This is a genomic window from Sphingomonas sp. (assembly GCF_004799495.1).
Lineage (GTDB): Bacteria > Pseudomonadota > Alphaproteobacteria > Sphingomonadales > Sphingomonadaceae > Sphingomonas.
The window spans coordinates 1-113,726 of record NZ_SSMY01000008.1 but is presented as its reverse complement, the minus strand read 5'-3'; the positions used below and the strand labels follow the sequence as shown (position 1 = coordinate 113,726).

Here is a 113,726-nt window from a genome sequence, read left to right as displayed (position 1 = left end):
ACGTTTTGTTCTACCCGACCGCGATCGGCAGCGAGCCGCACGACTCGCAGCTAGACACCGCGCGGCTGTGGCGGCGCGCGATGGTCGGCCATGCGGTGTCGAACGTCGTGCCGATCGTCGCCGCCAACCGCGTCGGCGTCGAGCACGGCCAGACCTTCTACGGCACGAGCTTCATTTGCGACGAACGCGGCGACATCCTGGCCGAGCTCGACCGCGCGGAAGAAGGCGTGATCGTCGCCACCCTCGACCTCGCCCGCGTCAAGCGCCACCGTGCCGCGTTCGGCTTCTTCCGTGACCGCCGGCCCGAGCTGTACGGGCGGCTGGTGGAGGATATTTAAGGCATGCATCGGTACGCCTAAGTTCACAAAGTTGACACTGGGCGGTGTTTTGGGCGAGTTGCGCCGGTTCGCGTCCGTGATGCGCCGGTGACGCGACCTTTGCGCGCCACCGACGCGCCGATTGCGCGCCACTGGCGCGGCAATCAGGCGCCTGTCTCGCCACGCCGGCGCTGCCGCGAAGCGATGGTGTCGCGCCAGCCGCGAACGGCACGGCCGCAGGACCGGGAAGCGTGGTTGCCGGAGTGCTCATCGATCAGGGTAGATCAGATGAAATCCTACATTGGTAGCAATTTGGCTGCGCGAGCCCGCTGAATATCCACGCGTGCTAGGGCCGCAACTCCACTGCCCGCGCGAACACCGCTTCGAACATTTCGGGCGTCAGCCGCCCGGTATTCTGGTTGTAGCGCGAGCAGTGATAGCTATCGATCAGCACGCGCCCGTCGGGCATGCGGTGTTCCGCGAGGTGCCCGAAGCGGCATTTGGGGAGCCGCCCGCCCAGCACCTTGACCGCCGACTGGTGCGCGATCTGGCCGAGCGCGATGAAGACGCGCGCGTTGGGCAGCGCGTCGACCTGGCGTTGCAGGAAAGCCCTGCACGTGTGGACTTCGGCGGGGGTCGGCTTGTTCTGCGGCGGCAGGCATTTGACCGAATTGCAGATGATCGCGCCGTCGAGCGCCAGCCCGTCATCGGGCCGCGCATCGTACGTCCCGCGCGTGAAACCGAACTTGGCGAGCGTGTCGAAGAACAGCGGCCCGGACTGGTCGCCGGTGAACGGCCGCCCGGTGCGGTTGGCGCCGTGCTTGCCCGGCGCGAGGCCGACGATGCACAGCCAGGCATTGGGATCGCCGAACGCCGGGACCGGCGCGTTCCACCACTCGGGATATTCGCCACGCAATTTCTCGCGGAACGCGACCAGCCGCGGGCAGAGCGGGCAATCGTGCGGTGGCTCGGTGGCGGGGAGCGGGCTGGGTGCAAAGTTCACGCGCCTGCGGTACGCGCAGCGGCGTCATGACGTCCAGCTATGCGATTGCCCTGGGTTCGAACCGGCGCGGCCGTCACGGCGGCCCGGCCGACGAAGTGCGCGCGGCGCTGGCGGCGGTTGGCGAGGTGGTCGCGGTGTCGTCGATGATCGACACGCCGCCGCTCGGACCGTCGGCGCGGCGTTTCGTCAATGCGGTGGCGGTGATTGAGACCGCCGACGCTCCGCCCGCCTTGCTCGACCGGCTGAAAGCGATTGAAGCCGATTTCGGCCGCCGCCCCGGCCAACGCTGGAGCGATCGCGTGATCGACCTCGATATCGTCATGTGGTCGGACGGTGTTTGGGCCGACGACCGGCTGACGATCCCGCACGCGGCGTTTCGCGAGCGATCCTTCGTGCTCGAGCCACTCGCGCAGATCGCCCCCGACTGGCGCGACCCGCTGACCGGGCTGACCGTCCGCCAATTGGCCGCGCGGTTGACCCGGCGCGCCCCTCTCCCTAAGCGCCGCGGCTCTGGTGCGGGCCCGTAGCTCAGTTGGTAGAGCAACGGACTTTTAATCTGTAGGTCTCGGGTTCGAGTCCCGACGGGCCCACCAGCGTCGCCGCACGCCCCGACACGTTTTGGGGTTGCTGGCGGGTACAATGTATCATAGGTCCCACGCCGTGACGCGATCCATCGCCTCCAGCCCCAATCCCATCGTCGCGACGGCCCATCGGGCGACGTCGCGGCTGGCGTTGCTGTGGCTCGTGCTCGCGTTGCTGTGCCAGGGCTTCGTTACCCAGACCCACGCGCATTCGGGAACGGAGCAGGGTTGGTCGATTGCCGGAATCGCGCGCGCCGCGACGGCGACGGCCGACGACCAGAAGCGCTCCCCCGCCGCACCGGCCTGCCCGTTGTGCGAGGAAAAGGCGCTGTTCGGCGCCTATCTGCTCGGCGGCTCGATCACTTTGGCCAAGCCGGTCGAGGTGACGGTCGCCTATGCCGCCACATCCTTTGCAGCGTTCATCGTTCCGTTGCGCTCCCACGCGTGGCAAAGCCGCGCGCCTCCACTCTTCACGACCTGACCGACAAACAATTGCGGCAGCCGGGCTGCCGCTCGGTCGGCGGGTAGCCCGTCGACCGGCCCAGGTTCGTGAAGATTGGAAATACCCATGCGACATACATTGTTGATCGGCGCCGCGATCGCGGCGCTGGCGCCCGCGTTGGCCCAGGCGCAGACCGCCCCCGCCGCTGCCCCTCCACAACCGGCGCCCGCCCCCGCGCCGCCGCCCGCCGCCAGCGACGATGCACCGCAGAAGGGCGACATCGTCATCACCGGCCATCTCGACGCCGCGCGCGCGTCGATCCAGCCTAGCCTCGGCGCCACCACCTATTCGATCTCGAACGAGACGATCACCGAATTGCCCGGTGGCGACAATCAGCAACTCAACCAGGTGCTGCTCCAGCTGCCCGGCGTGGTGCAGGACGGCGGCGGCCAGCTCCACGTCCGCGACGACCACAACAACCTGCAATATCGCGTCAACGGCACGATCCTGCCCGAAGGCGTGTCGGTGTTCGGCCAGACGCTCAGCCCTCGGCTGGTCGAGAAATTCGATCTGCGCACCGGCGCGCTGCCCGCGCAATATGGTCTCCGCACCGCCGGCATCATCGACATCACGACCAAGAGCGGCATCCGCAACGGCGGCGAAGTGGCACTCTATGGCGGTAGCAACGGCACGATCGAGCCGAGCATCGAATATGGCGGGTCGGGCGGCGACACCAACTATTTCCTGTCGGGCAGTTATCGCCGCTCGGACCGCGGGATCGAGGCGGTCGATTCCGGCCGCTCCCCGCTCCACGACCGGACCGATCAATATCAGGCCTTCGCCTATGTCGATCATACGTTCAGCGCGAACGACCGCGCGTCGCTGATCGGCGGCTTCTCGAACCAGTATTTCCAGATTCCCAACCCGCGCGGGCTGCACCCGACCGACGGCTATGTCGTCAATGGGCAGACCGATTATCTGAGCGACGACCTCAACGAGCGCCAGATCGAGCGGACCGCGTTCGGACTCGCCAGCCTGCTCCACGACGCGGGGCCGCTGACGCTGCAATTCTCGCTATTCGCGCGCTACTCCGGGCTGCGGTACCGGCCGGACGTGACCGGCGAATTGCTGTTCAACGGCATCGCGCAGACCGCGTTCAAGCAGGATTTCACGGCCGGCGGCCAAATCGATGCGGCGTGGCGGCTCAGCGCGAAGAACACCATTCGCGCCGGGGTCGTGATCTCGCGCGACCGTTCGAACAGCCAGACGACAAGCCTCGTCTTCCCGCTTGATGCCAACGGCAACCAGGCCGGTGCGCCGATCGCCATTCCCGACAATTATTCGGCGACCGAGAGCACTTATTCGGCCTATCTCCAGGACGAATGGAAACCATTCGCGCCGCTGACGATCAATTTCGGCGGGCGGTTCGACCATTACAAAGGCTTCCGTGCCGAATCGCAATTCAGCCCGCGCATCAACGCGGTGCTCGAGGCGGGCGGGGGGCTGACCCTCTATGGCGGCTATGCGCGCTATTTCTCGCCGGCGCCGTTCGCCAATGTCGGCGCGGCCAGCGTGCTCCAGTTCCGCGGCACCAGTGCGCAGGCGCCCGGCGACGATGGCGTCAATCCGCCACTCGCCACCATACCGTTCGCCGAGCGCCAGGATTATTTCGACCTCGGCGCGCAGCTCAAGAAGGGAGCACTGACGCTCGGGATCGACGCCTATCATCGCATCTCGAAGAATCTGGTCGACGAAGGCCAGTTCGGCGCGCCGATCATCCTGACGCCGTTCAACTATGCGCGCGGGCGGATAAACGGGGTCGAAGGGTCGATCTCGTATCAGCGCGGGCGGCTGCTCGCCTATGCCAACATCGCCTATGCCAAGGCGCAGGGCGAGGACATCGTGTCGGGGCAGTTCAACTTCGATCCCGGCGACCTCGCGTACATCGCCAACCACTACATCTATCTCGACCATGACCAGACCTGGACCGGGTCGGGCGGCATTTCGTACCGTCTGCCCGACGGAACCAAGCTTGGCGGGTCGATGATCTACGGGTCGGGCCTGCGCAGGGACGGCGCCGTGCCCAATGGCGGGAAGCTGCCCTCCTATGCCGTGTTCAACCTGACCGCGAGCCACACGTTCAAGGGACCGGGAATCGAGATTCGCGCGGACGTGTTCAACGTCGGCGACCACATCTACGAGATCCGCGACGGATCGGGGGTCGGCGTCGGCGCGCCGCAATTCGGCCAGCGCCGTTCGTTCTTCTTCGGGGTCAGCAAGACGTTTTAGTCTTGTCGCAATCCGCGTGAGCGGATCAAAATCAGCCGCGTTCGGCGAGCTTCCGCTCCCACGCCAGCGCGTCGCGGACGATCTGGTCGAGGTCGTCGTGCTGCGGCCGCCACGGCAGAGTGGCGAGGATCCTGCGGTTGTCCGAGACGAGTTCGGCCGGGTCGCCCGCGCGGCGCCCCTCCATCTTGCGCTCGATCTGCAAGTTGGTGACCCGGTCGACCGCGTCGAGGACCTCGAGCACCGAGTAACCATGGCCGTAACCGGCGTTCATCGTGATGTTCTCGGTCGGCGCCTCGATCAGCCGGTCGAGCGCGTGGACGTGCGCCGCGGCGAGATCGCTGACGTGGATGTAATCGCGCACGCCCGTACCGTCGGGCGTCGTGAAATCGGTGCCGAACACCGCGACCGACTGGCGCTTGCCCGTCGCCGCCTCGACCGCGACCTTTATCAAATGCGTCGCGCCCGCGGTCGACTGGCCCGAGCGGCCTTGCGGATCGGCGCCGGCGACGTTGAAATAGCGCAGCGCGCAGTAGTTGATCGGGTGCGCGGCGGCGACGTCCTTGAGCATGATCTCGGTCATCAGCTTGGACATGCCATAGGGATTGATCGGGGCCTTCGGATCGTCCTCCGCCACCGGCACCTTGTCGGGCGTGCCATAGGTCGCGGCGGTCGAGCTGAAGATGAAATGCTTCACCCCGCACGCCACCGCACTTTCGATCAGCGCACGGCTCGCGACGGTGTTGTTGCGGTAATATTTGAGCGGGTTCTCGACCGATTCGGGGACGATGATCGATCCGGCGAAGTGCATCACCGCGACGACTTGGTGCTCGCGCATCGCGCCGCGCACCGCCTCGTCGTCCTCGATATTGGCGCGGACCAGCGTCGCGCGGGAATCGACCGCCCAGTCGAAGCCCGTCGTAAGGTTGTCGACCACCACCACGCCCCAGCCCGCGTCGAGCAGCGCCAGCACCGCGTGGCTGCCGATATAGCCCGCGCCGCCCGTGACCAGCACACTGCCCTTGCTCATCGTCGCGATCCCTTTGTTGCGGGCGTTGCCCTACCTATATCGGAGGCCAATCGAAAGGACCCATGATGACCGACTATGCGATCCTGGCCGGGGGCTGCTTCTGGTGCACCGAGGCGGTGTACAAGGACGTGATCGGGGTCGAGAGCGTCGAGAGCGGGTATATCGGCGGCCGCGTGGCGAACCCGACCTACAAGCAGGTGTGCGGCGGCGACACGGGGCATGCCGAGGCGATCAAGGTCGGGTTCGATTCGAGCCAGGTGACGTACGCCGACCTGCTCGACATCTTCTTCGCGACGCACGATCCGACGACGCTCAACCGCCAGGGCAACGATGTCGGCACGCAATACCGCTCGGCGATCTTCCCCGTGGATGTGGCGCAGGAGGCCGAGGCAAAGGCAGCGATCGAGCGCAACGCCGCCAACTGGCCCGCGCCGATCGTCACGACGATCGAGCCGATGACCGAATGGTATCCGGCGGAGGATTATCATCAGGAATATTGGAAAGGCGAAGGCCAGCGGAACCCCTATTGCCTCGCGGTGATCCCGCCCAAGTTGCAGAAGCTGCGCAAGAGCTTCGCCGCGCGGTCGAAGGCGCTGAGCGAAACCGCCTAGTCGCGGTGCGCGGCGCGGCGCAGGCGATCATTGATCGCCTCGCCGATACCGTCGTCGGGAACCGGGGCGACGGCGATTTTCGGCAAATCGCTCGCGTCGGCGCGGTGGAGCAGGTCGAACAATCGCGTCGCCGCTTCGGTCAGGTTGCCGCTCGCCGATAGTGTGTCGTCGCCCGGCGTCGGACCGAAGCCGATCATCCATTCGTCCTCGGCCGCGCGCGGTGCGTCGATGCGTAAGGGTTTGCGCGGGGCGTAGTGCGAGGACAGCTGCCCCGGCGCCTCGACCGTCTCCGGCGCGTCGGCGCCGGTGTCGAAGCGGTCGACCTTGCGCTTGCCGGTCGACAGCGCCGCCAGCACCTGCGCGCCGGTAATCGGGCCGTGGCGTAGGATCCGAGTCATCCCGAACACTTCGCGCACGATGGTCGATTCGATCCCTTGGCGCGTCGGGCCGTCGTCGATGACGAGCGGGATGCGGTCCGTGAGGCTCGCCATAACGTGCTCGACGCGCGTCGGGCTGATCGTGCCGCTGGCATTGGCCGAGGGCGCCGCGAGCGGCTTGCCGCACGCTTCCAGCAACGCGCGCATCGCGCGGTGCGCGGGGACGCGGATCGCGATCGTCTCCAGCCCCGCCGTCACCAGCGACGCGATCCCCGATGACGGCTTGAGCGGCAGCACCAATGTCAGCGGCCCCGGCCAGAACGCCGCCGCCAGCGCCTCGGCGCGCGCATCGAACGCCGCGAGTTTCTTCGCCGCCGCCACGTCGAGCACATGGACGATCAGCGGATTGAAGCTCGGCCGGCCCTTCGCGGCATAGACCCCCGCCACCGCCGCGCCGTCGGTCGCGTCGGCAGCGAGGCCGTACACCGTCTCGGTCGGCACCGCGACGCACTGGCCCGCCGCGATCAACGCCGCGGCTTCGGCGGTGTTATGCGCGTTGTATGGGAGAATCCGGGTGTTTGGCGCGTCCATTGCCCGACGCTATAGCGCCTGCGAGTCAGAGAGGAACCCGATGCCCTTCACCCCCGCCATCGCCGAGCAACGGTTCGTCCTGGACCATGTCGCGCGGATCGCCGATCTCGCCGCGACCGAGCGCTTCGCCGGCGCGAGCCCCGACATCGTCGATGCGGTACTAGAGGGCGTGGGACAATTCGCCGCGGGCGAATGGGCACCGCTCAATCGTGCGGGCGATACCGACGGCCCGAAATGGACTGAAGAGGGCGTGAAGATGCCCGCGGGCTACCGCCAAGCCTATCACGATTATGTCGAGGGCGGATGGGGCACAATCGGCGCGCCGGCCGACTTCGGCGGGCAGGGTCTGCCGTTCGTGCTGGCCAGCGCGGTGCTCGAAACGCTCGGCACCGCGAACATGGGTTTCGCGCTCGCGCCGACGCTGACCGTGGGGGCGATCGAGGCGTTGCTCCACCACGGCACACCGGCGCAGCAGGCAGCTTATTTGCCGCACCTCGCGACCGGCGCGTGGACCGGAACGATGAACCTGACCGAGCCGCAGGCCGGGTCGGATGTCGGCGCGCTCAAGACCCGCGCCGAACCGGTCGGCGACGGTACGTACCGGATTTCGGGCACCAAGATTTTCATCTCGTTCGGCGATCACGACATGGCGGACAATATCGTCCATCTCGTGCTGGCGCGGACGCCCGACGCGCCGGCGGGAACGCGCGGCATCTCCTTGTTCCTCGTCCCCAAATACCGCCTCGACGCCGACGGCAATCCGGGCGGATTCAACGACGTTCGCGTGATGTCGATCGAACACAAGATGGGTCTCCACGCCTCGCCGACCTGCGTGCTCTCGTTCGGCGATCACAACGATTGCATCGGCGAGCTGATCGGTGCCGAAAACGGCGGCATGCGCGCGATGTTCACGATGATGAACAACGCGCGGCTCAACGTGGGCTTGCAGGGTGTGCAGGTCGGCGAGGCGGCGACGCAGAAAGCGGTCGAGTTCGCGCGCGAGCGCATCCAGTCGGCCCGCGCGGGTTCGCCCGACAAGACCCCGGTCGCGATCATCGAGCATCCCGACGTGCGCCGCATGCTGATGCGGATGAAGGCGCAGACCCAGGCGGCGCGGGCGCTGGTCTATCTCGCCGCCAGTATGGTCGACCGCGCCGATAGCGACGAAGCGGCGAAGGGCCGGCTCGAAATCCTCACCCCGCTGGCGAAGGCGCACGCCACCGACCTCGGCAACGAAGTCGCGAGCCTGGGCGTGCAGGTGCATGGCGGGATGGGTTTCATCGAGGAAACGGGTGCGGCGCAATTCTTCCGCGATGCGCGGATCACGCCGATCTATGAGGGCACCAACGGCATTCAGGCGGCCGATCTGGTCGGGCGCAAGCTCGGCCTGTCGAACGGCGCGGCGTTCCACGCGCTGATCGCCGACATGCGCGCCGAAGCCGAGGACGCCGCGTTGCGCAACCTGATTGATGCGTGCGACGAGGTTGGGCGCCGGCTGGCGACCGCCAATGCCGACGACCGGCTCGCCGCGAGCTATCCGTTCCTGACGATGCTGTCGGTCGCGGTGTGCGGCTGGCTGATGGAGCGCCAAGGCCGGGTCGCGGCGGAGGGCGGCGACGACTTCGCCGCGATGAAGCGCGCGGTCGCGGCTTTCTATGTCGAGCAGATCGTGCCCGAGGCGCTCGGGCTGCACGCTGCGGCCAGCGCGCCCGCCGCGAGCCTGTACGCGCTGTCCGCCCACCTGTTCGCCGCATGAGCTTCGATATCGACGCCTATCTCACGCGAATCCGCCTGCCCGCGCGGCCGACGCTCGACCATCTCGGGCTGGCGGCGGTGCAGCGCGCGCATCGGCTCGCCATTCCGTTCGAGAACCTCGACATCCGGCTCGGGCGCGGCGTGCGGATCGACAGCGAGTCGGTATTCGCCAAGCTCGTGACCGCGAAACGCGGCGGCTATTGTTTCGAGCAGAACCGGCTGTTCTGGGACGCACTGACAGCGTTCGGCTTCACCGCACGGCCCCTGCTGGCGCGCGTACTGCTCGGCGCGACCGGGACGCCCGGCCTGACGCACATGCTGTTGCTGGTCACGATCGATGGGGAGGACTGGATCGCCGACGCAGGGTTCGGCGGCAGCTATGCGCCGCCGATGCCGCTGAAGGCGGGCGCGGAGGCGACCGCCCCCGATGGCGCGCTGTTCCGGCTGAGCGAGGACGAACGCGGCTGGGTGCTGACCCGCGACGGGCCGTCCGGCGCCACCGACGGCCGCGGCGGCAGCGGTCCGGTCGACCAATACAGCTTTCTGCTCACCGACGTCGCGCAGGCCGACCTCGACATGTCGAACCACTGGACCGCGACCGCGCCGGGGACGCGGTTCGTCGACATGTCGATCGTGAGCATCGCGTTGCCGACGGGCTATGCCGCCTTGAACGACCGCAAATATGGCCGGCATGCCAGCGGCGAGGATAACATGACGCAGATCGACGACCCGCGCGTCTACCGTCTGCGGCTCAGCATGATGTTCGGGATCGACCTGTCGGCGGAAGAAGTCGCCGCGCTGGGCCTGTTCTAGACGCGCTCGCGTTCGAGCAGGTCGCTCGCGTCGAGCCCGAGCAATTCGATATGTTCGGCGATTCGCGGCCATTGATCGTTGACGAAGCGGTCGCGCTCGGCGACGCGCAGCTTGTCGGCGGCACCCGGCAGCACGAACATGCCGACCCCGCGCCGCACCTCGACGTACCCGTCGTCCTGAAAGCTCTGATACGCCTTCGCCACGGTCAGCGGGTTGGCGCCATGTTCGGCGGCGAGCGCGCGAACCGAGGGGAGCTGATCGCCGGCGCGATATTCACCGCGCAGGATCGCGGCCGCGATGCCGCCGCGAAGGCGGATATAGACCGGGCTATCGTCGTTGCTGAGTGCCATGCCGTCTTAATACAGCAATTGGCGGATACGTCCAGTCGATTAAGCGCGCCAGTTTGAAACAATCTTGTTCAGATCGGGACGCGGTCTTTCCTCCAATTGCTTGGCGGGTGTGCCGAGGAAGATAAATCCGGCGACCCGTTCCGGGGCCGCGCCGAACGCATCGCGCACCGCACCGGAATAGGCCGACCAGCCGGTCAGCCAGCCGCCGGCGAACCCCATGGCGTGCGCGGCGTGGAGCAAGTTCATGCACGCGGCACCTGCCGACAATTCCTGTTCCCATAACGGGATGTGGCTCTCGGTCTTCGGCGAAGACAGCACGACGACGAGGGTCGGCGCCTGGTGCGCGAACTGGACGAGCGCCTCGATCTCCAGCCGCGCCGCCTGCGGCCGTTCGACGCGGTATGCTTCGGTGATGACACGCGCGAGCTCATCGCGCTTGTCCGTCGGCACCACGACGAAGCGCCACGGCGCGAGCTTGCCGTGGTCGGGCGTCCGCGCGGCGATCGCGAGGAGGGCGCGCAGCTGCGTCTCATCCGGTCCCGGCGCGAGCAGGTCGCGCGGCTTGCCCGAGCGGCGCGTGGCGAGGAGCGAGAGTGGGGTGGAGCGGTCGTTGAACATGGCGCTCATCTAGCCGCCGTTCGGTAGTATTTACACCCGGGGCTTTGCCGCTAGGTTGCCGCCATCCAATCCGCCGCGTGTTCGACGGCGGAGCATAAGAGTTCAGGGAGCGAATGCCATGGTGGACACCCCGACCGCGGACAATCCGCGCGAGCCGGATATTACCCATACCAATCCGGCAGCGGAAGCGACGTGGTTCGGCCACCCGCGGCAGCTCGCGCGGCTGTTCACCACCGAAATGTGGGAACGGTTCGGCTATTACGGCATGCGCGCGCTGCTCACGCTGTACCTCACCAAGCATTTCATCTTCGGCGATCGCGAAGCGACGGGGTTGTACGGCGGGTTCACCGCGCTCGTTTACCTGACCCCACTGATCGGGGGCTATCTCGCCGACCAGTATCTCGGGTCGAAACGCTCGGTGAAGTTCGGCGCGATCATCATGGCGATCGGCTATTTCACGCTGTGTTTCGGCGGTGAGACGGCCAAGCCCTATGCGATGGTCGACGGCCAGCGCTACGAAGTGCAGGTCGACCATTTCAAGGATGCGCCGACATCCGCCAAGGAGGAAAAGCGCGTCCTGGTCGACAACGGCAAGCGTTTCGAGATCAAGGGGAACGAGGACGGCAGCGTCTCGCTGCTTAACGCCGATGGCTCGACCGCGAAGAGCATCGCCAAGGGTGGGTTCGACGCCAAGGGCGACCGCAGCCCGTTCTGGCAAATGATCCTGCTACTCGCGCTCAGCCTGGTGTCGGTGGGCAATGGTTTCTTCAAGCCCAACATCTCGACGATGGTCGGCGAACTATACGCGCAGGGCGACCGGCGCCGCGATTCGGGCTTCACGATCTTCTACATGGGGATCAATCTGGGGTCGCTCGGGTCGCAGATATTATGCCCGATCCTCGCCGACGCGGTAGGCTGGTGGGCCGGCTTCGGGCTCGCCGCGCTCGGCATGCTGGTATCGTACACGCTGATCCAGTTCGACGGCGGCAAGCTCGCGGCGGTCGGCGAGCCGCCGGCGCGGACCGGTCCCGACCGCGCGCTGCTTATCTATATCGGCGCGCTGGTCGCGGTGCCCGTGGTCTACTTCCTGTTTGTCAACCTGATGAACACGCCGAAGCCGGTGCCGGGGTCGGGCTTCATCGGCTATCTCGCCTCGTTGTCGCTGATGGGCAAGCTGCTGTTCGGCACCTTCGTCGTGTCGATCCCGGGCATTTTGATCTGGTCGTTCGTCAAGGGGTCGCGGACCGAGGCGCAGATGATGCTCGCGGCGATGATCCTGATCGTGTTCAACGTCGTGTTCTGGACATTGTTCGAACAGGCCGGGTCGTCGCTGACGCTGTTCGCCGACCGCAACACCAATCTGACGGTGTTCGGCGACTTTAAGATCACCGCGCCGCAGACGCAGTTCTTCAACGCCTTCTTCATCGTCGCGCTCGCGCCGCTGATGAGTATGTTGTGGACGTGGCTGGCCAGGCGCGGGTGGGAGCCGTCGATCCCGATCAAGTTCGGTCTGGCGCTGATGGGCGTCGGTGCGGGCTTCCTGTTCCTCGTCTGGGGCTCGCACTATGTCGGGCCGGACTTCCAGGTCGGGATCTGGTGGCTCGCCGGCCTCTATCTGATCCATTCGGTGGCGGAGCTGTGCATCTCGCCGGTCGGGCTGTCGATGATCACCAAGCTGTCGATCACGCGGATCGTCGGGCTGATGATGGGCGTGTGGTTCCTGTCGATCTCGGTCGCGCAATACGTCGCGGGCGTCGTCGCCCAGTTCGCCAGCGTCGAGACGGTGGGCGGTCAGGTCACCAACCTGAAGGTCAGCCTCGACACCTACACCGGCACCTTCACCACGATCGCCGAAGTGGCGATCGCGCTCGGGCTGCTGTTGTTGCTACTGTCGTGGCCGCTCAAGAAGTGGATGCACGGCGTCAAGTGATCGGCCGGCCTCCTCCGGTTCGCCGGAGGAGGCCGCCGTCGCTGACTATAGTTTGACGCCTAAAGTTTGACTCTGGCCATCCCCGCCGCGTTGTAACGGGCGCCGGCGGTCCCGCCCGCGGCATCGATCGTCGCGAGATCATCTGCCGTCAGCGTCAAGTCGGGCGCGGCCGCCGAATCGCGCATCGTCACGCGGCGCTTCACGCCCGGGATCGGGACGATATCGTCGCCCTGTGCGAGCAGCCATGCCAGCGCGACCTGCGCGTTCGAGGCCCCGTGCCGCCCCGCGACTTCGGCGATCGCGTCGACGATCTTGAGATTCTGCGGCAGCGTGTCCGCCTGATAGCGTGGGTCGTTGTGGCGCCAGTCATCGGCGGGCAGGTCGTCGAGGCTGCGGATCGTCCCCGCCAGGAAACCGCGGCCGAGCGGGCTATACGGCACAAAGCCGATCCCGTTGTCGCGGCACGCTTGGAGTATCTCGCCCTCCACGTCGCGTTCCCAGATCGAATACTCGCTCTGCAATGCGGTTATCGGGTGGACCCTAGCGGCGCGGCGGATCGTGTCGGCGCCGGCTTCGGACAGCGCGATGTGGCGGACCTTCCCCTCCTTCACCAGCTCGGCCATCCCGCCGATCGTCTCCTCGATCGGCACGTTGGGATCGACGCGGTGCTGGTAGAACAGGTCGATCGTGTCGATCCCGAGCCGCTTGAGCGATCCCTCGCACGCGCGCCGCGCATTCTCAGGGCTGCCGTCGATACCAGTCGGCTTGGTGCCATCCCACGTCATCGCGAACTTGGTCGCGATCACGAGGCCCTCGCGTTTGCCCTTGATCGCCTGGCCGACCAGTTCCTCGTTGGAGAACGGGCCGTACATCTCCGCGGTGTCGAAGAAGGTCAGGCCCAGGTCGACCGCCTCGTGGATCGTCTTGATCGACTCATCGTCGTCGGCATGCCCGTAATTGATGTTGCCTTCGCGGATCATCGGCATGCAGCCGATGCCGATCGCCGAAACTTTCAGGCCGCCATCATGCGTGCCGAGCGTGCGGTATTTCATCCGGGAATCTCCTCGATCTCGCGGTCGGTCTCGCCTTTCGCGCCACCACCGCTCCGCGCCGATATGGTGGCGGTGACCGCGACATCCATCGTCACGTTGCCGAGCGTGCGAAACAGATCGGGCACCGTCTCGACCGCGACGAGCAACCCGAGCGCCTCGATTGGCACGCCCATCGCGACCGAGACGGGCGCGACCGAGGCGAAGAAGCTCGCGGTGCCGGGCAGGCTGACCGATCCCATCGTCGTGATCGCCGCCGTCGCAACCCCAGCGGCGAGCTGCGCCGGGCCGATCGTCGTGCCGGTGAGGTGCGCGACGTACAGCGCGACCGCGAGGTTCATCGCCGGGCTGGTCGCGCGGAACACCGCGACCGCGATGGGCAGGACGACGCCTGACACGCTGGCCGGCGCCCCCAGTTCCTCGCTCGACTTGAGCATCGTCGGCAGCGTCGCGAGCGAGGAGGAGGTCGAGAGCGCGACGACCTGGCTCGGCAGCACCGCGCGGGCGAACCTGCCGAACCCGACCCGCGCGCCGATCATCGCCATCGGATAGGCCGACAGCAGCACGAGGATGCCGAGCGCCGAGACCATCGCGACGTAATGCGCCAGCGCGCCGAACGCCGCGGCGCCCGCCTCCATCCCCACGCCGAGCGACAGGCAGAACACGCCGATCGGCGCGAGCACCAGCACCCAGTTAATCACGACCACCATCGCGTCGGCGATCGCCTGGAAGAAATCGACGAGCAGCTTGCGGCGCGCAGGCGGCAGGCGCGTGATCGCGAAGGCGAACACCATCGCGAAGAAGGTCATCGACAGGAAGGCGTCGCTCGCCGCCGCATCGAGGATGTTGGTCGGCACGATCTTTTCGAAAAACTCGATCAGCGTGGGTACATGCGTATCGGGGTTGGCCGGGGGCAGCGAGGCGCGCAGCGCACTCGCCCAGTCGGCGCGTAAGGGAAAGAGGCGGAGCAGCAGCGGCATCAGGAAGGCCGAGATCAGCGTGTTGATCCACAGGATGGCCACGAAGAATAGCAAGGCGCGCGCCGCGATCTTCCCCGCCTTCGCCGCTTCGGCCGACGCCGCGATGCCGATCACCAGCAGCGCCACTACCAGCGGCACGATCACCATCTGCAGCCCGTGCACCCACGCTCCGCCGACCAGCTTGGTGACGACCAGCACGTGCCCGCCGACGTCGGGCGCCCAGTTGGCCAGCGCCATGCCGATTGCCAACCCAACCACCAACGCGGTCAGAATCCGAAACGCCTGGCTCATGCTCGCCCTTCCCCGTTCGCCGCGCTAAGAGGCGGCCAAGACGCCCAGATAGCGAACGGAAAAACGCGCAATGGCAAGGAAATATTTCGGTACCGACGGGATTCGCGGGCTGACCAACAAGGCGCCGATGACCGCGGCGATGGCGATGAAGGTCGGCATGGCGGCGGGCGCGCATTTCGTTCGCGGCGACCACAAGCACCGCGTCGTGATTGGCAAGGACACGCGGCTGTCCGGGTACATGATCGAGGCGGCGATGGAGGCAGGGTTCACCTCCGTGGGCATGGACGTGACGCTGGTCGGCCCGCTGCCGACCCCCGCGATCGGGATGCTGACGCGGTCGATGCGCGCCGATCTGGGCGTGATGATTTCGGCGAGCCACAATCCCTATGCGGACAACGGCATTAAATTGTTCGGCCCAGACGGGTACAAGCTCTCCGACGCCGACGAACTGGCGATCGAGGCGCTGATCGACGGCGACGTGGCGCTCGCCCCCGCGCCGGAGATCGGCCGCGCGCGTCGGATCGAGGATGCGCGGGGGCGCTACATCCACTTCGCCAAGGCGACCTTCCCCGACGACCTGCGGCTTGACGGGCTAAAGGTCGTGGTCGATTGCGCGAACGGCGCGGCGTACCAAGTCGCGCCCTCCGCGCTGTGGGAACTGGGCGCCGACGTCATCGCGATCGGGGTCGCGCCGAACGGCATCAACATCAACGACCAGGTCGGGTCGACTGCGCCGCAGACATTGTGCGAGACGGTGGTCGCGAGCGGAGCCCAGATCGGCATCGCGCTCGACGGCGACGCCGACCGGTTGATCGTGGTCGACGAGACCGGGCGCGTGATCGACGGCGACCAGCTGATGGCGGTGATCGCGACCGGTTGGGCGCGAAACGGTAAGCTCAGGAACCGCGGGCTGGTCGCGACGGTGATGTCCAACCTGGGGCTCGAACGTCACTTGCAGAATCACGACATCAAGCTGATTCGCACCGCGGTCGGCGACCGCTACGTGCTCGAGGCGATGCGCGGGCAGGGCTATAATGTCGGCGGCGAGCAATCGGGGCACATCATTCTCAGCGATTATGCGACGACCGGCGACGGGCTGGTCGCGGCGTTGCAGATCCTCGCCGAACTGGTGCGGTCGGGCTTGCCCGCGAGCGAACTCCTTCACCGCTTCGACCCGCTCCCGCAATTGCTCAAAAACGTGCGCTTCAAGGGCGGCAAGCCGCTCGACGACGCGAGCGTCAAGGCGGTCATCGCCGATGCCGAGGGCGAACTGGCGGGCAAGGGCCGGCTGGTGATCCGCCCGTCGGGCACCGAGCCGGTGATCCGCGTAATGGCCGAGGGCGAGGATGCGGGACAGGTCGCGGCGGTGGTCGATCGCATCTGCGACGCGGTGAAGGTCGCGGCCGGCTAGGCCTCGTTCGCCCAGCGCGTCAGCAACGTGTGCGCGATCGCGAAGTGCGGGGGCGCGACCATCGGCGCGTCGGGATCGCCGGCAAGCGAGCGCTTGATGTCGGCGCGGCTGATCCAGATCGCTTCCTGCAATTCCCTCGTGTCGAGCGTGATCACGTCGTCCTCGGCTTCAGCGACGCACGCCATCATCAGCTGCGACGGGAACGGCCAGGGCTGGCTCGCGACGTAGCGCACGTTCGACACGTGCACGCCCGCTTCCTCGAAAATCTCGCGCGCGACGGCTTCCTCGATCGATTCGCCCGGTTCCATGAACCCGGCCAATGCGGAGAAGCGCCCCGGTGGCCAGTTCGGCCCGCGCCCGACCAAGGCTCGGCCGTCATGCTCGGCGATCATGATGACGACCGGGTCGGTGCGCGGGAAATGTTCGGTGCTACAAATCGGACACAGGCGCCCCCAGCCGGCGCGGAACATCGCGGTCTGCTCCCCGCAATTGGCGCAGAACTGATGCCGGCTGTGCCAGTCGAGCACGCTCCGCGCGGCGGCGTAGGTGCCTGCCTCCTCGGGCCGCAGCCGGTCGAGCAACGCGAACATGTGCGGCGGGCGGCCGGGGCCGGTACGCAGGCCGGGAATGGCGGCGGCGAAGTGCGGTTTGCCGTCGAGCAGGCCGAGAAAGATCAGCTCGGCCTCGTCGGGCGCGTCGGCCAGGCTCGTCCATTCGAGCCGCCCGTCGTCGGACACCACCGGATCGAACCCGTCGAGCCGCAACAACCGCGCGCGCCAGTCGCCCCTCACCGCCGCCAGCGCCTCCGCATCGTGGCGGATATGGTCGGCGCGGTCGAGCGGACTGCCGGTGAATCCCGGCGCCACTACCCTCGGCGCGATCACTTCGTATAGCGCATCAGGTCGGTGCGCAGCGCCTTGGTCGCCTCGGCGCGGACCGGCCATTTCTCGCCCGGGAAGTAATTGACCATCACCGTCCCGCGCAGTTTCTTGACCGGGTTGACGAACGCGATCGTGCCCGCCGCCCCGCCCCAGCCATAGGTGCCCGCGCCGAAGCTGTCGGTCTGATCCTCCAGGATCACCGATCCGCCCGCGCCGAACCCCATCCTGGGCGCCATCGTCCCGCCGGTCCCGCCGGGCAGCGTGCCGAACGTCACCCCGGGCGGCAGCAGGTCGGACATCGCGAGCTTGGCGGTCTCGGTCTTCATGATCCGCACGCCGTCGAGCGTCCCGTAATTCTGCAGCATGTGGAGAAAACGGTCGTAATCGTTCGCCGACATGACCAGGCCGGCACCGCCATAGGGGAAGCTCGGCGGGCTCAGATATACCGAGGTCGGACCAGGATCGAGTGGGCTCAGCGTGCCGCTCAGACCGAACGTATATTCGCTGACCAGCCGCCCGCTCTCGCTCTTCGGCACGGTCCAGAAACTCGAGCGCATCTTGAGCGGATCGAAGATGCGCTTCTGGACGAACGCGTCAAAGCTCATTCCCGACGCTTTCTCGATCACCGCGCCCATCACGTCGAGTCCGATCGAATAGCTCCACTTGGTCCCCGGGTCGGCGATCAGCGGTACCGACGCGACGCGATTGGCGAATTCCTGCAAGGTTGGCGCGCGGACCGGGCGGCTTTGCGCCTCCAGCGCGACGTTGACCTGCGCGGGGTTGATCCCTTTCTGGTTGTACAGCTGGAGCAGCGGGCCTTTTGTAATGATGTTGTAGCCGAGTCCCGCGGTGTGCGTCAGCAGGTTGCGGATCGTGATCGGGCGAGTCGCCGGGCGGCTCTCGATCGTGTTCTCGTTCAACTGGACGCGCATGTTCTTGAACGCGGGCAGCACGTCGCTGACCGGCTCGTCGAGCTTCAATTTGCCGTCCTCGATCAGGATCATCGCCGCCATCGCGGTGACCGGCTTGGTCATCGAATAGACGCGCCACAGGCTGTCGGGGCTGGCAGCCTGCGCGCCGGCGTCGGTCGCGACCTTGCCCGAGGAGACGAACACGGTGGGCATGTCGCCGACCCCGAACGCGCCGACGATCCCGGGCATCTTGCCCGACGCGACATAGGAGTCGAACAGCGCCTGCGTCGTGGGGAGCGGGCTGGCAGTGGTCGGCGCCGGTGCCAGCTGCGGCGCGGGCGCGACGGCTTGCGCGAGCGCGCCGCCGGCAAGCAACGCCGCGAGTGCCGTGCCGGTCAGGATCGGTGTCAGAAAGCTACGCATCAGGCCCCTCCTATCGCTTTCGCCGCCTTGGCAAACACCGTGGGCAAGCCCGCTTGCGACAGCGACTCGACCGGCCACCAGATGGCGTCTTCCCCGGCTTGATGGCGCTCGACGCGCGCGGTCGCAAGCGCGAGTTGCAAATCGAAATGCGTAAAACCGTGGGCAACGGTGCGCTCCCGCATCGTCCAGTCGCCCGCGATCGGCGCGTCGGCCAGCCCGGGGTGCGCGTCGGTCCACGGCCCGGTCGGCAGCGCGCGCATCCCGCCGAGCAATCCCTTGGGCGGCCGGCGCACGAGCAGCACGTCGTCGCCCGCCTGCGCCCAGAAGATCGTGCCATAGCGTTGTGGTTTGGGACCCTTGGCCGGTTTGACCGGAAAGCTCTCCTGGTCACCCGCCGCGAACGCCGCGCAGTCGTCGCGCAACGGGCAGAGCAGGCAGCGGGGTTTGCGCGGGATGCAGATCGCCGAGCCGAGGTCCATCATTCCTTGCGCGAAATCGCCGGCGCGGGTTTGTGGGGTAATCGCCTCGGCGGCGGCGCGCACGGCGGGCTTGCCGGCGGCGCGGAACAGTCGGGCTACGACACGCTCGACATTGGCATCGACGACGGTGGCGCGCGCGCCGAACGCGATCGCGGCGATCGCGGCGGCGGTGTAATCGCCGATCCCGGGCAGCGCGTGCAGTCCGGCCTCGGTTTCCGGGAACTGGCCCTCATGGTCGGCGACGACCGCCTTCGCGCACGCGACCAGATTGCGCGCCCGGGCATAATACCCCAGCCCCGCCCACGCTGCCATGACGTCATCGTCACGCGCCGCCGCCAGACTCGCGAAGTCCGGCCAGCGCGCGACCCACGCCTGAAAGCGCGGGATTACCGTCGCGACCCCGGTCTGCTGGAGCATCACTTCCGAAAGCCACACGCGATAGGGGTTCGCCACCTCGCCCGGCAGCGCGCGCCACGGAAGTTCGCGGCGGTGCGCGTCGTACCAGTTCAACAGGTGTTTCGCGATCGACGGAGAATGCTTGGCGGCCACGCCCCGGCTATGGCATGGATGAAGCGATGAGCAAGCGCGCAACCCCCAAACCTCCGTACGAGCGCCCGCGCGGCGGCCCGGCGCGCGCGGTCGCCGATCTGCTGCCCTCGGTCGGCGGCGCGGCGTTCAAGCGCTACGGCTTCGTCCAGTCGGGGATCGTCACGCGCTGGGCGGAGATCGTCGGGGCGAAATATGCCGGCGTGTCGTCGCCCGAATCGATCCGATTTCCGCCGGGGAAAAAGGCCGACGGCGTGCTGACCGTCGCGGTCAAGGGCGCGCACGCGCCGATGATGCAGCATATCGCGCCCGAGATCGTCGAGCGCGTCAATCGCTTCTTCGGCTATGCCGCAGTCGGCCGCCTAGTGCTCAAACAGGGCAATGTCGCCCCGCGCTCGTCGCGCGTCGCGCCGCCCAGCCTCAAACCGATCGAGCCGCCCGCCGCGCTCGGCGACGGCCTTCGCGCGATCGCCGATCCCGAATTGCGCGCGGTGTTGTCCGCGCTCGCCGCCGGCGTCGCCGCGACGCGCGGCCCGCCGATCGTCGGCGATGAACTCGCGTCGCTCGTCGTCGCCGGCAAGATCAGCTGATTTCCCTTTTCGTTCGATGGAGTTCCCCCGATGAAGTTTCGTGCCGCCCTCGCCATCCTGCCGCTGCTGATCGTCACCGCGTGCGGCAGCAATAGCGGAACCGGGAATACCGCCGCGCCGATCGCGCCGGTGAAGCCGCCCGCCGGGACCAACTGGCTCGAAACGGTGGTCAAGACGCCCGAAGGGGGTTTCCGCATGGGCAACCCCAATGCGCCGATCAAATTGGTCGAATACGGATCGCGCACCTGCCCGGTGTGCGGGCTGTTCGGGCGCGAGGGGACGCAGCCGCTCGAACAGAATTACGTTGCGACCGGCAAGGTGAGCTGGGAATTCCGCGAGTTCCTGGTCCACGGCCAGCCTGATTTCGCGCCGGCGCTGCTCGGCCGCTGCGCCGGCCCGGCGACGTTCTTCCCGCTGCTCGAACAGATGTACATCAACCAGGAGCCGATCGAGGCGAAGATGACATCGCCCGAGGGCAATGCGTTGTTCGCCAAGATGCAGAACGCCAAACCGCTCGACGTCGCCAAGGCGTGGGGCGACTATCTCGGTTATGTCGACTTCGTGAAGGCGCGGGGCATTCCCGAGGACAAGGCGCGCGCCTGCCTCAACGATCAGGCGGCGTTCGACGAGATCACCAAGGTCATGGAGGACGCGTCGAAGAACAAGGGCGTCGGCGGCACCCCGACCTTCTTCATCAACGGCAATATCGTGCCCAACGTCGCCGACTGGAAGGGGTTGGAGGCGGCGCTCAAGGCGCAAGGCGCCTGATCGCGTGACGGCGCCGGGGGGTTCGCCGTGCAGATAAAACGCCTCCGCCTGTCGGGGTTCAAGAGCTTCGTCGACGCGGCCGATCTCAGGATCGAGCCGGGGCTTACCGGCGTGGTCGGGCCCAACGGCTGTGGCAAGTCGAACCTGCTCGAGGCGTTGCGCTGGACGATGGGCGAGAACAGCCCGAAGTCGATGCGCGGATCGGGGATGGACGACGTCATCTTCGCGGGCACCGACAACCGCCCGGCGCGCGATTTCGCCGAAGTGTCGATCCTCGCCGAGATCGAAGGCGGCGAGACCGAAGTGGTGCGGCGGATCGAGCGGGGCGCGGGCAGCGCGTACCGGATCGACGGGCGCGACGTGCGCGCGAAGGACGTCGCGCTGCTGTTCGCCGACGCCGCGACGGGGGCGCATTCACCGGCGCTGGTCAGCCAGGGGCGGATCGGCGCGGTGATCGCCGCCAAGCCCGCCGAGCGGCGCGCGATGCTCGAGGAAGCGGCGGGGATCGCGGGACTCCACGTCCGTCGCAAGGACGCCGAGCAGAAGCTGCGCGCGACCGAAGCCAATCTGACGCGGCTCGACGAGATCATGTCGGACCAAGAAGCGCGCGCCAACGCGCTCAGGCGGCAGGCGCGGCAGGCCGAGCGCTATCGCGAGCTGTCCGACAAGATTCGCATCGCCGAAGCCCGGATGATCTTCGCGCGCTGGCGCGACGCGGCGGCGGCAGCGGATGCGGCCAAGGCCGAAGCCGCGAGTTGCGAGGAAAAGGTCGCGGCGGCGGCCGAGATGCAGCGCGCGGCGGCGGCGCATCAGCAGGCCGCGACGGCCGCGCTGGCCGAGGCGCGATCGGCGAGTCTCGCGGCGCGCGAGGCGGCGTCGGAAGCGGCGCATGCGCTTGCCGGGATGCGCGCTGAGCACGCGGCGGCGGAACGGCGGATCGTCGAACTGGCCGACCAGCGCGGGCGGATCGCCGAGGACCGCACGCGCGAAGGCGCGCTGGCGGTCGACGCGGCCGAGGCGCTGGCGCGGCTTGATACGGAGACCAAGACGCTGACCCAGCGCGCCGACGATGCCGCAGCGCGGCTCCCCGCGCTCGACGCGACGCTCGCCGAGGCCGAGCGCGCGGCGCGCGATGCCGATGTCGCGCTCGCGCAAGCGATGAGCCGGCAGGCCGCCGAGCTCGCCGATGCGCGCGTCGCCGAGGCCGCGACGGCAGCGGCCAAGGCGCGCCACGACCGCGCGTTGCGCGACCAGGCGAGCCTGACGCACGAAGCGGCGGCGCTCGCCGATGCCGGACCGTTGCGCGACGAGCGGGCACGGGCGGCGAAGGCGCGGAGCGACGCTCTCGATTCGGCGGAGACGGCGCGCGCCGCGCGCACGCGGGCCGACGCCGACGAACGCTCCGCGCAGGAAGCGCGCGATGCCGCCGAGGGTGCGCGGGCGAGCGCCAAGGCCGAGCTCGCCGCGATCGAAAGCGAATTGCTCGCGCTCGAAAAGGCGACGCGGAGCGGCGGGCGCGACCGCTTGCTCGACCATGTCCGCGCTGCGCCGGGATACGAGCGCGCGCTCGCCGCGGCACTCGGCGACGATCTCGAAACCGGCTTGGACGCCAAGGCCGACCGCTATTGGGCGGGGGCGGAGCCGCAGCCGGGCGACCCGTCGAGCGACGGGTTGGCGCGGCTCGGCGATCATGTCGAGGCGCCCGCGGCGTTGGCGAGACGGCTGGCGCAGGTGCTGGTGGCCGACGCCGATAATGGCCAGCCGCTCGCGGTCGGGCAGCGGCTGGTGACATTGGCGGGGATGCTGCGGCGCTGGGACGGCTATGTCGCCAAGTCGGGCGGCGCGGCGGCGGCGGCGCAGCTCGAACGCGTCAATCGGGCAGCCGCCCTCAACAAGCAGCGCCCGGCGGCGCAGGGCGCGGTCGACAAGGCCAACGGTCAGCTCGACGATGCCGAGCGCCGGATCGCCGCGGCGCGCGCCGACGCGGCGGCGGCGCGCGCTTCGCTCGAACGCGCCGACACCGCCGCGCGCGATGCGGCGCGAGCGGAGGATCGCGCCGCCGCTTCGCTCGAACGGATCGAGGCGCAGCGCGCCGATCTCGACACGCGTACCCGCCGCCTCGCTGCCGAACTGGCCGAGGCGGATGCCGAATTGAAGCGGGCCGAGGTAGCGCGCGCCGCGCTTCCCAACGGGGCGAACACGCGGGTCGAGGTCGCGCAGTTGCAGACCGAGGCCGAGGCGCGCCGCGCAAATGCCTCGAACGCGCGGGCCGACCGTGCGCAGGTCGATCGCGCGATCGCCGCCGACCGCGAGCGCCTCGCCGCCGCCGACGCCGAAGCGAAGGGGTGGAAGGCCCGCGCCGGCGAGGCGGCCAAGCGCATCGCCGACATGACCAAGCGCGAGGCGCAACTGGCCGACGAGGCCGGGGCCGCCGAGGCTCGCCCCGCCGCGCTCGCCGCGCAGATCGCCGCGAGCGAAACCGGCCATGCTGACCTGCGTACTGCCGCTGATACCGCCGCGCTCGCCGAGCGTGAAGCGGAAGGCCGGGTTCGCACCGTTGACGAAACCGCACACGCCGCCGCCGAAGCGCTGAGCCTCGCGCGCGAAGCTCGCGCCGGGGCTGCCGCACGCGCCGAAAACCAGGACCTGCGCCGGATCGAGATGACTAGGCTGTCGGGTGAGCGCTTCGCCTGCCCGCCACCGCTGCTCGGCGAACGGATCGGGTTCGATATCGAAAAGGTCGGCGATCCGCAGGACGAATCGATCGGCCACGACAAGTTGCTGGTCGACCGCGAGCGGATCGGCCCGGTCAACCTGGTCGCCGAGACCGAACTGGCCGAGCTCGATTCGGCGCGGCTCGACGCGGCGGCGGAGCGCGACGAATTGGGGCAGGCGGTCAACCAGTTGCGCGGGTCGATCGGCACGCTCAACCGCGAGGGCCGGCAACGGCTGCTCGCCGCGTTCGAGGCGGTCAACGGACATTTCCAGCGACTGTTCTCGACCTTGTTCAACGGCGGGGCGGCGCGGCTCGAACTGGTCGATTCGGACGATCCGCTCGAAGCGGGACTCGAGATCATGGCGCAGCCCCCGGGCAAGAAGCTCCAGTCGCTGACCTTGTTATCGGGCGGCGAGCAGGCGCTGACCGCGGTCGCGCTGATCTTCGGGCTGTTCTTGACCAACCCCGCGCCGATCTGCGTGCTCGATGAGGTCGACGCGCCGCTCGACGACGCCAATATCGAGCGCTTCTGCGACTTACTCGACCGGATGTGTGCGGAGACGAAGACCCGCTACCTGATCGTCACCCATAACGCCGTCACGATGAGCCGCATGCATCGCCTGTTCGGCGTGACGATGATCGAGCGCGGGGTCAGCCGACTGGTGTCGGTCGACCTGGGGGGTGCCGAAACGCTGCTCGCCGCCGAATGATCACGCCGCCTCCGGCTCGAACAATTTCCCGAACATCAGCCGGATCACGAAGAATATCGCCGCCCCGCCCAGCACCGCGGCCACATGTATCCCCCAGAACTGCCCCGCCGGCATCGTATCGAGCCACCCGCCGACCAGCCCGACCAGCAGATTGGCGAGGAACAGGAACAGATAATAGATGCCGATCATCGTCGCCGCGATCGCGCGCGGCGCGGCGCGCGAATAGAGCGCGAGGCTGACCGGGAAGAAGTTCGCGAACCCCAGATTGTTGAGCGTGTTGACGATCAGCGCCACCCACAGCGGGATCTTGCCGCCGGTCGCGGCCTGGTGGCTGGCGACGATCGCGACCAGGATGAACGCCGACGATGAGATGAGGCACCCGATCACCATCTTTGCCAGCTCGTCGGGCTCGCGATGGTGCTTGCCGTACCAGCGCCAGAAGATCACCGCGCCGGCCATCGTGAAGAAGCCGGTGATCGAATCGAACGAGACCAGAAAACCGGTCGGCATGCGGTGCCCGAACAGCATGAATTCGTAGGACCGGTCGGCCCACACTAGATACGCGTTGAAGAATTGCTGGTTGCCGAGCGCCGCCATCGCCAGCACCGGGATCATCGCGATGAGCAGCGCGAGCACCTTCCAGTCGCGCGGTGTCATTCCCCTCCCGCTTGCGGGAGGGGTTAGGGGTGGGCCTGTTTTAACGTTGCGATCGGACAGGCCCACCCCCGGCCCCTCCCGCAAGCGGGAGGGGAGATCGGGCGGCAAATGGCGCCGGCCGCTCCAATAGACGATCAGCCCGATCAGCATGCCGACCCCGGCGGCGCCGAACCCCCAATGCCAGGCGATATTGTCCGCGAGCGAGCTGCACACGAGCGGCGCGAAGAAGGCGCCGAAGCTGATCCCGAGATAATAGATCTGGAATGCGTCGGCGGTGCGGTTGTCGCCGGGTCCATAGAGCTCGCCGACCTGGCTCGCGAGATTGCCCTTGAGGCAGCCAACCCCGAGCACGAGGAATAGCAACGCGAGCAGGAACGATGCCTCGAACGCCATCATGAAATGGCCCGCGGTCATGAGGAGCGCGCCGAGCGTGATCGTCCGCGTCTTGCCGAGCCAGCGATCGGCGACGATCCCGCCGAGGATCGGCGTCATATAGACCAGCGCGGTGTACGCGCCGAAGATGTGCGACGACAGCGCCTGTGTCGTCGGCGCCGCGCCGTAGATGCGCGCGAGCACGCCGCCGAACCAGCCGAACCCCGCGACATTCTCGACGTGGCCGGGGAGCAGCAGCACCTTGACCATATAGAGCACGAGCAGGGTCTGCATGCCGTAATAGCTGAACCGCTCGAACGCCTCGGTGCCCGCGATGACGGGCAGGCCATAGGGGTGGCCGAGAAACTCGCGCTTGCTGGGGACATCGACCGGCTTCGGCCCCGCGTCCGGTTCCTCGATCGTCATACGCGCGCCCTTTCCCTCGACCGATATCCAGCCTAGCCATCGCGGATCGGCGGGGGAAGGGCAGCATGACCGACCAGAAGACCGGCCTCTTCGGCCATCCGGACGGCCTCTATTACCTCGCCTTCACCGAGACGTGGGAGCGGTTCAGCTATTACGGCATGACCGCGCTGTTGACGCTGTATATGGTGCAGCAGCTATTTCTGCCGGGCCATGCCGAGCATGTCGTCGGGCTGGCGAGCCTGCGCCATGTGTTCGAATGGCGGGGGCCGATCAGCGACGTCGCGTTCGCCTCGCTGATCTACGGCTGGTACGGCGGCCTCGTCTATTTCACCCCGATCCTGGGCGGGCTGATTGCCGACCGCTGGTTGGGAACGAAGGCGACGGTGGTGCTCGGCGCGCTGTTGATGGCGGGCGGGCATCTGGCGATGACCTTCGACGCGAGCTTTCTGCTCGCGCTTGTCTTGTTGATCTGTGGGTCGGGGTGCCTGAAGGGCAATATCTCGGCACAGGTCGGGCGGGTTTATCCGCAAGCCGCGGAGAGTTTGCGGACGCAGGGCTACACGATCTTTTCGGCGGGCATCAACGTCGATGCGGTGCTCGGGCCGCTGACGTGCGGCGGGCTGGCGGCGGCGTATGGCTGGCATGTCGGGTTCGGCGCGGCGGCGGGGCTGATGCTGCTCGCGCTCGTCATCTATCTCGCCGGGCAGCGGCACGTGCCGGGCGGCCGCGCCGCGCGCGCGACCCAGGTCGACTACCCGCCGCTGACGCCGGCCGAGCGCAAGCGAGTCGCGTTGCTGATGCTGGTCGCGGCGTTTACACTGTTTCCCAACGTCGCGTATCCGATGATCTGGAGCATCGGCACATTGTGGGTCGACCAGCATGTGGCGCTCGGCGGCGTACCGGCATCGTGGTTCAATTCGGTTGACGCGCTGGCCAGCATCGTCGCGGTGCCGCCGCTTGTTGCGCTCTGGGCGTGGCAGGCGAAGCGCGGGCGCGAGCCGCACGACGTGACCAAGATCGGGCTGGGATCGCTGTACACCGGGCTGTCGGCGCTGTTGCTCGTCGCCGGCGCATTGATGCCCAGTGCCGACGGCAAGACCGGCGTGGTGTGGGCGCTGGCCGGCTGGTTCGGGATGGGTGTCGCGTTCCTCTATTATTGGCCGGTGCTGCTCGCGCTGATCAGCCAGGCGGCACCGCCCAAGCTCAACGCGACGATGATGGGCGGCATGTTCCTGTCGTTCTTCGCGGGGAGCGTGATCGCTGGCTGGGTCGGCAGCTTCTATGACCAGATGAGCCCGGCGGCGTTCTGGTCAATAGACGCAGCGATCGGGATCGTCGGCGGATTGATCGTTCTCGCGCTCTCCCGCCCGCTGATCCGTGCGCTCGAAGCCCGAGACTGACGCAAATCAGTGACTCGGCGGGCATGAGAACATAAAAGGAACGAGTGGCCCAGCTCGACACCCGCCAGAAACTCGAAATTCTCGCCGACGCCGCCAAGTACGATGCCAGTTGCGCGTCGTCCGGCTCGGTCAAACGCACGTCGCGGGACGGCAAGGGGATCGGGTCGACCGACGCCGGAATGGGGATCTGCCACGCCTACGCGCCCGATGGCCGGTGCATTTCGCTGCTCAAGATCCTGCTGACCAACAGCTGCATTTTCGACTGCCATTATTGCATCAACCGCAAGAGCTCGAACGTCCGCCGCGCGCGGTTCACGGCCCAGGAAGTCGTCGAGCTGACGCTCGCTTTCTACCGCCGCAATTATGTCGAAGGCCTGTTTCTCTCGTCGGGGATCATCGGGTCGTCGAACTACACGATGGAGCAGATCGTCGAGGTCGCGCGGAGCTTGCGCGAGGATCACGATTTTCGCGGCTACATCCACCTGAAGACGATCCCCGACGCCGATCCCGAGCTGGTGCACCAGGCGGGGCTGTACGCCGACCGGCTGTCGATCAACGTCGAGCTGCCGACCGCGAGCGGGCTCAAGCGGCTCGCGCCGGAAAAGTCGGAAGCGCAGATCGAGGGCGCGATGGCGGCGACCAAGGCCGACATTCTCGACACCAAGGACGCGAAGAAGCGCTACAAATCCGCGCCGCGTTTCGCGCCTGCGGGGCAATCGACCCAGATGATCGTCGGCGCCGACGCCGCGACCGACCGAGACATCGTGTCGAAAGCGGCGGGGCTGTACGGCAAGTTCGGTCTCAGGCGCGTCTATTATTCGGCCTTCTCGCCGATTCCCGACGCGAGCGCGGTGCTGCCGCTGAAACGTCCGCCGCTGATGCGCGAGCATCGACTGTACCAGTCCGACTGGCTGATGCGCTTCTATGAGTTCAGCCCGCAGGAAGTCGCCGACGCCACCGACGACACCGGCATGATGCCGCTCGACATCGACCCGAAGCTCGCCTGGGCGCTCAAGCATCGCGCGTCGTTTCCGGTCGACGTCAACCGCGCACCGCGCGAAATGCTGCTCCGCGTGCCGGGGCTGGGGACGCGCGCGGTCGACCGGATCATCGCCGCGCGGCGCTGGCGGCGGCTGGCGCTGGCCGATGTCGGGCGGCTGACCGTCAGCCTAAACAAGGTGCGCCCGTTCCTGATCGCGAGCGACTGGCGCCCGGTTGCGCTGGCCGACAAGCTCGATGTGCGCGCGCTCGTCGCGCCGAAGGTCGGGCAGATGGAATTGTTCGGGTGAAACCGGCGCGACCGCTGGCGGGTTGATCCGCGATGCGCGTGGTGACGCTCGATGCCGAGGACGATTTCGACGGCTGGCGCGATGCGGTGCGCGGGCTGGTGCTCGACCATATCCCGCCCGCGCAGGTCGTGTGGCAGGTCGGCGACGGGCCGGGCGAATTGTTCGTTGGCATGACGCACCAGCCGCCGCGCGAAGGCGCGTTCTCGGTGCCCCGCCCGTTCATCGACCTCGCGCGCAACGCGATCCTGCACAGCGACCGCGAGCGGTTCGCGTTGCTCCACACCTTGCTGGTGCGGCTGCGCGATCATCCCAAGCTGATGGACGATCAGGCCGATCCGCTCGTCTGCCGGCTCGAAGGCTTCGCCAAGGCGGTCCGCCGCGACATCCATAAGATGCGCGCGTTCGTACGCTTTCGCGAAATGAGTGATGACGGCGGCACGCGCTACATCGCGTGGTTCGAGCCCGAATTTCACATCGTCCGCGCCAACGCCGCCTTCTTCGTCAACCGTTTCGCGTCGATGCGCTGGTCGATCCTGACCCCCGACGTCACGATCCATTGGGACGGCAAGCGGCTCACCGAAGGGCCGGGCGCATCGAAGGCCGACGCCCCCGACGGTGACCCGGTCGAGGCAGTGTGGAAGACTTATTACGCATCGATCTTCAATCCGGCGCGAGTCAAGGTCGGCGCGATGCTGAAAGAGATGCCGCGCAAATATTGGAAAAACATGCCCGAAACCGCGTTGGTGCCGCAGTTGATCGCGAGCGCACAGGCGCGGGAGAGCGAGATGGTGACGACCGCAAAGGCCAAGATCGTGCCCGGCAGCAATATCGCGGCGGCGTGGGCGGTGTTGCGCGAGGAGGCAATGGGATGCACGCGCTGCCACCTCTACAAACACGCGACGCAGACGGTGTTCGGCGAAGGGCCGGTCGACGCCGAGATGATGTTCGTCGGCGAACAGCCCGGCGATCAGGAGGATCTGTCGGGCCATCCGTTCGTCGGCCCGGCCGGCCAGATGTTCGACCGCGCATTGGGCGAAGCCGGGGTCGATCGCGCCCGCGTCTACGTCACCAACGCGGTCAAGCATTTCAAATACGAGCTGCGCGGCAAGCGCCGGATTCACTCGAAGCCCGACGCGGGGGAGATCACCGCGTGCCGCCGGTGGATCGACCAGGAACTCGCGCTGGTGAAACCGAAGATGACGGTGGCGCTCGGCGCGAGCGCGGCGCGCAGTCTGTTGGGCAAGACGGTGACGATCTCGCGCGAGCGCGGGCGCGTGATCGAGCTACCCGACGGCGGCGGCGCGGCGTGGATCACTGTTCACCCGAGCTATCTCCTTCGCCTCCCCGACGAAGCGGCGCGGCACGAGGAATATGCAAAGTTCGTCGCCGACCTGCGCGCCGCGGCGGCCGCGATCTGACGCTTACGATTGCTCGGTGCTGCGGAGCACTTCGTCGACCAGATCGCCATCGGCGGTAATCGTCGATTTGACCCGGCTGAACAGGTCGGTGCCGTTGTTGGTCGGAGCATCCGACGGCACGTCGGCCTTGAGCAGGGTCTGGGCGGCGTTGGGCCCCGGTTCGATCCATACGGTCATCTCGCGCACATGGCCCGCCGCCGCGATCCGGACATGGATCATCTTGCCGTCGACCTTGTCCGACGAAAATTGCACCGGCACCTTGGCGCGCGCGATCTCAGCCTTGTTTGCGTCGACCTTGCTCTGAATCTCGCTGACCGCGTTCGACAACGCGTTATAGAGCAGCACGGGATCGCGCTCGATCACCTGTTGCGCCACCAGATGCTCGCCGCAGCCGGTCAGCGTGGCGCCCGAGAGTACGGCCAGAGCCAGCAATTTACGCATCGTCATTCTCCTGGTCTGCGCGATCAATTATCGGGGATGCCGTCGCCCGACGTGTCCGCCGTGTCGGTTTCGCGCGGGCGCGGCACGTCGATCGGCGTGCCGTCGTCGGCCGGACGCATCTCTTCCTTGACCTCGGTAAACTTGCCGCTGCCATAGATCGAACAGCCGCGCGCTCGCGCTTCGGCTTGCATCTGCCGCAGCCGCGCCATCGCTTTGACGCCCTGGGATATGCCCTGAGCGAAGCCGTCGGGCCGGCCTTGCAAGTCGGGGTTGGCGAGATTCTCGTCGCGGAACCGCTCCATCAGCGCGTTGCACGTTTTGGCGCTGGCGGCGGGTGGCGCGGTCATCTTGTCGAGCTCTTCGTCGACCGCGACCGAAAACAGCCCCGAGGCGATCCCGGTCGACTGGAACGCGGGCGAGACGCGCTCGTCGGGCGCATCGCCGCGCACGACGCTGGTCGTCACACGCGTGCGTGCGCCGCCGTCGAGCGGCTCGAAATTGGCGGTCATCGTGATCGCGACCTTGTCGCCGCTCATCACCCACCACGTCATGTGGTCGGCGGCCTTTTCGAGCCGGATCTCGGGCTTCACGCCGCCCGACGCGCTGGGGTCGGTGCCCGGATTGCCCGGCTGCTGGGTGATGTCGAGATCCTCGAGCGCGGCCACGACGTCGGCCTGCGGCTTGTCGACGATATGCGAATACCCGTTGCCGCACCCGGTGAGCGCCAGCACCAGCAATCCCGTGAAAATGCCCCGCCCGATCATCGCCGATCCCCGCAATCCCGGCAGGAGCCTTGTCCGATCAACCCTGAAGAATCGTTGAAACATGAGGGTTAAGGATGACCGCTTGACCCCCGCCACGCGCTCCCGCATCGCGCGTGCCCATGATCCAGAACATTCTCGCCTGGCTGGTCGGCGTGGTCAGCGCCGTCATCTCCGCGCTCGGCTATCCCGGCATCGTATTGCTGATGGCGATGACCAGCATGGGAATCGCGATCCCGTCCGAACTGATCATGCCGTTCGCCGGCTTCCTGGTCGCGCAGGGCAAGTTCAGCCTGATCGCCGCGGCGACCGCGGGGGCGGTCGGCGAGAATATCGGCGCGGGCATCGCGTACGAGATCGGCAAGCGCGGGGGGCGGCCACTGATCCTGCGCTATGGCCGCTACCTGCTGATCGACGCGCCGCATGTCGACGCGGCCGAGCGCTTCTTCGCGCGCTGGGGAAGTGTCGCCGCGCTGATCGGGCGGTTGCTGCCGATCGTGCGGAGCTTCGTCGCCTTCCCCGCCGGAATCGCGCGGATGAACCGGGCGAAGTTCCACCTGTTCACCACGCTGGGGTCGTGGCCGTGGTGTTTCGCGCTTGCTTGGGCGGGGATGAAGCTCGGCAAGGCGTGGGACACCGACCCGCGGCTGCGCGCCGCGTTCCATTCGGTCGAGGCGGTGGTCGTCGTGGTGCTCGTCGCGGGCGCCGCCTTCTACATCTGGCACCGCGTCAAGGCGATCAGGAAGGGTTGAGCTTCTCGGCCACGGCGCGCGTCCGCGCGTCGCGATCGCTGGCGAGGCGCGCGACCATCGCCTTATAGCGTTCGAGGATCGCGGGCTCAACCTTGTCGGGGGAGCCGGAATCGAACGGCGGCTGCGGGTCGTACTCGATGCTCAGCTGGACGAACTTGGCGTGATCGTCGCCACGGATCGCCGCGACCAGGGCGAGCCCGAAGTCGATCCCCGCGGTCACCCCGCCGCCGGTCACGCGGTTGCGGTCGAAGACGTAACGCGCATGGACTGGCTCCGCGCCGAACAAGGCGAGGTTGCGGTGCGATGCCCAATGCGTCGTCGCGCGATAGCCTTTGAGTAATCCCGCGGCGCCAAGCAGCAACGCACCGGTGCACACCGCGGTGACCCATTGCGCTTGCTCGCCCGCCTGCCGCACCCAAGCGACCGTCGCCTCGTCTTCCATCGCCGGTACGACGCCGAACCCGCCGGGGACGAACAAGATGTCGGGCATCCGCGCGGTGGCGAAGGTCGCGGTCGGCTGGAGCGTGAAGCCGGCGTCGGTCGAAACAGGATCGAGCGATTTCGCAACCAGTTCGATGCTCGTATTGCCCATCCGCGTCAGCACTTGCGCGGGGCCGGTGAAGTCGAGCTGCGTCATGTCGGGAAACAGCACGAAGCCGATATGGATCGCGGGGACGCTGGTCATCAGGCTTCCTTCGGTTGCGCGCGCACGAGCAGCACGGCGAGCGGGATCGCGAGGACGAGGTAGAGCGCGACGCCGGCGAACGGCGTCCAGCCGAGGAAATCGCTCGGCAGCGTGCGTAAGGTCCCGCCCGCCCAGTCGGTCTTGAGGATTGGGTCCCAGAGCGGGAAGGCATAGGTGTCGGGTGCGGTGATGTTGGCGGCGGCGATGGCGAGGTTGATCGCGATCGACACACAGAGGATCGCGGCGGCGAACGCGCGCTCCCACCAATAGATTCGGTTCGCCCAGAAGGTCGCGAGCCCGATCGCGAGCAACCCGATCGCGGGGACCGAATGGCGCGGCCCGGTCGAATGGCCGCCGTCCCAATAGACGTACGCCGCGTTGACCAGCAGCACGACGACCGCCGCGCTCGCCGCCGTCAGCGCGAGGCCACGCTCGCGCCGCGCCAACTGCCACAATCCGAACGGGGTCAGGAGCAGGACGGGCGCGACCCACAGGATGCCGCGGCGCAAGCCGACGATGATCTCCGACAGTGCCGCGAACTTGGGGCTGGTCAGCCCGAACAGCCCTTCGTTCATGCCGGGGAAGCCGCTCACGCCCTGGTAGCCGAGCCGGAACGGCGTGCCGAACGCGAGCATGTTGTAGCCGATTAGCGGAACCAGCAGCACCGCCGCGCCGGCCAGCGCTGCGGCGATCAGCGGACGGGGCTTGCGCAGCCTGAACGCGCCCCACAGCGCGATCACCGATCCGGCGAGCACCGCCTGAAACTCGATCAGCACCGCCAGCCCCAGCGCGGCGCCGGCTATGCCCGCGAACCGAAAGCGTCCGTCGCTTCGCCACAGTGCCCAGACCGCGATCACGAACAAATCGGCGACCGGCGCATGCCCGAACAGGGTGGTCGACCAGCCCCACATTGGTGTGCCAAGCGCGAAAGCGAGGCTCGCGAACAAGGCGCCGCCCGCGCTGCCGCTGGTGCGTAGGCCGAGGTCGTAGAGCGCCACCGCCGCGAGCGCGGTCAGCAAGGCGCTGACTAGAGCGACCGCCAGCCGCAGGTGCACCGTCACCCACTGCTCGAACGGTTTGTCCCACACGGTCGGGGGCAGCGGCGGCTTGGTCGAGACCCGTTCGGCGATCGCGGTGGCGGGGAGCGCGAGCAGGGTCATCCCCGGCGCCTTGTCGAGATAGACGTGCCCACCGAACTCGGCCTTGTCGATCGTCAGGTCGCGATATTCATCGATCTCCGCGCTGTGGTGCTCGACCAGCGCGATCGCGGCGAACATCCGCGTCGAATTATTGGGGTTGAGCGCCCACGACCCGAACCAGGCGCAGGACAGCCAGACCAGGGCGAAGAGCAACAAGCGGGGTTTGGTGAAAAGGCTGGCCATCGATCCCCCGCAGACCGGCTGCCTATACGGCGAGTAAGTCGCTTTTGCGAGCGCAGCGACGCAATCCGGACTGGCTGGATTGCTTCACTACGCTCGTAATGGCGGAAGTCTGAATTCTCCCGACGGTCAGTTGGTCCGCTGGCCTTCCTTCTCGTCGGCGTCGCGCTCCTTGTCGACGTCCTTCGATTCCTTGAACTGCTGCCGCGCGCAGCCGATGCCGCCACCGGGACCAACCGCGGAGCACGACCCGATCCCCGCCTGGCCGGTGTCGAGGATGCCTTGCGCCTTCATGGCCCAGCTGCGGTTCTCCGGCGTGATCTTGAAATCGCGCAGATCCTTGGGGATGCGGAACTGCTCGGCGGCGTCGCGGCGCGTGCAGACGACGATTTCCGCGCCGTTGGCGTCGGTCGGGCAGCGTTCGTTGCCGTAGAGCACGAGCACGCCGTTGATCGGCGCGTTTTTCGACACAGGGCCAGGCTCGCTCGGCTTGGCGGCCGGCGGCACGCCCGGGCCTGACACGGTCTGCGCGGCTGTCGGCACAGCGATGCTCGCGGCCAGCAATGCGATGACGAACTTCATCCCCGTCTCCTCCTCGCCAACCTATATCCGCTTGGCGGTGGCGATGGCCAGCCGGCACCCCAGCCGGATCGCCGCCGACATCAGCGGATAGGCCGGCGCGCTTTCCGCGCCATGCTTGATCGCGGTGTCGCGATGCTCGACCTCCTCGGCCTGGAACTCCGCGATCGCCGCCGACAATTCCGGGTCGCTATCGCCCAGCACCTGAAGCTGTTCTGAATAATGTTTGTCGATCTCGGTCTCGACCGCGGCGGTGCACGCCATCGCGGCTTCGGGGCCGATCGCCGCGGTGACCGCGCCGAGTGCGAACCCCGCGGCGCTCCAGAACGGCTGGAGCAGCGTCGGGCGCACGCCGCGCCGCGCCATCATCGCGTCGAAGAAGGCGCGGTGGCGTTCCTCCTGCCGCGCCATCCCGGCGATCTCGCGCGCGGCGGGGCTGCGGTCGCCCATCACCGCAAGCTGCCCGGCATAGATGCGGATCGCGCCATATTCGCCGGCCTGGTCGACGCGGACCATCGCGTCGGTCGCCGGACGGCGATCGCCGGGGCGCCAGCCGCTCATCCCGCGCGGTCGCGTTTGAAGAGGAAGTAAAACACCGCCAGCGCGCCGCTCAGCGAAATGATCGCGTTGAACCCGGCAAGCGAAATGCCGAACAGTTTCCATTGCGCCACGTCGCAACGGATGATCGGCGCCTTCATCATCTGGTCGATCAGGCTGCCGCTGCCGCTGAACGTCGTGGTGCAGGGCGTGAAGCCGTTCCACCAATGATATTCCACCCCGGCGTGCGCGACGCCGATCGCGCCGCTGACCGCGATGGCAATGGCGGCGAGCGCGACGAGCAGCCGCACGGGGCTACGCGGCACGAACGCGAGCAAGGCGATGACCAGCGCGGCATAATGCGGCCAGCGCTGCCAGTGGCACATCTCGCACGGATAGAGGTGGCCGATCAGCTGCGACCCCCAGGCGCCGGCGAGCAGCCCCGCCGGGATAAGCAGCGCCAGTGCGCGCGCCTTTGTAACGTTCGTCACCATTGCCTCAGCGCTTTGCCATCGCGGGGCCGCGCGTCAGCCGGCCGAGCGTCTGGAGCGCGTAATAGAGCTGGAAGTCGGTCACGCCGCGCTTCTTGAGCTCGTCCGGGGTCGCGGTGAAGCGCGGGTCGGGCTTGGTGTCCTCCTCGAGGATGACGTTGTCGGCCTTGACCTCGTTGACCAGATGCTTGCGCAGATCGGCCTCGCGGAAGACGGGGCGCGACTTGTAATCGGGGTCGGAGATCTGCGGCACCGCGATGTCGGGGCGGATACCGCCTTCCTGCACCGACCGGCCCGACGGCGTAAAGTAGCGCGCGGTGGTGAGCCGGAGCGCGCTGTCGGGACCGAGCTGGAGCAGGGTCTGGACCGATCCCTTGCCGAACGACCGCTCACCCATGATCAGCGCGCGGTGATGATCCTGCAGCGCGCCGGCGACGATTTCGGAGGCGCTCGCAGTGCCGGCATTGACCAGTACGATCACCGGCAGTCCCGCGGCGTCGTCGCCGGGCTTCGCGAAATAGCGTTCGATATCGGCCTTTTCGCGTCCGCGCTGGCTGACGATCTCGCCGTCCGACAGGAACGCATCCGACACTTCGATCGCCTGGCTCAGCAACCCGCCGCCATTGTCGCGCAGGTCGACGACATAGCCGATCGGCTTGTGCCCCAGCGCCTTGTCGATGCCCGCGATCGCAGCGCGCGTGTCTGCGCCGGTATTCTCGCTGAAGGTGTTGATGTTGATATAGCCGACGTCGCCCTTGACCTCCCACTTGACGGGTTTCTGGACGATGATCTCGCGCACCAGACTGACCTCGATCGGCTTGTCGCGGCCGGGGCGGACGAGCGTCAGCGCTATCTTAGTGCCCGGCGCGCCGCGCATCGAGGTGATCGCTTCGTCGAGGCTCTCGCCATAGATCAGCTGGCCGTCGATGTGCGTGATGTAATCGCCCGACTTGATCCCCGCGCGGTACGCCGGCGTGTCCTCCTGCGGGGCGATCACCTTGACCGCGCCGTCCTGCATCGTGACGGTCAGGCCGAGCCCGCCGTAATTGCCGGTGGTCAGGATCTGCATGTTCTGGAAATCGACCGCGTCGACGTAGGAGCTGTGCGGGTCGAGGCTCGCGAGCATCCCGTCGATCGCGCCGCGCACGAGTGTCTTGTCGTCGACCTTGTCGACATAGGACGTCTTCACGCGGTTGAAGACCTCCATGAACTTGTCGAGCTCGCGATAGGTGTCGCTGTCCGACGCGGCGGTGGCGGAGGTGGCGGCGGGAACGAGCGCGATCGCGCCGGCGATGGCGGTCGCCTGAAGCCAGGAAAATGCACGAGCCATGGGAGGTAGCGGTCCGATCGGGGATAGAGGTCGAGGAGTGTTTAGCCGGTCAGCGCGACAGGGTCCACCGGGCGGCCCTTGCGGCGCAGCTCGACGGTGACGCGGCGGTCGTCGCCGGGTTGCGCGGTGCCGATCGGGGCGCCTTGGGCGAGGGTTTGGTTGAGCTTCACCGACAGGTCGCCGAGCCCCGACACCAACGTCGTCCAGCCGCCGCCGTGATCGATGATGACGACATTGCCGTAATCGCGGAAGCGCCCGGCATAGACCACCTTGCCCGCGGCGGGCGCCGTCACGTCGGCTTGCCCCGCGACCGCGAAGGTCAGCCCGCGCGAGGTCACGCCGGCGTCTGACACCTCTCCGAACCCGGTAACGAGCTTGCCCGAAACCGGCAGTCGCCACGGCGCGGAAACGGTTGTCCAGGGGAGCGCGGCAGGGGCGATCTCGCCGGGCTGCTTGGGGCGGGGAAGCGGGCCGGGCAATTGCGTGAGTGCGCGGCCCGTCGTCGCGGCGTCGCTGGTCACCTGCATCTGGTCGACCAGGTCGCGCGCGCGTTCGCCCAGCCCGATCGCGCGGTCGCTCTCGGCGAGCGCGCTGCGACTGAAGTTCTGCGACTTGAGGCGATGCTCGGCCTCGAGCCGGGCGAGCGCGACGCGGTTGCTCTCCAATCGCCGCCGCCCGTCGGTTAGGCTCTGCGCCGCGAGCAAAGCGTCGGCGCGCAGCCGGCGCGTGCGGTCGAGCTCGCCGCGTAGCCCCGCAGTGCGCGCCTGGACCAAGGGCAAGGTGCTGCCGAGGACCGCGCGGACATGGACGAGGTCGGCGACCGACCCGGGCTGCATCACGGCGACCGCGCTCGGGCGCAGCGCAAGCGAGCAGAGCGCCGACACGAGGCGGGCGATCGGCCCCTGCTGGACCGCGAGCGTCGCCTGCTGGTCGCTCAGCAGCCGGTCGACCAGCGCGATCCGCGCGGTCGCCGCGACGATATCGGCCTGCGCCTGCTGAACCTTGGCGGCGAGCGCCTGTTCCTGCGCCAATGCCTTGGCGGCCTGATCGCGCTCGGCATCGGCGGCGGCGTCGAGCCTGGCGGCGCGCTCCGCCGCGGCCTGCGACTGCGCGCGCGCCTCGACCAGCCGGCGCTGCTGGTCGGCGATCTCGGGCGCCGGATCGGTCTGCGCATTCCCCGCGCTCGCCAGCAGCGCCACCGCGAACGGGGCGAGGGCGACGGGGATCAGCGCATACCGCATACGCTATCCTTCGCGGTGATACGGGTGATTGGCAAGGATCGACGTCGCGCGCCACAATTGCTCGGCCAGCATCGCGCGCGCGAGCATGTGCGGCCAGGTCAGCCGGCCGAACGACACCAGCCAGTCGGCGGCCTTGCGCTCCGCATCGCCAAATCCGTCCGCCGCGCCGATCAGGAAGCGCACCTCGCGCACCCCGTCGTCGCGCCACTTGCCGAGCTTGTCGGCGAACGCGACCGATCCCGGCGTGTCGCCGGTCTCGTCGAGCAGGACGATCCTGGTCTGCGGCTCGACGGCCGGCATCTTGCCGCCGGCATCGGGAAGTTCGGTGACTTTCGTCGGCCATGCGACGCGCCTGAGATAGCGGTCGACCAACTCGGCTTCGGGACTCCGCCCGATGCGTCCCCGCGCGATGATATGGAGGAGCATCTATCCACCTCCGTTCGTGTCGAGCGAAGTCGATACACGCTTACCCGTCGCTCGTGGCCGTGTCTCGACTACGCTCGACACGAACGGGGAAGAGGGTGATATCAGTGCGCGAGCGGCGTCGGCGCGTCGCCGAACGCCCACATCCGTTCGAGATTGTAGAACGTCCGGACCTCGGGACGGAACAGATGGACGATCACGTCGCCCGCGTCGATCAGCACCCAGTCGGCGGTCGGCAAGCCTTCGATCCGCGCACTCCGCCCGGTCTCCGCCTTGATCTTTTCCGCCAGTTTCTGCGCCATCGACGCGACCTGCCGCGTCGAGCGGCCGCTCGCGATCACCATGTGATCGGCGATCGACGACTTGCCGGCGAGCGGGATCGAGATCGTGTCGACCGCCTGATCGTCGTCGAGGCTTGCCATGACGAGCTGGTGCAGCGCCTCGACGCTTTCGGCATCGGACGAACGGTACGCATTGGGAGATGTGGCCAAGTCGGTTCCTAGGGTGTGGGTGGATGGTCGTGGTCCGGGGGGCGGCGCATATACAAACGCTGCCAGCCGGGATCGGCTGCACGCAGCCGCGTTGCGGAGGTCGGATCAGGGCGAAAACGCAGCAGCACGAGGGCTGGCAATCTCCACGTCGTCCAGTTCTTCGCCTGGTATACGGGCCGGAAGAAGCGCCGCAACCAACCCAAAGCGGGAAACGCCCGGGCGGCATGATCATAGCCGGGCCGCGCGATGACCGCAATCGGGATCGACTTCGCTATATGGCGCCAACCCTTCCACTGGTCGAAAGTGAGGAGGTTGTCCTCGCCCATCAGCCAGATGAATTCGTGCCCGCGATAGAGGCGTTGGAGCTTGGCGAGCGTGTCGACGGTGTAGCGCGTGCCGAGCCGTTCCTCGATCGCGGAGACCTTGATCGGCGCATGCGCCGCCATCCGCCGCGCGGACGCAAAGCGCACCGCGAACGGCGCCATGTCGGTCGCCTTGTCCTTGAGCGGATTGCCGGGCGAGACCAGCCACCACACCTGGTCGAGCCCCAGCGCCTCGATCGCCGCCAGGCTGATCGCGCGATGCCCGGTGTGCGCGGGGTTGAACGACCCGCCGAGGAGACCGATGCGCATCAGATTTCGATCTGCCAATCCTCACGCTCGTGATGAATGCGCAGGATTTGCACCGACCTGGTGTCTGTCAAAATGCGGTAGCGAATAAGGTATGGGGTATCGAACACCCTCAATATTCGCAAACCGTCACGAAATGGTCGGCCGCCCCGAGGAAAATTTTCCAGAAACCGTGCCCGGAAGCGGATCGTTGCAAGCGTTCGCAGAGCAAATTCCGGGCTTGCCTCTCGTTCCAGCCAAGCATCGATCTCACGCAGGTCACCGAGCGCTGGACCGGTCCAATCTATTTGGAACATCGAGCGCGATGCTTCTCGATCATCGCGTCCAGTTCCGCCATTACCTCTTCGTGCGGAATTAAATCGCCGCGGTTGGCGGCATCAATGCCGACCTGGATGAATGCGCGGAAGTCAGCTTCGCTTTCCGCGATTCGCCGGACAGCTTCCGATGCAAATTCAGCGCTGGTGATACCGCGCTGTTGAGCGAGTTGCTCGACGATCGCGAGCGTCTCCGCATCGATCGAAGCCGTGATCGTCCCAGGAATGGCGCCGGGTTTGTTCATGTCACGAATCTAAAGGCGGTTTCACCTGGCATCAAGGTCGTACCTGCCCCGTCCCCCGCCCAACCCATTTGTACGTCGTCAGCCCTTCGAGCGCGACCGGGCCGCGGGCGTGGAGGCGCCCGGTGGCGATGCCGATTTCCGCGCCCAGCCCGAACTCGCCGCCGTCGGCGAACTGGGTCGAGGCGTTCCACAGCACGATCGCGCTATCGGCTTGGGCGAGGAAGGCTTCGGCGACCGTAGCGTCTTCGGCGACGATCGCGTCGGTGTGGTGCGAGCCGTGCGCGGCGATGTGCGCGAGCGCGCCGTCGAGCCCATCGACGATCGCGACGCTAGCGATCGCTTCGAGATATTCGGTGTCCCAGTCGCTCGCGGCGGCGCTGCCGATCGTGGAATCCAGCGCGCGCGCCGCGGCATCGCCGCGCACCTCGCAGCCTGAGACCGCCAGCGCGCCGATCACGTCGGCGGCGTACGGATAGGCGCGATCGATCAGCAATGTCTCCATCGCGCCGCAAATTCCAGTGCGGCGCATCTTGGCGTTGACGACGATCGCCTCGGCCATTGCCGGGTCGGCGGAGGCGTGGACGAAGACGTGGTTGATCCCGTCGAGGTGCGCGAGCACGGGAACGCGCGCCTCGGCCTGGACGCGCGCGACCAGCCCCTTGCCGCCGCGCGGCACGACCATGTCGATCACGCCCTCGCCCGCCAGCATTGCGCCGACCGCGGCGCGGTCGGTCACGGGGACGAGCTGGACCGCGTCGACCGGCAGCCCGGCATCCGCGAGGCCAGCGGCGATCGCGGCGTGGATCGCGCGGTTGCTCATCACCGCTTCGGATCCGCCGCGCAGGATCGCGGCGTTGCCCGCGCCGAGGCAGAGCGCGGCGGCGTCGGCGGTGACGTTGGGGCGGCTTTCGTAGACGATCCCGATCACGCCGATCGGCACGCGCACGCGCGACAGTTCGATGCCGTTGGCGGAGGTCGTGCTATCGATCACGTCGCCGACCGGATCGGGCAGTGTAGCGATCGTCGCGACCCCGTCGGCCATCGCCGCGACGCGTTCGGGCGTGAGCTTGAGCCGGTCAAGCATCGCGCTCGACAGGCCGGCGACGGTGGCGCTCGCCATGTCGCGGTCGTTGGCGGCGAGGATTTCGGGCTCGGCGTCGCGGATCGCCTGCGCCATCGCGACCAGCCCGCGCGCTTTGTCGGCGGTCGCGGCTTGCGCGAGTGTGGCCGCCGCGACTCGCGCGTTGCGGCCCAGCGCCGCGATCAACGCGACGGGATCGAGTTCGACATCGACGATCGTTGCCATGGCTTCCCCGCTATCATGGCTATGCGGCATGCCAAAACGGTATCGCCTTTCGGGCACCCAATGCTATCCAGCGCGCCATGACTGGGGGAATGGAAGCGGCCGGCGATATCGCGACTGGCGCCTTGCTGGGCCGGGCGGTCGAGCCACGCGCGGGGGAGAACGGTGGCGTCGCGCACGGCGTGTGCCTCAATTGCGGGACCGCGCTGATCGGTGCCTTCTGCCACGCGTGCGGCCAGAACGGGCACGTCCACAAAACGCTCTCCTCGATCGGGCACGACCTGCTCCACGGCGTGTTCCATTTCGAAGGCAAGGTGTGGCGCACGATCCCGATGCTCGTGGCGCATCCGGGCCAGTTGACGCGGCGCTACATCGACGGCGAGCGCGCGCGGTTCGTGTCGCCGCTCGCTTTGTTTCTGTTCTTCGTCTTCCTGATGTTCGCGACCTTTCACTCGGTAGGCGGCAACGAGCTCGATCTCGCCGCGGTGCCCGCGACCAACGCCGAGCGGCTTGCCAAGCTCGACGGCGAGATCGCCAAAAAACGGGTTCAGCTCGTCAAGGCGCAGCAACGGGTCGCCGCAGGCAAGGCCGACGAGGACGACCAAGGCGATATCGAGGACTATCAGACGACGATCAAGGAAATGCAGCTCGCGCGCCGCGGCCTGACGCAGAACCCGAACGACATTCGCAAGGAAATGGCCGATAAGGTCAACACCGGCTGGCCGGCGCTCGATGAGGGCATCCGCAAGGCGAACAAGAACCCCGAGCTCACGCTCTACAAGCTGCAATCTTCGGCGTACAAATACAGTTGGGCGCTGATCCCGATCTCGGTGCCGTTCGTCGCGCTGATCTTCCTGTGGCGGCGCAAGTTCAAGCTCTACGATCACGCGATCTTCGTGACCTATTCGCTCGCGTTCATGATGCTGCTGGTGACCACAATCACGCTGTTGATGATGATCGGCGCGCCCGGCTGGAGCTATGGCCTGATGATCGCGTTCGCGCCGCCGGTGCATTTGTTCGCGCAGCTGCGCGGGACCTATGCGCTCAACTGGTTCTCGGCGCTGTGGCGGACCTTTGCGCTGATGCTGTTCGGAACGATCACGCTGACGCTGTTCGCGTTGTTGCTGCTCGGCCTCGGGCTGATGGAATAGGTCAGTGCCCGCGGCACGCTAACGCGTCGAGAATATCGTCGATCCGTGCGGGATCGCCCGCCGCGATGACGTCGCCCGCGCTCGTCGCGGTCAGCGGGTCGCCCGCCCAGTCGCACATCCGCCCGCCCGCGCCCTCGACCACCGGAACGAGCGCGGCGAAGTCGTGAAGCTTGAGCTGGCTTTCGACGACGATGTCGAGATGGCCCGACGCGACCGCGCCGTAATTGTAGCAATCGCCGCCGAGGATGGTCGAGCGCACCGCGGCGTCGAGATGCTCGAACGCGTGGAGCTCGCTGTCGCCGAAACAGGCGGGCGAGGTCGTGGCGAGCAGCGCGTCCTTGAGGTCGCGGCAGGCGCGCGTCGCGGCGGGCGTGCCGTTGAACAAGGTCGGCCTCCCGACCGCGCCGACCCAGCGTTCCTTGAGGATCGGCTGGTCTATCACCCCGATCGCGGGCCAGCCGTCGATCACCAGCGCGATCAGCGTGCCGAACAGCGGTCGCCCGGCGATGAACGCGCGCGTCCCGTCGATCGGATCGAGCACCCATTGCCGCCCGGTCGACCCTTCGCTGGTGCCGAATTCCTCGCCGGCGATCCCGTCGCGCGGCGCTTCGGCGGCGAGCAATGCGCGCATCGCCTGTTCCGCCGCGCGGTCGGCGATCGTTACCGGCGATTGGTCGTCCTTGGTCTCGACGTCGAAACCGCTTCGAAAATACGGCCGGATCGCCGCCCCGGCGGCATCGGCAAGCGCTTCCGCGAGCGCGATATCGGCGTCGGTGATCCGCATCGTGGTGCCCCTAGCCGCGTGGAACGCGCGGGTCTAGAAAGCGTCGCGACCATATAGGGAGAGTCGTCATGCGCCTTCGCTTTCTCGCGCTTCCGCTCGCGTTCGCCGCCGTTCCCGCGCTCGCCGCGCTGTCGCCCGGCGCCAAGGCACCCGATTTCACCACGCGCGGTGCGATCGACGGCCAGGTGTTCAAGCTGACGCTGTCGCAGCAGCTCAAAAAAGGGCCGGTCGTGCTCTATTTCTTCCCGGCGGCATACACCGGCGGGTGCAATCAGGAAGCGCACGATTTCTCCGAGGCCGTGCCGCAATTCCAGGCGGCGGGCGCGACCGTGATCGGTATGTCGACCGACACGGTCGAGCGGCTCACGAAGTTCAGCAAGGAAAAGTGCGCGGGCAAGTTCGCGGTGGCGAGCGCCGGGCCGCGCGTGGTGAAGGCGTATGATGTCGATCTTGGCCGCATGGTGCCCGACGTCGAGACCAAACAACTGCGCGCCGTCACCAACCGCACGAGCTACGTCATCGCGCGCGATGGGACGATCCGCTACGTCCATTCGGACCTGAACGCCGCCGACCACGTCCGCCTGACGCTAGAGGCGGTGCGCGCGCTGAAATAGCGCCCGTCCCCCTCGGATAGGTCCGGAAACGCTATTTTAGCGGATTCCCGGCTATGCACGCTGCCGGGGATAGTGGGGAAACGGGAAAACCGGTGGCCAGTGCCGCGCAGAAAAGTCAGCCGTTCGGGCCGTCCGATCGCCTTTATGCGGCGATCGGCGACTTTCTGGCCGACCACCGGCTGAGCGTCGACCCGGTCAACTACGCCTTCGCGCACCGCGTGCTGAGTCAGCCCAAGGGGCCGCTCGCCGTCAGCGTCGCGCGGTTGACCGATGGCGGGGTGCGGCTCACGTCACGCGATATCGAGGATATGGGCGGGCCCGTCATCGCGCCCGGCGCGACGGTCGAACGCAGCGAGGAGGCGGACGACACGCCGGCCGAATCGCCCAATGCGACGATGCAGGCGCTGGTCGCGCGCACGCAGATGCAGGTCGAGGATTTCGCCGACACCGTCGCGGGGCTGCGCGCCGAAACGCAAGTGTTCGGGCGCGACCTGCTCGCCGGCGCCGACGCGATCCGCTCGGCGAGCGGCGAAGCGGTCGAGGACATCACGCGGCTGGCGACGACGATGCTCGATCGCGTCCAGGCCGCCGAAGCTCGGCTGGCGGCGGCGACGGTCGAGGCCGAGGCGCTGCGCGTCGAACTGGAGGCGGCGCGCGACGATGCGCGGCGCGACCCGCTGACCGGGCTCGCCAACCGCCGCGCCTTCGAGGACGCATTCGCCGAGGAGAGCGCGGCGGGCACGTCGATTTGCGTCGCGCTATGCGACATCGATCATTTCAAGTCGGTCAACGACCGGTTCGGCCATGCGGTCGGCGACCGCGTGCTCAAGGTCATCGCCCAGGCGCTGCGCGAGGCGTGCGGCGACCATCTGGTGGCGCGCTACGGCGGCGAGGAATTCGCGATCCTTTTTACCGGCGTTCCGATCGAGGATGCGGTGACGACGCTCGACAGCGCGCGGGGCGCGGTCGCCGCCAAGCGCTATCGCCTGCGCGAGACCGACGCTCCGCTCGGCGCGGTGACATTTTCGGGCGGTGTCAGCGCCTATGTCGACCGCGACGTGATGGGGTCGGTCATGGGCCGCGCCGACCGCTTGCTCTATGCTGCCAAGGCCGACGGGCGAAACATGATCAAGGCGGATGGTGAAAAATCCCAACAATCGGCGAGAGACACGCCGGAAAAATCGTGATTTCCGCCATTTGCGGCCGAGCGATTTTCTGATCTCCTTGAATTACAATATCTTATAAAACTGGCACACTCCCTGCAATCATTGCGGCGTCGGTTATCGGGATCATCCGGGACCGCGAATGAAGGGAGTTGCATCATGTCGGTTCGTCTTTTCTCCGGCCAAGCCGTCTTCTCGGTATTCAGCGCGCTGATCTGCTCGGCGGTCCTGATCAACGTCGCCACCTCGCTGGTCCCGGTCGCCTGACCGGGACTAGCCCTCACCGCCCGAGCAGGAAGGTGAGGGGAATATCGACGCGAGCGGCCCAGGCACGCTCGCTATGCTCCGCGCCGCGGAACGCCCGGCTGACCCAGCGGCCGCCCCGGTTTCCGGCGGCGGCATCGATCCGAGTCTGGAACGGCGCGATGGTGCCATCGTTGGTCCCCGTTCCGTAATCGAAATAGAGCCGCGCCGATGGGCCCGGCAGATGCGCCTCGAACCAGCGCTCGGCGAAGCCGTCGCCGATCGGCCACGAGGTGGACAAGCACGCCGCCGCGCCGAACACGCGGGGGTAGCGCACCAGCGCATAGGCGGAAATCAGCCCGCCCATGCTCGACCCCATCAGCATCGTGTCCCTAGGGCCGCGCAGCGTGCGGTATTGCCGGTCGATCCGTGGCTTCAGCTCGTCGACCAGGAATTTGAGATACGCATCGCCCGCGATCTTCGCGCGCTCGACGGGGAGTTTCTTGAACAGATCGTCCGATGCCGGATCGCTCTTCGCGCCCAGCGGCGGCACCGCGGCCTGCGGCATATATTCGCCCAGCCGGTTGTCGGTATTCCACACCGCGACCAGGATCGCCGGGTGCACCTTGCCCTCGGCGATCAGCTTCGCCAGCGCGCGGTGCACTGCCCAGCTCTTGCCCGACCAGGGCGACGGGTCGTCGTACACGTTCTGCCCGTCGTGGAGGTAGATCACGGGGTAGCGTCGCTTCGACGTGGCATAATCGGGCGGCAGCCAGACTTGCACGGTGCGCGCCGACACGTATTTCGACGCGGCGGTGAATTTGGGCTGGAGCCCGTCCGCCGGGCCGGCGGCGAGGGCAGGAGCGATCAGCGCGAGGAGCGCGAGAAGCAAGCGGTTCATCCATGCATTGACAGCGGCCGGGTGGCTGCGGTCAAGGTCGGTCATGGGCGATCCCGCGCTGCATCCGAGCTGGCTCGAGCCGTTGCGCGGCGAATTCGCCGACCCGTACATGGCCGCGCTGCGCCAGTTCCTGGTGACGGAGAAGGCGGCGGGCAAGCGCATCTTCCCGCGGGGGAACGACTGGTTCCGCGCGCTCGACCTGACCCCGCTCGATCAGGTCCGCGTCGTCATCCTCGGGCAGGATCCGTACCACGGCGAGGGGCAGGCGCACGGGCTGTGCTTTTCGGTCCGGCCGGGCACGCGCATCCCGCCGAGCCTCGTCAATATCTACAAGGAAATGGAGGCCGATCTCGGCATCCCGCCCGCGCGGCACGGTTTCCTCGAACATTGGGCGGAACAGGGCGTGCTGTTGTTGAACGCGGTGCTGACGGTACAGATGGGGATGGCGGCGTCGCACCAGGGGCGCGGGTGGGAACGCTTCACTGACGCGGTGATCCGGCTGGTCAACGCGCGCGAAAAACCCGTCGTGTTCATGCTGTGGGGCAGCCACGCGCAAAAGACGGCGGCGTTCGTCGATTCGGCTCGCCATTTGGTATTGCGCTCGCCGCATCCCTCGCCATTATCGGCGCACAGCGGCTTCTTCGGCAGCAAGCCCTTTTCGAAGGCCAATGCCTTCCTAATCGAGCACGGCGAGCAGCCGATCGACTGGGCGCTGCCGACGTTATAGCGCGAGCGCGAACTGGCGTTGCCGCAATGGCCAACGGTCGAGAAGGTCGTGGCCCCTGTCGCTGCGGATCAGCAGGAACTCCTCGACCGTCCAGCCGATCGGATCGATCTTGCGCGCCGCCGCGATCGCCGTGCCGCGATACGCTAGGCTCAAATGCAGCCAGAAATCATATTCCGGGATCGGCACGCCGCACATCGCCGCTTTCTGCCGCAACGCGCGATGAAACGCGGCGGCCGATGGCATCCCCTTCGCGCCGCGCAGCAGATTGCCGGCGATCAAATCGAACCTCACCGGGAACGGCTCGGCCGATACGGTACCGAGAAGACCCTTGAGCTCGTCGAGCCGGGCGGCGGACCAATCGGCCTCGTGGCCCAGGCGCAGCATCGTGCAGTGCAGGCGGTCGGCCGGATAACTGTCGTCCAGCCCGTACCATGCCCGTTGGCCGCAGATACGGCGTAGCGTGGCGGGCGGCGGTTTGATCATGATATAAAGCATGGTAGCGACTCGATACGTGTTCATGATATGTTCTAACGAGGAAGGAGTCGAATCGTGGGTGATGAGGCGGCGCGCGGCGCGTTCCACCATATCGACCTGAGCGTCACCGACGTCGCCGCCGCGAAGCGCGTCTATGGTCCGGTGCTCGAATTCCTCGGCTATACGCAGGTCAAGGACGATGCCGAGGGGTGCGAATGGGATCTGCGCGGGCGCGAGCCGTTCGGGGCGTCGCTCGGCATCCGCGCGGCGAAGAGTGCGGGGAAGCACGATGGCTACACGCCGGGGTTGCAGCACCTCGCGTGGCGCGCCGCCAGCCGCGACGAGGTCGATCGGCTCCATGCGCTGCTGATCGATCGCGGCATCACCGTGCTCGACCCGCCGGCGCATTACCCGGAATATTCGGGCGATTATTACGCAGTGTTCTTCGCCGACCCCGACGGCATCAAGCTCGAACTGGTCCACGCGCCGGGCTGGATCTGACGCGGGAGCGATTCAGGCGCGACGCGCGTTGGGCTTCCTGACCTAAATCAGGAGCGCCACGATGACCAAGACACTGTCGGACCTCGCCGAAGGCATGCGCGACATCGACTTCACGATGCTGACCACGCACGGCCCCGACGGCACGATCGCGGCGCGCCCGATGAGCAACAACCGCGAGGTCGATTACGACGGAGACAGCTATTATTTCACCTGGGGCTCGTCGCTGATGGTCGCCGATATCGGCCGCGACCCGCGTGTTGCGCTGACCTTTCAGGGCAAGGCCGGGCTGCTCGGGATGCGGCCGTTCTTCGTCGCGGTCGAGGGGGAGGCCGATGTGGTCAAGGACAAGGCGCGGTTCGAAGAACATTGGTCGAAGGGGCTCGACCGCTGGTTCGAACAGGGCGTCGACACGCCCAATCTGGTGATGATCCACGTCCGCGCGACGCGTATCCATTATTGGGACGGCGAGGATGAGGGCGAGGTCAAGCTGGCCGCCGCGGCAGTCGCCTAGATGCCGTGAGCGGGCTCGATCGGTTCGTCGCGGCGCAGGACGGCGTGATCGAGCGGGCGCTGGCCGAATTGCGCGGCGGTGCCAAGACCAGCCACTGGATGTGGTTCGTCTTCCCGCAGATCGCCGGGCTCGGGCATAGCGAGATGGCGCGGCGCTATGCGATCGCCGACCTCGCGGAAGCGCGGAACTATCTCGCGCACCCGCTGCTCGCTCCACGGCTCGCCGCCGCGACGCAAGCGATGCTCGGCTGGGCCGGATGGCGCTCGGCGGAGGCGATCCTGGGCGGGATCGACGCGATCAAGCTGCGTTCGAGCATGACCTTGTTCGACGTCGCGGTCGGCGACACCGGTACACTCTATCGGACCTGCCTCGATGCGTTTTACGACGGCGCCCGCGATCCGGCCACGATCGCGCTCCTTTCATGCGGATCAATATCCGATTGAATTGACGTAATTATCGCGCTGGACGTGGCAACAGGCCCGCCTTATCGGGACGTTCCGGTCCGTCATTCTGGCGACAAGCCGGTTAACCACCTGATCAATATTTGGGGGAAGTATGAAGAAGTATGTTGCGCTCGCCGCGTTGCTGGCGTGTGTCCCCGGCACTGCGATTGCCCAAGACACCACCAACGCCAAGCTCAGCGGTGTCCGCGCCGAAGCGCGTATCGGCTACGAAACGCCCACCGTCAGCGACAGCGGCTCGATCTACAAGATCGGCAGCGCGGTGTCGTACGGCGGTGAAATCGGGTTCGACCTGAAGGCCAAGAACGTCACCGTCGGCCCGTACGCGGTCTACGAATTCTCGAGCGTTTCGCTGTGCGATTCGACCGGTTGTCTGAAGGAAGACGGTAACCTCGGTGCCGGCGGCCGCATCGGCTTCATCCTTGGCGACAAGACCGTGCTCTACGCCAAGGTCGGCTATGCCCGCATCGCCTTCCACGGCACCGGCGTGCTCAACGGCTTCGACACGCACAAGGACGGTGTCCAGGGCGCGATCGGCGTCGACGTCAACCTCGGCAAGAACGTCTACCTGATGGTCGAGGGCAATTACGCCGATTACGGCAAGCTGTTCGGCACCAACCTGCAGCGTCGCCACCTCGCGGGCGGCGTCGGCTTCCGCTTCTAAGGCGGGCACCGATTGCAGCGACAAGGGGCGTCCGGTGCCGCCGGGCGCCCCTTTTTGTGTCTGGCGCGCCTTAGCCGATTCTTTACCGCGAATTGGCAAAATACCTGCCGACCCGATTGCGGGGAGGCAACATGCGATCGATCGATACGAAGCTGGCGCTGGCCGCCGCGCTCGCCCTGCTCGCCGCGACACCCGCCATGGCGTCCAATTCGCCAGCCGCGGCATCGTCGACGACTGCCGCCGGCCTCGGCATGGGCACGGCGCTCGGGTTCTGCTTCCTGATTATCGGGGTGATTGCGCTCGTGGCCGGTGTCCTGCGCCGCTTGTCGCGCCCCGAGGTCGCGGTCAGCGACACCAGCGGCGAGTCGTATCGTGCGACGATCGGCGACGACCCGTTCGAAGCGCGCCTGGCGGCACGGCTGGCCGAATTGCAGAACGGCGGCGAAACCGCCGAGGCGGCGACCGTTCAGCCCGCGCCGGTAGCGATCAGCTTCGGCCGCAAGCAGGTCTAGCCGCGCATCGCATTCGCGACGGCCAGCGTGTCGATATATTGCTGAAACGCGACGGCCTTGCCGTCCCTGAGCGTCCAGACGTGCGCGGCCTGCGGGTTCATCGCTCCGCCGCTTGCCTTGTAGGCGCCGCCATAGCGGCCTAGCGCCACCACGCGATCGCCGCCGTCGATCAGGTCGGTCATCTGGACGTTGAACCCGTCCCATTCGGTGATGCAGCGCCCGAACACGCCCTCCGCCACCGCTTGCGGCCCGACATAGGGGTTGCGGTCGGCATAGGGGAAATTCTCCGCCTCGTGCCACACGATGTCGGGACTCATCGCGCCGAGCACGCCGGCGACGTCGCCGCTCCCGAATGCATCGTAGATTCCCTTGATGACGGCGACATTCTCCGCGGACATCTCGCTCTCCCCTGTTGCCTTGCGCGATCAGGCCAGAGCGCGATGTTATGGTCAAGGCCGCCCCCGCTGCTATGGCGCGAGCATGAAAGCCGAAAACAACCGCGTGCTAATCGTGGCCCTTGCCGCCAATGTCGGGATCGCGGTCGCCAAGTTCGTGGCAGCAGCGATCACCGGATCGTCGGCAATGCTGACCGAGGGCGTCCATAGCCTGGTCGATTCGAGCAACCAGTTGTTGTTGATGTACGGCAAGAAACGCGCCGCCAAGCCAGCCGACGCGACGCATCCCGGCGGGTATGGGCGCGAACTCTATTTCTGGAGCTTCGTCGTCGCGCTGCTCGTCTTCGCGCTTGGCGCCGGGGTGTCGGTGTACGAAGGCGTGATCCACTTCCTCGAACCCGAGCCCGCGGTGTCGCCGCTGATCGCGTACGGCGTGCTCGCGATCGCCTTCCTGCTGGAAGGCGGATCGACCGTCGCGGCGTTTCGCGAGTTCAACGCGGCGCGGGGCGGCAAGTCGTGGTGGGGTGCGCTCGTGTCGACCAAGGACGCGACGACGGTGATCGTGCTGCTCGAAAACGGCGCGGCGATGGCGGGCATCCTGATCGCCGCGGTCGGGCTCGCGACCAGCCAGGCGACCGGCGACCCGCGCTTCGACGGGGTAGCCTCTGTGCTGATCGGGCTGCTGCTCGGCGTCGTCGCGATCTTCCTCGCGCGCGAAGCCAAGGGGTTGCTCATCGGCGAGGCGGCCGATCCCGTGCTGATCGACGGCATCCGGCGCGGCGTGTCGCGTCCCGGCGTCACCGGGATCGGCGAGATCATGACGCTCCACAACGCGCCCGAACAGATCGTCGCGGCGGTCAACGTCGATTTCGACAATCGGTTGGGCGCGGGCGATGTCGAGCGAATCGTCGATGAGATCGAGCGCGACCTGCGCGCCGAATTCCCCGCGATCTATCGCGTCTACGTCCGTCCGCACGAGGATGCCGGCACGAAGTTCGGCGCTACGCGGGGACTGGTCAGACCCGATTCCAGCGATCGCCCGACGGAATGATCGCAGCTTCGATGGGTTAGGTCGGGTAGCGCCCTCCACGCGATCAGGCAGCCGCCGCTTCCTCGTCGGCCAGCGCGATTCGCGGCTTGAGGTCGAACGCGACACAGATCCGCCGGTCGCGCATCCCGTGCGGGAACGTGCGGTGATAGGTGTGCGACGGAAACATCAGGCACAACCCGTCCTGTGGCCGCACCACCTTGGTGCCATAGGCGGCGGCCGCTTCCTCGCCCGCCACGTCCTCGGGCAGGCCGAACGCGATGCACCCGGCGTTGCTGTTGCCGCGTGCGATCGAATCGGGGACGCGGACGTAATAGGCGCCGCTCAGCCAGCCGAACTGATGGACGTGCCAAGTCTCGAACCCGTCGCTTTCGGTAATGACGCACCACGCGCGGAGCGTGGCGTCGCTGGGACGCGCCGCGGCCCAGGGGTGATCGGCGCCGCCGACGCGCTCGACATGCGCATTGATGGCCTCGGCGATATGGTCGAGCAGCACCTTCACCAAGGGTGCTGAGCGGCTGAGCGGCGAATCGATTCGCCACGTCAGTTCGGATGCGGTGCCGTAGCGGTCGAAGCGCAACCCGGGGTGCGCCAGCAATTGCTCGGCGAGTGCCGCATTGAAGCTCTCGATACTGTCCCAGCCCGGCGGTGGCGAAAGCTTGACGGCGCGGAAGAAGGCATCTGCGCCCATCACGCTACGCACTTGGTCGCGCTCGTCGCGGCGGGCATGCGCCAACGCCTTGGCGGTGAACAATCGCGCATGTGCGGCGCCCTTGGCCGCCAGATCGTCATAGAGCGCGAGCACCGCGTCGGTCTCGCCCGCCGCCAGCATGATCGTGGCGAGCCGTTTGCACGCGTCTTTGTTGTGCGGATCGAGCGTCAGCGCTGCGGTCAGCGTGGCGCGCGCGGCGTCACGGTCGCCCATCCGCGTCTCGGCCTTGGCGCGCAACGCGAGCGCGGCGGCGCGTTCGTCGTCATGCTCCGCCAGCGGCAGGGCGCGGTTTGTCGCGGCGCACGCTTCAGCGTCACCTTCTGCCGATTCGCGCGCCAGCCACGCCTGCGCCAACGTCATTTCCTCGCGAGCGCTCAGGTCGGGCCGGCCCCACAGCAATTCGGTGACTGCCCTCGCATCGTCGTTCAGCACCAGGAGCGAGGCGAGCCGCCAACGCATCGCCGGCGAAGGATTGCGGTCGTATGCCGCCTGAACAAGCGCCAGTTCGTCCTGCGCGGTCAGGTGCTTGATGGTCTCGAGCTCGATGTTGATGCGGCGCGACATGGCCAAACATCTATCACGCTCGGCCCGCGTCGGTCACCCATGGTTTGATCAGATCGGGCAGGATTGATGTACCTTATTGTTTCGGACGGCGATTTATGCTTTTGATCCACCGCACTTATGTTTTATGGTGGGTTAAAGACCAACCGAATCTAACAGGGAGATTGGGACTGTGAACGAGCCGAAGAACAACAACGAGGCGCGGCGTCCGTGGATCGCACCTGAAATCCGTGAGCTGGACGTGCGCGAGACCTCGGCGCTGCCGAACCGCGGTTCGGACGTGGGCGGCAATCCCTACGTCGACTGCCAGCGTTCGTAATTTTGCGCTGTGACCCCGTCCGGCGCTGGCCGGACGGGGCGCAGGCTTTCAAATCGCGATGATGTCGGCCGGCGCGGCCGGCATTTCTATTTCGTGCAACCGCCTAAAGTCGCGGCGGTCGAAAATCACGATATCCCCGTTCAGCGTACCGCGCAGATGACGCGGGCCGAACGTCGACATCCCCACCGCCATCACACCCGGCCGTAGCGCGATCCCGCGCGTCATCTTGTCGTCGGTGACGTGGATCCGCATGCCGTCCGACCGCAAGATGTCGCCATCGCGCGACAGGGAATGCCACAACCGGCCCTGCTCGTCCTCGACGATGTCGTGACAGCTGTGCCCGGGCAGGAACACGCGTTCGACGACCGACCAGTTTTCGTCGAGCCAGGCGATTTCGCTGTTCTTGACCGGCCGCGCCTTGCCGTTGTGCAGCAACAGGCCGATTCGGTCGCCGACCTGGGCGACGGTATTGATGTGGAGATAGGCGCCCGTCTCGTCGGTCAACGGGGCGACCGGAAACGGGTGCTTTACGTCGACGAGTTCGCCATCGAGCGTGTAGCGGCGAATCGCCTGGTTCCCGGTATCGACGAGGCACAGCAGGCCGTCGATCACCGAAACCTGATGACCGTTGTTGTGCAGCCCGGTTGCCAGCACGCGCGGCGCGGTAAGCTCGCCCCCGATGATATCGAGCCGGATCAGCCGGCCGGTATTCGATCCCGGCTCTCGGTGCCCGCAATTCTCGAACGCATACAGCCGGTCCCGATGCCGGCAGATGCCGAAAAACCATCCGCGCAGCACCAGCTTTACACGGTCCGCGGCAACCGCGAAGACGCCGCGATGCGTGGTGACCAGCCATTCCCAACCGGTCAGATCGGGATCGACGATCCGCACCTCGTCGTGCTCGTAGGCAAGCCGGGCCAGCGCGGCGCGTATCTCGCTGTTGGACGCTTTGCGGACGGGATCGTTCATTCATTCTCCCTAGGAAATTCGCTCGCACCGTCAATCGATCGGCGCGGCCGGTGACCGCGACGATCAGCGGCCTGTATGGTTTGTTCCAGCTCGACGACGGCCCGATCGCCGCCGCTGATCCTGTGATGATGGGCCTGACGGTCGATGGCCCGCGGGGCGCTGCTTTGGCGGCAGGAATCGACCAGCAAGCGCCGGCCGCAGTGCATCGCAGTGACGCGAACGGGCAAATCACGTTGCTGGTGGGCGACCTAGACGAGCCGGAGGCGATGGCGGATCGCCTCGCGCTGTCGCGCGCGACGCCACCTGCGGAACTGGCGCGCGCCGCCCTTTTGCGGTTCGGCGCCGACACGCCGGCGCTGCTGTTCGGCGAATGGACGCTGCTCGATTGGGACCCAGCGGGGCGGTTGACGTTGATGGCGTCGGCGGCGCGGCGCGACCGCGTGTTCTTTGCGGTGTCCGGGGGGCGATGTGCGGTCGCGCCCGATCTCGCGCGGCTCGCGCGGCTCGCCTGGGTCGACGACGAGATCGATCCCGCAGGGTTTCTGTTCGGCGTGGGTCGTGCCGATCTGCGCAGCCGGCGCGGCGGCCGCACGATGCTCAGACAGGTGCGCCAACTGGCGCCCGCCGAGTGCGTGACCATCGCCGCCGGCGGCATTCGTCATGAGATGGCGACGGTGTTGGCACCCCAACCGCGCCGGCACGGCACGTTCGAGGATGCGGTGGCGGAGGCCGACCTGCTGCTGCGGCGCATCCTGCGCCAACGCAGCGCGCGCACCGCAATGCCGGCGATACTGTTGAGCGGCGGGCTCGATTCCTCGCTGCTCGCGTGCCTGGCCGCGGAAGAACGCGCGACGGGACAGCCACTGGAGTTGATCACCTCGGTCGCCCCGGCGGGCAGCGGCCTCGCCGACGAGCGCGGGTTCGCCGACGTGGTGGCCGCGTCGCTCGGTCTTGCGCTCAACCCCGTCGTGCCGCCGCTCGACGCCGACGCCTATCGTCCGCCCGACCATATCATCGCCGGTGCCGGCGGGCCGTTCCTGTCCAACCGCCACTGCCTGACCGAAGCCTTTCAGGTCGCGGCACGCGCGCGCGGCGCGACGCTGCTCATCAATGGTACCTACGGCGAGATGAGCGTGACTGGCCGGGCGTCCGGTGCGACGGTGGCGCAGCGCCTCCGCGCGGTAGCGCGGCGCATGATCCGTGGCCGGCCGCCGCCGGTCGCACCGAGCGATACCGGTGCGTTCCACGTCCGGCTCGCGCCCGAGCGGCTCGCGCATTTGCCCGACGAGATCGATCACGCGATTGCCACACCGCCGCCGCTGAGCCCGGCCGATCCGTCGGGCGGCACTTGGGGCTATTTGCCTGGCATCGAAAAGGCGCTCGGCCAAGCCAACGAATTCTACGCCGGGGCGCTGCGGATGGATTTCCCGTTTCGCGACGTGCGGCTGTTGCGGCTGTTCGCTGGCATGCCCTTGTCGTTCTTCACGCGGCAGGGAGTGGATCGCGCCCCGGCGCGCCACATGCTCGACGGGCATCTCCCCGATTCGGTCCGGCTGCGGCGCACGGGCATGCCGGCGTCGCCCGATCATATCGCCCGGCTGCAGCGGCAGGCGCCGCAAGCGCGCGCGCGGATCGCGGCGTTCCGGCGCGCGGATGTGGGCGAATGGCTCGACCTCGACTGGCTCGACCAAGCGCTTGAACGGATCGCGACGCATGGGCCGAACGATGTCGGCGACGCCAACGTGGTCCAGTTGACCGCGATCAACGCCGAAGTGCTGACATGGTGGCGGACGCGCCGCTAGCCGGTGTCGGCAACCTTACGGAAAACGCGCGAGACAACCGGTTGCGGTTCGATCCGGTCGCCCGCCGGATCGAAGCGCGGCCCCTTTGCCGGATAGGTGCCCGGCCCCGTGACCGCGCGCAGCGGCAGGCCGGCGACATCCTCGACCCGGTAGAGCGTGTGCTCGACGACCAGCAGCCCGCCCGCGCGTAAGTGCGACGCGAGGAAACCGAGCGTTCCGGCAAACCGGTCGAACGGATAAAAATCGCGGATCGAGCGCCAGTTCTCCGCCTCGACCGTGTGCGGCCGCCGAGTCAGCACCGCCATGCAGAAAATCGCGTCATACGGCCCATGCGCGGCGATGGTGGCGGCGGTCGACTCGACGAATATTCGGTTGGGATGCGGCGGCAAGCGGCGGCATTGCCGCAACCGGGCGCGATTGAGCTCCGCGCCCACGATGGTCGCGCCCGGGATATAGTCCTGCAAGGAAAGCACTTCTTCGCCCGCCGAGCAGCCGAACGACAAAATCGTCGGCGCCGGCACATCAGCCAGCAAATCGCGTGCCGTGCCGAACAACAGCGGATAGCGGTCGCGCTGGCTCAGCGTGACATCCTGATGCACTTCGCGGGCAAACCGCACGCGGGTGACCAGTTCCGACCGCGCTACCGGGTCGAGCACGTAGCGCTTGGCTCGCGCCAGGGCGCCGCGCAGCGTGCTCATCCTTTTGCCCTACGCCGCCTCGGCCGACACCAGCGACATGTCGCGCATCGTAGCCAGCGTGTCGCTGACCGCCGTGGCGCAATCCTGCGGCGAAATTTCGAATCGCTCGCTTAGATACGCGCCGATCCGGCCGTCGGTCTGAGGGGTATCGAGCGCTTGCCAGATCGCGGCCGCGGTTTCGTTGAGCGAGATATATTTGCCGGTCTCGACATTGACCATGACATAGCTGCCGTCGACCTCGGTCCCGACCCAATCGTCGCTACGCACCCACACCGTATCGCTCATTCCTGCCCCTTCACCATAGTCCCTCGCGCGCGAGCATTTCGCGTTCTGCCATGCCCAAAGCAGCGGAGGGCCGATGCCATTCGTATACCGCGCAATGCCTCGCGATAAAGGCCATTGTCGCGAGCATGTCGGCGTGGCGCCCGAGCACCGCAGGCACCGCCGGACGGTGCTGATTCGCCAACAGCTTTTCGAGCGCGGCGACGGTGTCCAGCCGAGTCAGCGCGGGCGCGCCGTCCGTCCTGGCCAGCACGAGCACTGCGCCGATCGTCGCGGCGCGGAGTGACTGCGCGACGGGAATCGGGCAAAAGCTGCGCGCATCGTCGGCGACATGATAGCCGCCCGGCAGGCCGGTGCCTTCGGCACGATCGTCATCGATCCGCAAACAGATCGAATCGTCCGCCAGCAGCAGACCGCCGTCGCGCAGAAGCTGCGCGGTGAGCGTCGACTTCCCGACCCCGGACGGCCCGGCAATGGCCAACGCTCGGCCGCTCGACGGCGCGACGACGCCTGCCGCGTGCAGCATCGCGCCGCCGCGCAGCCAGCACACAGCCGGCAGGGCGGTCGCGATCAGCAAGGCCGTGACCATCTCGGCGTCGGCGCCCGGCTCGGCAGCGATCTCGATCGAGTCGCGGCGGCAGGCGTAGCGCGCGACCCCCGGCGCCGAGAATGTCAGCGTATCGGACGCCCAGCGATAGACCGGCGCGGTCTCGCTCAGCGCGCGCGCCGGTAGCGTGACGATGCGCAGATCAGGGGCGCCTTCCCGTCGATCGGGTAGCGCGCCGGGCACGTCGCGGTCGCTCTCGATCGACAGATCGAACCCCGCCAGTCGGTGCCCGTCAAAGCGCGGCATGCACCACCCGGCCCAGCACGAGCACCGCGGGATAGGTTGCGGCGAACGCCCAGGGGAACAGGTTCAGGCCCATGAAAACCGCGGTCGCAAAATGGAACGTCAGCATCAGCGCGAGCGCCGCGACGAGCCACGGCATCGGCGCCAGTACCGCGAGCGGGAACGCTGCCTCGAGCAGCATCACCCCCCAACTGGCGGTGAGCGCGATCGCGCGGTGTCGAGTCAGTTGCGCCGCGAACGGAAGCCCCCACGCCTCGGCCGCCATCGCGCGCTGCAATTCGCCGCCGTTGCGCCATGTGCCGATCGCCAGCTTGGAAAAGCCCGCCACGGCATAGCTCAGCGTCAATTGCCCGCCCGCGACGATCACCCCGGCCAGGACGATCCCGGGGTCCTGCGCGCGCACGCCGATCGTCATCATCAGGGCACCCGTCATCGCGATCATGCCCATCTTGGCCGAACCGTCGGCCCAGAACTCGCCGCTCAGGACGATCAGCCCCGCATGGCTGGCGATCAGCACGGTCAGGCACACGATCGCCACGCCGGGCGTCCCGATCCCCACCAACGCGATCGCGGCGAGCAATTGTGCGGTCAGGATCGTGCGCAACAGCCCGACCGACATGAAGCGCCGGAACCGTGCCAGACGCGGCCGTCCGCGTTGCGCCGCCAGCGCCGACCAGGGCATCAATCCGTCGGATGCGAACAGCCCCGCGTTGACCAGCCATTGCGCGACGGCAAGCAGCATCCACACCGCGATCAACACGCGCATTGCGGGCAGTGCGGCTGCGGTGTCGGCGAGCAATTGCGCGATCATTTGCCGTGCAATCGTGAGGTGAACACCGCGACGCCATCGTCTTGATGAACCAGCGCGAACTGGAACAAGCCGCTGCTCCGCGCTGGCTCGGTCAGCTGCAGGTGCCGGACGAGCGTCTGATAGGCGAGCGTCTCCGGCGCGCCCGCGTGATTGCCGCGCGAGGCACGTACCGCGACCCGATGCGCCGACAGCCACAGCATCGCCGCGCGGTGCTGTTCGGGAAACCACAGCCACGTCAGCGCGTGGCGCGGCGGGTATATCCGCACGGGCGTCCACGCGCCAAGGTCGCCCTCGTGGCTGCCGCAGCGGAGCTCGATGGCGACCTCGAACCGGCCGGTCTGCGGAATGAAGAATTTCCAGCGCGGCACGATACCGAGCAAGTCGAGTCCCTGCGCGCGCGTGGTGAACGGGCGGAACTGGAACAGCAAGGTCACCGCGAGATATGCAAGTGCGGCGAGCACTGCGGGATGGACGAGCAGACCGGTCACTGCGCCTCGTCCGCGCCCGGCAGGGCGCAGGCATGCCGCGTGCCGAACCAGCGGTAGCGATTGCGCGCGACCCAGCGGTACACGGCGTTGCGCACGGGGCATGGCACGATCCGCGCCACCGCGACGGCACGCCATGGCCAACCCAGGCTTGCCAGTATATGCAGCGCCGCATCGGATTCGGTGCGCGCACGCCCGCCGTCGATCACGATCATCGTCGCCAGCGCATCGGGGTCGAGCCCGTGGTCGCGGTATGCCGCGCGACCGAGTTCGCTTTGTGCGGGGACGAGGCGAAAGAGGCGCTGCCGGTCGTGGCGGATGACGAACGCCATGCTGGTCGAGCAGAGCATGCATTTCCTGTCGTACACGATCATCGGCTGGTCGACGCGCATGTCAGGCCGGCCCGATGTCGAACGCGACGCAGATCCGCTTGCCCGCCGCGCGGTGCGGGAAGGTGCGGTGGTAAGCGTGCGACGGGAACAGCGCGAGCAGGCCGGGTCGCGGCCGGACCATGTGATGGCCTACCGCCGCCGCATCTTCCGCGCTCAGGATACGGTCGGACAGGCCGAGCATCAGGCATCCGTCGCTGTCGGCGCCTTCGCTCACCGCGGCGGGCACGTCGACATAATAAACGCCGCTCATCCAGCCGAACGGGTGCATGTGCCAACGCTCGTAGCCCGATCCTTCGGTGATCACGCACCAGCTTTTGAGCATTGACTGATGCGGGGCTGCCGCGATCCATGGATGGGTGGTTCCTGCCAGTGCATCGGCATGACGCTGCGCCACGGCGGTGATTTGCTCGATCAGCACGCGCGCCAGCGGCCCGTCGCCGGCGGCGAGCGTATCGATCCGCCAGCTTTCGACCGACGCGGTGCCGTGGCGCTCGTAGCGGATCGCGGGATGCGCGAGCAGTTCGTCGGCGAGCGCGTCATTGAACGCGGCCAGGCTGTCCCAGCCATCGGGCGCGGCGATCACGTCCTGGTACAGGAAGTCGTCGAGCCGCAGCGTTTCGCGCGCGGCGTCATGCTCACCCATCAGCGCCAGCGCCGTCGCCTGCGCCTCGAACAGGCGGGCATGGCCGACCTGCTGTGCCGCAAGGCCGTCGGTCACTGCCAGCGCCGCCGCCGCCTCGCCGTGCAGCAACAGATCGACGGTGAGCCGCTTGCACGCTTCGTGATTGCCGGGGTCTTCGCGCAGCGCGTCATGCAACGCCGCGCGCGCCTCCTCGGTCCGGCCCAACCGGAACAGCGCCCGTGCCCGGTCCGCTAACGCGGCCGCCCGCTCGTGGGCGTTGCTCGCCAGCGATACTGCGGCGCTGGTTGCGGCAAGCGCGCGGTCGGTGTCGCCTTCCGCATTCCGCGCGAAATACGCGGCCGCGAGCAGCAGCTGCTCGTGATAGCCGAGCGCGTCGGCCGCGCCGAGCAGTTCGACCGTTTCCGCGAAGGCATCGAGCTGGTTGAGCAGCACCCCCAGTCGCTCCCGGATGGCTGGCGCCGCGGCGCCCCCGCGCACCGCCGCGCGCAGCACCGCGCATTCCTGCGCGGCGTTCATCGCGCGCGGCGCCTCGGCGCGGATCGTCGTCACCGCGCTCATGCGATCGCCGCCGACAAGGCGGCTTCGCGCATGAACCAGCCGGTGAACACGCGGCGCGGGCCACCCGATGACAGCGGATGGACGCGATGCTCGATGTCGCTGCCCAGGTCGAAGATCAACGCGCTGCCCGCGCGCGCGTGGTCGAAACAACGCGCGGTCGCGGGGTCGTCCACCCGGCGCAGCTCGAACAGCCCGCCGTCAAAGGGCGCATCGGTGAAGCCGATCGTGATGCCGAGGGCGCGGCGTGCCTGTTGCAGGTCGTTGTGCCAGTCGAGCGCGTCGCCGCCGCCGGCGCGGGTTTGCACCAGCCGCCCTTCAGCCCCCGCTAGACCCGTGCGGCCGGTGACCGCTTCGAGCCAGCGGAACAGGTTCGGGCGCTGGAGCAGAACGTTGATCGTCCCGCCGACGCGTTGCGGTTCCTCGACCGCGCGCGTGCCGAGCCCGGCGACGTGATCGTCGCGAAACCCGGTCGTACCCGCCGCGGCGAGCAACTTCGCGAGCAGCGCCGGCTCGAAGATGTCGCGGCACACGATCGCGCGCTGCTCCGCGAAGCGCGCCGCCCATGGCGCCGGTTCGGCGAGCAAGTCGGTCCGCGCGGCGCCGATCGCGAAAGGCTGTTCCGAATTTTCCGTGAAAGGGCGCAATCGTCGATCCCGCTTAGCTGCTCGGCTTGGCTTACGGCGCGCGTTGGAAGGTGGAAAGACCGATCATCCGCCGAGGTGGCGCCGCAACAGTGCCACGGCTTCCGCGGCGCGAGCCGCCGGCGCGACATCGCGAGCCGATGATGCGGGTGGCATCGTCGCGAAATGGATGCGCTGCGCGGCCTGGAACATTGTTTCGGTGCGCAGCCTCCAGTGCGGCAGGAAGCGCATCCACTTGGGCCGGAAGATCTGCGCGGACAGCGCCGCGGTGCGTGCGGAAGCGTTCGTCCCGATCGATTCGTCGCGTAGCAACACCAGCATCGCGAGCGGCACGGGCCGGTCGGCGTCGACGCGCGACGGCAACGCCAGCCGCTTCGGCTTTTCCTTGTCGTCGCCGATCCGCTCGACCAGCCGGATCGCGGGGCGGCCGGGAATCAGCAGCGGTTCGCCCCCGGTCTTGCAGGGCAACAGGACCGAGAGGTCGTCCGACACCAGGTGCCCCCCGCACTCGACCAGCGCTTGCGCCAGGGTCGACTTGCCCGCGCCCGATTCGCCCGCGACCAGGATTGCCCGCCCATCGAACGCCACCGCCGACCCGTGCAGCGGCACCAGCCCGCGCCACGCCAGCACATGCGCCGCCACGGTGCCGCACACCGCCAGCGGCACTTCGTCGTGGCGATCCGCGAACCACTCGATCCGCCGTCCGTCGTACATGTCGATCACCGCGCCATCCAATCGGAAGCGCGTGCCGTCGGCGAACAGCTCGCCCTGGTTGATGCGGCGCCCCCCGGGACGCGGCTCGAGCGCTGCGCGGCGCCAGATCTCGACATCGATCGCGCGCCCGTCGTCGGGCGCGTCGGCGAACCAGGGGTTCGGCCAGTCGGACCGCCAGCGCAGCCCGAACGCCTGAGTCACGAAGGCGGTGTCAGGCATCGGCGGCCCGGGCCGCGTCCAGCGTCAGGATCAAATCGCGATGGCGCAGCGTCACCGCGATCCGGTCGCCTGCCTGCGTGTCGATCGGTTCGGGAAATGCCTGGTAGGACGCCGCCCACGACGAATCGGGGCCGTCGGCGAAGGGGTCGTTCTCGAGCGTTGCGCCGTCGGCAAAGCGAATCTCGATCCACTGCACGATCCCGTCGATCCGGCCGCCGTTCGATATCAGCGTGATCGTTTCCGATGCGGCGCCAAAAGGTGCGGGCGAATCATAGTCCATGCCCAGCCCCGCTTCGGGTGCGGAGCGCCGTTCGAGCCCGCGCCGCACGTTCGCCCAGATGCTGCGCGCCGGGCGCACCAGCAGCTCGAACGGGGACAGGTCGAACCCGTGGACGTCGGCCAGCGTGTCCGCCGCGTCGGGCGCCATGTTCGCCGCCAGTGCGCACCGCACGGCGGCGCCGCGCGGCAGCGAGGGTGCATCCGGCTTGAGCAGCCGTGCCCGCGCATCGGCGAGCGCGCCGGTCACGCCTTCATCGAACAATTGGCTGCCGAAAATCTCGTGCATGACCAAGTCGGCGGGTCGCGGCAAGTCGCCGGGGATCGTCATCCGGTCGGAACGTTTGGCGACGATCGAGACGCGACCGGTCATCCCGTTGCGCTCGACGATCGCCTGCGCCGCTGCCGCGATCAGCGGGTTCTGCTCGCAGGTAACGACCTCGGCGCCGGCGCGCGCCGCGATCAGCGCGAGCAGTCCCGACCCCGCGCCGATCTCCAGCACCAGCATGCCGGGCCGCACCGCCGCTTCGATCGCGCGGGCATAGGCCGCGTTGCGCGCGCGATCGAGCATCATCGGTCCGTGGAACCCGGCGACGCGTCCCGACAAGGCAGCGCGCACCTTGGTCCGCAGCGCGAGGTCGGCAGGTGCGGCCGCGATCGCCGCTTCGCCGATCGCCAGCGCATCGGCATGAAGCCCGCGGTCGCGCAGCACCGCGCACAGCATCGCCATCTCGCGCGGCTTGCCGCGAAATTCCGGATATTTGGCCAAGATGTCGGTCACGGCAGCAGCGGTCGTCCTAGGTTCGATGGAGATGCGTTTGTCAGATCAAACGAACCGCCGCCAGCCCCGACGGGCGCCGATGCCGGTCAGTCGAATTCGCGGCGGATCACGTCGTTGTGCTCGCCGATCCCCGACACCGCGCCGATGGGCCGTACCGCATCCTCCCAACGGACCGGCGAAGCGGGCAACGCGACCGGGCCGCTGGCGGTATCCGCCTCGACGCGGCGCAGGTGCGCGTGCCGTGACAGGTCAGCGACCTCGTTGAGTGGCGCGAAGGCGATGCCCGCGATGGTCAACCGCGCAATCGCGCCGGTGGTGTCGAGCGCGCCGAATGCTGCGGCGATTTCGGTATCGAGCGCCGTCCGGTTGGTGCATCGCGCGCTGTTGTCGGCGAAGCGCGCGTCCGCGGCGAGATCGGGCCGCACCAGCACGTCCGCGCAAAACGCGCGCCACTCGCGCTCGTTCTGCACCGACAATACCACCTGCCGCCCGTCGCCGCAGGCATAGACTCCATAGGGCGCGATCGTCGCATGGTGCAGCCCGGCGCGGGGCGGCGCCCGACCGCCATAATCGTGGTGGAGCAGCGGGACGGTCATCCATTCGGCGATCGAATCGAACAGCGACACCGCGATGCCGCTGCCCTTGCCCGCCCGCCCGCGCGCGATCAGTGCCTCGAGGATCGCGGCGTGCGCGTTCATCCCGCACGCGATATCGGCGACGGACACGCCGACGCGGCCCGCCTCGTCCGGCCCGCCGGTGATCGCGGCGAGCCCGGTCTCGCACTGGACGAGCAGATCGTACGCCTTCCTCGCGGCGGCCGGGCCGTCTTCGCCATAGCCCGAGATATCGGCGGTGATCAGCCGCGGGTGCCGCGCGCGCAGCTCGGCCGAGCCGAACCCGGCGCGCGCCGCGGCGCCCGGCGCGAGGTTCTGGACGAACACGTCGGCGCGTCCAACGATCCGGGCGAGTAACGCGGCGTCATCGGCCTGCTTGATGTCGAGCACCAGGCTCTGCTTGCCGCGGTTGAGCCACACGAAATAGGCGCTCTCGCCGTGCACGACGCGATCGTAGCCGCGCGCGAAATCGCCCTCGGCGCGCTCGATCTTGATGACGCGCGCGCCGGCCTCGGCAAGGCGCAACGTGCACAGCGGCGCGGCGACCGCCTGTTCGAGGCTGACCACCAGCAGGCCATCGAGCGCGCCCATCAGAACGACTTGGGCAGGTTCAGCGCGTGCGTCGCGACATGGCTGAGGATCAGATTCGTGCTGATCGGCGCGATCTGGTACAGGCGCGTTTCGCGGAACTTGCGCTCCACGTCATATTCCTCGGCGAACCCGAACCCGCCGTGCGTCTGGACGCACATGTCGGCGGCGTACCAGCTCGCTTCGGACGCGAGCAGCTTGGCCATGTTGGCTTCGGTGCCGCACGGCTCGCCCGCGTCGAACAGCGCCGCCGCGTGATCGACCATCAGCGCCGCGGCGGAAAGCTGGACGTGCGCGCGAGCGATCGGGAACTGGACGCCCTGGTTCGCGCCGATCGCGCGTCCGAACACGCTGCGCTCGCTGGCATAGGCACTGGCGCGATCGACGAAGAAGCGCCCGTCGCCGATGCATTCGGATGCGATCAGGATGCGCTCGGCGTTCATCCCGTCGAGGATGTAACGGAAACCCCGGCCTTCCTCGCCGATCAGGTTTGCGGCGGGCACGCGAAGCTCGTCGAAGAACAATGCGGTGGTCGCGTGGTTGATCATCGTGCGGACCGGGCGGATCGTCAGGCCCTTGCCGACCGCGTCGCGCAGATCGACCAGCAGCACGCTCACCCCGTCGCCGGGCCGGGCGTCGTCGCGAGGGCTTGTGCGGACGAGCAGCACCATCAGGTCGCTATGCTCGGCGCGGCTGATCCAGATTTTCTGCCCGCTGACGACGTAGTGGTCGCCGTCGCGCCGTGCGGTCGTGGCGATTCGCGTCGTGTCGGTGCCGCTCGCCGGCTCGGTCACCGCGAAGGCCTGGAGCCGCAGCTCGCCCGAGGCGATCCGAGGCAGATATCGGTGCTTCTGCGCGTCGGAGCCGTGCTTGAGCAAGATGCCCATGACGTACATCTGTGCGTGGCACGCGCCGCCGTTGCCGCCCGAGCGGTGGATTTCCTCGAGGATCGCGCTCGCCGCTGCCAGCCCGAGTCCCGATCCGCCGAAGTCCTCGGGGATCAGCACCGACAGGAAACCCGCGCGCGTCAGCGCGTCGACGAACTCGTGCGGATAGGCGCGGTCACGGTCTTTCGCCTGCCAGTATGCGCCGGGAAAATCAGCGCACAGCCGCCGGACGGCGTCCCGGATGTCGGCAAAGCTCGGTTCGGCGGTCATCCGGTCCCCTCGGCAAGCGGCATATTGGGTCGTGTGCCGCGCGTCCATCGCCTGCGGCCCTCGTTGGGTCTCGCCATCCTAACCGGCTGATTTGCATCAAGTTTGCTTTAACGCCGTCGTATCCTTTTGACGGTAGCAGCGGGATTGTGGGCCGCGTGATGAACTTGACGGGGGGGATGCCGATTCGCGGAGTGATGCCGTACGCCGGCGTCGCCGCCGCGGTGGCGGTTGCCGTCGCGCTCAACCTCGTCGCTGGCTTGATCTTCGCGGCGACGGTTGTCGTACTGCTCTGGCATCATCGGCGAGAGCCCGACGGTATCGCGCCATCGCAAGGTTCCGGCGAGCGGATCGAGCAACAACTGGCGGCGGTCAATCATCGTCTTGCCGCCGAGCACCCGGTCAGCGGCTTGCCGATGCGCGAGGCGTTGCTCGCGCAGATGAACGCCGACGGCGGCGGCATACTCGGCGCGATCGCGTTTGCCGATTTCGACCGGCTGACCGCGTTCGACCCTGCGCTCGGCGAACGCGTGCTGGCCGCATCGACCGCGCGGCTGCGCGCGATGCTGCCGCCCGACCGGGTCGTCGCGCAAGTCGATCGCGGGCACGTCGGACTGTGGTTCGGCAACGATGCCGACGAGACGGCGGTGCGTAGCCAGCTCGACGCGATCGCCTATGCGCTGGGCGAGAAGATCGACGTCGACGGAACCGAAATCATTCCACAACTCAAGATTCGCCTGGCGCGCTTCGACCAGAGTGAGGGGATTGCCGCGAACGCGTTCCTCGCCCGGCTGCTCGCCTCGTTCACCTTGTCCAGCGGCGCGGTCGCGGTCAGCGAGCAGCCGGTGACGGATTACGCCGATCTGGCGCGCGACCGTTACGCGCTCGAACAGGATTTGCGGCAGGCGATGTCGCGGCGCGAATTGCGGCTCGATTTCCAGCCGCTGATCGATGCCGGGCAAGGTCGCGTGAGCGGCGCCGAGGCACTGATCCGCTGGGACCATGCCGAGCGTGGCACGATCCCGCCGACGCGCTTCATCCCGATCGTCGAAGCGATGGGGATGGCGAGCGAGATCGGGATGTGGGCGCTCAACGCCGCGGTGCGCGAGGCGCAGGGCTGGGCTGGGCAGGGGCTTTCCGAATTGCGCGTCGCGGTCAACGTGTCGGGGCTGCAGCTCGAACGCGACGATCTGCCGATCCTGGTTCAGCGCACGCTGCAACGCCATGAGCTCGGCCCCAGCGCGCTCGAGATCGAACTGACCGAAAGCGTCGCGACGAGCGATGCCGACCATTGCCGCCGCATCTTCCAGGATTTGCGCGCGATGGGCGTGAAGCTCGCGGTCGACGATTTCGGCACGGGTTATTCGGGGTTCAGTTCGCTCCGCGCGCTGGCGTTCGACAAGATCAAGATCGACCGCGAATTCGTCACCGACGTCGATGCCCGCACCGACAGCCAGGCGATCTGCCAGTCGATTGTCGCGCTCGGCCGGGGACTCGGTATCCGCGTGCTCGCCGAAGGGGTCGAGCGGCGGCAGGAATATGAATGGCTGCGGCGCCACGGCTGCCAGCATTTCCAGGGATATTATTTCGCGCGGCCAATGAGCGGGAAGGCGTTCGCCGCTTTCGTCCGCGACACCGCGCGGTTGACCGAATTGCTGCGGCTCGGCGTCACACCGGCGCAAATCGAAGAGAGGTTGAAGGCATGAGCATGCGGATGAAATGGGTTGGGATCGGCGTGACCGCGCTCGCGCTCGGCGCCTGTTCGGCCGGCCCGGCGCGGATCAAGAATGCCCCCGCGCCGCCCGTCGCGACAGCGGCGAGCGAAACCGATGCCGCGTTCGACCTGCTGATGGCGGGCAAGGACGCCGCGGCGCGCAAGAAGCTCAAGGCGATCCTGAAGCGCGACCCGATGAACGCGGCCGCGCTGATGCTGACCGAGTCGATCGATCGCGATCCCAAGCAATTGCTCGGCCCGCAAAGCTACCCGTACGTGGTCGCGCCGGGCGATACGGTGGCGAGCCTCGCGCAGCGGTTCCTCGGCAACCGGCTGAAGGCGTATCAGCTGCTGCGCTATAACGGGCTGAAGGCGCCGGTGACGCTCGCGCCGAGCCAGGTATTGCGCATTCCGGGCGAGCCGCCGCGCCCGCCCGAGCCCGTCCGCGTCGAGCCCGTGCGACGCCCCGAGCCTGCGCCGGCAAAACCCGTGACCAAGCCCAAAGCGGTGGCGCCCAAGCCCGCCGCGCCGGCGGCGCCTGCCGGCAACCCCGCCGCCGCGCGCCAGTTGCGCACCGCCGGCCTCGCCGCGCTCAACCAGGGCAATGTCGACCGCGCGGTCGGGCTGCTGCGCCGTGCGTCGCAGCTCGACCCCGGCAATGCGATGATCGCGCGCGACCTCGCGCGCGCCGAGCGCATCGCCGCCACCGTGCGCGCGCGAAAATGACGGCAGCAAATGCTTAAAGCTTTGAATTTATCTCCAACGGCCAAGCGAATCACGGGATACGCGCGATGACCATGCTGGGCCGCTACCGGATCGACGACCGCCTGGGCGAAGGCGCGATGGCTGACGTCTATCGCGCGCTCGATCCCGATATCGGTCGCACCGTCGCGATCAAGGTATTGAAGCCCGATTTCGCGCGCGACCCCGAACTCGGTGCGCGCTTCCTGCGTGAAGCACGCGCGGCGGGCGCGCTCAGCCACGCCAATATCGCCACGATCTACGACGTGGGGGAGACCGACGGCACAGCCTATATCGCGATGGAATTGATCGGCGGCCAGCCGCTCGACATCGCGCTGCAGAATCAAGGCCGCATGCCGTACGAGCGGGTGCTCGCGATCGGGCAGCAACTCGCGAGTGCGCTCGCCTATGCGCATCGCTGCGGCATCGTGCACCGCGATATCAAGCCGTCGAACATCCTGCTGTCGGCCGACGGCAAGACCGCCAAATTGCTCGATTTCGGCGTGGCGCGGATCGGCGAGATGGACCAGGCGGCCGCCGACCGTCAGTTCGCCAAGACGCAGGTCGGCCAGCTGATAGGCACGCCGCGCTACATGAGCCCGGAACAGGCGCTTGGGCTACCGGTCGACCAGCGCTCCGACCTCTTCTCGCTCGGCGTCGTGCTGTACGAGATGATCACCGGCAAGGTCGCCTTTCCCGGCACCGCGCTCGCGACGCTCGCGATCCAGATCGCGCAGGAAAAGGTCGAGCCGATCGATCGCAGTGCCGGCGATTGCCCCCCGGGGCTGCGCTTTATCATCGACAAATTGCTCGCCAAGAAACCCGAGCAGCGCTTCGCCGACGGCGATGCGCTTGCCGCCGCTCTGTCGCGCGAAATCGCGGCGCAAGGCGAAAAGCCGGTCGGCCGGCGCGGGCTGCCGCTGCGGCTCAAGCTGCCGCTGGCGCTGGCCGCGGTCACCGCCGCCGCGCTGTTCGCGTGCGTCACGACGACGCTGGGCCGCGAGCGCCAGACGCTCGAACATATGGCGATCGTGTCGGGCAAGTCGACTGCGGCGTTCGTCACCAACAACGCGGCGGTGCTCGCCGCCGAAAATGCCGGTCTGCCCGCCGCGCAACAAGACTGGTCGGCGCTTCAGGCGTTCGCGGTTTCCGCCAGCAAGGACCCGGCGATCCGCGATCTGGTGGTCGTTGACACGACCGGGATCGTCCGCGCCGCCGGCGACCCCAGCCTGGTCGGTAAACGCTATGCGCAGCCGACCGGGGATCCGCTGATCGAGGCGATCGACGGAACACAGGTCGCGTCTGCCGCCGATCGCGGCCGCGGTGCCGGGCTCCGCTTCCTCCAACCGATCCGTTACGCGGGCGCCGATTTCGGCCGCGTCGACCTGGTCGTGAAGCGCACCGCGCTCGACGCCGCGCTCGACAGCGCGCGGACCTCGCTGCTGATCCTGTCGGCGGTGGTGATGCTCGTCGTGTTGCTGATCGGCTATCTCAGCGGCGCGATGGTCGCACGGCCGTTGGGCCGCCTTCGCCGCGCGCTCGATGAAGCCGGAGACAGCGGGTTCGCCCTGCGCATTTCGCATCACCGCCGCGACGAGTTCGGCGCGGCGTTCGACGCGTTCAACCGCGCCGCCGCCGCAGTCGAGCCGCAGCTCGACGCCACGGCTTCGGCGCACGGCGAAGCGGCGGTGCTCGCGACGCGCGTCGCGCCGTCGCGGCTGGCCGCCTGAGCGACACGCCCATGTACATGCTCCAATTGTTCGACACGGCGGACGAGCTTCAGCCGATCGACGCGCGGCTGATCCGCGAGGGACTGATGCGGATCGGGCGCGACAGCGCGGCGGACTGGTCGATCGCCGACCCCGATTGCGAATTGTCGCGGTCGCATTGCGAGCTCGCGGTGGCCGATGGCGCGCTGACCTTGCGCGCGCTCGGCGCCAACGGCGTGTTCGACGACGCGACCGGCGAGCGCTTTCCCGACGCGATCGAGGTGGCGATGCCGATCCCCTCAACCCTGCGCTTCGGGCGGTTCCGGCTGAAGGCGAGCCACGCGCCCCACGGCGACGCGCCAATCGACGCCGCGCGCACGATGGTGCTGACCCCGCCGCTCGGCTCGTCGACTGCGGTGCCTGACGACTGGAGCGACGGTGGCGTGGTGCTGCCCGCCGCCAACGGCTCGCTACTCGAGGCGTTCTGCGAAGGCGCCGGACTCGACGCGTCGCTGCTCTCCAGCGAGGAGCCGACCGAGATCATGCGCCGCGCCGGCGCGGTCTATCGCCAGATGGTGCTCGGCATCGGCGACCTGATGGCGGAGCGCGACCGCGCGCGCGGGCAGTATAAATTGTCGCGCACGACGATCGGCGGCGCCAACAACAATCCGTTCAAATGGGCGCCGACGCAGCGGCTCGCGATCGACCTGCTGCTCGCCGGGTCGGGCAGCTTCCTGTCGGGACCGGCGGCGCTGCAGGCGTCGTTTCGCGACATCAAGCGCCACCTGATCGCAACCTTCGCGGGTTTGCACGGCAGCCTGCGCGCGGCGATCGGCAGCTTCGATCCCAAGGCGCTCGATACCGCGGTCGAGCCGCGCGTGTCGTTGCTCAAGAGCCGCGTTGCGCTCCAGGCCGAGGAAGTCGCGAGCCGCCATGCCGACCTCGCGCGACAGCTGGACGACGGCGAGGGCGGGTCGCTCGAAACGGCGTTCGTCGCCGCCTACGATGCCGCCGAAGCGCGCGCCGACACGGACGAGCAACGATGACCGCAATGCCGGTCGAGCGGCTTCAAGCCGACCTCAACAACAGCCGTCCGGTCGCCCGATCGGTCGCGCGCAGCCACGTCGGGCTGGTCCGCGCGATCAACGAAGACCGCGTGTTCGATTGCGCCGAGGCGGGCGTGTGGGCGGTGGCCGACGGGATGGGCGGGCACGCCGGCGGCGACTTGGCGGCGCAGGCGGTCGTCGACCGGTTGCGCGCGCTGACCACGGGACCCCGCACGATCGGGTTCACCGACATGCTCGTCGCGCTCGGCCAGGCCAATGGCGACATTCGTCAGCGCAACGACCGGCTCGGGACCGACGCCGGCGCGACCGTCGTCGCGGCGATGATCGACGGGTCGAGGGCGCATATCGCCTGGGCCGGCGACAGCCGCGCCTATCGGCTGCGCGCGGGCCAGGTCGATTTGCTGACGCACGATCACAGCGTGGTGCAGGAGTTGGTCGATGCCGGACTGCTCGCCGCCGAGGCTGCGGAGCGGCATCCGCAAGCGCATGTCGTGACCCGCGCGTTGGGGGTGGACGACGACCCGCGCTTGCAGACGACCGTGGTGGAATTCCTGCCCGGCGACCGATTGCTGCTGTGTTCCGACGGCCTGTCGCGGTCGCTGACCGGCCACGTCGGCGAGGGCGAATTGGGGTTGATCGCCGACCAGATGCTGGCCGGCGCCCTGTGCCGTGACGGCAGCGACAATATCTCGTTGATCCTGGCGGAATTCACCGGCCTGGCTTGATCCGCGCTAGCGCCAGGCGAGCATGTAGCGTTGGCCCGCCGGTAGCACATCGGGAATCGCGCTCTGCAACAGCGCGGCGCGCTGGAAGTCCCGATCGCCACTGAATGCGCCAACCTCCCCGCCGTCGCCGGCACTCGTGAACAACGCGCCGTCGGTTTGCCGGTCGAGCCGCGCGTAGCCGGGCTGGCCGAGGGAAGGGGAGCGCCACCGCACCCCCGGGCCATCGATCACGACGGAGTTCGCGATGTGTCCGCGACCGCGATGCGCGATCGCCACCACCCCGGCAAACAAGGTGTCGTCCGCCGCCAGGTGTGCCACGTCGGTGTCGCCGATCACGGTGGACCGCCGCGCCGTGACGACGGGACGTCCGGCAATCGCGGGGCGCTGGTCATAGCCATTGACGACGCACGATTCGAGATCGAGGGGAACGTCCCGCGCCAGGTCGAGCGGCCCGACCAGGCTGTGGGCGATCGCCAAATGCTGACCCGATGCCGCTTTGCCGACCTTAATCGCCGGCGTCCGCCGTTCGGCGCGATGCGTCGCCGGACCGGAGCGGAGCGTGCAATGCGTCACGCTCAGCGCGACGGTTCCTTCGATCCCGACTGTGCCGTCGATCCATAGTCCGTCGAGCGTCAGGTCGAGTCCGGCGGCAGCGCCGCGCAGCTCGAGTCTCCCGCGAATGGTCGGTGATTCGCCGCCGGCCGCTTCGATCGCCAGGCGCCGCGGCGCGTCGGGATCGTGCCGACAGATGTCGGCATGGTCGTGGATCGTCGTGTCGCCGATATCGTGCGTGGTGCTGTCGTGAATGCGGATCAGGCCGCACCCCGGGACGCGGCGGAACGCGGCCAGGGCATCGCCGAGCGAGGAGAAAACCGGCGGCTGCGCGGTCGGACACGCCACGGCAAAACGGTCGACCTCGGCGATCCAGGAGGCCGTGCGTACTGCCGACGACCGATCATAGCTGCCGCCGCCGATCGTTCCGGGCGGCACCCAGCCGAAGCTCGCCAGCAACGGCGCACCGATCAGCGCGGGATCGAGCACGATCAGGCGGCCCAACTGGGGGTCGATCGCAACCGCGGCCTGCGTGGAATGCCTGCCGCTTGCCCGCCACTCGCGGAGCGCGGTCACCGCGATGCGCTCGGGCGCGATAGCGTGCCACGCGCCATCGGCATCGGCGAACTGAAGCCCGACCGCGCGAGCAATCGCGTCCGGGCTCGCCTCGAAACCCAGCGGTAGCGCGGCGTCATATTCCGGAGAGAAGACACGATCCATGTGGCGGCAACGATCGGGCACTTGGTACAACGGAATATCGATACCCAACGGATGGAGCCGGAAGGCATGCGGCCCGGCGCGGCCGGCGTCCAACGGTGCGGGCGCGACCAGGGCGGAGCGGCACGCCTGGTCCTGCCACACGTCGATCGTCACCGATCCATCGCCATCGGCCGCCCCGATGGCCACGGGCCAGCCCGATAAATCGCGCAGCCGGATTTCCGCCGCCGCGCGAGTCCCCTCGCGCCGCCGATACGCCACCGCGTCGGCGATGAGCGCGCGGTGGTCGGCCGCATCGGCCGATATATCGGTCGCGCCGACCAGCGCGCCGATCCGGTCGAGCGCCGCACGGCCGGCGGTCTCGACGAACCAGTCGCGGTAGAGCCCGTTGATATCGCGCTCGATCTGCGACCGGCCGACGTCCAGCACCTCGGTCAATTCGCGCAAGGCATAAAGATTGTCCGCGTCGAGCCGTCGATAGAGTTCGGGCAGCAGATCGTATATCCGGCGCGGTGCGGTCATGGCCGGGTCTCGATGCGGATGTCCGCCGGGTCGAGCGCGATGCGGTCGAGTGCGCCCGGTGTCGCGGCTGCAACAGCGACCGGCTGCCGGATTCGACTCACCGTCGCCCGTTCGACTCCGGGGACGGTTTTCGCGACCGCGGTGATATCGGCGGGGTCGAGCTGGGCACCGAGCGGTCGCCCGTCCACCCCGAACGCCGCGATCAGCCGATGCCTCACCCCCTCTTCAACGGTATCGATATCCGCGCCTGGGACCGGCGTGATCGTCAGGTCGATCCCGACCAGCAAGGTGCGGGCGGTGGCGATCGTGATCGGCACCCGGCGCGGCGAGACGGCTTCGATCCACGCGCGCAAACCGGCCCAATCGGGTTCCGCCACCGCCGTCTCGGCCGGCACGACCGTCACCAGCAGATAGGGGCTTTCCGCCGCGCGCGAGATCGTCGCCGCCGCGGCGGATTCTATTCCGGGATAGGTCATCGCACGCCGCGCGTGGTCGGCAACCGTCACGACGCGCTCGGCCGCGGTCGCGCGTTCGCGCGTTCGGGCACGCAAATGCTCGATCGGCTCGGCTTCCGCGCCGCCTGTCGCGGCCAGCGGATTGGTGACCGCGCGAATCCCGGGAACGCGTTTGCGCAGCGCGATCAACGAGTTCGCGGCGACGTTGCCGGCGCGCCCGGCGCCGACGCGATAGGTCGCAGCGATGTTGTTCTCGCCCGAGGGAAGCCGCGTGCCATGTCGCCCGTCGCCGAAGCGGACCGCAGTATTGCCATCGGCGTCGGTGACCAGTTCATAGACGCGATCGGCCGGGTCGTGCCGCGGCAACCCGATCGTTAGGCTCCACGCTTCACCGCGTATCCCGGCGGGCTGGGCGCCGAAGCGCAGGCTGCGGCCGGTATCGCCGTTGACCTCTAGCGACAGCAAGGGCCGCGGCGTCCCGTCGGCCTCGCGCGTGTAGGACAAGGGTCCGCGGTGGAGGCGAAATACTTGGTTGGCGCGCGACGGCTGGCCGGTACCGAGGATCTCGAGCGGCACCGTCTCGCCTTGCGTTGCGGTCACGACGTTCGCCGACACGCGGCACGACAGCGAGTCGTAGAGCCGGCACAGCGGCGGTTCGATATCGACCTGCCAGCGCCCGGTGGCGATCGGACCGATCGCCGCGACGGTCACGGCCTCGGCGCGCACCGTCATATCGGCGGTAGCGGGAACGATGACGGCATGGACGGCAGCGGCGGGGTAACGCCGCTCTCCGTCGGCCGTGACGACGACCCAGGCACCCGCCGGATTCGCGGGGGGCGCCAGCAATTCGGCCAGACCGGTCGAGGCGATGCCGATCGAAGTGCCCGAAATGTCGAGTCGCCACGCGCGGTCGCCGTCGTGCATCAGCCATAGACTGCCTGGGACGACGACGTGGATCGTCGTGTCGAGTGACAGCTTGATACCGGCGGCGGACAGACAGTCTTTCAGCGCCGCCGGCAGCCCGGCCTGGTCGAGCTGCGGCGCGATATCCGCGAGGCACCCCGCGACTGGGGCAGGAGGATCAGTCGCGCCGCGCGACATGATCGCTACCAGCGGACGCGGGCCGCTGACGATCAACCGCCGGCCTGGCGCGATTCCCGCAGCCCCCCCACCGAGTGTCAGCCGACCGCCACCGATTCCCGGCACCGCGATGACGGAAGCGGCGTGCGCAGCAAGCGGGCTGCTGTCTAGCCAGGCGACCGCCGTGCGGGGATCCAGCGCGGGAAGGTCGGGGCCGTCGAGCAGCACGCGAGTCACCGTCGCTTGCTTGCCGAAGCCGCGCGCGGCCACCGTCTCATTGCCGATGATCGACCGTGTCTCGGGTTGCGGTGTCACGGCGCCCGACGATCCGACCAGCGCCAACATGCCCGGTGGATCGACCCCCAAGGCCTTGCGGTCGAGCACCAGCGCCGACCCGCCGGTCGTGAAATCGGGCCATTCGGTATTGAGCACCGCGCCCGGCGCCGCGGCAAGGACCGAAGCCTGCGACGTCATCGCGATCGACCGGACGTCGCCGGCCGCGATCGCGACGTGGCGCGCGACGCGCAATGTGGTTTCGGCGTACAGCCGATACGCCTCTGCCGTATCGCCGGGCTGGGTCACGTCCCAGACCTTGCCCGTTTCGATGGTCGTCACTCGAGCATCGGGGGACAAGGCGATGGCGAACCGCGCAAAGCGGGCGATCAACCCGGGACCGACGTGACCCCCATCAAGCCCCGCCGCCAGCGACAGATCGGCGGTAAACAGGTCGAGTTCCTGCTCCGCCCAATACGACCAGTGCGGCGCGTAGGCGCCGGAACGCGTCACCCCCCCGGCGGTCGCCGCAATCACCCCCGATGGCCCCGCCGCCACTTTCGTGACCCCCGGATCGCCCTCGGCGGTATGGACGCTGAAATCGGCCCATCGGTTGAGGTCGGGGGTGGCGGCGATCCCCGCCGACGACGCGACGAACAACGTGGCTATCGCGTCGCCATCGACCGTGACGGCGTTGGTGGCGAGGTCGTGCAATTGCGCGCCGGGAGGCAATGTAGGGATATCGACCGCGAACCAGCCGGGGCGATCGAGCGGGCTGGCGAACAGACCATGGTCGGTTGCCGCGACCAGCCAGCCGGCAAATTCGGCCAAGGCGGCGACCTTGACGGCGGCCGCGCCGCTCTCGGGATTGATCTCGGGAAATCCGTCGTTGAACGGCGCCCAATGCAGGCCGTTGGCCGCCCGGCGCAACACGCCGTTGTCGGTCCCGGCGAAAAGGTTTCCGGCCTCCGCCGTGATCGCCAGCGCGCGGATCGCTGCGGACAGCGGCCACCTATTCGCCGCTGGCCGCTTGGCCAAATGCAGCGCGTCGAGCACGTCGCGGCCGAAGCCCGTGGGCGGCGTCCAGGCGACCAATGGCGGCAGGGCCGTCCATGTCGTTCCGCCATCGCTCGATTGCACGACCTTGCCTGATGCGTCGCCGGCGTAGAGCGAGGCGCCCGCGACCGCCACGGCGAGCAAGTCGTAGCGTCCGGGCGGGAGCGTCAGCGCGCGCCACGACAGGCCGTGATCTTCGGACCGCCACGCCCCGCTGCCCACCGCGTACAGGACGTCGCCCTGTGTCGCGACGATCGCCTGGACGTCGCCATCGATTGCCGCGGCCTGCCACGACGGTGTCGAAGCATCGGACGTCGCGTCAGCCCCATCGTCGGCGTGGCGGAGTACGCCCCCGGCGCGAACGCCGATCACCGCCTGCGTGACGGGCGGCACGTCACTCCACGCCGCGGCGTTGGCGCCGAACAATCCGGCGCTGCGCGACAGCAGGATGATCTCGGCGACAGGATAGGACCAGTCTTCCTTTTCCTCCGGCGAGACAAGCGGCTCCGCCCATGTCACGATCGTGCACCCCCGACGTCGGTCGGTGACGACCTCCGCGATCGCGACAAGCCAGCTGCGCGGCGGATTCGCGCCCCCTGCGCGCAGGTGCAATGTCGCGCCGACGCGCGCCCCGCTATCGGTGCCGGCCAGCCGAATGCTGCGGCTCCACGGGCGGAGCACCGGTGCATCGGCGCTGCACTCGGGCAATGCGGGCATAGCGTTCCACGCCGCGCGCAATTCGATCGAATCGGATACCTCGAATACGACGGGCAACTGCCCGGCGGGCGGCACGTTCTGAACGACAAGCGGATGGTCGCGCGACAGGCACAGTCTGTCCGGCTGCCCGGCGGCATCGGTAATCCGAACCGCCAGATAGGTAGTCGCCGAAATCGCGGGAATGCGTTTCTCGCCGGCCATGCCCGCCAATGCGATCACCGAGAACGGCTCGATCGCGCTGTCGAGATAACCCTCCGCGGCGATCCGCTCCTGATAGAAAGCGAGAATCCGGCAGACCTTGGCCCATGCCTCGACCAGCATATTGGTAAAGTCGCTGCGGTGCGTGGCGGGAATGCGCGCCATTTGCGGACGACGCCGTGCCGCCTTAGTCATGCCCAGCGCCAGAGCGCGCTGGCTTGGCCGTGGTGCCGGCGGGTCGGTCATGACTGTCGGCCTGCCACAAAGGTCAACCGGGAGGGGTCGATCCGCACAATTTCGTCGGGCTGCGGCCGGATCGCGGCCAGATCGTCGTCGCCGGCATGCGCCATCGTGACCACCTGGGCGTTTGGCACGGCCCGCTCGATCGTCGGGATATCGAGCGCGATGCCGAAACCGGGCGTGACGGACCGAACCAGCTGGGTGCGCGCCACGGTCGCCGCGGCTGCCAGTTCGGCCGGCGCGACGGGCAATCGGATGGTGAGCGCCGGCGTCAAGACCTTCGCAGGCGCGATACGAATGCTTTCGCCGATCAACAGCAAGGGGGTGATCGCATCGGCGAGCCGGGAGCAAAAGTCGGCGTCGGCGATATATCCCTGCGGTGTAACGACCCGCAGTTCGACGACCGGAGATTCCGGTGTGCGCCGAACCAGCACGGCATCGACCTCGCTCAGCCGGCGGGCGGCGGCCGCGAAGTCCTCGTCGGTCACGCATCGCAATTGTTTGCGGCGGGCATCGGGTGCCAGCGCCACCACCTGGTCGATACTCTGCGCGTCGCTGCCGCCGGTGGCGGCGAGCGGGTTGGTCACCGCGAGGATGCGATCGTCGTCGCTGACGATGTGCGCCAACGTGCCGGCGCCAATATTGCCGGCACCGCCGCCGCCCCGGCGATAGCGCATCGCCATCGGCTGGCCGGTCGGGGCGCGGCGGCCCGCTATTCCATCGCCGAAGCGCAAGGACACGCGCGCGGCATCGACCGGCTCGACCGCGAACACCCGGTCGAACGCGCTGGCGCGCAGGATGTCGCGGCAAGCGGTCCAGGATGGCGCGCGCGGCCCGGCCGATGGGTGCGCCCTTTCGAGCGTCATGAGCGGTTCGGCGCGCTGCGGGTCTTGCTGCTGCGCCGCCGCCGCCGATTGCGAAACCGCGTCGCCGTGGCGGTACGGCTCGGCGAAGCACAGATCGGCGCACGCTATCGCGACATCGCCGCGCCCGTCGGCGACGAGTTCGACCGGCGCGGGGTCGAGCCATGTCCCGTGGTCGGCGAGCACGATATTGCCGAGCAACGTCCAGCCAGTCCGCGCGGGCGTGTCTGCCGGCAAGCGGTCGTCGCCGTGCCAGACGATCTGCGTGACACCATCGCCAGCCGTGACCTCGGTCAGGCGAACGGGATGCGCCCAGCCATCGGTGTGCTCGATCACCAGTACGTCGCCCGCTGCCAAGGCTGGCCAACGCCCGGCGATCTGGGTCCGATCGTCCCCCGGATGCAGTAGTGCCGTCGCGATCGAGGGATGGAAGCGATTATGTCCCTTCACCAGCGTCACGGCGTGCATCGTCTCGAACACCGTTGCCATCGCCGTGGCGTCGCGGGCGATGCGTGGCGTGTCGATCGTGGCGATCTTTGTCGCGAGCGCGGTGCCCGCCGGGACGACGACGCCGTCCCCCGCGGTCTCGAGGTGCACCCACGTCCGCGCGTTGCAGCCTTCGTTGAGCGGGTAGTCGAGCAACCGCGCATGCCGTCGCACCGACACTCGCCGCCGCGCGGTCTCGAGATAGGCCTCGGTCGCGACCGCGTCCTGATAATAGCTCAGATAATCGGCGACATAGGCGAGCACTTCGACCAAAGCGACGTCGATATTGGCGGGATGCTGGGTGGCCGCGTCGCGCGAATTGGCGGCGAGGTCGTCGAGCATCAGCGCGCGAAACGCGGCATAGTCCTTCGCCAGGAAATGCACGTCCTGATGGACTGCGGAAGCGAGCGGATCGGCCATCGTCACGTCGTCAACGTCACGCGCCGCAGCGTCTGCGAATGTACGTCGAGATAGCCGATCGTCACCGCGACGAGCGAATCGGCCGTCGTCACGTCGACTTGCTGGATCTGAACGACTTCGCCGACCCACTGCCGGAGGGCGCTATGGATCAGCGCCTCGACCGCGGCGGTCGTCTCGCTGCGCCCGTCGGTGAAGACCAGCCGCCGCAGCGAGCACCCGAAATCGGGGCGGTTCACGCGCTCGCCGGGATCGGTGAAGACGATTTGTGCGAGCAGATCGCGGATATAATCGTCGAGATCGCTCGTCTCGGTCTGGCCGGACGGTGCGAGCCGATAGGGAAAGGCGATTTGGCGGTTCATATGATCGGCGCCCCGTCGATCTCTCCGCCGCCTTCGACCGCCAGTCCGCCGGCGATCGCGACCGCGCCCTCGACGGTCAGCGCCCCGGCCATGTTGGTCTCGCCTTCGACGGTCAGCGCGCCCGCGCAATTGGTTTCGCCCTCGACCGTCAGGACGGGCGCGATGTTGGTTTCGCCGGTGACGCTGACCTCGATCGATTCGATCTCGATCGCCTCGGCGGTCAGGTCGATCGAGGACGCCGGCACCGCGATCGAGGTCGCCTCGGGCGTCATGGCGATCACTGACTCCGGCACCGTCAGCGTGATGCTCTCCGGGGTCATCTCGACGATCGATTCGGGCACGGTCAGCGTGATGCTGGCGGGCGTCATCTCGATCACCGATTCGGGGCAATCGATCGTGATCCCGGTCGAATTGAACGTCATGGTGAGCGGGATGTCGACTGCCGCCGGCATGCATTGCAGCGTGAAACCGCCGATTTCGGGCAGGTCGTTGAGGATCATCGTGATGAACTCGGTCTTGAAGACCTTCACCTCGGGCGGCGGCGGCTCGGGCACGTGGAGGATGTCCTCGGGACCCCAGAAGCACCCCGCCCAGATCGGGTAATTGGGGTCGCCGCGCTCGAACTCGATCCACACGTTCGCGCCGATCGGCGGGATCGCGTAGAAGCCGACATCGGGTCCGGCGTAGGGCGTGCAGGGGAGCGCCCAGTTGGTCAGCGAGCCGGGAATGTCGGGCACGTCGGCCATGATCCGCCCCTGGAACAGCGGGTCGATATTTTCGATCACCTTGCCGCGGAACTTGCCGACGAAACGCAGCTCGCCGTCGCGTGGCGGAACGATGCTCATGCCGCCACCCGATCGATCGTGCTGCCGGTGCCTTCGCGCGCCAGTGTGAAGGATTGCTGATACCGTCCGCGCGCAAGCGAATGCGTTACCGTCTTGACGCGGTAGCGGCCATCGTAGCTCGTTCCCGCGCCGCGCACGTCGACCAGCCCGGGCGCTTCGAGCACCGCGCCGTACCGCAACGTGTCGACCTCGCCCTGCGCGGTCACGGCCTGATCGGTCGACACGTCGGTTGTCGCTTGCGCGCTCGCGAGTGCCTGAAAATATCCCAGCCGCGGATCGGTGAACAGGTCGCGCCGCTGGAGCAGGCCGATCGGATTGAGCGCCGGATCGGTCGAGAGCGGTGGCATACGCGAGCTGCCCAGCGTGACCAGCGGCGCATCGATCTCGGTCTCGTTGTCCTGCACCATGCCGTAGAGCTGGATCGGCGCAAGCGAATCGAGCCGGAAGCTGATTCGATCGACATTGGTGCTCGGGCCGAGATCGACCGACAGTGCCGGTTTCACCGACCCGACGTTGAGCGGCGGGCCCCAATAGGCGATGTTGGTCATCGGCTCCGGACCGGGCCTGACATGGAACATGTACCCGTGCGGCGCCGCCAGTTCGCGCAGATAGGCGCGGTCGGTCGCGTTCTGCTGCGGGATGCGCTCCAACACGAGTGGGGTCAGATCGGCCGCGGTCGGCAGCACTTCAGGTACCACGCCGATCAGCCCGTATTTGGCGAGCACCGTCAGCGCGATCAGCGAATCGCCCATCTGCGGGTATTCGAGCGAGAACTGGACGCGGTCCATCAGGATGCTGACGTCCTCGCCGATGACGTTGAGCACTGTCCCGGCGAACGGCCCGTCGTGCGACAGTTCGTGCTGGGTGATGAAGCCGTCGATCAGGATCTGCGACCCCGATCCCAGCCCGACGCTGACGACGACGCGGTTCCACGGCGCGAGATCGCCACCGCTCAACAACGCGAAATCGGCCGACGGCGTTGCCGCGCGATCCATCTTGAAGGTCAGCCTGAACGATCGCGGTGCGTTGTCGGCGCACGTCACCTCGACGCTGTCGAGCCGTTCCATGATCGCGGCCGAGGCGGGCGTCGCGATCATCGAGCCGAGCCACAGCTCGAGCTTGATATTGTTCGGCGCGGTCATGATCACGACGTCCCGGAGGGCCGCAGGAGCGGGATGGTCAGCGCCTCGTTGGGCTCGATGAGGTCGAACGGGTCGAGCGTGAGATTGGCATCGGCGATCCGCCAGAACAGCAAGGGGTCGCCAAGCGTCCGCGCCGCGATCAGGTCGAGCCGGTCGCCCTGGCGCGGCACGACGGTCGAGCCGGCGGCGTCGGGGTCGACGCGCGGCAGGAAGCGCCGCTTCTTGTAGACTATTGCCATGCCGTCGTCGGTGACGCAGCGCAGATTGCCGATGGCGGCGTAGCGGTCGCGGGGGTCGGCCATCAGCGCCTCCTCACAACGCGCCCGAATCGACGCCGATCGACGGCGCGGCGGCGCCCGTCGCCTGGGCAGCGATCGTGTTGAGCGCCTGTTGGTACGCCGTGAACGTGAAATAGGCATGGTTGTCGGGCGACACGTCGGCATAGGTCAGCACGTGCATCGCCAGCGTGACCGTCGCGCGGATCGGGTTCAGCCGCGAATCGAAGAATTCCTCGTTAATGTCGTAGCTCGCGATGCGCACCGGCAGCACGCGTTTCTGGCCCCACACGAACAAGGTGCGCGGCGCGGTCAGCGGCGCGATCTCCATCACCCCGCTTGCCAGCTGGCCCTGCGCCTGCTTCACCGCGGCGAGCGCCGGATAGACGAGCAGTTCGAGCGCGGCGAGTTGCGGCAGCGCGGCATATTGCACCGCCGCCTGCTGGCCAGTGCCGATATCGTCGCTCGCGTCGAGCTCGATCTCGATCGTGACGATCTGCGACGGCGGACCGGTGAACCGCACCGCCGCCGACCGCGCATTGTCGTCGCCCCCGACCATCTGCGGCTGGAGCGATCGCTTCAGCGTCGACGGGTTGTAACGGAACGCGATCACGCGCGGCGTCGGATCGGCCGAATCGACCGTCACGAGTGCCCCTTTGAGCGTACGAGGGCCTCGTGCGCGGCTCATTCGCGGTCGTCCATTTCGTCTTCGTCGCGGCCGAGCTGGCGCGGCGCCTGTTGGGCCTGAGCATCCGAGGCGCGGGGCCGAGTCATGCTGATCATCGTCGCCGCGGCGTCGAGCGCATCGGGGGCGAAGCGCGATGCCTGATGGTGGAACGAATCCCATTCGGAACTGCTCGGCAGGGGCCGGTCGGCGTCGATCATGCGGTCGTGGAACGGATCGTCGGGATAGTCGCGGTGCGCGAAGCTCTGGTGCACCGACTCGGCGCGGTGGGTACCGGGACGCATGTTGAACGATGTGTTGACGACGACGTCGGTATTGCCGGAGATCGCATTGTCGAACGGGATCATCTCGCCGTTCGCGCCCTGCGAGATCGTCGCCAGGTTGTTGATGTCCTGCGTGGCCGCACCGCCCTGACCATGGCCCATGCCATGCCCGATTTGATAGTTGGTCCCCGGAAGCCCGAGGCCGAGCGAATTGTTGTAGGCGGTGGCGCTGCTGTAGCCGCTGTTCTGCGAAAAGATCGTGCGGTGCGCGCCGGGGTCGCGGTGCGGAATCGTCGCCAGAACGGGCTGCGGGCCGAGCCCGCGCTGCTCGGTCGGGCCGCTATAGGCAAGGCCGCGATTCTGTTGTGCCAGGGCGGCCGCGTGCGCCAGCATGTCCAACCCGGCGGTCGGGCTGTCCGGCTGGGTGTAGAGCCCGCGCATGCTGCGATGCCCACTCGCCGTCCCCATCTCCACGCCGGTTTCGAGCGGCACGTCGACCACTTCCATCCCGTCGGGCGGGGGCGGGCGGCTCGCCTCGTCCGAGCGCCCGACCCAGTGCACCTGGCCCGCACCGGGGCCCGGCATCCACCGTGCCTGGATCACCGCGTGCGACGGCGCGATCGCGATCTGCGCCAGCGAGAAGGCGGGGACGGCGAGCGGCGAAGGGCCAGTCGATGGCCTGGTCTCACCGCCCGATTTTTTCGCGGGCGCGGCAGCAGGCCGTGGAACGAAGGCGCGCGTCATAGCCACCCCCGCGTTTCGGTTTCGGTCAACGGGCGGTCGAGCTTGGCATATTCGATTCCGGCTGCGGTGCGGATGTCGCGCATCGCCAGCGGCGCGCGCCGCGCCGCCGCCAGGAACGCGGCGTTGAGCGCGATGTTGCGAATCCCGCCGCCGGCGACGTTGAGCTGCGCGAGCCGTCCGTAATCGAGCGCATCCACCGGCGTCGCCGCGGGGAATATCCGCCGCCAGATCGCCGCGCGCTCGGCCACGTCGGGAAAGGGGAATTGCACGAGAAAGCGCAGGCGGCGCAGGAAGGCCTGATCGATCGCCTCGCGCAGATTGGTCGTCAGGATCGCGACCCCGCGATACGCCTCGACTCGCTGGAGAAGGTAGCTGACTTCGATATTGGCGTGGCGGTCGTGGCTGTCCTTCACCTCGCTGCGCTTGCCGAACAAGGCATCCGCCTCGTCGAACAACAGCACGGCGCCGCCTGCTTCGGCGCTGTCGAACACGCGGCGCAAATTCTTCTCGGTCTCGCCGATATATTTGTTCACCACCGCGCTCAGGTCGATGCGGTAGAGGTCGAGCGACAGATCGTTCGCGATCACCTCGGCGGCGAGCGTCTTGCCGGTGCCGCTCGGCCCGGCGAACAGCGAGACCATGCCCGTCCCGCGCGCGCTGGCGCCCGCCATGCCCCACTCGCCATGGACGGTCGCGCGGTCGCGCGCCTGCGCGGCGATCGCGCGCAGCGTCGACATTTCGTGCTCGGGCAGGACGAGCTGGTCCCATGTCGCGCGCGGCTCGATGCGCTCAACCGTATCGCCGATCGGCGCGCGCGCCGCGCTGCGGCAATAGGCCCAGATGCGGCGCGCGATCGGCGTGCCGTCGTCGCGCTCGCCCGCCGCGGCCAGCCGGGCGCTGCGAATCGTCGACACGTCGAGTTCGAACTGAAAAGCGAGGCCGCGCAGATCGTCCTCCGACGCGCCGTCGGTGCCGGCGAGCGCGTCGCGCCACAGCGCGAGCTGCTCCGCCGGGGTCAGACGCGGCACGTCGATCCGCAACACCGGGCGCAGCGTGTCGACCGGCTGGCGCAGTCCGGCCAGCAGCAACGGCGCGGCGATCCGGTCGGCGAGCCGCCGCACGCGATCTTCCACGCCGTCGCCGTCCGCCGTCACCATCAACAGGCGAGGCGCGAGCCGTGCTTCGCGCGCCCACACCCGTGCGACGCGGTCGATCGCCTCGGCATCGTCGGGCAAGTCGCGTGCTGCGACGGTGAACAGGTCGGCCGACAGGAGCCGAGCCGCGTCGGCCGCGACTTCGCGTGCGGCGGAGCGATCGTCACCGACCAGTTGGACGACCGTGTCGGCGGGCACGGACGATTGCCAGACCGCGGCGATCCGCTCGGCGACGGCACGGTGCGGCGGCGCGAGCTCGCCGGCCGGGCGGACCGGCTCGGCGATCGCGGCGAGCGTCGCATCGAGTGGATCGAGCCCGGTCAGATGATGCAGAATGCGCTCGTCGATCCGGAGCGGCGCGCCGACCAGCGATGGCCCGTCGCCGAGCTTGACCAATTGCCAGTGGCGGAGCGGCGAATCGGGCAACGTCGCGCTCCAGTGCGCATCGGGCAGCGCCGCGAGCGCGAGCGCGAAATTGGGCGGCGCACCGGCCTGGAGCTCGGACACCAGCGCGGCGCACTGCGCATCGAGTTCCATCCCGGCGCACAGCAACAGCACGTCGCGCTCGAACGCGCCCAGCCCGAACGCCGCCGCCAATCGCGCGAGCGGCGGCGCGTCGCTCCGCTCGCCGGGAGCAGGCACCGCGCCAGCGCGCTCGCCGTCGCGATACGCTTGCAGGATCGCCGCGATCCGCCGCAGCTCGGCGGCCAAATCGTCGATCGCGCCGCGTGGGCTCTCTGCCATGTCAGGCGGTCACGGCTGACCGCGCACGGCGCGGCTCGTCAGCAGGCGGGCCCTCGGCATCGAGCAGCACCGCCGACGCGATATATTGCAGCGAGGGGCGGTGCGCGATCTGGAAGAACACGCTCCACAATTTGGACAGTTCGTCGAGGCTCAGCGTCTCCGGCACGATCTTGATCCGATCGAGCTGGCGCGGCAGGTCGGAGTCGCGCAGGAACGCAAAGGCGCTGCGCGCGCGCACGGTGCGCCGCAGCTCGTCGCCGGTCAGCACGGGGGCGGCGTGCAGCGCGGTCAGCACCTTGCCCAGCATCAGTTCGGTGGCGAGATGATCTTCGCTCGAAAACGAGATCAGATAGTGTAGGTCGATCGCGATCTGCGGCCGCGCCACCAATAGGCCCGCCGCGTCGCGCGTGGGCAGGTCGGCGTTGCGCAACTGCGCGTTGGGGGTGAGGTGATAGAGGCACAGGCTGACCTCCTTCTCGCCCGCGGTCGCGGCGCGCGGCGGGCCGACCCGCACGACCACGCCGGGGACGACGTCCTGCACCGCGCCCTGGACGATGTCGTGCAGCGCGGCGGTGACGAACGCGATCGTCAGATGGTCGCTCATGGCCAGCGCTCGATATGCACCATGGCATCGCTGGCGGGTGCGCCCGACCGGCCGCGACGACGCGCGCGGTGCGCGGGAATGCGGACGCGGACGCGCGAGCCCGCCGGCATCGCGCGGCTGCCCCAGCTGGCAAAGGTTACCCCGGCGGCAGGGCCGGGCTGTGGCACGGGACGGAGCTCGCCCCGGCCGCCCATGGCATGCCCGGCAAGTGCGGCGAACACGTCCATGCCGGGCTACTCGATGGCGTCGAGATAATATTGCCGCCGCGCCTGGCTCATCTCCAGGATCGCGGCCTCGCTCCAGCCATAGGCATGCGCGAGCGTCACGACATCTTCCAGGATGGTCCGCGCGCGGCGCTCGATCTCCGCCCACAGGAACGGCACGACTTCGAGCGAGGCGTTCCACACATGGCCGCACGCCGCGCAGGCCAGCGGAATCGCGAGCTGCGCCAGTGCGTCGTTTTCGGCGATGGCGCTGCCCAGCGCTTCGAGCACCGGTTCGGGCAGGTCGGCGGGCGCGACCGCTTCGCCGCCCCGCGTCGCGTCGATCACCGCGCGTTCGGCCAGCGTGCGGCGAACGCGGGAAGGGTCGCCCTGCACCGCGGTCGCGAGATCCTGGCTGGTCATCAGGCGATAGTGCAGTTCGTACCCCTCGATCGCGATGTCGAACTCGCGCTGTGGCGGAGGGGAATAATCGGCGAGCAATTCATCGATCCGCTGCTCGAACTCGAGCGGCTCGCCGCACGACGAGCAATTGACCAGCGCGCGCATCACGGGCCCGATCGTCGCCTCGCGCAGCGCGAGCAGGCGCGCGTTGCGTTCGCCGATGCTCAAGCTGGCGAGGTCGCCCGGCGTGCTGCCCGGCATGGCGCGCGCGAGCGCGACCAGCGCCCGGTTCCAATCGGGGCGCGATTCGCCCGTCTCCCAAACGGCGACGATATCGGCCGGCGCCAGCGCGGTCATGATTTAGCTCGCCGGCAGGGTGTAGCTGGGCTCGGCCGGCTCGGTAACCGAGGTGTCGCGTTCCCAGCCCTCGTTCTCGAGCGTAAGCGTGGCGATCGCGACCGCGTTGCCGTTCGCGTCCATCTCCGGCAGCGCGACGAACGACGACGGCCAGCAGCGATAGATGTTGTACGCGATCACCTTCTGCCCGGCTTCGTTATAGACTTCGAGGATGATGTCCTTGCGGAAATCCTGGAGCGACACGTCCTGGTTGCCGGTGCCGCCCTGCTGATCGTCGATCGTCGAATTGTGATAGTCCCAGACCTTGTTGGCCCATTGCTCGAACGCGACGTCGTGCGTGACGCCGCGCTCCAGCGTGATCGCGGCATATTCGCTCTGCCCCGGCATCCGGCGCGGGGTCGACGGGTCGCCGCCCGCGCGATGCGTGATGACTTGCGTCGTCCGCGTCAGCGCGCTGACCTTCGACACGCCGGCGATGTACTTGCCGTCCCACTTCAACCGGAACTTATACGTCCGATAGGGATCGTAGCGATACGTCGCCTTGGGAAATTCGGTGTTGCTCGGCATGGTTCACCCAATCCTTTGCGCGGTCAGTTCGGCTTGCCGCCGGCGAGTTGCTGTATCTGGAGGACGACGAATTCGGCCGGCTTGACCGGCGCGATCTTGACCAGGATGTTGACGATGCCGTTGTCGATGTCGTCCTGCGTCGTGGTGGTCGCGTCGCACGTCACCGCATAATCGTAGAATGCGCCCTGCCGCGCGAGATCGGCGAGGAAGCTGCCGACGCTCAACCGCAGTGATGACCACAAAGCCTCGGCATTGGGCTCGAACACCGCCCAGCGCGTGTTCTGGAGCAGCGTGTCCTCGATGAACAAGGTCAGGCGGCGGACCGACAGATATTTGTAATCGTCCTCGAACTGGTCAGCGCCGCGCAGCGTGCGCGCGCCCCACACGACGGGACCGATGATCGGAAAATTGCGCAGGCAATTGATCCCGAGCGGGTTGAGCTGGCCGTTCTGGTTGTCGGTCAGGTTGACCTCGAGCCCGATCACGTTGGCAAGGCCGGCATCCTGCCCCGCGGGCGCCTTCCATACGCCGCGCCCGATATCGGTCGCTGCGATCACCCCGGCGATCGCCCCGCACGGCGCGAACAGCGCCGGGCGCGACTTCATCAATATGTCTTCCTTCCACACGCGCGGGAAATAGACCGCGGCGTTGCGCGCGACCTCGATCCCGGCGGCGTTCTCGCCGGTGATGCCGACCTGTTCGGGGTCGATCGTCGACAGCTGGCCCTGTTCGGCCTTGTTCTTCCACGCGACCGGGGGATCGACGATGTAGAGCGCGCGGCGGTCGGTGCAGTAACTTGCCGCCGCTTGGCGCACGACCGGGTCGAGGTCCTGTTCGCTCTCCGGCACGTCGGGCAGGATGCGCCGGTCGGGCGGAATGCACAGCAGGCTGAACAACGCGGCCTGTTCGAGCATGTAGATCCCCGACTTGACGCCCTGGTCGCCGAGATATGTTTCGGTGCTGAGGTACGTGCCTTCGTTGCCGCCGATCCCCTTGGCGCTGGCGCCGTCGGCGGGCGGTATCGCCGGCATCCGGTCGACCCGCGCAAGATCGGACGCACTCGCCAGCACGCGGTCGAGGCGGTTGGGGAAATAAGCCGACTGCCCGGTCGTCTTGACCGCGAGGTTGAGGTAACGCTCGGTCTTGACCACCTGGCCGCGCGCGTTGCTCAGCGTCAGCGTCAGGTTGAACAGGTCGGCCGCGGTGAGGTCGTATTCGGCGAACTGCTTCGCGGTCGCGTCGCTGATGCCTTTGGTATCGACACTCGCGGTCAGGTAATTGCCCCATTCGCCGGGGTTGGCCGCGCTGAGCGCGAGCGGCGGCGCGAAGGTGATCGCGGTCGAGGGGCCGAACGCCGATGCCGCTTCGGGCAGGAAATGGATCGTCCCGTCGGCGCCGATATAGCGCACGACATAGACCGTGTCGTCGTTATCGACCGCGAACGTGTCGCCGATGTCGATCGTGCCCGTCGATGCGCTGCCGCGCGCCGCGACGAAGCTCGTCTCGCCCAGTTTGGGACCGGTCTTGACCGCGAAGTTGGCGGGCGGCTGGCGGTCGAAGATCGGCGCGCAGCACAGGCAAAAAGTGTCGGCGACGAGCGGATCGCCCGACATGCTGACGAAGCTGAGCGTCGCCGCCGGGTTCTTCTTGTCGGCAGGGGTGAAGCCGGTGACGACATAGATATCGGGCTTGGTGCCGATGCTGAACTGGTCGCCGACCAGCGCGGCGCCCGTGCCGTTGATCAGCGTGAGGGTGCCCGCAGAGGCAGTCTTGCCGGGATTGAACGTCTCGATTTCCCACCCGTCGGGCATCGCCAGCGGGACGGGCGCGGCGATCGTCGCGGTGCCGCTGACCGCGCCGGGCTTGGGGTCGAGCGTGACGGCGACCTGCAGCGAATCGGCGTCGGTGCCGCGCACCGCCGGCTGGTCGATCGCGGTGTAGACCGTGTCGTCTCCGACGAAGCTGAACGTGTCGCCCAGCTCGGGCAGGCCGGCGCCGCCCTTCAACGTGACGGTGTTGCCCGACACGGTGAACACCGACCAACCGCTCGGCGACGGGCCAGCCGTGAAAGTCAGCGTTGTGCATTTGCGGAACGCGCGGTCCAGCGCGGGGACGATCGTCACGCTGGCTTCGATCTTCTTCGCCGGGTTCGCTTGGGTGAAGCCGGTGACCAGATAGGGGCGCGAGGTGTCGCCGTTGAGGAACAGCGTCATGCCCAGGTCGGGCTCGCCTTCCGACCCATCGGTCGGCGGGTGGACGACGATCTGCGTTGCGCCCTTGGCGGTATCGGCATCGACCAGCCAGCCTTCGGGTAGCGGCGGTGGCGGTCCGGGGAATTTGAGCCGCGCAACGCCGTCGCCGTCATTGGGCTCGAACAGCCGCGCGATGATCGCCTGCGACCCGCCGTTGGCGAAGAAGTCCTGCACCGCGTAGCTCAGCGGATAATCGAACTTCAGCCCGCCATATTGGCGCTGGAAATCGCCGAAGTTGAAGATCGTGCTCGGCTCATCGGTCGGGCCGACCGGCGCCCGCCCGATAAAGGCGGCGATGTTGGTGGCGACCGGCGTGATCGTATGCTGCCCGCTGGGCAGTTCTTCGACATAGACGCCCGGATAGGTCACTTCGATCGGCATGAGCGTTCCTCTTCGAACCATCCGACCCGCCTGTCATTCGCGGGACGAGGTTTGATCCATCGTGATTGCAAGCATCGGCCCGCGCCGTCAGACGGCGTCGCGGTCCGTTTCGATTCCCTGCCAGAAAGACTGCTGGGCGGCCGCCTGGTCACTTTCCATCCCACCCTGCGCCACGGCGACTGCGCCCAGGAAGGCGGCTTGCGCGCTGATCACCGCGCCGGCTTCGCTCGCCAGCGCCTGCGCCGCCGTCACTGCGCTCGCCTGGTAGGCGGCGACCGCGGTTGCGACCGCTTCCTTCATCGTGAAATACAGGAACTCCGAGCGGCTGTGCGAATCGAGGTTGTTCTTCGCGGTGAACGCGTCGGTCGCTTGCTTGACCGCCGCCGCCAGCGCGACCTGCGCATTGCCCAGCGCGAAGCGATACTGGCTTTGCGCCTGCGCCCAATTGTTGAGTTCGCCCTGGAAGGTGGCGATCGCGGCCGCCCGCGCGTTGCCGTATTTGAATTCCGCCTTGCTCTCGTCGAGCGCCAGCTGGTGACAATGCGGCGCGATCAGCGGATCGGTCGACGGACACATGTCGGCCTTGGGCGGGCGCGGCATCTTCGGCATCAGGCTGGTGACGAAAGCGTCGAGCCGCGCGAGGCCCGCGTCGATCGTCGCGGGATCGAGCGGCACGGCGATCGCGCCGGCGGTCGCCGCGGTCATCGCCGCCAGGACGGTATCACCCGGCGCGGCGATCCCGCCGCCGGCACCCGAGGCATTGGTCTGCGCATCCTGCTTGTCGGCCATCGTCATCCCCGTTCCAGATCTAAAGTCTCGGTTGAATACCTTAGATTCGCCGGGGGTCAGAAAAGAGTCAATGCGACGATCAAGTAGGAAAAATAGAGCCGGGTAATATAACTCATGTCGCTCTACAGATTTATTATCCGGAAACCCTAGAGAATAATTGAAACTATAATATAGTTAACATGACATCATCAGGGTTAACGCGATAATAATCATTTTATAGCGTCAGTCTCAAAATGGGAATTGCGCCCTGTTTCTTGCGCGATCGATAGATGTCGCAGTTATCTGCCGCTGACTCGGTTGTGCCTGGGCGGACTGGGTCGCCGCTATTCCAGCGGGCGAACACCGGGTTTTTCGGAGGATGCTGTTCAATTCGGCTGTGCCAATTGTTCGGCGGCGATCTTCTGCAATGCCACCGCCACTTGCGGCGCGATACCCAGCTCGTCGGCGGCGCGTTCACCGATGCCGAGCGTGGTCGGGTTTACGCCCGTCACGCGGCCGAACACGATCAGCGCCTCCAGATAATAGCCAAAGATACTCGCGTGATAATGATCGTAGGTCCACAGATCGACCTGGCCGAAGGAGAGGCCGTCGTACGGGTTGGGGTCGGCGACCCCCGCGGCGATCGCGCGGATCCAGGCCTCGCCGACCGGGAGCACGCCCTTGAACGATGGCGACAAGGCCCGCACCCCGTCGGTCGCGCGGCGCAAATCCTGCGTCATCGCGGCGAGCGGCTTGCCCGACCATGGGCTGCCGGGCTGGTAGACGAGGTCGGCGCGCGCCCAGGTCGCCATCAGCTCGACGTCGACCCTGGGATTCGCTTTCGCGAACATCGCGGCGAACATCGGGGCGTAGGTGCGATAGTCGGTAGGGTCGCCCGACTTGTGGTCGAGCGTGCTCAATTCCTGCAACACGACGACGTCCCACGCGCGGTCGACCAGCTGGCGCCGCTCGGTCCAGTGGAAGCCGAGCGTCTTGCCGCCCTGCGTCTCCAGGCTGACCGCATAGTTCAGCCGCGCTTCCTCGGTGAAAATCTTGAACAGAGCGGGCACCCCGCCATAGCCGTCGCCGTTCAGGTCGGTCACCGCGTTCGCGCGATAGTTGCGCACCGCCGAATGCGCGCCCTGGGTGAAGCTATTGCCGACGAACAGGATCGTGCGCGGCTTGGCGGCAGCAGGCGCGGTTTGCGCCGCCGCGGGCGCGACCGCGAGCGGCAGCAGGGCGAGCAGCGCGGCGAGCATCTTCGTCATCGTCAGAACTTCACCCCGACCTGGAAGTATACATAGCGTCCATAGGGCACGTAGAGCGACCCGAGATAGCCCGAGTCGATCACCGGCGGCTGTTTGTCGAAGATATTCTTCGCGCCGATCTTGTAGCTCGTCCCGCCGAGCGGCCCCTTTCGGATGCGGTATTGCGCATACAGGTTGAACTGGGTCTGGCCGTCGACGACGAACGGGTTGCCGTTGCCGTCGAGGAAGGCGGTGTCGTAGACCGTGCCGATATAATTGGCATAGCCGCCGAGCTGGAATCCGCCCGACGTCCAGGTCAGCGACCCCGACCAGCGCCACTTGGGCTTGCCGTTGACCTGGAGCAGGTTGCTCGCGTCGGTCAGCGGCGTCGCGGCATTGATCGTGCCCGCGGCGCGCGCGTCGAACAGCGCCTGCACCGCGGGCGGGGTCGTACGGCTATATTTGGTCAACCGTGCGACGTTCACGTTGAGGTTGAAGCGGCCGATCCCGGTGCGCACGGTATAGTTCATCGTCAGGTCGTACCCGCGCACCGTCTGCGGCAGCAGGTTGACGAACTGATCCTTGATCAGCGTGACTGCGCCCGCCGGCGCGAGCGTGGTGCCGGCGAACACCGCATTGTCGTCAGGGGTCGGTGCTGCGCGGATGACGTTGGGGTTGCTCGATCCCTGGAGGCGCAGGAGATAGTCGAGCACGAGCGCGTTCTGCGGGCCGAACTGGCCAACGATCCCGGTCTGCTTGATCGACCAGTAATCGGCGGTGAAGGTCAGCTTGCCGAACCGCGTGGGGATGAACTTGGGCTCGAGCACGATGCCCGCGGTCCAGTTGGTGCTGTTCTCCGGCTTGAGGTCCGGATTGCCGCTGACCGAGATCGAATAGCCGATCTGCCGCGTGCACGCCGGGAAGTTGTTGGCAGCGAGACGGCCGGCGCGCACGTCGGCTTCGCAGCGATAGTAATCGGTGTTGGCGGCGGTATTGGTGTTGAGGCGCGAGAAGGCGACCGCGTTGAGCTGTTCGAGGTTCGGCGCGCGGAAACCTTTCGAATAGGAGCCGCGCAGGCGGATGCCATCGACCACGTCCCACGCCGCGGCGATCTTGGGCTTCGCGACCGATCCGAAGTCGCTGTAATGTTCGTACCGGCCGGCCAGCTGGACATCGAGGCGGTGGATCAGCGGTACCTTCATCTCGGGCGATACCAGCGGCACGGCGAGCTCGCCGAATGCGGAGAAGATCGTGCGGGCGCCCTTCGTATCGAACGTCGGGCTGACCGACGCGATGTTCGACTGGTTGGTCGCGCCCGTGACCGAGTCGGTGAAGGTGACGGTACCGTCGAGATTGGGATCGCGGTTGTCGAACTGCGTCTCGCGCCGGCCTTCGACGCCCAGCGCGATGCCGAGGCCGCCGCCCGGCAGGTGGATCAGGTCGGGTTTGGAGAGCTTGAAGTCGGCGAGGCCGAGTGTGGTCTTCGACTGGCGGCGCAGGTTGACTAGGAACGAATTGATCGTCGACTGGCTGGCGGGCGAGCAGTCGCCGAGGCTCGGCGTTTGCGCGCAACCGCCGCTGAACGGATTGTAGGCATCGGGGGTCGACAGGCCGAGGTTCGCCTGCAGCTTGGTCATGTTGATCGCGGGCGAATTGTCGGTCGCCTGCGCTTCCGAATAGAGGATCGCGGTGTCGAAATCGAAGCCGCCGATCTTGCCCTTGGCGCCGACCAGGAAACGGTCCTGCCAGTTGACCGTGTTGACCACCTGATACCCGGCATCGAGGAAGCGATAGGTGCTGAGCGTCACCGGCAGCCCGGCGGCGGGGACGTTGGTGAGGTTGGGGATGCGGTTGGGGTTGGCCTGACCGTTGGCGAAGGTCACCGGGCCGAACGGGTTCCAGTAGTTGGACGCCGGAATGGTGATCGCGTTGAGGTTGATCGTCGGCGGCTGGATGCGCTGCGTGTCGGCGCGGTAATAGCCGAGCTCGGTGTAGAGCGTGAAGCGGTCCGACACGTCGTAATGCGCGGTCAGGAAGCTGTTGTAGCGGTTGACCGACGGCGTGACGGTCGTGCCCGGTCGCGTGTCGAACCGTTCGGAACGCAGCGTCGTCGCGGTCGATCGCGTGCCGCTGCCGAGACAGGTGTCGGCGTTGATCGTGATCAGGCACCCCGGGTTGAGGATCGACTGGGTGTGGAACGCGCCGCTCGAATTGGTCAGCGCCTGGTTGCCCGGGCTGCGCCGGATCGTGCCGGGACCGCCGACGACAGCGAGGTTGGCCCAAGGCGATTGCGTCGCGCGGCCGTCAGCGGTCAAATTGCCCGCGAACGCCGGGTCGTTGGCGAAGAACGACAGCAGATTGTCGGTCGCGGTATAGGGCTCGTCCGACGCGAGCTGCGCGGTGCGGCGGGTATAATCGAGGTACAGCGAGATGTTGCCGCGCCCGCCGCCGAAATTCTTGCCATAGGTACCGGTCAGTTCGTAGTCGCGGCGCGACGTGCCCTGCGGCGTACCGAACCGGAAATCGAGCCGCCCGCCCTCGAGATCGGTCCTGGTGACCGTGTTGACCACGCCCGCAACCGCGTCCGACCCGTAGATGGCGGCTGCACCGTCGCGCAGGATCTCGACGCGTTCGAGCCCCGCGACGGGCAGCGCGTTGGCGTTGTAGCTGAGCACCGGCACATTGCCCTCACCGGCCTGGCTGGTCGGGTGCTGGACGAGACGGCGGCCGTTGAGCAGGACCAGCGTGTTGCCGAGGCCGAGATTGCGCAGATTGATCGAGCTGACATCGCCGCGCGCGGCATTGCTGGTCTGCGGGTTGTTGCTTTCGTTGAAGGTCACGTCGCCGGCTTGCGGGATCGAGCGGAACAGATCGTCACCCGATTGCGCGCCGGATGCATCGAGCTGGTCGCGGCTCACCACGGTGACCGGCAAGGCCGCGGTCGTGCTCGCGCCTTTGATCTGCGACCCGACGATGACGATGTCCTTCGACTGGTCTTCCGACTGATCGGCGGCGGGCGCGCCGGCGGGCTTGTCCTGGGCGAAGGCCGGTGCGGTCGCGATCAGCGCCAGCGCGGTGCCGCTGGCCAAGGCGCCCTGCCGGATCGATCGGTTCATCTCTATTCTCCCCGTTTCTCTGTCTATGCGATGATCTGCGGCGCGGCCGCCGCTGCCAGATTGTCTTTGGTTCCCGGGCGCCGGGTCAGCGCGCGGTCGAGCGCGGCGCGGTCGAGCTTGCCCTCCCAGCGTGCGACGACGATCGCGGCGACCGCGTTGCCGACGAAATTGGTGAGACTCCGGCACTCGCTCATGAAGCGGTCGACCCCCAGGATCAGCGCCATCCCGGCGACCGGCACCGACGGCACGATCGACAGCGTCGCGGCAAGCGTGACGAACCCCGCGCCGGTGACGCCGGCCGCGCCCTTCGAGCTCAGCATCGCGACGCCCATCAGCAGCAACTGGTCACCCAGCGACAGATGCACGCCGGTCGCCTGCGCGATGAACAGCGCGGCCAGCGTCATGTAGATGTTGGTGCCGTCGAGGTTGAACGAATAGCCGGTCGGCACGACCAGCCCGACCACCCCGCGGTCGCATCCCGCCGCCTCGAGCTTGACCAGCAGGTTGGGCAGCGCCGCTTCGGACGACGAGGTGCCGAGCACGAGCAGCAGCTCGGCCTTGAGATAAGCGAGCAGACGGAGGATCGAGAATCCGTGCGCACGCGCCACCGCGCCGAGCACGACGAGCACGAACAACAGCGAGGTGAGGTAGAAGGTCGCGACCAGCGCGCCGAGATTGACCAGGCTCGCGACGCCGTATTTACCGATCGTGAAGGCGATAGCGCCGAACGCGCCGATCGGCGCGGCCTTCATCAGGATGCCGACGAGCTTGAACACGACGAGGCTCAGCCGCTCGACCAGTTCGAGCACCGGGCGCGCCGGAGCCCCGACCAGCGACAGCGCGATGCCGAACAGGATCGCGACGAACAATGTCTGGAGGATCGACCCCTCGGTCAGCGCCGACACCATCGTCGTCGGGATGATCGCCATCAGAAAGCCGGTGACCGTCGTGTCGTGCGCGTCGCGCGCGTACCCTGCGACCGCCCTGGCATCGAGGCTGGCGGGATCGACGTTCATCCCCGCGCCCGGCTGGACGACATTGGCGACGAGCAGGCCGACGATCAGCGCGAGCGTCGAGAAGACCAGGAAATAGCCGAACGCCTTGAGCGCCACGCGGCCGACGGAGCCGAGCTCGCGCATCCCGGCGATCCCGCCGACCACCGTCAGGAAGATCACCGGCGCGATGATCATCTTGACCAGTTTGATGAACCCGTCGCCGAGCGGCTTGAGCGCTTCGCCCGCCGCCGGCCGGAAATAACCGAGCGCGACGCCGAGCACGATCGCGACCAGCACCTGCGCATAGAGATGGCGATAGAACGGCTGGCGTGGTCGGGCCGCGGGGGCCTCGAGCGGTTCGACGATCATGCTTCCTCTCTGACGACGGCGTGCGCCGCGTGGCCCTTGTCACCGGGCCTTGGCCGTGCATTCTTGCAGGGGCAAAGCGCGGCGGCCAGCTTTTACCTGTTGGGATTCAACACATTGGATAATTTCGATATTTCTGTTTTGGCGCCAATTCTCGCTTGCGGATACTGTGCGGAAATCCGCACATTGGTAGCGCGATAGTGCGGATTTCCGCACTTTCGACGCATCGCGCATGGCGCCCCTTCGTGCTGGCCGGTGTCACACTTTTGATCGTCGTCGCACTGCTCATCTGGGCCGGCCTGCGCTGGTCGATGGCGCAGGCGGAGGCGACCGCCGACGCCGTCGCGCGCCAGACCGCGCGCACGCACGTCGCCCTGCTGTCGAGCGAGCTGCAGAAGTTTCGCCTGCTGCCGACCGTGCTGGCCGAATATCCCGACGTCACCGCGACGCTCGGCGACGACAGCGCGGCGGCGCGCGGCCGGCTCGACCATACTCTGAAGCAGCTTGCCGAACGGACCGATGCCGCGGCGATCTACGTCGTCGACGCAAAAGGCACGACGCGCGCGGCGAGCAATTTCGACAGCCCGGCGAGCTTCGTCGGCCAGAACTACGGTTTTCGCCCCTATTTCCGCGACGCGATGGCGCGCGGATCGTCGGAGTTCTTCGCGCTCGGCACGGTCAGCGGGCGCCCGGGCCTCTACCTCGCGCGGCGCATCGATCGCGACGGGCGCGCGCTCGGCGTGGTCGTGGTCAAGGTCGAGTTCGACGGGGTCGAAGCGGCGTGGGGGCGGAGCCAGGGGATGAGCTTCGTCGTCGACGCGCACGGCGTCGTGCTGGTAACGAGCGCGCCCGCGTGGCGCTTCCGCGCGATCGCACCGATCGGTGCCGCGACGCTCGCCGACCTCAGGCGAACGCTCCAGTTCGGCGGCAACCCGCCGGCAGCGGCACCGTTGTCGCTCGACGGGACCAGCGCGATTGTCAGCGGCAAGACGCGCTACCGCGTCGCGATCGAACCGGCGGCGCTGGAGGGTGGGCGAATGTTCCATCTGTCGCCGCTCGACCCACCGCTCGCCGCCGCGCGCAGCCAGGCGCTGCTTTGGGGACTGGGCTTTTTATTGATCGTCGCGGTTTGGGCGGGGCTTTTGATCCGCTCGGCCGAAACGCGGCGGCTGCAGGCACGCGCGCGCGCGGTGCTGGAGGAAGAGGTCGTGCGCCGCACCGCCGAGCTCAGCGACGCCAACGCCCGGCTGGTGATCGAATCCGACGAACGGGCGGAGGCCGACCGGCGCTATCGCGAAGCGCGCGAGGAACTGGCGCAGGCCAACCGGCTGGCGTCGCTCGGCCAGATCACCGCAGGCGTCGCGCACGAAATCAACCAGCCGGTCGCCGCGATCCGCACTTTCGCCGAAAACAGCGCGACGCTGATCGCGCGCGGCGCGGCCGATACGGCGAGCGAGAATTTGACGCGGATCGTCGAGCTGACCGCGCGGATCGGCACGATCACCGGCGAATTGCGCGCGTTCGCGCGGCGCCGCGCGGGCAGCGGCGGGGCCGCGACGCTGGGGTCGGTGCTCGACGGTGTGCTGCTGCTGCTCGGCGAGCGCGCGCGCGGCGTGGTGCGCGTGGATGTCGCCGGACCAATGCGCGACGTGGCACTGGCGGGCGACCGTACGCGGCTCGAGCAAGTCGTCATCAACCTCGTCCAGAACGCGATCGAGGCGGTCGAGGGGCGCCCGAATGCGCGTGTCACGATCGACGCGGTGGCGAAGGGCGACAGCATCGAGGTTTCGGTCGCCGACAACGGCCCCGGGCTCGACCCGGCGATCGCCGCGACATTGTTCACCCCGTTCGCGTCGGGCAAGCCCGAAGGGCTGGGGCTGGGCCTCGCGATCGCGCGTGACATCGCGCGCGAGTTCGGCGGCGACATTGCGCACGTCCCTACACGATCCGGCGCGACGTTCGTCGCGACATTGAAGACCGCATGACCGACGCGCCGATCATCTTCGTCGAAGACGACGATGCGCTGCGACTGGCAACCGTGCAGGCACTCGATCTGGCGGGGTTGGCGGCTACGGCGTTCGCTCGCGCCGACAAGGCACTACGCTCGGTTTCCCCCGATTTCGCCGGCGTCGTGGTGACCGATATCCGGATGCCGCAGATGGACGGGCTGGAATTGCTCGCGGGCGTCCAGGCGATCGACCCGGAAATCCCCGTTATCCTGATCACCGGGCACGGCGATGTCGCGATGGCGGTGCGCGCGATGCGCGACGGTGCCGCCGACTTCCTGACCAAGCCGTTCGCCACCGACCATCTCGTCGCGGCGGTGCGCCGGTCGCTCGCGCACCGCGCGGTGGTGATCGACAATCGTCGGCTGCGCGCACTCGCCGAGGCATCCGACGCGAGCGAGCCGCTGATCGGGGACAGCCCGCCGATGCGGCGATTGCGCCAGATCATCCGCCAGTTCGCCGAAGCCGATATCGACGTGCTGGTCGAAGGCGAGACCGGTACCGGCAAGGAATTGGTCGCGGCCTTGCTCCATCGCCAGGGACCGCGCCGCGCGCGCCCGCTGATCGCGGTCAATTGCGGCGCGTTGCCCGAGGGCCTAGCCGAGGTCGAACTGTTCGGCCACGCCGCCGACAGCGTGGCGCATACGCGGCTGTCGCGCGCCGGGCAGATCGCGGCATCGAGCGGCGGGACGCTGTTGCTCGATGAAATCGACAGCATGCCGCTCGCGCTGCAGGCGGGGCTGTTGCGCGTGCTCGAGGAACGCGAAGTCCATCCGATCGGCGCCGAGCGGCCCGAGCCGGTGAACTTGCGCGTCGTCGCGACGAGCAAGGTCGACTTGGCCGACGCGGTCAAGGCCGGCCGGTTCCGCGCGGACCTGTTCTACCGGTTGAGCGTCGCGCGAATCCGCGTACCGGCGCTCCGCGAACGCGGCGACGATGCGGTAGCGCTGTTTGGCGTTTTCGCGAACGAGGCGGCGCGGCAGTTCGACAAGACCGATTGGCGGATCGACGCCGCGACCAACGCCCGGTTGCGGCACCACGACTGGCCGGGAAATGTGCGCGAACTGCGCAATTTCGCGGTCGAGGTCGTCCTCGGCGTCGCCGGATCGGCCAGACCGGAGCGTGCCGCCGCCAAACCATTACCGGGGCGCGTCGCCGATTACGAGGCGAGCGAGATTCGCGCTGCGCTCACCGCGAGCCAAGGTCGCGTTGCCCCGGTGCTCGCGACGCTCGGCATCCCGCGCAAGACACTCTACGACAAGATGGCGCGGCTCGGGATTGCGGCGCGCGATTTCAAACGCAAGGACGGGTGACCAGTCGGGCTGGCCGGTCACCCGGCGAGGCGCACCACCTCATGCTCGACGATCTGCCGTGCCACGGTCGGATCGAGCTTCTGCTGATCGCGCAAGCGTTCCCAAACGTCGAAACTCAACATCAGATCGATCGTCTCGAAGCGCAGGACATCATTGGTGATCGATGCGGGCAGAAACGACAGCAGCCGCTGCCGCATGATTCCCAAAATATGCGTGTGGTGACTCTGCATCGCGGGCGACATGTGGCGATGCGCGTCGCCCGCGCGCTTGAAGGGCAACAGCCTTTCATAGGTCGCGGTGCGTCGCTCGACCACTTCGATCAATTGCTCGCGCCAGTCGCTCGAATCGAACGGGATCAGCCACATCTCATATTGTTCGGCGAGCGTATGCGTCAGCGCGGCATACAGGCTCTCCATGTCGGCGAAGTGCCGGAACACGGTGCGAAGGCCGACCTTGGCGCGCGACGCGACCTCGTCCGCGCTGGGCGCGATGCGTCCTTCGGCGACCAATTCGAGCATCGCCGCGACGATCTTGTCGCGGCTGACGTGCGATCGTCGATGACGACCATCCTGCGGCGGTGCATCGGATTTCAGCATCGTCAGTTCGACCAATAGATATAGGTCTCGCCGGGTCGCGGTTTCGTGCCCAACGGGCGGTCGATCGCGATCGGCGAGCGGATCAGCGACGGCCAGGCGGGCTTGACGCTCTCACGGTCGTGCTGCGCGATCAGGCCGCGCAGCCGCGCGACGATATCCGGATGCAGCGCGGCGACGTCGCGGTGTTCGGTCGGATCGGCCTTCATGTCGAACAGCAGATCCTTTCGCGGCAGGTCGAGCATCTGCAGTTTCCAGTCGCCGTCACGCACCACGCGATACGGTCCGCTGCGCCAGAACAACGTATTGTGCGGCGTGCCGGTTGCCTTGCCCTCGATGAAGGGCAGCAGGTTCACCCCGTCGATCGCCCGGTCGGCGGGCATCGCCGCACCCGCGACGCCGCCGGCGGTGGCGAAGATGTCGAAATGGCTGACCGGCCCGGCGATCCGCGTGCCCGGCTTGATCTGCGCGGGCCAGCGCATGAAGAACGGCACCTTCACCCCGCCTTCGAAGAACGTCGCCTTCCACCCGCGATACGGCCGGTTGATGTCGGGCAGCCCGATGTAATGCGCGCCGCCATTGTCGCTGGTGAAGATGACGAGTGTGTTTTTGTCGAGGCCTTGCGCCTTCAGCGTCGCCATCACTTGCCCCACGCCTCGGTCGAGCGCGCGGATCATCGCGGCATAGACGCGCGTGCGGTGGTCGGCGATCTGCGGCAGCGCGTCGTAATCGGCCTTCGACGCCTGCAGCGGCGTGTGCGGCGCATTGTACGCGAGATAGAGGAAGAACGGCCGGTTGCGGTTGGCGGTGATCGCCGCCTGCGCCTGCGCGGTCAGGTAATCGGTCATGTAGCGGTCGGGGCGGAACGGCGGCGATCCGTTATATTGGACGCTGAACGGCAGGTTGGCCCAGAGGAAGCGGTCGATCGGATCGAAATCCTGGTACGAATTCTCAACCCCCGGGTCGCCCTCGGGCAAATATTTCTGCGCGCCGATCATGAACCCCAGGCTCTCGTCGAAGCCATGCTGTTCGGGCCGCATCCCCGCCGCGTCGCCGAGGTGCCACTTGCCGAGGTGGATCGTGTGATAGCCGCGCGTCCGCAACAGCCCGGCGATGGTGATCTCGCGGGGCGGAACGCCCTTGTCGGACGTCGCCGCGGGTTGCGCCGCGGCATCCTCGTCGAAGATCGTCTTGTGCTCCCATTGGGTCGGAAACCGCGCGATGTTGCGCGCGAACACCACGTCGGTGCGGATCAGCTTCGACGGGAACCACGCCGGCGGGTGCGTATCGGTGGGCGTGAACTCATAGCCGAAGCGCGTCGGGTACCGCCCGGTCATCAGCGCCGCGCGGCTCGGCGCGCAGGTGGCGTTGCCGGCATAGCCGTCGGCGAAGCTCACGCCTTCGGCGCCCAGCGCGTCGATATTGGGGGTCTTGAGCAGTCCCCCCGCGACGCCGCCGCCGTTGAAACTTATGTCGTTGTAACCCAAATCGTCCGCGACGATCAGCACGATGTTGGGCGGGCGCTGGTCGATCGGCGTTGCCGCCATCGTCGGACCTTGCTGCCAGGTGACGGGATGGTTGTCGGCGACGCGCGGCGCCAGCCAGCCGGGGAGGTGCAGGAAGACATAGTCCTTCGCGGCGAACCCCGCGACGCCGATCACCGCGACGCTGGCGAGCGTGATCTTGATCCAGCGCTTCATGCGTCGGCACTCCGCCCGAACGCACGATGCGCCGCTAGCAGGATCAGGATCATCACCGCCTCCGCCGCCATCGGCGGGAAGGCGGTCGCGGGTGCCCCGTCGGCGACCAGGCTGATCGCGCGCCCGGTGATCGCGATGCCGAGCAGTGCCAGCGGCACCAGCAGCGGCTCGCGCGCCGCGCGCCACGCACCGATCAGTGCGAACGCGCCGCCAGCCACGAAGAACGCGGTGAAGTCGGCGCGGATCGTCGCCAGCCCTTGCGTCCCCAGCGATTCGAGGAAGAAACGCAAACCTGCTTGCGCTGGGTCGATCAGGAAGCCCAGCCCGAGCACCACGTTGAACAGCCCGACCAGCCCCAGCACCGCGCGCATCGCGTTCCGCATCGTCGTTCCCCTACCGCTCACGCGATCCTAGCACGATCCCGGCGGGGCGCAATGTTTCGGCATTGCCAATGCCATTATCTCGGCTCATGCTCTGGGGCGGGGAGGAACCGATGACCCGAGGACGGAAAATCGCGCTGGCCGTCGGCGTCCTGGTGGTCGCCGCCATGGCCGCGTTTCAGGCGCAAATCGGCACCGCGATCCTGCGCGCGGCGGTCGGCGAGCGCGCCGGGGTGGACGCCACCGCCGGGTTGCCCGATGGCCTCCACGTCGCGTTGTGCGGCACGGGATCGCCCTTGCCCGATCCGACCCGCGCCGGGCCGTGCACGGTGGTGATCGCCGGGCGGCACATCTTCGTGGTCGACGCGGGCGAAGGCGGCGCGCGGCACATCGCGTTGATGAACATCCCCAACGGCCGGATCGAGGCGGTCTTCCTCACGCACTTCCACTCGGACCATATCGACGGGCTCGGCCCGATGCTGCTGCTGCGCTGGACGGGGAACGCCAACACGTCGCCGCTGCCGGTGTACGGGCCGCCCGGCGTCGAGCGCGTGGTCACGGGGTTCGACGCAGGCTATGCGCTCGATTCGGGGTACCGCACCGCGCATCATGGCGCCGGGGTCGCGCCGCCCTCGGGCGCCGGCGGCACCGCGGTGCCGTTCGCGATTCCGCCCAAGGGCCAAATCGCCAGCGTCACGGTCTACGCCCGCGACGGCCTGCGCGTGATGGCGTTTCGCGTCGATCACGGGCCGGTCGATCCCGCGGTCGGCTATCGCTTCGACTACAAGGGACGCTCGGTGGTGATCAGCGGCGACACCGCCGCCAGCCCCGTGCTCGTCGCGGCGGCGCGCGGCGCCGACCTGCTGATCCACGAAGGGCTTCAGCCGAAGCTCGTCGCGTTGATGCACGATGCGCTCGCGCGGCGGAACCAGCCGGGACTCGCCAAGGTGATGCGCGACATCCTGACCTATCACACCAGTCCGGAGGTCGCCGCGCAGGAAGCCCAAGCCGCGGGCGTGCCGCACCTGGTGTTCAGCCATATCATCCCGCCACTCCCGGCACGAATCATGTACCCTGCGTTCCTCGGCGACGCGCGGCGCTATTACCGCGGGCCGATCATGGTGGGGGAGGACGGGATGGTGTTCAGCCTGCCCGCCGGATCGACGACGATGGGCTTCACGCGCTGGCCGGTCGATTAGCCGCCGATTGCCTTGGTACGGATGTTGAGCTGCCCGGCGAGCCCGGCGATGCGGTGCTTCTCGATCGCTTGATATTCGTGCGACTGGACCATCGTCATCATCGCGGCGCGCGACGGATATTGCGCGAGCGCGACCATGTCCCACAATTCGTCGGCCTCGCCCAGCATCAGGTCGGTAACCGTCCCGGCATACAGCGATTTTCCACCTACTGCCGCGAGGCATGCCTGCACCGCAGCCCCATAGCGGCCATAGGCTTCGCGACCGGTCAGGTCCGGTTCGCTGCCGTCGGGATAGTCGGCGCGCTCCTTGAACTTGAGCAGATTGACCATCACGAACGGCCCGTCCTCGGCGCCGCCGAAGAAGGCGGCGGCTTGTTCGGCACCGGGAAACACGGCGTTGGTGACGTTCATCGATTCTGCTCCGTGCCATTTATTGGCATTGATCGTGTCAAAACATTACCGGCCGGTCAAGGGCGCGCCAAACCGCCTGCATCGTGCACGAAGCGCACCCCGATATGGTCGGTGCCGAGCCCACGGTCCTCGAACTGGCGCGCGGCGGGGCGGTAGCGCGCACAGTAATTGCTCGCGCACAGGTACGACCCGCCCTTGATCACCGCCATCTGGCCGTTCGGCCCGGATGCGCTGGTCCATTCCCAGACGTTGCCGATCATATCGTACAGGCCATAGCCGTTGGGCTTGAAGCACCCGACCGGCGCACGCCCGCGAAACCCGTCGAGCCCCAGGTCGCGGATTGGGAACACGCCCTGATAGTAATTCGCCTGCGGCACGCCGTGCTCGTCGACCGGCTCGGGCAGCGCCGTCTTGCCGCCGAGCGCGGCATATTCCCATTCGGCCTCGGTCGGCAGGCGCTTGCCCGCCCAATGCGCATAGGCCTCTGCGTCGGCATAGGCGATCTGTACCACCGGCTCGCGGTCGCGCCCGGTGATCGATTCGCGCGGGCCCGACGGATGGCGCCACTGCGCCCCGACCGCCCAGCGCCACCAGCGCGGGTCGTGCTCGTCGGGTGTCGCGAACACCGCCGATCCGGGGACGCGCATGTCGGGCGGCGTCGCTGGGGTGACCGGCGGCTGGCGTTCGGCAAGCGTGCGGTAGCCAGTCGCTTTCACGAACGCAGCGAATTCGGCGTTGGTCAGCTCGTGCGCGTCGATCCAGAACGGCCGTACCGTCACGCGGCGCGGCGGCCCTTCTTCCGGGTAACGCGGATCGGCACCCATCGCGAAGCTGCCGCCCGCGATCCTGACCATCGCCGCGTGCGTCAGATCGGCGCACGCTCGGGCAGGCTCCGCCGTCGCGGCGGTTCGCTTGTCGTCCGGTCCCGCCGAACACGACGCGAGCACCGCGACGGCGGCAAGGCACCCCAAAGCAAACGGTCCGCGGCCGATCGTCCGATCAGCCGCGGACCGCATTACCGTACAGCCCGCCGTTACAGGAACGCGAGCGCCGCGGGCCCGTGGCTCCACACGTCGTGGATCATGATCGTCGGGGTCAGCACGTCGACGTCGATCATGGCATGCTGCACGCTTCCCTTGTCGATCACGAGCGGCGCCTGGCCGCTCGCGGTGACGACGTCGCCCGACTGGATCTGCGCGGAGAGCACGCCGCTCAGCGTCACGTTCTGCCCGCCACCCAGATCGATTACCGCATTGCCGCCGACATCGTGCGTCGCCGCCTGGAAGCTGGCGAAATCGGCGAAATACGCCGACAGGTCGAGCTTGTCGGTGCCGCTGACGAAGTCGCCGACGGTGTCGTGGCCGACACCGCTCGCGGCGAACACGAACACGTCCGCGCCTGCCCCGCCGGTCAGCATCTCGTCGCCGCTGCCGCCGGTCAGATGATTGGCCCCGGCATTGCCGACGATCAGCGTCGTGTGGCTGTTGCCGGTCAGGTCGATCGCGGTCGTCGCATTGTCGTCGATCGTGCGCAGCGTCTCGATCGAGGCATCTGCCGCCAGCGTATAGCTGATTGCTGCCTTGACGATATCGGTCCCGTTGCCGTCATTCTCGACCACCCGGTCGGCCGCGTCGCGGACGATATAGGTGTCGTTGCCAGCACCACCGCGCATCACGTCGCCGCCGCCGCCGCCGTCGAGCACATTGTCGCCGCTGTTGCCGACCAGCTTCTGCGCGTCGCTATTGCCCGTCGCGTCAATGTTGCCGGTGCCCGACAGGCGCAGCAGTTCGATGCTGCTTCCCGCGGCCAGCGTGTAGCTGACCGTCGCCTTGACGGTATCGATCCCTTCGCTGGCATTCTCGATCACCACGTCGTCGGCGCTATCGACGGTGTAGGTGTCGTTGCCCGCGCCGCCCGCCATCGTGTCGGTCCCGCCCGCGCCGTCGATCGCATTGTCGCCGCTGTTACCGGTCAGCGCGTTGTTGCCCGCGCTGCCGGTGGCATCGATGTTGGCCGTCCCGGTCAAAATGAGGTTTTCGACGTTGGGCGCGTCGGCCAGCGAATAGGTGATCGAGCTGTTGATCGTGTCGTTGCCGCCGCCCGCGTTTTCGTACACGTGATCGTTGACGTTATCGATCGTGTAGGTGTCGTCGCCGTTGGTGCCGAAGAAGCTGTCGCCGCCCGAATTGCCGAGGTGGAACAGCACGACCTGCGGATCATGGTCGGTCGGGCGCGTGTCACCGAACTGCGAGTTGAGGTGGACCGCGTCGTAATTCGTCGCGACCGGCAGCAGGTTCTGGCTGACCAGGATGTTGTCGATCTGCTGCGCGTTGCCGTCGAACAAATACGAATAGCGTTCCTGCGACGGGAGCAGATAGTTGACGTTGGTCAGCAACCCGCCCTGCGCGGGGTCGGTCAGCTGGGTCTGCGCCTGCTCGAAGTAGAAGCCGTTCCAGTCGCCGAGCACGGCGAGGTTGAGGTTCGGATTATCGGCGAGGTGGGCGTTGACATAGGCCTTGACCGCCGCCGCCTGCGCGGTGCGCTGCGCGTCGCCGGCGTCGGTCGCGGGCTGGTCGTTGCCGCGCAGCGGGTCGCTGCCGCCGCGCGACGTCGCGTGGACGTCGATCGTGGTGATGTTCTGGCCTTCGAACGACCAGGTCTGGACCAGCGGGTTGCGGCTGCCGTTGAACGCCGAGCCGGTGATCAACTCGGGCGAACCGACCGGGGTGACGCGGTCGATATTGTAGAAATAGCCGTTGCGAATGTTCCCGTTCGGCTCGCCACCGGTCGAGTTCGCGACCGTCGGCGCGATCTCGATATAGCCGTAATGCTTGCCGGTCAGCGCGAAGATCGCGTCGATGATCCCCTGCGCGTTGCTCACGCCCGACAAATCGGTGCCGCTGCCCGCGCCGTCGGCGTCCTGCACTTCCTGCACCGCGATGATATCGGGCGCGCGCAGGTTGAACATCATGTCGCTCGCCAAGATCGTGTACTTGTTGTCCGACGCGTCCATATTTTCGAGGTTGTACGTGGCGAGCGACAGGTAATCGCTGTTGCTCTGTAACGTCGTCGTTTCGCGCGTCAGCGTGACGTCGTTGGTGACCGTGACCGGCGCGGTGACGACGAGGTTATAGTTGTCGAATGCGTAATTGACGATGCCGGTGATGCTGCTCAGCTGATCGCCGACGGTATAGTTGGGATGATAGCCGCTGTAGATTCCGCTGTCGCCGATGACCTGGATCATCTCCGGATTGTAATCGACCGTGCCGTCGCCGTTGGGCGAGATGGTGATCCCGCCGCGGTCGTTCATGCCGGTCGCGCCGGAGCCGTGCGAAGCGACCATGAAGGTATCGCCGAAGCTATCGGTGTTCGACACCGCCTGTGGGCTATCGAGCGTGACTCGCATGCCCTCGAGCGATTCCCAGAAATCGAGCCCGTCGTGCACCGGGTCGTAGGTGGTCAGATGATCGTCATCGAGGTTCTGGGTCGGGGGCAGGATGCCACCGGGCACATTGCCGATGACGATCGCGGCGGGCAGCGCGTTGCCGTGGCTGTCGATGGTCACGACCGGCGAATTGAGCTCGGTCGTCGTCAGCCCCTGTGCGTCGCCGGCAAATTCGGTGACGGTGCCGCCGACCGTCACGCCGTCGCCGACCACGACGGTCGGCGCGGTGCTGGTGAACACGAAGATCGCGTCCGACGTCGCCGCATCGCCGTCACCGACCGCCATCTGCATATAGAAGCCGTTGGTATCGACCGCCGTCACGATCCCCGTCGTCTGCACCGGCTGACCGACGTATTGCGAGGTATGCCCGGCGCCCTGGATCTGGGCGATCGTCAGCGCCACGAAATCGTCGTTCAGGATCGTGCCGACCCCCGTGTCGTCGGTGATCGCGATATTACCGGTCGGGTTGCCGATATGCAGCGACAGCGTTTCGTTGGGCTCGCCGACGGTATCGCCGACGATCGGGATGGATATCGTGGCCGACGACGCGCCGACCGCGAAATTGATGGTGCCCGACAGGACCGCGCCCGGGCCGATGTCGTTCGAGTCGGCCGTCCCGTCGAGCGCGAAGGAATAGTCGACCGATGCCGCCGATCCGAGCCCGCCCGCGCGATAGACCGTGAAGGTCAGGTTGCTGGTGCCGCTGTTGCCTTCGACCACGGAAGCGTCGGCGACATGGACTTGCCCGGTCGCGTTGTCCGCGATGATGATCTGGTTGGCGTTGAGCGAGCCGAAGCTGCTGGTCGAGTCCGATTGCCAGGTGAAGTCGGCATAGCTCGCGCCGCTGCCGGTCAGCTGGAGCGACTGGCCGAGCGCCCCGCTGCCATCTTCCAACACGCCGATGTCGACGCTCTTCATGCCCGCCGCGGGCGTGCCGGCGGCCGCGGTGAAGGTGCCTTCGTACGACAGCAGCTGGATGACCACGCCACCGGGACCGATCAGCGCGACGCCGTCGCTGGCGCCGTTCTGGATGCCGTTGACCGGGAAAGAGAAGGAAACCGCGCCATAGCCCGATCCTTCATCGTCGATCGTGCCTGACAGCGCCTGCGTGCGATAGACGGTGGCGGCACCGGGGGTGTTGGTGCCGTCGTAGAACACCAGCGAATAGGCGCTGAGGTCGGTGCCCGCGACCCCGGCGATCTCTATCGCTTCGCCGGCATCGGTGCTCGCGTTATCGTAATGGATTTCGTTGATGTAGACGTTGGCGGGCGGCGGCGGCGCGTCGTCATTGGTGATCGTACCGGTCGCGGTGCCCGTGCCGATCGACGCGCCACCGGTCGGTGCGCTCAGCGCGATCGAGAAGGTTTCGTTGGGCTCGTACGTCGTATCGCCATGGATCGGCACATGGATTTGCGCGGTGGTCGCGCCATCGGCGAAGCTCACCGTGCCGATAGTGGTGAAGCTGGCGCCGAAATCGTTGGTCGACGCAAAGCCGGTGCCGGAGCCGAGCGTGATCGTGTAGGTGGCGGAGACCGCGCCGACGCTGCCGTTGGCGCGCGTCACGGTGAAGGCCATGTCGGTGTCGCCGCTGTCGCCTTCGGCCACGCTGGCGTTGGCGATGCTGAGCGTCCCCGCCGGCGGCGCGTCGTCGTTGGTGATCGTGCCAGTCGCGGTCGAATGCGCGCCGAGCGTGGCGCCCCCGGTCGGGGCGCTGAGCGCGAGCGAGAAGGTTTCGTTGGGCTCGTAGGTCGTGTCGCCGGCGATCGGAATGTGGATCTGCGCTGTGGTCGCGCCATCGGCGAAGTTGACCGTGCCGGTCGAGACGAAGCCCGTCCCGAAATCGGCCGCGTCGGTCGTGCCGTTGGTGATCGTGTAGGTCGCCGACACCGCCCCCGCGCTGCCGCCGGCGCGCGTGACCGTGAACACCATGTCGGTGTCGCCACTATTCCCTTCCGCGATCGACTGGTCGGCAACGGTCAGGCTGCCGGGACTCGCGACCGCGGCGCTTGCCGTGATCGAAAAATTGTCGATCGCGAGGCCGTCATCGGCGCCGGTGGCGTCCTGGTCCACCCAGCGGATCCAGAAGGTCGCGCCCGCCGCGATGTTGAGGCCGGAGATGATCGACGACAGCGTGGTGTGGTTGGCCGCGGCATTGCCGTCGAGCGCGCCGGCCGTGCCGGTGGTGATCAGCGGATTGAAGTCGAGCGTGTTGACGTCGACCCACGTGCCCGTGCTGAGGCTGGTGGCGTCATAGCTGATCTGGAAATCCATCTTGTCGGGCACGGTCGAATGGACTCCGCCGAACCGCCATTGCTCGCCATCATAGCTGATCTGGAGCGACCCGATCGCTCCGCCGGTATCGTTGGTGAACTGGCTGCCGATGACCGAGGCGAGCGTACCGCTGCGCAATTGGCCCAGCGCGCGCTCGGTGCTGCCCGCCGCGCCATAGCTGTAGGTGTCGGCGGTGGTGCTGCCGCCGGTATCGACCGCATATTGCCCGTTGTCGCGCGCGCCGCCGAGCGACTCTAGGAAATACCAGCCGGTCGGCATCGTCGTGTTGGTCGTGCTGCCGGCGGTGTTCGACAGCGTGTTGAAATCCTGTGTGAACGCGGTCCCCGTCGTCGTTAGCGACACCGTCCCGCTTCCAGCCTGCGCGGCCTGTGTCGGATCGACCGGCGCCGGAGCAGCTTCGAGCGGCGAGGGGGCGACGTGTCCGACGACGCCGTCGTTGTTCAGGCCGTTCGGGTCGGCCCCGCCGAAGTTGAACGGGCCGTCATTGGGGAGGTCGAACAGGATACGGGACATGCTACTTCCTTCACGCGAAGCGACTGAGGCTGGTGACCGGCCGACGGATGCCGGCCGAAGAATCGTGCAAATTGAAGACAGTCTGTCGCTAGGCGCGGGTTGTGACAACCGTGTTGCTAACCAGATTGTGGATAACTCTCGACGCGGCGCCATGCTCGTCGCCCGGCATATCGCCTACGCCGTCGAGGGACATTCGTGGAAACTCTCGCAACCCGACCCTTCCGGCCAGCCGTTGCCATGCCATCCGGACGCAACCGACGCTCCGGCGCTTCGTTGCAGGTTTCTGGCGCACCCGATAAGGTCGCCCAAGTCCATGTCGGAGGGCGCGGATTCTTGATTGCCACCGTGGATTTCTGGCCGCCCGATCCGCGGTTGAAGCGCTACGTTTCCGGGTATCACCGCTACACCCTCGTCAGGGACGAGGGCGACACGGATTCGGCGTTTCGCGACGTCTTCTTTCCCGCCTGGTCGAATATTCGATTCACGTTCGACGCGGAGCCGTGGGGCGTGCGGGTCGGACGCCGTGCGTTTGACCCCGTGCCGGCTTGCGCGTTCTTCGGTCCGACCAGCCATGCCGGCTATGTGTCGGCAGGCAGCGGGATCCTGGTCGGCGTCGGGCTGACACCGGCCGGCTGGGCGCGGTTGCATGGTGGCACCGTCGCGCTGTGGGCGGACCGTATCGCGCCGCTCGACCAGGTGTTTCCGGTTCTCGCCGCGGCGCGGGACGGTGTGCGGGACGCGCAGGATCCGGCGGCGTTCTTCGACGCTGTGCTGCTCGGCCTGGTCGAACGGTCGCCGCCGGAAAGCCCGGCGATCGACGCGATCATGTCACGCCTGCTCGATCCCGCGATCGACCGGGTCGAAGGACTGGCCGACGGGCTCGGGCTTAGCGCGCGGCAAATCGGGCGGCTGACGCGGACGTGCTTCGGCTTCACTCCCAAGCTCCTGCTGCGCCGCGCGCGCTTCCTGCGCGCGTTCGACGCGATCCGGACGCTCGATCGCGGCTTGTGGACCGGAGCGATCCGCGATGCGGGTTATTGGGATGGCTCGCATTTCCTGCGCGATTGCCACCTCTTCCTCGACATGGCGCTCGGCGACTTCATGACGATGGAGCGGCCGATCAACCGCATCTCGATGCGTCGGCGGGACGAGGTGCTGGGTGCGCCGATGCAATCGCTCGCGCGTCCCGACGGCGCGTGAAATCCAGTCGCGTGCACCACGCTCGCTTGTAAAAAATGTCGCTAGCTAAGGCACTTCTGCCCAATTACGTTCCCGCGCACTTTAAGGGTGGGTTTCAGGTTCAGTCGAGCTTCATGCCGGGCAAGGCCTGTCCGGTAACCGGCTAGTCGTGCGTCCTCGGTCCGCCTGATTGTTGCGCGGAAGGGCCCGACATGAGCTTGCAATTCTTCATCGCCGACGATGGCACGACGGGCCAGGAACTCTGGGTCACCGACGGCACGACTCCCGGCACCTTCCGTCTCCGCGACATCAACCCCGGGCTGGGCAGCGCCAATATCGGGAATTTGATCCAGTCGAACGGGATCATGTATTTCACCGCTTATGACGGCAGCGCCTATCACATGTGGCGCAGCGACGGGACGACGGCGGGCACCTATGCGCTGACCTCGTCGGACAATGGCGACAACGCCGGCAATCTGATCAACGTCAACGGACGGCTGTTCTTCACGGGCTCGGACTCCGTCCACGGCGCGGGACTGTTCGTCACCGACGGCACAACCGGCGGCACGCAGTTCGTGCAAGGCGTCAGCAGCGCATCGCAATTCTTCGCGGTCGGCAACTCGCTGTTTTTCACCGCCAACGATGCGACAAACGGCACCGAATTGTGGGTCAGCGACGGCACCGCCGCGGGTACGCATATCGTCAAGGACGTTCTGCCGGGCAGCAGCGGCAGTTCGTACGGCAACTTCACCGCACTCGACGGCAAGCTCTATTTCACCGCGAGCAACGGCACCGACGGGACCGAAGTATGGGTGTCGGACGGGACCGCGGCCGGCACGTTCGAGCTCAAGGACATCAACAACGGGCCGAACGGGGCGAACGCGAGCAATTTCTACGCCGCCAACGGGCATGTCTATTTCACCGCCAACGACGGCGCGCACGGTAACCAATTGTGGTCGACCGACGGCACCAGCGGCAACACGCATGTGCTCACGCTGGGCACCGGGCAATCGCCGCTGATGCGCGCCGGCACGCAGGTCATCTTCAACCACATCCTCTATTACGTCGGCACCGATCCGTCGGGCGGCTCGGCGATCTTCACGTCGGACGGCACCACCCTTACCAAGCTCAACCATCTCAGCAGCTTCTCGGGCCAGTTCTACAACCTCGGCGCGACGCTGATGTTCTTCGGCAACGACGGGACGCACGGCAGCGGGCTGTACACGTTCGACGGCGCCAACGTGTCCTTCGTATCGTCGGTATCGGGCGGGTTCATCCAGCCGGTCCTGTCGGGCGGCAAGGTGTTCTTCGTCAGCCATGACTCGACGCACGGCTACGAGCTCTGGGTCACCGACGGCACTGCGGCGGGCACGCATATTACCGCCGATATAAATCCCGGCATCTACGACGCGCAGATCAACAACATTTCCGCGGTCAACGGCGGGGTGGCGTTCACCGCCTATCGCCCCGACGTCGGCGTCGAATTGTTCTTTTCCGACGGCACCGCGGGCGGCACCGGTTTGCTCTCGAACGTCAACCCGACCGGCGATCACTCGCCGTCGCTCGGGTTCGGCTCGACCGTCTATCAGGCGGGTGCGCTCGGCTTCTTCGCGGCGAACGACGGGGTCAACGGCAACGAATTATGGGTGACCGACGGCACCGTCGGCGGCAGCCACATGGTTACCGACCTTCAGTTCGGCAGCAACGGCTCGACCCCACAAAACTTCTTCGTCGCCGGGAACACGATCTATTTCACGGCGGACGACGGGGTGAACGGGCGGCAGCTGTACACGTCGGACGGGACGACGGTGACGCAGCTGACGAGCAGCGGGGTCGACCAGCCGTACAACGA

At 67.6% G+C, this 113,726-nt stretch carries 107 protein-coding genes and 1 tRNA gene (1 of these 108 running past the window's edge); 39 read left to right on the top strand and 69 right to left on the bottom strand.

Annotation, left to right across the window (positions count from 1 at the left end; all coding sequences use genetic code 11):
- A protein-coding gene (gene aguB, locus E7773_RS08425) for an N-carbamoylputrescine amidase (protein ID WP_293990178.1) crosses the window boundary here: on the top strand, positions 1-338 show its final stretch. 514 nt of this gene lie to the left of the window's left edge; the window shows 338 of its 852 coding nt (coding positions 515-852); its start codon lies beyond the left edge, outside the window; the stop codon is at positions 336-338.
- A 325-nt stretch (positions 339-663) separates the two neighbouring features.
- Here aguB and E7773_RS08420 read toward each other — a convergent pair whose 3' ends face one another.
- A complete protein-coding gene (locus E7773_RS08420; protein ID WP_293990176.1) occupies positions 664-1,320 on the bottom strand; it encodes a uracil-DNA glycosylase in 657 nt (218 codons plus the stop codon).
- A gap of 26 nt (positions 1,321-1,346) precedes the next feature.
- Here E7773_RS08420 and folK point away from each other — a divergent pair, with 26 nt between their 5' ends.
- From folK to E7773_RS08400, 4 genes are all read left to right on the top strand, one after another.
- Complete coding sequence (gene folK, locus E7773_RS08415; protein WP_293990174.1) at positions 1,347-1,847, top strand: 2-amino-4-hydroxy-6-hydroxymethyldihydropteridine diphosphokinase; 501 nt, start codon at positions 1,347-1,349, stop codon at positions 1,845-1,847.
- Positions 1,838-1,913: transfer RNA gene (locus E7773_RS08410), tRNA-Lys, on the top strand. The genes folK and E7773_RS08410 overlap by 10 nt, the downstream gene beginning before the upstream one ends.
- 67 nt (positions 1,914-1,980) lie before the next feature.
- Positions 1,981-2,382 carry a hypothetical protein gene (locus E7773_RS08405; protein ID WP_293990172.1) on the top strand — a complete coding sequence of 134 codons (402 nt, stop codon included), beginning with the start codon at positions 1,981-1,983 and terminating at the stop codon, positions 2,380-2,382.
- A gap of 87 nt (positions 2,383-2,469) precedes the next feature.
- Positions 2,470-4,632, top strand: a complete 2,163-nt coding sequence (locus E7773_RS08400; protein WP_293990170.1) for a TonB-dependent receptor — start codon at positions 2,470-2,472, stop codon at positions 4,630-4,632.
- A 31-nt stretch (positions 4,633-4,663) separates the two neighbouring features.
- On the opposite strand, the gene galE is transcribed toward E7773_RS08400, so the two are convergent.
- Positions 4,664-5,659 carry a UDP-glucose 4-epimerase GalE gene (gene galE / locus E7773_RS08395; RefSeq protein ID WP_293990168.1) on the bottom strand — a complete coding sequence of 332 codons (996 nt, stop codon included), beginning with the start codon at positions 5,657-5,659 and terminating at the stop codon, positions 4,664-4,666.
- Positions 5,660-5,721: 62 nt separating this feature from the next.
- On the opposite strand from galE, the gene msrA reads away from it, so the two are divergent.
- Entirely contained in the window at positions 5,722-6,270 is a 549-nt protein-coding gene (gene msrA, locus E7773_RS08390) for a peptide-methionine (S)-S-oxide reductase MsrA (protein ID WP_293990166.1), read from the top strand.
- Here msrA and E7773_RS08385 read toward each other — a convergent pair.
- On the bottom strand, positions 6,267-7,238 hold the full coding sequence (locus E7773_RS08385) for an L-threonylcarbamoyladenylate synthase (protein WP_293990164.1): 972 nt from the start codon (positions 7,236-7,238) through the stop codon (positions 6,267-6,269). The two genes, msrA and E7773_RS08385, sit on opposite strands and share 4 nt — an antisense overlap.
- Positions 7,239-7,278: 40 nt before the next feature.
- Here E7773_RS08385 and E7773_RS08380 point away from each other — a divergent pair, with 40 nt between their 5' ends.
- The gene (locus tag E7773_RS08380; protein ID WP_293990162.1) at positions 7,279-8,994 is read left to right on the top strand and encodes an acyl-CoA dehydrogenase; all 1,716 of its coding nucleotides are present in this window, start codon (positions 7,279-7,281) and stop codon (positions 8,992-8,994) included.
- Positions 8,991-9,806: an arylamine N-acetyltransferase gene (locus E7773_RS08375; RefSeq protein WP_293990161.1), complete on the top strand. Its 816-nt coding sequence runs from the start codon at positions 8,991-8,993 to the stop codon at positions 9,804-9,806. The genes E7773_RS08380 and E7773_RS08375 overlap by 4 nt, the downstream gene beginning before the upstream one ends.
- On the opposite strand, the gene E7773_RS08370 is transcribed toward E7773_RS08375, so the two are convergent.
- Both E7773_RS08370 and E7773_RS08365 read right to left on the bottom strand, forming a co-directional pair.
- Complete coding sequence (locus tag E7773_RS08370) at positions 9,803-10,156, bottom strand: GntR family transcriptional regulator (RefSeq protein WP_293990160.1); 354 nt, start codon at positions 10,154-10,156, stop codon at positions 9,803-9,805. The two genes, E7773_RS08375 and E7773_RS08370, sit on opposite strands and share 4 nt — an antisense overlap.
- A 39-nt stretch (positions 10,157-10,195) precedes the next feature.
- Positions 10,196-10,774: a nitroreductase gene (locus E7773_RS08365; RefSeq protein ID WP_293990764.1), complete on the bottom strand. Its 579-nt coding sequence runs from the start codon at positions 10,772-10,774 to the stop codon at positions 10,196-10,198.
- Positions 10,775-10,892: 118 nt separating this feature from the next.
- On the opposite strand from E7773_RS08365, the gene E7773_RS08360 reads away from it, so the two are divergent.
- Positions 10,893-12,704: a peptide MFS transporter gene (locus E7773_RS08360; protein WP_293990159.1), complete on the top strand. Its 1,812-nt coding sequence runs from the start codon at positions 10,893-10,895 to the stop codon at positions 12,702-12,704.
- Between the two features lie 59 nt (positions 12,705-12,763).
- On the opposite strand, the gene E7773_RS08355 is transcribed toward E7773_RS08360, so the two are convergent.
- Positions 12,764-13,756, bottom strand: coding sequence for an aldo/keto reductase (locus E7773_RS08355; protein ID WP_293990158.1), 993 nt, complete (start codon positions 13,754-13,756; stop codon positions 12,764-12,766).
- Positions 13,753-15,024 carry a cation:dicarboxylase symporter family transporter gene (locus E7773_RS08350; protein WP_293990157.1) on the bottom strand — a complete coding sequence of 424 codons (1,272 nt, stop codon included), beginning with the start codon at positions 15,022-15,024 and terminating at the stop codon, positions 13,753-13,755. The genes E7773_RS08355 and E7773_RS08350 overlap by 4 nt, the downstream gene beginning before the upstream one ends.
- A gap of 70 nt (positions 15,025-15,094) precedes the next feature.
- Between E7773_RS08350 and glmM the strand changes: the two genes are divergently transcribed.
- Complete coding sequence (glmM, locus tag E7773_RS08345; protein WP_293990156.1) at positions 15,095-16,435, top strand: phosphoglucosamine mutase; 1,341 nt, start codon at positions 15,095-15,097, stop codon at positions 16,433-16,435.
- Here glmM and nudC read toward each other — a convergent pair.
- From nudC to E7773_RS08330, 3 genes are read right to left on the bottom strand one after another with little or no spacing between them, the layout of a single operon-like run.
- Positions 16,432-17,301, bottom strand: a complete 870-nt coding sequence (nudC, locus tag E7773_RS08340; protein WP_293990155.1) for an NAD(+) diphosphatase — start codon at positions 17,299-17,301, stop codon at positions 16,432-16,434. The genes glmM and nudC overlap by 4 nt on opposite strands.
- A gap of 14 nt (positions 17,302-17,315) precedes the next feature.
- Entirely contained in the window at positions 17,316-18,650 is a 1,335-nt protein-coding gene (locus E7773_RS08335; RefSeq protein ID WP_293990154.1) for a serine hydrolase domain-containing protein, read from the bottom strand.
- Positions 18,650-19,642, bottom strand: a complete 993-nt coding sequence (locus E7773_RS08330; RefSeq protein ID WP_293990762.1) for an A/G-specific adenine glycosylase — start codon at positions 19,640-19,642, stop codon at positions 18,650-18,652. The genes E7773_RS08335 and E7773_RS08330 overlap by 1 nt, the downstream gene beginning before the upstream one ends.
- A gap of 62 nt (positions 19,643-19,704) precedes the next feature.
- Between E7773_RS08330 and E7773_RS08325 the strand changes: the two genes are divergently transcribed.
- Genes E7773_RS08325 through E7773_RS08315 form a run of 3 tightly spaced genes read left to right on the top strand, consistent with a single transcriptional unit; the run spans position 19,705 to position 24,459 of the window.
- Complete coding sequence (locus tag E7773_RS08325; RefSeq protein WP_293990153.1) at positions 19,705-20,265, top strand: DciA family protein; 561 nt, start codon at positions 19,705-19,707, stop codon at positions 20,263-20,265.
- 30 nt (positions 20,266-20,295) lie between these two features.
- Positions 20,296-21,033, top strand: coding sequence for a thioredoxin domain-containing protein (locus E7773_RS08320; protein ID WP_293990152.1), 738 nt, complete (start codon positions 20,296-20,298; stop codon positions 21,031-21,033).
- Between the two features lie 27 nt (positions 21,034-21,060).
- Positions 21,061-24,459 carry an AAA family ATPase gene (locus E7773_RS08315; protein ID WP_293990151.1) on the top strand — a complete coding sequence of 1,133 codons (3,399 nt, stop codon included), beginning with the start codon at positions 21,061-21,063 and terminating at the stop codon, positions 24,457-24,459.
- Here E7773_RS08315 and E7773_RS08310 read toward each other — a convergent pair whose 3' ends face one another.
- The gene (locus E7773_RS08310; RefSeq protein ID WP_293990149.1) at positions 24,460-25,914 is read right to left on the bottom strand and encodes an oligopeptide:H+ symporter; all 1,455 of its coding nucleotides are present in this window, start codon (positions 25,912-25,914) and stop codon (positions 24,460-24,462) included.
- 65 nt (positions 25,915-25,979) lie between these two features.
- Between E7773_RS08310 and E7773_RS08305 the strand changes: the two genes are divergently transcribed.
- From E7773_RS08305 to E7773_RS08295, 3 genes are read left to right on the top strand one after another with little or no spacing between them, the layout of a single operon-like run.
- Entirely contained in the window at positions 25,980-27,314 is a 1,335-nt protein-coding gene (locus E7773_RS08305; protein ID WP_293990147.1) for a peptide MFS transporter, read from the top strand.
- 44 nt (positions 27,315-27,358) lie between these two features.
- Positions 27,359-28,603, top strand: a complete 1,245-nt coding sequence (locus E7773_RS08300) for a putative DNA modification/repair radical SAM protein (RefSeq protein WP_293990145.1) — start codon at positions 27,359-27,361, stop codon at positions 28,601-28,603.
- 32 nt (positions 28,604-28,635) lie between these two features.
- Positions 28,636-30,021: a UdgX family uracil-DNA binding protein gene (locus tag E7773_RS08295; RefSeq protein WP_293990143.1), complete on the top strand. Its 1,386-nt coding sequence runs from the start codon at positions 28,636-28,638 to the stop codon at positions 30,019-30,021.
- A gap of 3 nt (positions 30,022-30,024) precedes the next feature.
- Here E7773_RS08295 and E7773_RS08290 read toward each other — a convergent pair whose 3' ends face one another.
- The gene (locus E7773_RS08290) at positions 30,025-30,462 is read right to left on the bottom strand and encodes a hypothetical protein (RefSeq protein WP_293990141.1); all 438 of its coding nucleotides are present in this window, start codon (positions 30,460-30,462) and stop codon (positions 30,025-30,027) included.
- 23 nt (positions 30,463-30,485) lie between these two features.
- Complete coding sequence (locus E7773_RS08285; RefSeq protein ID WP_293990139.1) at positions 30,486-31,226, bottom strand: hypothetical protein; 741 nt, start codon at positions 31,224-31,226, stop codon at positions 30,486-30,488.
- 119 nt (positions 31,227-31,345) lie between these two features.
- On the opposite strand from E7773_RS08285, the gene E7773_RS08280 reads away from it, so the two are divergent.
- Positions 31,346-31,975 carry a DedA family protein gene (locus tag E7773_RS08280; RefSeq protein WP_293990137.1) on the top strand — a complete coding sequence of 210 codons (630 nt, stop codon included), beginning with the start codon at positions 31,346-31,348 and terminating at the stop codon, positions 31,973-31,975.
- On the opposite strand, the gene E7773_RS08275 is transcribed toward E7773_RS08280, so the two are convergent.
- The 13 genes from E7773_RS08275 to E7773_RS08215 all read right to left on the bottom strand — a co-directional run bounded on the left by E7773_RS08275 (position 31,962) and on the right by E7773_RS08215 (position 41,625).
- Positions 31,962-32,660, bottom strand: coding sequence for a DJ-1/PfpI family protein (locus E7773_RS08275; RefSeq protein ID WP_293990135.1), 699 nt, complete (start codon positions 32,658-32,660; stop codon positions 31,962-31,964). The two genes, E7773_RS08280 and E7773_RS08275, sit on opposite strands and share 14 nt — an antisense overlap.
- Positions 32,660-34,042 (bottom strand): hypothetical protein, encoded by a 1,383-nt coding sequence (locus tag E7773_RS08270; protein WP_293990133.1) that lies wholly within the window; start codon positions 34,040-34,042, stop codon positions 32,660-32,662. Before E7773_RS08270 ends, E7773_RS08275 begins: the two co-directional genes overlap by 1 nt.
- A 126-nt stretch (positions 34,043-34,168) precedes the next feature.
- Entirely contained in the window at positions 34,169-34,621 is a 453-nt protein-coding gene (locus tag E7773_RS08265) for a hypothetical protein (protein ID WP_293990131.1), read from the bottom strand.
- 21 nt (positions 34,622-34,642) lie between these two features.
- The gene (locus E7773_RS08260) at positions 34,643-35,179 is read right to left on the bottom strand and encodes a demethoxyubiquinone hydroxylase family protein (protein WP_293990129.1); all 537 of its coding nucleotides are present in this window, start codon (positions 35,177-35,179) and stop codon (positions 34,643-34,645) included.
- Positions 35,176-35,649, bottom strand: a complete 474-nt coding sequence (locus E7773_RS08255; RefSeq protein WP_293990128.1) for a disulfide bond formation protein B — start codon at positions 35,647-35,649, stop codon at positions 35,176-35,178. Before E7773_RS08255 ends, E7773_RS08260 begins: the two co-directional genes overlap by 4 nt.
- Positions 35,650-35,653: 4 nt before the next feature.
- On the bottom strand, positions 35,654-36,976 hold the full coding sequence (locus E7773_RS08250; RefSeq protein ID WP_293990127.1) for a S41 family peptidase: 1,323 nt from the start codon (positions 36,974-36,976) through the stop codon (positions 35,654-35,656).
- 41 nt (positions 36,977-37,017) lie between these two features.
- Entirely contained in the window at positions 37,018-38,217 is a 1,200-nt protein-coding gene (locus tag E7773_RS08245; RefSeq protein WP_293990126.1) for a peptidoglycan DD-metalloendopeptidase family protein, read from the bottom strand.
- Between the two features lie 3 nt (positions 38,218-38,220).
- Positions 38,221-38,643 (bottom strand): 23S rRNA (pseudouridine(1915)-N(3))-methyltransferase RlmH, encoded by a 423-nt coding sequence (locus E7773_RS08240; RefSeq protein WP_293990125.1) that lies wholly within the window; start codon positions 38,641-38,643, stop codon positions 38,221-38,223.
- A 101-nt stretch (positions 38,644-38,744) separates the two neighbouring features.
- Positions 38,745-39,062 (bottom strand): ribosome silencing factor, encoded by a 318-nt coding sequence (rsfS, locus tag E7773_RS08235; protein WP_293990760.1) that lies wholly within the window; start codon positions 39,060-39,062, stop codon positions 38,745-38,747.
- 77 nt (positions 39,063-39,139) lie between these two features.
- Positions 39,140-39,763, bottom strand: coding sequence for a nicotinate-nucleotide adenylyltransferase (locus E7773_RS08230; protein ID WP_293990124.1), 624 nt, complete (start codon positions 39,761-39,763; stop codon positions 39,140-39,142).
- The gene (locus E7773_RS08225; RefSeq protein WP_293990123.1) at positions 39,763-40,056 is read right to left on the bottom strand and encodes a type II toxin-antitoxin system RelE/ParE family toxin; all 294 of its coding nucleotides are present in this window, start codon (positions 40,054-40,056) and stop codon (positions 39,763-39,765) included. The genes E7773_RS08230 and E7773_RS08225 overlap by 1 nt, the downstream gene beginning before the upstream one ends.
- On the bottom strand, positions 40,044-40,319 hold the full coding sequence (locus E7773_RS08220) for a hypothetical protein (protein WP_293990122.1): 276 nt from the start codon (positions 40,317-40,319) through the stop codon (positions 40,044-40,046). The genes E7773_RS08225 and E7773_RS08220 overlap by 13 nt, the downstream gene beginning before the upstream one ends.
- Positions 40,320-40,350: 31 nt before the next feature.
- Positions 40,351-41,625 (bottom strand): glutamate-5-semialdehyde dehydrogenase, encoded by a 1,275-nt coding sequence (locus E7773_RS08215; protein ID WP_293990121.1) that lies wholly within the window; start codon positions 41,623-41,625, stop codon positions 40,351-40,353.
- A 77-nt stretch (positions 41,626-41,702) separates the two neighbouring features.
- Between E7773_RS08215 and E7773_RS08210 the strand changes: the two genes are divergently transcribed.
- Positions 41,703-42,773 carry a DUF3667 domain-containing protein gene (locus E7773_RS08210; RefSeq protein WP_293990120.1) on the top strand — a complete coding sequence of 357 codons (1,071 nt, stop codon included), beginning with the start codon at positions 41,703-41,705 and terminating at the stop codon, positions 42,771-42,773.
- Position 42,774: 1 nt separating this feature from the next.
- Here E7773_RS08210 and hisN read toward each other — a convergent pair whose 3' ends face one another.
- Positions 42,775-43,557 (bottom strand): histidinol-phosphatase, encoded by a 783-nt coding sequence (gene hisN / locus E7773_RS08205; protein ID WP_293990119.1) that lies wholly within the window; start codon positions 43,555-43,557, stop codon positions 42,775-42,777.
- Positions 43,558-43,625: 68 nt separating this feature from the next.
- On the opposite strand from hisN, the gene E7773_RS08200 reads away from it, so the two are divergent.
- Positions 43,626-44,171, top strand: a complete 546-nt coding sequence (locus tag E7773_RS08200; protein WP_293990118.1) for a peroxiredoxin — start codon at positions 43,626-43,628, stop codon at positions 44,169-44,171.
- A 92-nt stretch (positions 44,172-44,263) separates the two neighbouring features.
- Entirely contained in the window at positions 44,264-45,358 is a 1,095-nt protein-coding gene (locus E7773_RS08195) for a GGDEF domain-containing protein (RefSeq protein ID WP_293990117.1), read from the top strand.
- A gap of 256 nt (positions 45,359-45,614) precedes the next feature.
- On the opposite strand, the gene E7773_RS08190 is transcribed toward E7773_RS08195, so the two are convergent.
- Complete coding sequence (locus E7773_RS08190) at positions 45,615-46,523, bottom strand: alpha/beta hydrolase-fold protein (RefSeq protein ID WP_293990116.1); 909 nt, start codon at positions 46,521-46,523, stop codon at positions 45,615-45,617.
- On the opposite strand from E7773_RS08190, the gene ung reads away from it, so the two are divergent.
- Positions 46,522-47,205, top strand: coding sequence for a uracil-DNA glycosylase (gene ung / locus E7773_RS08185; RefSeq protein ID WP_293990115.1), 684 nt, complete (start codon positions 46,522-46,524; stop codon positions 47,203-47,205). The two genes, E7773_RS08190 and ung, sit on opposite strands and share 2 nt — an antisense overlap.
- On the opposite strand, the gene E7773_RS08180 is transcribed toward ung, so the two are convergent.
- Entirely contained in the window at positions 47,200-47,688 is a 489-nt protein-coding gene (locus E7773_RS08180) for a 2'-5' RNA ligase family protein (RefSeq protein ID WP_293990114.1), read from the bottom strand. The genes ung and E7773_RS08180 overlap by 6 nt on opposite strands.
- A gap of 66 nt (positions 47,689-47,754) precedes the next feature.
- Here E7773_RS08180 and E7773_RS08175 point away from each other — a divergent pair, with 66 nt between their 5' ends.
- The 5 genes from E7773_RS08175 (at position 47,755) to E7773_RS08155 (ending at position 50,328) form a co-directional block, all read left to right on the top strand.
- The gene (locus E7773_RS08175) at positions 47,755-48,180 is read left to right on the top strand and encodes a VOC family protein (protein ID WP_293990113.1); all 426 of its coding nucleotides are present in this window, start codon (positions 47,755-47,757) and stop codon (positions 48,178-48,180) included.
- A 61-nt stretch (positions 48,181-48,241) separates the two neighbouring features.
- Positions 48,242-48,691 carry a pyridoxamine 5'-phosphate oxidase family protein gene (locus E7773_RS08170; RefSeq protein ID WP_293990112.1) on the top strand — a complete coding sequence of 150 codons (450 nt, stop codon included), beginning with the start codon at positions 48,242-48,244 and terminating at the stop codon, positions 48,689-48,691.
- 5 nt (positions 48,692-48,696) lie between these two features.
- Complete coding sequence (locus E7773_RS08165; RefSeq protein ID WP_293990111.1) at positions 48,697-49,134, top strand: DUF1810 domain-containing protein; 438 nt, start codon at positions 48,697-48,699, stop codon at positions 49,132-49,134.
- A 112-nt stretch (positions 49,135-49,246) separates the two neighbouring features.
- Positions 49,247-49,816 carry an outer membrane beta-barrel protein gene (locus E7773_RS08160; protein WP_293990110.1) on the top strand — a complete coding sequence of 190 codons (570 nt, stop codon included), beginning with the start codon at positions 49,247-49,249 and terminating at the stop codon, positions 49,814-49,816.
- A 131-nt stretch (positions 49,817-49,947) separates the two neighbouring features.
- Positions 49,948-50,328, top strand: a complete 381-nt coding sequence (locus E7773_RS08155; RefSeq protein ID WP_293990109.1) for a hypothetical protein — start codon at positions 49,948-49,950, stop codon at positions 50,326-50,328.
- Here the strand turns inward: E7773_RS08155 and E7773_RS08150 are convergent.
- Positions 50,325-50,726 (bottom strand): nuclear transport factor 2 family protein, encoded by a 402-nt coding sequence (locus tag E7773_RS08150; protein ID WP_293990108.1) that lies wholly within the window; start codon positions 50,724-50,726, stop codon positions 50,325-50,327. The two genes, E7773_RS08155 and E7773_RS08150, sit on opposite strands and share 4 nt — an antisense overlap.
- 82 nt (positions 50,727-50,808) lie before the next feature.
- Between E7773_RS08150 and E7773_RS08145 the strand changes: the two genes are divergently transcribed.
- On the top strand, positions 50,809-51,774 hold the full coding sequence (locus E7773_RS08145; protein WP_293990107.1) for a cation diffusion facilitator family transporter: 966 nt from the start codon (positions 50,809-50,811) through the stop codon (positions 51,772-51,774).
- A gap of 43 nt (positions 51,775-51,817) precedes the next feature.
- Here the strand turns inward: E7773_RS08145 and E7773_RS08140 are convergent, their stop codons facing one another.
- Positions 51,818-53,047, bottom strand: coding sequence for a putative 2OG-Fe(II) oxygenase (locus E7773_RS08140; protein WP_293990106.1), 1,230 nt, complete (start codon positions 53,045-53,047; stop codon positions 51,818-51,820).
- Between the two features lie 169 nt (positions 53,048-53,216).
- On the opposite strand from E7773_RS08140, the gene E7773_RS08135 reads away from it, so the two are divergent.
- On the top strand, positions 53,217-53,363 hold the full coding sequence (locus E7773_RS08135; RefSeq protein WP_293990105.1) for a hypothetical protein: 147 nt from the start codon (positions 53,217-53,219) through the stop codon (positions 53,361-53,363).
- Positions 53,364-53,411: 48 nt separating this feature from the next.
- Here E7773_RS08135 and E7773_RS08130 read toward each other — a convergent pair whose 3' ends face one another.
- Positions 53,412-54,332, bottom strand: coding sequence for a hypothetical protein (locus tag E7773_RS08130; RefSeq protein WP_293990104.1), 921 nt, complete (start codon positions 54,330-54,332; stop codon positions 53,412-53,414).
- A 50-nt stretch (positions 54,333-54,382) separates the two neighbouring features.
- On the opposite strand from E7773_RS08130, the gene E7773_RS08125 reads away from it, so the two are divergent.
- Positions 54,383-56,134 (top strand): asparagine synthetase B family protein, encoded by a 1,752-nt coding sequence (locus tag E7773_RS08125; protein ID WP_293990103.1) that lies wholly within the window; start codon positions 54,383-54,385, stop codon positions 56,132-56,134.
- Here the strand turns inward: E7773_RS08125 and E7773_RS08120 are convergent.
- The 12 genes from E7773_RS08120 to E7773_RS08065 all read right to left on the bottom strand — a co-directional run bounded on the left by E7773_RS08120 (position 56,131) and on the right by E7773_RS08065 (position 65,843).
- Entirely contained in the window at positions 56,131-56,832 is a 702-nt protein-coding gene (locus tag E7773_RS08120) for a hypothetical protein (RefSeq protein ID WP_293990102.1), read from the bottom strand. The genes E7773_RS08125 and E7773_RS08120 overlap by 4 nt on opposite strands.
- Before the next feature lie 9 nt (positions 56,833-56,841).
- Complete coding sequence (locus E7773_RS08115; protein WP_293990101.1) at positions 56,842-57,117, bottom strand: PqqD family protein; 276 nt, start codon at positions 57,115-57,117, stop codon at positions 56,842-56,844.
- A gap of 10 nt (positions 57,118-57,127) precedes the next feature.
- On the bottom strand, positions 57,128-57,967 hold the full coding sequence (locus E7773_RS08110) for a hypothetical protein (RefSeq protein WP_293990100.1): 840 nt from the start codon (positions 57,965-57,967) through the stop codon (positions 57,128-57,130).
- Entirely contained in the window at positions 57,954-58,775 is an 822-nt protein-coding gene (locus E7773_RS08105; protein ID WP_293990099.1) for a hypothetical protein, read from the bottom strand. The genes E7773_RS08110 and E7773_RS08105 overlap by 14 nt, the downstream gene beginning before the upstream one ends.
- Positions 58,772-59,263: a hypothetical protein gene (locus E7773_RS08100; protein WP_293990098.1), complete on the bottom strand. Its 492-nt coding sequence runs from the start codon at positions 59,261-59,263 to the stop codon at positions 58,772-58,774. Before E7773_RS08100 ends, E7773_RS08105 begins: the two co-directional genes overlap by 4 nt.
- Complete coding sequence (locus E7773_RS08095; RefSeq protein ID WP_293990097.1) at positions 59,260-59,652, bottom strand: DCC1-like thiol-disulfide oxidoreductase family protein; 393 nt, start codon at positions 59,650-59,652, stop codon at positions 59,260-59,262. The genes E7773_RS08100 and E7773_RS08095 overlap by 4 nt, the downstream gene beginning before the upstream one ends.
- A 1-nt stretch (position 59,653) precedes the next feature.
- Positions 59,654-60,853 carry a putative 2OG-Fe(II) oxygenase gene (locus tag E7773_RS08090; RefSeq protein WP_293990096.1) on the bottom strand — a complete coding sequence of 400 codons (1,200 nt, stop codon included), beginning with the start codon at positions 60,851-60,853 and terminating at the stop codon, positions 59,654-59,656.
- Positions 60,850-61,497 (bottom strand): 2OG-Fe(II) oxygenase, encoded by a 648-nt coding sequence (locus tag E7773_RS08085; RefSeq protein WP_293990095.1) that lies wholly within the window; start codon positions 61,495-61,497, stop codon positions 60,850-60,852. Before E7773_RS08085 ends, E7773_RS08090 begins: the two co-directional genes overlap by 4 nt.
- 63 nt (positions 61,498-61,560) lie before the next feature.
- A complete protein-coding gene (locus tag E7773_RS08080) occupies positions 61,561-62,427 on the bottom strand; it encodes a hypothetical protein (RefSeq protein ID WP_293990094.1) in 867 nt (288 codons plus the stop codon).
- Positions 62,420-63,484 (bottom strand): 50S ribosomal protein L11 methyltransferase, encoded by a 1,065-nt coding sequence (locus E7773_RS08075; RefSeq protein WP_293990093.1) that lies wholly within the window; start codon positions 63,482-63,484, stop codon positions 62,420-62,422. Before E7773_RS08075 ends, E7773_RS08080 begins: the two co-directional genes overlap by 8 nt.
- Before the next feature lie 86 nt (positions 63,485-63,570).
- The gene (locus E7773_RS08070; RefSeq protein WP_293990092.1) at positions 63,571-64,689 is read right to left on the bottom strand and encodes a CaiB/BaiF CoA-transferase family protein; all 1,119 of its coding nucleotides are present in this window, start codon (positions 64,687-64,689) and stop codon (positions 63,571-63,573) included.
- On the bottom strand, positions 64,689-65,843 hold the full coding sequence (locus E7773_RS08065) for an acyl-CoA dehydrogenase family protein (RefSeq protein WP_293990091.1): 1,155 nt from the start codon (positions 65,841-65,843) through the stop codon (positions 64,689-64,691). The genes E7773_RS08070 and E7773_RS08065 overlap by 1 nt, the downstream gene beginning before the upstream one ends.
- 194 nt (positions 65,844-66,037) lie before the next feature.
- Between E7773_RS08065 and E7773_RS08060 the strand changes: the two genes are divergently transcribed.
- From E7773_RS08060 to E7773_RS08040, 5 genes are all read left to right on the top strand, one after another.
- Entirely contained in the window at positions 66,038-67,546 is a 1,509-nt protein-coding gene (locus tag E7773_RS08060) for an EAL domain-containing protein (RefSeq protein ID WP_293990090.1), read from the top strand.
- Entirely contained in the window at positions 67,543-68,280 is a 738-nt protein-coding gene (locus E7773_RS08055) for a LysM domain-containing protein (protein WP_293990089.1), read from the top strand. The genes E7773_RS08060 and E7773_RS08055 overlap by 4 nt, the downstream gene beginning before the upstream one ends.
- Positions 68,281-68,345: 65 nt before the next feature.
- Positions 68,346-70,025 carry a serine/threonine-protein kinase gene (locus E7773_RS08050; protein ID WP_293990088.1) on the top strand — a complete coding sequence of 560 codons (1,680 nt, stop codon included), beginning with the start codon at positions 68,346-68,348 and terminating at the stop codon, positions 70,023-70,025.
- A gap of 17 nt (positions 70,026-70,042) precedes the next feature.
- Positions 70,043-71,050 carry a type VI secretion system-associated FHA domain protein gene (locus E7773_RS08045; protein ID WP_293990087.1) on the top strand — a complete coding sequence of 336 codons (1,008 nt, stop codon included), beginning with the start codon at positions 70,043-70,045 and terminating at the stop codon, positions 71,048-71,050.
- Complete coding sequence (locus tag E7773_RS08040; protein ID WP_293990086.1) at positions 71,047-71,796, top strand: protein phosphatase 2C domain-containing protein; 750 nt, start codon at positions 71,047-71,049, stop codon at positions 71,794-71,796. The genes E7773_RS08045 and E7773_RS08040 overlap by 4 nt, the downstream gene beginning before the upstream one ends.
- A gap of 6 nt (positions 71,797-71,802) precedes the next feature.
- On the opposite strand, the gene E7773_RS08035 is transcribed toward E7773_RS08040, so the two are convergent.
- The 19 genes from E7773_RS08035 to E7773_RS07945 form a co-directional block, all read right to left on the bottom strand.
- Positions 71,803-73,587 (bottom strand): hypothetical protein, encoded by a 1,785-nt coding sequence (locus tag E7773_RS08035; protein WP_293990085.1) that lies wholly within the window; start codon positions 73,585-73,587, stop codon positions 71,803-71,805.
- Positions 73,584-77,531, bottom strand: coding sequence for a baseplate J/gp47 family protein (locus E7773_RS08030; RefSeq protein ID WP_293990084.1), 3,948 nt, complete (start codon positions 77,529-77,531; stop codon positions 73,584-73,586). The genes E7773_RS08035 and E7773_RS08030 overlap by 4 nt, the downstream gene beginning before the upstream one ends.
- A 77-nt stretch (positions 77,532-77,608) precedes the next feature.
- Complete coding sequence (locus tag E7773_RS08025; protein WP_293990083.1) at positions 77,609-79,375, bottom strand: hypothetical protein; 1,767 nt, start codon at positions 79,373-79,375, stop codon at positions 77,609-77,611.
- 2 nt (positions 79,376-79,377) lie between these two features.
- Positions 79,378-79,734, bottom strand: coding sequence for a GPW/gp25 family protein (locus tag E7773_RS08020; protein WP_293990082.1), 357 nt, complete (start codon positions 79,732-79,734; stop codon positions 79,378-79,380).
- A complete protein-coding gene (locus E7773_RS08015; RefSeq protein WP_293990081.1) occupies positions 79,731-80,579 on the bottom strand; it encodes a phage baseplate assembly protein V in 849 nt (282 codons plus the stop codon). The genes E7773_RS08020 and E7773_RS08015 overlap by 4 nt, the downstream gene beginning before the upstream one ends.
- Positions 80,576-81,721, bottom strand: coding sequence for a hypothetical protein (locus E7773_RS08010; protein WP_293990080.1), 1,146 nt, complete (start codon positions 81,719-81,721; stop codon positions 80,576-80,578). Before E7773_RS08010 ends, E7773_RS08015 begins: the two co-directional genes overlap by 4 nt.
- Positions 81,722-81,723: 2 nt before the next feature.
- Entirely contained in the window at positions 81,724-82,023 is a 300-nt protein-coding gene (locus E7773_RS08005; protein WP_293990079.1) for a hypothetical protein, read from the bottom strand.
- Between the two features lie 10 nt (positions 82,024-82,033).
- Positions 82,034-82,642 carry a hypothetical protein gene (locus E7773_RS08000; RefSeq protein ID WP_293990078.1) on the bottom strand — a complete coding sequence of 203 codons (609 nt, stop codon included), beginning with the start codon at positions 82,640-82,642 and terminating at the stop codon, positions 82,034-82,036.
- A gap of 38 nt (positions 82,643-82,680) precedes the next feature.
- Complete coding sequence (locus E7773_RS07995; RefSeq protein ID WP_293990077.1) at positions 82,681-83,688, bottom strand: hypothetical protein; 1,008 nt, start codon at positions 83,686-83,688, stop codon at positions 82,681-82,683.
- Positions 83,685-85,586, bottom strand: coding sequence for an ATP-binding protein (locus tag E7773_RS07990; protein ID WP_293990076.1), 1,902 nt, complete (start codon positions 85,584-85,586; stop codon positions 83,685-83,687). Before E7773_RS07990 ends, E7773_RS07995 begins: the two co-directional genes overlap by 4 nt.
- A 1-nt stretch (position 85,587) precedes the next feature.
- Positions 85,588-86,190, bottom strand: coding sequence for a DUF4255 domain-containing protein (locus tag E7773_RS07985; protein ID WP_293990075.1), 603 nt, complete (start codon positions 86,188-86,190; stop codon positions 85,588-85,590).
- A complete protein-coding gene (locus E7773_RS07980; RefSeq protein WP_293990074.1) occupies positions 86,187-86,357 on the bottom strand; it encodes a hypothetical protein in 171 nt (56 codons plus the stop codon). Before E7773_RS07980 ends, E7773_RS07985 begins: the two co-directional genes overlap by 4 nt.
- Before the next feature lie 66 nt (positions 86,358-86,423).
- Positions 86,424-87,152 (bottom strand): hypothetical protein, encoded by a 729-nt coding sequence (locus E7773_RS07975; RefSeq protein ID WP_293990073.1) that lies wholly within the window; start codon positions 87,150-87,152, stop codon positions 86,424-86,426.
- A 3-nt stretch (positions 87,153-87,155) separates the two neighbouring features.
- Positions 87,156-87,719, bottom strand: a complete 564-nt coding sequence (locus tag E7773_RS07970) for a phage tail protein (RefSeq protein WP_293990072.1) — start codon at positions 87,717-87,719, stop codon at positions 87,156-87,158.
- Between the two features lie 23 nt (positions 87,720-87,742).
- Positions 87,743-90,352: a phage tail sheath C-terminal domain-containing protein gene (locus E7773_RS07965; protein ID WP_293990071.1), complete on the bottom strand. Its 2,610-nt coding sequence runs from the start codon at positions 90,350-90,352 to the stop codon at positions 87,743-87,745.
- Positions 90,353-90,439: 87 nt separating this feature from the next.
- Positions 90,440-91,141, bottom strand: coding sequence for a hypothetical protein (locus E7773_RS07960; protein WP_293990070.1), 702 nt, complete (start codon positions 91,139-91,141; stop codon positions 90,440-90,442).
- Between the two features lie 365 nt (positions 91,142-91,506).
- Entirely contained in the window at positions 91,507-92,388 is an 882-nt protein-coding gene (locus E7773_RS07955; protein ID WP_363130093.1) for a DUF4886 domain-containing protein, read from the bottom strand.
- 2 nt (positions 92,389-92,390) lie between these two features.
- The gene (locus E7773_RS07950) at positions 92,391-95,483 is read right to left on the bottom strand and encodes a TonB-dependent receptor (protein ID WP_293990069.1); all 3,093 of its coding nucleotides are present in this window, start codon (positions 95,481-95,483) and stop codon (positions 92,391-92,393) included.
- 23 nt (positions 95,484-95,506) lie between these two features.
- Positions 95,507-96,847: a dicarboxylate/amino acid:cation symporter gene (locus E7773_RS07945; protein WP_293990068.1), complete on the bottom strand. Its 1,341-nt coding sequence runs from the start codon at positions 96,845-96,847 to the stop codon at positions 95,507-95,509.
- A 242-nt stretch (positions 96,848-97,089) separates the two neighbouring features.
- Between E7773_RS07945 and E7773_RS07940 the strand changes: the two genes are divergently transcribed.
- Entirely contained in the window at positions 97,090-98,829 is a 1,740-nt protein-coding gene (locus E7773_RS07940) for an ATP-binding protein (protein WP_293990067.1), read from the top strand.
- Positions 98,826-100,163, top strand: a complete 1,338-nt coding sequence (locus E7773_RS07935) for a sigma-54 dependent transcriptional regulator (protein WP_293990066.1) — start codon at positions 98,826-98,828, stop codon at positions 100,161-100,163. Before E7773_RS07940 ends, E7773_RS07935 begins: the two co-directional genes overlap by 4 nt.
- Positions 100,164-100,180: 17 nt before the next feature.
- Here E7773_RS07935 and E7773_RS07930 read toward each other — a convergent pair whose 3' ends face one another.
- Genes E7773_RS07930 through E7773_RS07920 form a run of 3 tightly spaced genes read right to left on the bottom strand, consistent with a single transcriptional unit; the run spans position 100,181 to position 102,839 of the window.
- Positions 100,181-100,759 (bottom strand): TetR/AcrR family transcriptional regulator, encoded by a 579-nt coding sequence (locus tag E7773_RS07930; protein ID WP_293990065.1) that lies wholly within the window; start codon positions 100,757-100,759, stop codon positions 100,181-100,183.
- A gap of 2 nt (positions 100,760-100,761) precedes the next feature.
- Complete coding sequence (locus tag E7773_RS07925) at positions 100,762-102,456, bottom strand: sulfatase-like hydrolase/transferase (protein ID WP_293990064.1); 1,695 nt, start codon at positions 102,454-102,456, stop codon at positions 100,762-100,764.
- Positions 102,453-102,839 (bottom strand): hypothetical protein, encoded by a 387-nt coding sequence (locus E7773_RS07920; RefSeq protein ID WP_293990063.1) that lies wholly within the window; start codon positions 102,837-102,839, stop codon positions 102,453-102,455. Before E7773_RS07920 ends, E7773_RS07925 begins: the two co-directional genes overlap by 4 nt.
- A gap of 110 nt (positions 102,840-102,949) precedes the next feature.
- Here E7773_RS07920 and E7773_RS07915 point away from each other — a divergent pair, with 110 nt between their 5' ends.
- Entirely contained in the window at positions 102,950-104,035 is a 1,086-nt protein-coding gene (locus E7773_RS07915) for an MBL fold metallo-hydrolase (protein WP_293990062.1), read from the top strand.
- Here E7773_RS07915 and E7773_RS07910 read toward each other — a convergent pair.
- From E7773_RS07910 to E7773_RS07900, 3 genes are read right to left on the bottom strand one after another with little or no spacing between them, the layout of a single operon-like run.
- Complete coding sequence (locus tag E7773_RS07910; RefSeq protein WP_293990061.1) at positions 104,032-104,445, bottom strand: DUF1330 domain-containing protein; 414 nt, start codon at positions 104,443-104,445, stop codon at positions 104,032-104,034. The genes E7773_RS07915 and E7773_RS07910 overlap by 4 nt on opposite strands.
- 56 nt (positions 104,446-104,501) lie before the next feature.
- Positions 104,502-105,461, bottom strand: coding sequence for a formylglycine-generating enzyme family protein (locus E7773_RS07905; protein WP_293990060.1), 960 nt, complete (start codon positions 105,459-105,461; stop codon positions 104,502-104,504).
- Between the two features lie 17 nt (positions 105,462-105,478).
- A complete protein-coding gene (locus E7773_RS07900) occupies positions 105,479-110,695 on the bottom strand; it encodes a Calx-beta domain-containing protein (protein ID WP_293990059.1) in 5,217 nt (1,738 codons plus the stop codon).
- Between the two features lie 333 nt (positions 110,696-111,028).
- Between E7773_RS07900 and E7773_RS07895 the strand changes: the two genes are divergently transcribed.
- Positions 111,029-111,895: a helix-turn-helix domain-containing protein gene (locus E7773_RS07895; RefSeq protein ID WP_293990058.1), complete on the top strand. Its 867-nt coding sequence runs from the start codon at positions 111,029-111,031 to the stop codon at positions 111,893-111,895.
- A 191-nt stretch (positions 111,896-112,086) separates the two neighbouring features.
- Positions 112,087-113,726: ELWxxDGT repeat protein (locus E7773_RS07890; RefSeq protein WP_293990057.1), on the top strand; the 1,640-nt coding region annotated here is incomplete at its 3' end.

Coding starts and splice junctions, on each gene's coding strand:
- hisN (WP_293990119.1), bottom strand. CDS start 43,557: ATGCGGATCACCGACGCCGATATCGCGCTCGCGGAAGCGCTTGCCGAT.
- E7773_RS08095 (WP_293990097.1), bottom strand. CDS start 59,652: ATGCGCGTCGACCAGCCGATGATCGTGTACGACAGGAAATGCATGCTC.
- E7773_RS08060 (WP_293990090.1), top strand. CDS start 66,038: ATGCCGTACGCCGGCGTCGCCGCCGCGGTGGCGGTTGCCGTCGCGCTC.
- E7773_RS07920 (WP_293990063.1), bottom strand. CDS start 102,839: ATGCGGAACGCGATGCGCGCGGTGCTGGGGCTGGTCGGGCTGTTCAAC.
- E7773_RS08105 (WP_293990099.1), bottom strand. CDS start 58,775: ATGATCGCGCAATTGCTCGCCGACACCGCAGCCGCACTGCCCGCAATG.
- E7773_RS08130 (WP_293990104.1), bottom strand. CDS start 54,332: ATGAACGATCCCGTCCGCAAAGCGTCCAACAGCGAGATACGCGCCGCG.
- E7773_RS07965 (WP_293990071.1), bottom strand. CDS start 90,352: ATGCCGATCGAAGTGACCTATCCGGGCGTCTATGTCGAAGAACTGCCC.
- E7773_RS08065 (WP_293990091.1), bottom strand. CDS start 65,843: ATGACCGCCGAACCGAGCTTTGCCGACATCCGGGACGCCGTCCGGCGG.
- E7773_RS08370 (WP_293990160.1), bottom strand. CDS start 10,156: ATGGCACTCAGCAACGACGATAGCCCGGTCTATATCCGCCTTCGCGGC.
- E7773_RS08010 (WP_293990080.1), bottom strand. CDS start 81,721: ATGACCGCGCCGAACAATATCAAGCTCGAGCTGTGGCTCGGCTCGATG.
- E7773_RS08140 (WP_293990106.1), bottom strand. CDS start 53,047: ATGTCGCGCCGCATCAACATCGAGCTCGAGACCATCAAGCACCTGACC.
- E7773_RS08255 (WP_293990128.1), bottom strand. CDS start 35,649: ATGGTGACGAACGTTACAAAGGCGCGCGCACTGGCGCTGCTTATCCCG.
- E7773_RS08070 (WP_293990092.1), bottom strand. CDS start 64,689: ATGGGCGCGCTCGATGGCCTGCTGGTGGTCAGCCTCGAACAGGCGGTC.
- E7773_RS07995 (WP_293990077.1), bottom strand. CDS start 83,688: ATGACGCGCGCCTTCGTTCCACGGCCTGCTGCCGCGCCCGCGAAAAAA.
- rsfS (WP_293990760.1), bottom strand. CDS start 39,062: ATGGCAAGCCTCGACGACGATCAGGCGGTCGACACGATCTCGATCCCG.
- E7773_RS08290 (WP_293990141.1), bottom strand. CDS start 30,462: ATGCGTAAATTGCTGGCTCTGGCCGTACTCTCGGGCGCCACGCTGACC.
- E7773_RS08155 (WP_293990109.1), top strand. CDS start 49,948: ATGCGATCGATCGATACGAAGCTGGCGCTGGCCGCCGCGCTCGCCCTG.
- E7773_RS08335 (WP_293990154.1), bottom strand. CDS start 18,650: ATGCGTAGCTTTCTGACACCGATCCTGACCGGCACGGCACTCGCGGCG.
- E7773_RS08190 (WP_293990116.1), bottom strand. CDS start 46,523: ATGACCGACCTTGACCGCAGCCACCCGGCCGCTGTCAATGCATGGATG.
- E7773_RS08365 (WP_293990764.1), bottom strand. CDS start 10,774: ATGTTCAACGACCGCTCCACCCCACTCTCGCTCCTCGCCACGCGCCGC.
- E7773_RS08250 (WP_293990127.1), bottom strand. CDS start 36,976: ATGGCTCGTGCATTTTCCTGGCTTCAGGCGACCGCCATCGCCGGCGCG.
- E7773_RS08380 (WP_293990162.1), top strand. CDS start 7,279: ATGCCCTTCACCCCCGCCATCGCCGAGCAACGGTTCGTCCTGGACCAT.
- E7773_RS08215 (WP_293990121.1), bottom strand. CDS start 41,625: ATGGCAACGATCGTCGATGTCGAACTCGATCCCGTCGCGTTGATCGCG.
- E7773_RS08240 (WP_293990125.1), bottom strand. CDS start 38,643: ATGCTCCTCCATATCATCGCGCGGGGACGCATCGGGCGGAGTCCCGAA.
- E7773_RS07960 (WP_293990070.1), bottom strand. CDS start 91,141: ATGGCCGACAAGCAGGATGCGCAGACCAATGCCTCGGGTGCCGGCGGC.
- E7773_RS08045 (WP_293990087.1), top strand. CDS start 70,043: ATGCTCCAATTGTTCGACACGGCGGACGAGCTTCAGCCGATCGACGCG.
- E7773_RS08030 (WP_293990084.1), bottom strand. CDS start 77,531: ATGGCGCGCATTCCCGCCACGCACCGCAGCGACTTTACCAATATGCTG.
- msrA (WP_293990166.1), top strand. CDS start 5,722: ATGATGACCGACTATGCGATCCTGGCCGGGGGCTGCTTCTGGTGCACC.
- E7773_RS08225 (WP_293990123.1), bottom strand. CDS start 40,056: ATGTTCCAAATAGATTGGACCGGTCCAGCGCTCGGTGACCTGCGTGAG.
- E7773_RS08050 (WP_293990088.1), top strand. CDS start 68,346: ATGACCATGCTGGGCCGCTACCGGATCGACGACCGCCTGGGCGAAGGC.
- E7773_RS08035 (WP_293990085.1), bottom strand. CDS start 73,587: ATGACCGCACCGCGCCGGATATACGATCTGCTGCCCGAACTCTATCGA.
- E7773_RS08040 (WP_293990086.1), top strand. CDS start 71,047: ATGACCGCAATGCCGGTCGAGCGGCTTCAAGCCGACCTCAACAACAGC.
- E7773_RS07910 (WP_293990061.1), bottom strand. CDS start 104,445: ATGAACGTCACCAACGCCGTGTTTCCCGGTGCCGAACAAGCCGCCGCC.
- E7773_RS08260 (WP_293990129.1), bottom strand. CDS start 35,179: ATGAGCGGCTGGCGCCCCGGCGATCGCCGTCCGGCGACCGACGCGATG.
- E7773_RS08080 (WP_293990094.1), bottom strand. CDS start 62,427: ATGCCTGACACCGCCTTCGTGACTCAGGCGTTCGGGCTGCGCTGGCGG.
- E7773_RS08280 (WP_293990137.1), top strand. CDS start 31,346: ATGATCCAGAACATTCTCGCCTGGCTGGTCGGCGTGGTCAGCGCCGTC.
- E7773_RS08325 (WP_293990153.1), top strand. CDS start 19,705: ATGAGCAAGCGCGCAACCCCCAAACCTCCGTACGAGCGCCCGCGCGGC.
- E7773_RS08015 (WP_293990081.1), bottom strand. CDS start 80,579: ATGAGCATCGTTCCGCCACGCGACGGCGAGCTGCGTTTCGTCGGCAAG.
- E7773_RS08310 (WP_293990149.1), bottom strand. CDS start 25,914: ATGACGATCGAGGAACCGGACGCGGGGCCGAAGCCGGTCGATGTCCCC.
- E7773_RS07970 (WP_293990072.1), bottom strand. CDS start 87,719: ATGCCGAGCAACACCGAATTTCCCAAGGCGACGTATCGCTACGATCCC.
- E7773_RS07915 (WP_293990062.1), top strand. CDS start 102,950: ATGACCCGAGGACGGAAAATCGCGCTGGCCGTCGGCGTCCTGGTGGTC.
- E7773_RS08020 (WP_293990082.1), bottom strand. CDS start 79,734: ATGAACCGCCAAATCGCCTTTCCCTATCGGCTCGCACCGTCCGGCCAG.
- E7773_RS08360 (WP_293990159.1), top strand. CDS start 10,893: ATGGTGGACACCCCGACCGCGGACAATCCGCGCGAGCCGGATATTACC.
- E7773_RS08090 (WP_293990096.1), bottom strand. CDS start 60,853: ATGAGCGCGGTGACGACGATCCGCGCCGAGGCGCCGCGCGCGATGAAC.
- E7773_RS08115 (WP_293990101.1), bottom strand. CDS start 57,117: ATGAGCGATACGGTGTGGGTGCGTAGCGACGATTGGGTCGGGACCGAG.
- E7773_RS07945 (WP_293990068.1), bottom strand. CDS start 96,847: ATGATCGTCGAACCGCTCGAGGCCCCCGCGGCCCGACCACGCCAGCCG.
- E7773_RS07985 (WP_293990075.1), bottom strand. CDS start 86,190: ATGAGCGACCATCTGACGATCGCGTTCGTCACCGCCGCGCTGCACGAC.
- E7773_RS07905 (WP_293990060.1), bottom strand. CDS start 105,461: ATGCGGTCCGCGGCTGATCGGACGATCGGCCGCGGACCGTTTGCTTTG.
- E7773_RS08110 (WP_293990100.1), bottom strand. CDS start 57,967: ATGCCGCGCTTTGACGGGCACCGACTGGCGGGGTTCGATCTGTCGATC.
- E7773_RS08275 (WP_293990135.1), bottom strand. CDS start 32,660: ATGACCAGCGTCCCCGCGATCCATATCGGCTTCGTGCTGTTTCCCGAC.
- E7773_RS08265 (WP_293990131.1), bottom strand. CDS start 34,621: ATGAAGTTCGTCATCGCATTGCTGGCCGCGAGCATCGCTGTGCCGACA.
- E7773_RS08305 (WP_293990147.1), top strand. CDS start 25,980: ATGACCGACCAGAAGACCGGCCTCTTCGGCCATCCGGACGGCCTCTAT.
- E7773_RS08400 (WP_293990170.1), top strand. CDS start 2,470: ATGCGACATACATTGTTGATCGGCGCCGCGATCGCGGCGCTGGCGCCC.
- E7773_RS08005 (WP_293990079.1), bottom strand. CDS start 82,023: ATGGCCGACCCCCGCGACCGCTACGCCGCCATCGGCAATCTGCGCTGC.
- E7773_RS08145 (WP_293990107.1), top strand. CDS start 50,809: ATGAAAGCCGAAAACAACCGCGTGCTAATCGTGGCCCTTGCCGCCAAT.
- E7773_RS08210 (WP_293990120.1), top strand. CDS start 41,703: ATGACTGGGGGAATGGAAGCGGCCGGCGATATCGCGACTGGCGCCTTG.
- ung (WP_293990115.1), top strand. CDS start 46,522: ATGGGCGATCCCGCGCTGCATCCGAGCTGGCTCGAGCCGTTGCGCGGC.
- E7773_RS08350 (WP_293990157.1), bottom strand. CDS start 15,024: ATGAGCCAGGCGTTTCGGATTCTGACCGCGTTGGTGGTTGGGTTGGCA.
- E7773_RS07955 (WP_363130093.1), bottom strand. CDS start 92,388: ATGACGAAGATGCTCGCCGCGCTGCTCGCCCTGCTGCCGCTCGCGGTC.
- E7773_RS08025 (WP_293990083.1), bottom strand. CDS start 79,375: ATGGCCGATCCGCTCGCTTCCGCAGTCCATCAGGACGTGCATTTCCTG.
- E7773_RS08375 (WP_293990161.1), top strand. CDS start 8,991: ATGAGCTTCGATATCGACGCCTATCTCACGCGAATCCGCCTGCCCGCG.
- galE (WP_293990168.1), bottom strand. CDS start 5,659: ATGAGCAAGGGCAGTGTGCTGGTCACGGGCGGCGCGGGCTATATCGGC.
- E7773_RS08245 (WP_293990126.1), bottom strand. CDS start 38,217: ATGCGGTATGCGCTGATCCCCGTCGCCCTCGCCCCGTTCGCGGTGGCG.
- E7773_RS08295 (WP_293990143.1), top strand. CDS start 28,636: ATGCGCGTGGTGACGCTCGATGCCGAGGACGATTTCGACGGCTGGCGC.
- E7773_RS08120 (WP_293990102.1), bottom strand. CDS start 56,832: ATGAGCACGCTGCGCGGCGCCCTGGCGCGAGCCAAGCGCTACGTGCTC.
- E7773_RS08180 (WP_293990114.1), bottom strand. CDS start 47,688: ATGATCAAACCGCCGCCCGCCACGCTACGCCGTATCTGCGGCCAACGG.
- glmM (WP_293990156.1), top strand. CDS start 15,095: ATGGCAAGGAAATATTTCGGTACCGACGGGATTCGCGGGCTGACCAAC.
- folK (WP_293990174.1), top strand. CDS start 1,347: ATGACGTCCAGCTATGCGATTGCCCTGGGTTCGAACCGGCGCGGCCGT.
- E7773_RS08150 (WP_293990108.1), bottom strand. CDS start 50,726: ATGTCCGCGGAGAATGTCGCCGTCATCAAGGGAATCTACGATGCATTC.
- E7773_RS08270 (WP_293990133.1), bottom strand. CDS start 34,042: ATGGCCAGCCTTTTCACCAAACCCCGCTTGTTGCTCTTCGCCCTGGTC.
- E7773_RS08170 (WP_293990112.1), top strand. CDS start 48,242: ATGACCAAGACACTGTCGGACCTCGCCGAAGGCATGCGCGACATCGAC.
- E7773_RS08230 (WP_293990124.1), bottom strand. CDS start 39,763: ATGCGCATCGGTCTCCTCGGCGGGTCGTTCAACCCCGCGCACACCGGG.
- E7773_RS08200 (WP_293990118.1), top strand. CDS start 43,626: ATGCGCCTTCGCTTTCTCGCGCTTCCGCTCGCGTTCGCCGCCGTTCCC.
- E7773_RS07990 (WP_293990076.1), bottom strand. CDS start 85,586: ATGGCAGAGAGCCCACGCGGCGCGATCGACGATTTGGCCGCCGAGCTG.
- E7773_RS08220 (WP_293990122.1), bottom strand. CDS start 40,319: ATGAACAAACCCGGCGCCATTCCTGGGACGATCACGGCTTCGATCGAT.
- E7773_RS07930 (WP_293990065.1), bottom strand. CDS start 100,759: ATGCTGAAATCCGATGCACCGCCGCAGGATGGTCGTCATCGACGATCG.
- E7773_RS07900 (WP_293990059.1), bottom strand. CDS start 110,695: ATGTCCCGTATCCTGTTCGACCTCCCCAATGACGGCCCGTTCAACTTC.
- E7773_RS07935 (WP_293990066.1), top strand. CDS start 98,826: ATGACCGACGCGCCGATCATCTTCGTCGAAGACGACGATGCGCTGCGA.
- E7773_RS08160 (WP_293990110.1), top strand. CDS start 49,247: ATGAAGAAGTATGTTGCGCTCGCCGCGTTGCTGGCGTGTGTCCCCGGC.
- E7773_RS08320 (WP_293990152.1), top strand. CDS start 20,296: ATGAAGTTTCGTGCCGCCCTCGCCATCCTGCCGCTGCTGATCGTCACC.
- E7773_RS07925 (WP_293990064.1), bottom strand. CDS start 102,456: ATGAAGCGCTGGATCAAGATCACGCTCGCCAGCGTCGCGGTGATCGGC.
- E7773_RS08055 (WP_293990089.1), top strand. CDS start 67,543: ATGAGCATGCGGATGAAATGGGTTGGGATCGGCGTGACCGCGCTCGCG.
- E7773_RS08285 (WP_293990139.1), bottom strand. CDS start 31,226: ATGATCGGGCGGGGCATTTTCACGGGATTGCTGGTGCTGGCGCTCACC.
- E7773_RS07975 (WP_293990073.1), bottom strand. CDS start 87,152: ATGACCGCGCTGGCGCCGGCCGATATCGTCGCCGTTTGGGAGACGGGC.
- E7773_RS08385 (WP_293990164.1), bottom strand. CDS start 7,238: ATGGACGCGCCAAACACCCGGATTCTCCCATACAACGCGCATAACACC.
- E7773_RS07950 (WP_293990069.1), bottom strand. CDS start 95,483: ATGAACCGATCGATCCGGCAGGGCGCCTTGGCCAGCGGCACCGCGCTG.
- E7773_RS08355 (WP_293990158.1), bottom strand. CDS start 13,756: ATGAAATACCGCACGCTCGGCACGCATGATGGCGGCCTGAAAGTTTCG.